Annotated in this window: 75 protein-coding genes and 2 pseudogenes; 38 read left to right on the top strand and 39 right to left on the bottom strand. The window is 63.5% G+C overall.

Annotated features, from left to right (window positions below; all coding sequences use genetic code 11):
- Positions 1-90: 90 nt before the first annotated feature.
- From ACN6NG_RS11650 to ACN6NG_RS11575, 16 genes and pseudogenes are all read right to left on the bottom strand, one after another.
- Positions 91-924, bottom strand: a complete 834-nt coding sequence (locus ACN6NG_RS11650; protein WP_169725141.1) for a helix-turn-helix transcriptional regulator — start codon at positions 922-924, stop codon at positions 91-93.
- A 53-nt stretch (positions 925-977) separates the two neighbouring features.
- On the bottom strand, positions 978-2,390 hold the full coding sequence (locus ACN6NG_RS11645; RefSeq protein ID WP_474314042.1) for an aminotransferase: 1,413 nt from the start codon (positions 2,388-2,390) through the stop codon (positions 978-980).
- 33 nt (positions 2,391-2,423) lie between these two features.
- On the bottom strand, positions 2,424-3,527 hold the full coding sequence (locus tag ACN6NG_RS11640; protein ID WP_049274208.1) for a polyamine ABC transporter substrate-binding protein: 1,104 nt from the start codon (positions 3,525-3,527) through the stop codon (positions 2,424-2,426).
- Positions 3,528-3,664: 137 nt separating this feature from the next.
- A pseudogene (locus ACN6NG_RS11635) lies at positions 3,665-4,342 on the bottom strand (NAD(P)H-dependent oxidoreductase); the annotation flags it as partial.
- 43 nt (positions 4,343-4,385) lie between these two features.
- Positions 4,386-5,798, bottom strand: coding sequence for an aldehyde dehydrogenase family protein (locus ACN6NG_RS11630; RefSeq protein ID WP_474314041.1), 1,413 nt, complete (start codon positions 5,796-5,798; stop codon positions 4,386-4,388).
- Positions 5,791-6,981, bottom strand: coding sequence for a pyridoxal phosphate-dependent aminotransferase (locus ACN6NG_RS11625; RefSeq protein ID WP_474314039.1), 1,191 nt, complete (start codon positions 6,979-6,981; stop codon positions 5,791-5,793). The genes ACN6NG_RS11630 and ACN6NG_RS11625 overlap by 8 nt, the downstream gene beginning before the upstream one ends.
- A gap of 24 nt (positions 6,982-7,005) precedes the next feature.
- Positions 7,006-8,235 carry an alanine racemase gene (gene alr, locus ACN6NG_RS11620; protein WP_474314037.1) on the bottom strand — a complete coding sequence of 410 codons (1,230 nt, stop codon included), beginning with the start codon at positions 8,233-8,235 and terminating at the stop codon, positions 7,006-7,008.
- 34 nt (positions 8,236-8,269) lie between these two features.
- A complete protein-coding gene (locus ACN6NG_RS11615; RefSeq protein WP_474314036.1) occupies positions 8,270-9,877 on the bottom strand; it encodes a 5-guanidino-2-oxopentanoate decarboxylase in 1,608 nt (535 codons plus the stop codon).
- Positions 9,870-11,987, bottom strand: a complete 2,118-nt coding sequence (locus ACN6NG_RS11610; protein ID WP_474314035.1) for an acetate--CoA ligase family protein — start codon at positions 11,985-11,987, stop codon at positions 9,870-9,872. The genes ACN6NG_RS11615 and ACN6NG_RS11610 overlap by 8 nt, the downstream gene beginning before the upstream one ends.
- Before the next feature lie 16 nt (positions 11,988-12,003).
- Entirely contained in the window at positions 12,004-13,164 is a 1,161-nt protein-coding gene (locus tag ACN6NG_RS11605) for an acyl-CoA dehydrogenase family protein (protein ID WP_028613171.1), read from the bottom strand.
- Between the two features lie 32 nt (positions 13,165-13,196).
- Entirely contained in the window at positions 13,197-13,991 is a 795-nt protein-coding gene (locus ACN6NG_RS11600; protein WP_474314034.1) for an enoyl-CoA hydratase/isomerase family protein, read from the bottom strand.
- A 342-nt stretch (positions 13,992-14,333) separates the two neighbouring features.
- A complete protein-coding gene (locus ACN6NG_RS11595; RefSeq protein WP_016499182.1) occupies positions 14,334-15,740 on the bottom strand; it encodes an amino acid permease in 1,407 nt (468 codons plus the stop codon).
- Positions 15,741-15,936: 196 nt separating this feature from the next.
- Positions 15,937-18,189 carry an ATP-binding protein gene (locus ACN6NG_RS11590; protein WP_474314033.1) on the bottom strand — a complete coding sequence of 751 codons (2,253 nt, stop codon included), beginning with the start codon at positions 18,187-18,189 and terminating at the stop codon, positions 15,937-15,939.
- Positions 18,186-18,971 (bottom strand): substrate-binding periplasmic protein, encoded by a 786-nt coding sequence (locus ACN6NG_RS11585; protein WP_197898455.1) that lies wholly within the window; start codon positions 18,969-18,971, stop codon positions 18,186-18,188. Before ACN6NG_RS11585 ends, ACN6NG_RS11590 begins: the two co-directional genes overlap by 4 nt.
- Entirely contained in the window at positions 18,968-19,684 is a 717-nt protein-coding gene (locus ACN6NG_RS11580; protein ID WP_474314032.1) for a response regulator, read from the bottom strand. The genes ACN6NG_RS11585 and ACN6NG_RS11580 overlap by 4 nt, the downstream gene beginning before the upstream one ends.
- Positions 19,685-19,757: 73 nt before the next feature.
- Positions 19,758-20,402 (bottom strand): TetR family transcriptional regulator C-terminal domain-containing protein, encoded by a 645-nt coding sequence (locus tag ACN6NG_RS11575; RefSeq protein WP_264362840.1) that lies wholly within the window; start codon positions 20,400-20,402, stop codon positions 19,758-19,760.
- 102 nt (positions 20,403-20,504) lie between these two features.
- Here ACN6NG_RS11575 and ACN6NG_RS11570 point away from each other — a divergent pair, with 102 nt between their 5' ends.
- Positions 20,505-21,251: an enoyl-CoA hydratase-related protein gene (locus tag ACN6NG_RS11570; protein ID WP_474314030.1), complete on the top strand. Its 747-nt coding sequence runs from the start codon at positions 20,505-20,507 to the stop codon at positions 21,249-21,251.
- A 162-nt stretch (positions 21,252-21,413) separates the two neighbouring features.
- Here ACN6NG_RS11570 and ACN6NG_RS11565 read toward each other — a convergent pair whose 3' ends face one another.
- The 4 genes from ACN6NG_RS11565 to ACN6NG_RS11550 form a co-directional block, all read right to left on the bottom strand.
- Positions 21,414-22,469, bottom strand: a complete 1,056-nt coding sequence (locus ACN6NG_RS11565) for a lipocalin-like domain-containing protein (protein ID WP_474314027.1) — start codon at positions 22,467-22,469, stop codon at positions 21,414-21,416.
- Positions 22,459-24,912 (bottom strand): ABC transporter permease, encoded by a 2,454-nt coding sequence (locus tag ACN6NG_RS11560; protein WP_474314025.1) that lies wholly within the window; start codon positions 24,910-24,912, stop codon positions 22,459-22,461. The genes ACN6NG_RS11565 and ACN6NG_RS11560 overlap by 11 nt, the downstream gene beginning before the upstream one ends.
- A complete protein-coding gene (locus ACN6NG_RS11555; RefSeq protein WP_063423607.1) occupies positions 24,912-25,577 on the bottom strand; it encodes an ABC transporter ATP-binding protein in 666 nt (221 codons plus the stop codon). The genes ACN6NG_RS11560 and ACN6NG_RS11555 overlap by 1 nt, the downstream gene beginning before the upstream one ends.
- A 91-nt stretch (positions 25,578-25,668) precedes the next feature.
- Entirely contained in the window at positions 25,669-26,529 is an 861-nt protein-coding gene (locus tag ACN6NG_RS11550; protein WP_063423606.1) for a DMT family transporter, read from the bottom strand.
- A 514-nt stretch (positions 26,530-27,043) separates the two neighbouring features.
- On the opposite strand from ACN6NG_RS11550, the gene ACN6NG_RS11545 reads away from it, so the two are divergent.
- Positions 27,044-28,111, top strand: coding sequence for a Rieske 2Fe-2S domain-containing protein (locus tag ACN6NG_RS11545; protein WP_474314023.1), 1,068 nt, complete (start codon positions 27,044-27,046; stop codon positions 28,109-28,111).
- A gap of 12 nt (positions 28,112-28,123) precedes the next feature.
- Positions 28,124-29,074 (top strand): PDR/VanB family oxidoreductase, encoded by a 951-nt coding sequence (locus ACN6NG_RS11540; protein ID WP_059396336.1) that lies wholly within the window; start codon positions 28,124-28,126, stop codon positions 29,072-29,074.
- Between the two features lie 6 nt (positions 29,075-29,080).
- Here the strand turns inward: ACN6NG_RS11540 and ACN6NG_RS11535 are convergent, their stop codons facing one another.
- From ACN6NG_RS11535 to ACN6NG_RS11525, 3 genes are all read right to left on the bottom strand, one after another.
- Complete coding sequence (locus tag ACN6NG_RS11535; RefSeq protein ID WP_474314044.1) at positions 29,081-29,794, bottom strand: GntR family transcriptional regulator; 714 nt, start codon at positions 29,792-29,794, stop codon at positions 29,081-29,083.
- 292 nt (positions 29,795-30,086) lie between these two features.
- Positions 30,087-31,340 (bottom strand): OprD family porin, encoded by a 1,254-nt coding sequence (locus ACN6NG_RS11530; RefSeq protein ID WP_474314021.1) that lies wholly within the window; start codon positions 31,338-31,340, stop codon positions 30,087-30,089.
- 102 nt (positions 31,341-31,442) lie between these two features.
- Positions 31,443-32,783, bottom strand: a complete 1,341-nt coding sequence (locus tag ACN6NG_RS11525) for an MFS transporter (protein WP_474314020.1) — start codon at positions 32,781-32,783, stop codon at positions 31,443-31,445.
- Positions 32,784-33,346: 563 nt separating this feature from the next.
- On the opposite strand from ACN6NG_RS11525, the gene mrdA reads away from it, so the two are divergent.
- From mrdA to sfnR, 4 genes are all read left to right on the top strand, one after another.
- A complete protein-coding gene (mrdA, locus tag ACN6NG_RS11520) occupies positions 33,347-35,242 on the top strand; it encodes a penicillin-binding protein 2 (RefSeq protein ID WP_028613185.1) in 1,896 nt (631 codons plus the stop codon).
- A gap of 337 nt (positions 35,243-35,579) precedes the next feature.
- Positions 35,580-36,140, top strand: coding sequence for an FMN reductase (gene msuE / locus ACN6NG_RS11515; protein ID WP_086975141.1), 561 nt, complete (start codon positions 35,580-35,582; stop codon positions 36,138-36,140).
- A gap of 9 nt (positions 36,141-36,149) precedes the next feature.
- On the top strand, positions 36,150-37,337 hold the full coding sequence (locus ACN6NG_RS11510) for an acyl-CoA dehydrogenase family protein (protein ID WP_353456738.1): 1,188 nt from the start codon (positions 36,150-36,152) through the stop codon (positions 37,335-37,337).
- Positions 37,338-37,346: 9 nt separating this feature from the next.
- On the top strand, positions 37,347-38,447 hold the full coding sequence (sfnR, locus tag ACN6NG_RS11505) for a sigma54-dependent transcriptional activator SfnR (RefSeq protein ID WP_197898477.1): 1,101 nt from the start codon (positions 37,347-37,349) through the stop codon (positions 38,445-38,447).
- A gap of 228 nt (positions 38,448-38,675) precedes the next feature.
- On the opposite strand, the gene ACN6NG_RS11500 is transcribed toward sfnR, so the two are convergent.
- Positions 38,676-39,302: a glutathione S-transferase family protein gene (locus ACN6NG_RS11500; RefSeq protein WP_474314019.1), complete on the bottom strand. Its 627-nt coding sequence runs from the start codon at positions 39,300-39,302 to the stop codon at positions 38,676-38,678.
- 165 nt (positions 39,303-39,467) lie between these two features.
- On the opposite strand from ACN6NG_RS11500, the gene ACN6NG_RS11495 reads away from it, so the two are divergent.
- Both ACN6NG_RS11495 and ACN6NG_RS11490 read left to right on the top strand, forming a co-directional pair.
- Positions 39,468-40,787: an NAD(P)/FAD-dependent oxidoreductase gene (locus tag ACN6NG_RS11495; RefSeq protein ID WP_197898478.1), complete on the top strand. Its 1,320-nt coding sequence runs from the start codon at positions 39,468-39,470 to the stop codon at positions 40,785-40,787.
- A gap of 12 nt (positions 40,788-40,799) precedes the next feature.
- On the top strand, positions 40,800-41,582 hold the full coding sequence (locus ACN6NG_RS11490) for an NAD(P)-binding domain-containing protein (RefSeq protein WP_063426637.1): 783 nt from the start codon (positions 40,800-40,802) through the stop codon (positions 41,580-41,582).
- 56 nt (positions 41,583-41,638) lie between these two features.
- Here the strand turns inward: ACN6NG_RS11490 and ACN6NG_RS11485 are convergent, their stop codons facing one another.
- Positions 41,639-42,349, bottom strand: coding sequence for an RHS repeat-associated core domain-containing protein (locus ACN6NG_RS11485; RefSeq protein WP_474314017.1), 711 nt, complete (start codon positions 42,347-42,349; stop codon positions 41,639-41,641).
- 396 nt (positions 42,350-42,745) lie between these two features.
- On the opposite strand from ACN6NG_RS11485, the gene ACN6NG_RS11480 reads away from it, so the two are divergent.
- On the top strand, positions 42,746-44,122 hold the full coding sequence (locus ACN6NG_RS11480) for an MFS transporter (protein WP_474314016.1): 1,377 nt from the start codon (positions 42,746-42,748) through the stop codon (positions 44,120-44,122).
- A 13-nt stretch (positions 44,123-44,135) separates the two neighbouring features.
- On the top strand, positions 44,136-44,486 hold the full coding sequence (locus ACN6NG_RS11475) for a cupin domain-containing protein (protein ID WP_063426641.1): 351 nt from the start codon (positions 44,136-44,138) through the stop codon (positions 44,484-44,486).
- Between the two features lie 224 nt (positions 44,487-44,710).
- Here ACN6NG_RS11475 and ACN6NG_RS11470 read toward each other — a convergent pair whose 3' ends face one another.
- Positions 44,711-45,769, bottom strand: a complete 1,059-nt coding sequence (locus tag ACN6NG_RS11470; protein ID WP_049272996.1) for a GlxA family transcriptional regulator — start codon at positions 45,767-45,769, stop codon at positions 44,711-44,713.
- A 200-nt stretch (positions 45,770-45,969) separates the two neighbouring features.
- On the opposite strand from ACN6NG_RS11470, the gene ACN6NG_RS11465 reads away from it, so the two are divergent.
- The 4 genes from ACN6NG_RS11465 (at position 45,970) to ACN6NG_RS11450 (ending at position 50,328) form a co-directional block, all read left to right on the top strand.
- The gene (locus ACN6NG_RS11465) at positions 45,970-47,361 is read left to right on the top strand and encodes an NAD(P)/FAD-dependent oxidoreductase (RefSeq protein WP_474314014.1); all 1,392 of its coding nucleotides are present in this window, start codon (positions 45,970-45,972) and stop codon (positions 47,359-47,361) included.
- A gap of 10 nt (positions 47,362-47,371) precedes the next feature.
- Positions 47,372-48,340, top strand: coding sequence for an NAD(P)-dependent oxidoreductase (locus ACN6NG_RS11460; protein WP_403010396.1), 969 nt, complete (start codon positions 47,372-47,374; stop codon positions 48,338-48,340).
- On the top strand, positions 48,337-49,788 hold the full coding sequence (locus ACN6NG_RS11455) for an aldehyde dehydrogenase family protein (RefSeq protein ID WP_353456743.1): 1,452 nt from the start codon (positions 48,337-48,339) through the stop codon (positions 49,786-49,788). The genes ACN6NG_RS11460 and ACN6NG_RS11455 overlap by 4 nt, the downstream gene beginning before the upstream one ends.
- A 222-nt stretch (positions 49,789-50,010) precedes the next feature.
- Positions 50,011-50,328 (top strand): DUF2388 domain-containing protein, encoded by a 318-nt coding sequence (locus tag ACN6NG_RS11450; protein WP_016487609.1) that lies wholly within the window; start codon positions 50,011-50,013, stop codon positions 50,326-50,328.
- A gap of 59 nt (positions 50,329-50,387) precedes the next feature.
- Here ACN6NG_RS11450 and glcC read toward each other — a convergent pair whose 3' ends face one another.
- Entirely contained in the window at positions 50,388-51,152 is a 765-nt protein-coding gene (glcC, locus tag ACN6NG_RS11445) for a transcriptional regulator GlcC (protein ID WP_197898485.1), read from the bottom strand.
- 195 nt (positions 51,153-51,347) lie between these two features.
- Between glcC and glcD the strand changes: the two genes are divergently transcribed.
- The 7 genes from glcD (at position 51,348) to pdxR (ending at position 60,015) form a co-directional block, all read left to right on the top strand.
- The gene (glcD, locus tag ACN6NG_RS11440; RefSeq protein ID WP_353456744.1) at positions 51,348-52,847 is read left to right on the top strand and encodes a glycolate oxidase subunit GlcD; all 1,500 of its coding nucleotides are present in this window, start codon (positions 51,348-51,350) and stop codon (positions 52,845-52,847) included.
- Positions 52,847-53,899: a glycolate oxidase subunit GlcE gene (gene glcE / locus ACN6NG_RS11435; protein ID WP_353456745.1), complete on the top strand. Its 1,053-nt coding sequence runs from the start codon at positions 52,847-52,849 to the stop codon at positions 53,897-53,899. Before glcD ends, glcE begins: the two co-directional genes overlap by 1 nt.
- Before the next feature lie 9 nt (positions 53,900-53,908).
- Positions 53,909-55,144 carry a glycolate oxidase subunit GlcF gene (gene glcF, locus ACN6NG_RS11430; protein ID WP_474314012.1) on the top strand — a complete coding sequence of 412 codons (1,236 nt, stop codon included), beginning with the start codon at positions 53,909-53,911 and terminating at the stop codon, positions 55,142-55,144.
- Positions 55,137-55,535, top strand: coding sequence for a heme-binding protein (locus ACN6NG_RS11425; RefSeq protein ID WP_353456746.1), 399 nt, complete (start codon positions 55,137-55,139; stop codon positions 55,533-55,535). The genes glcF and ACN6NG_RS11425 overlap by 8 nt, the downstream gene beginning before the upstream one ends.
- Positions 55,536-55,687: 152 nt before the next feature.
- Positions 55,688-57,856, top strand: coding sequence for a malate synthase G (locus ACN6NG_RS11420; protein ID WP_474314011.1), 2,169 nt, complete (start codon positions 55,688-55,690; stop codon positions 57,854-57,856).
- A gap of 206 nt (positions 57,857-58,062) precedes the next feature.
- Complete coding sequence (locus ACN6NG_RS11415) at positions 58,063-58,401, top strand: hypothetical protein (RefSeq protein WP_353456748.1); 339 nt, start codon at positions 58,063-58,065, stop codon at positions 58,399-58,401.
- A gap of 180 nt (positions 58,402-58,581) precedes the next feature.
- Positions 58,582-60,015, top strand: coding sequence for a MocR-like pyridoxine biosynthesis transcription factor PdxR (gene pdxR, locus ACN6NG_RS11410; protein WP_474314010.1), 1,434 nt, complete (start codon positions 58,582-58,584; stop codon positions 60,013-60,015).
- On the opposite strand, the gene ACN6NG_RS11405 is transcribed toward pdxR, so the two are convergent.
- Positions 60,008-61,204: a cyanate transporter gene (locus tag ACN6NG_RS11405; protein WP_063426661.1), complete on the bottom strand. Its 1,197-nt coding sequence runs from the start codon at positions 61,202-61,204 to the stop codon at positions 60,008-60,010. The two genes, pdxR and ACN6NG_RS11405, sit on opposite strands and share 8 nt — an antisense overlap.
- Before the next feature lie 201 nt (positions 61,205-61,405).
- Between ACN6NG_RS11405 and ACN6NG_RS11400 the strand changes: the two genes are divergently transcribed.
- Positions 61,406-61,843 (top strand): carboxymuconolactone decarboxylase family protein, encoded by a 438-nt coding sequence (locus ACN6NG_RS11400; protein ID WP_132841190.1) that lies wholly within the window; start codon positions 61,406-61,408, stop codon positions 61,841-61,843.
- Positions 61,844-62,025: 182 nt separating this feature from the next.
- Here ACN6NG_RS11400 and ACN6NG_RS11395 read toward each other — a convergent pair whose 3' ends face one another.
- The gene (locus tag ACN6NG_RS11395; RefSeq protein ID WP_474314008.1) at positions 62,026-63,036 is read right to left on the bottom strand and encodes an AraC family transcriptional regulator; all 1,011 of its coding nucleotides are present in this window, start codon (positions 63,034-63,036) and stop codon (positions 62,026-62,028) included.
- A 168-nt stretch (positions 63,037-63,204) separates the two neighbouring features.
- On the opposite strand from ACN6NG_RS11395, the gene ACN6NG_RS11390 reads away from it, so the two are divergent.
- Genes ACN6NG_RS11390 through ACN6NG_RS11380 form a run of 3 tightly spaced genes read left to right on the top strand, consistent with a single transcriptional unit; the run spans position 63,205 to position 65,845 of the window.
- Entirely contained in the window at positions 63,205-64,389 is a 1,185-nt protein-coding gene (locus ACN6NG_RS11390) for an acetyl-CoA C-acyltransferase family protein (protein WP_063426667.1), read from the top strand.
- Between the two features lie 13 nt (positions 64,390-64,402).
- Entirely contained in the window at positions 64,403-65,251 is an 849-nt protein-coding gene (locus ACN6NG_RS11385; protein ID WP_049275465.1) for a 3-hydroxybutyryl-CoA dehydrogenase, read from the top strand.
- Between the two features lie 12 nt (positions 65,252-65,263).
- A complete protein-coding gene (locus tag ACN6NG_RS11380; RefSeq protein WP_063426671.1) occupies positions 65,264-65,845 on the top strand; it encodes a TetR/AcrR family transcriptional regulator in 582 nt (193 codons plus the stop codon).
- Between the two features lie 109 nt (positions 65,846-65,954).
- Here the strand turns inward: ACN6NG_RS11380 and ACN6NG_RS11375 are convergent, their stop codons facing one another.
- From ACN6NG_RS11375 to ACN6NG_RS11355, 5 genes are read right to left on the bottom strand one after another with little or no spacing between them, the layout of a single operon-like run.
- On the bottom strand, positions 65,955-66,332 hold the full coding sequence (locus tag ACN6NG_RS11375; RefSeq protein ID WP_016487624.1) for a response regulator: 378 nt from the start codon (positions 66,330-66,332) through the stop codon (positions 65,955-65,957).
- Positions 66,333-66,376: 44 nt separating this feature from the next.
- Entirely contained in the window at positions 66,377-67,603 is a 1,227-nt protein-coding gene (locus tag ACN6NG_RS11370; protein WP_063426672.1) for a hybrid sensor histidine kinase/response regulator, read from the bottom strand.
- Entirely contained in the window at positions 67,597-68,172 is a 576-nt protein-coding gene (locus ACN6NG_RS11365; protein ID WP_019472989.1) for a chemotaxis protein CheB, read from the bottom strand. Before ACN6NG_RS11365 ends, ACN6NG_RS11370 begins: the two co-directional genes overlap by 7 nt.
- On the bottom strand, positions 68,169-68,990 hold the full coding sequence (locus tag ACN6NG_RS11360) for a CheR family methyltransferase (RefSeq protein ID WP_063426674.1): 822 nt from the start codon (positions 68,988-68,990) through the stop codon (positions 68,169-68,171). The genes ACN6NG_RS11365 and ACN6NG_RS11360 overlap by 4 nt, the downstream gene beginning before the upstream one ends.
- On the bottom strand, positions 68,987-72,454 hold the full coding sequence (locus tag ACN6NG_RS11355; protein WP_063426676.1) for a response regulator: 3,468 nt from the start codon (positions 72,452-72,454) through the stop codon (positions 68,987-68,989). Before ACN6NG_RS11355 ends, ACN6NG_RS11360 begins: the two co-directional genes overlap by 4 nt.
- Before the next feature lie 241 nt (positions 72,455-72,695).
- Between ACN6NG_RS11355 and ACN6NG_RS11350 the strand changes: the two genes are divergently transcribed.
- Positions 72,696-73,046, top strand: a complete 351-nt coding sequence (locus tag ACN6NG_RS11350) for a response regulator (RefSeq protein WP_063426678.1) — start codon at positions 72,696-72,698, stop codon at positions 73,044-73,046.
- A gap of 129 nt (positions 73,047-73,175) precedes the next feature.
- Here ACN6NG_RS11350 and cobF read toward each other — a convergent pair whose 3' ends face one another.
- A complete protein-coding gene (gene cobF, locus ACN6NG_RS11345; RefSeq protein WP_063426680.1) occupies positions 73,176-73,925 on the bottom strand; it encodes a precorrin-6A synthase (deacetylating) in 750 nt (249 codons plus the stop codon).
- 67 nt (positions 73,926-73,992) lie between these two features.
- The gene (locus tag ACN6NG_RS11340) at positions 73,993-75,282 is read right to left on the bottom strand and encodes an OprD family porin (protein WP_063426682.1); all 1,290 of its coding nucleotides are present in this window, start codon (positions 75,280-75,282) and stop codon (positions 73,993-73,995) included.
- A 360-nt stretch (positions 75,283-75,642) separates the two neighbouring features.
- Between ACN6NG_RS11340 and ACN6NG_RS11335 the strand changes: the two genes are divergently transcribed.
- The 3 genes from ACN6NG_RS11335 (at position 75,643) to ACN6NG_RS11325 (ending at position 77,092) form a co-directional block, all read left to right on the top strand.
- On the top strand, positions 75,643-76,005 hold the full coding sequence (locus ACN6NG_RS11335) for a histone-like nucleoid-structuring protein, MvaT/MvaU family (protein ID WP_049275457.1): 363 nt from the start codon (positions 75,643-75,645) through the stop codon (positions 76,003-76,005).
- Between the two features lie 219 nt (positions 76,006-76,224).
- A complete protein-coding gene (gene gloA, locus ACN6NG_RS11330) occupies positions 76,225-76,752 on the top strand; it encodes a lactoylglutathione lyase (RefSeq protein ID WP_043196134.1) in 528 nt (175 codons plus the stop codon).
- Positions 76,753-76,849: 97 nt separating this feature from the next.
- Positions 76,850-77,092: a hypothetical protein gene (locus ACN6NG_RS11325; protein ID WP_063426684.1), complete on the top strand. Its 243-nt coding sequence runs from the start codon at positions 76,850-76,852 to the stop codon at positions 77,090-77,092.
- Positions 77,093-77,216: 124 nt separating this feature from the next.
- On the opposite strand, the gene ACN6NG_RS11320 is transcribed toward ACN6NG_RS11325, so the two are convergent.
- On the bottom strand, positions 77,217-78,038 hold the full coding sequence (locus ACN6NG_RS11320; RefSeq protein WP_063426686.1) for a shikimate 5-dehydrogenase: 822 nt from the start codon (positions 78,036-78,038) through the stop codon (positions 77,217-77,219).
- 160 nt (positions 78,039-78,198) lie between these two features.
- Here ACN6NG_RS11320 and ACN6NG_RS11315 point away from each other — a divergent pair, with 160 nt between their 5' ends.
- The gene (locus tag ACN6NG_RS11315) at positions 78,199-78,543 is read left to right on the top strand and encodes a hypothetical protein (RefSeq protein ID WP_063426688.1); all 345 of its coding nucleotides are present in this window, start codon (positions 78,199-78,201) and stop codon (positions 78,541-78,543) included.
- 94 nt (positions 78,544-78,637) lie between these two features.
- Positions 78,638-78,820: a hypothetical protein gene (locus tag ACN6NG_RS11310; protein WP_063426690.1), complete on the top strand. Its 183-nt coding sequence runs from the start codon at positions 78,638-78,640 to the stop codon at positions 78,818-78,820.
- A 95-nt stretch (positions 78,821-78,915) separates the two neighbouring features.
- Here the strand turns inward: ACN6NG_RS11310 and ACN6NG_RS11305 are convergent, their stop codons facing one another.
- Positions 78,916-79,230 (bottom strand): hypothetical protein, encoded by a 315-nt coding sequence (locus ACN6NG_RS11305; protein WP_016499109.1) that lies wholly within the window; start codon positions 79,228-79,230, stop codon positions 78,916-78,918.
- 164 nt (positions 79,231-79,394) lie between these two features.
- Between ACN6NG_RS11305 and ACN6NG_RS11300 the strand changes: the two genes are divergently transcribed.
- Entirely contained in the window at positions 79,395-80,219 is an 825-nt protein-coding gene (locus tag ACN6NG_RS11300; protein WP_474314043.1) for a S24 family peptidase, read from the top strand.
- Between the two features lie 38 nt (positions 80,220-80,257).
- On the opposite strand, the gene ACN6NG_RS11295 is transcribed toward ACN6NG_RS11300, so the two are convergent.
- Entirely contained in the window at positions 80,258-80,581 is a 324-nt protein-coding gene (locus ACN6NG_RS11295) for a DUF1654 domain-containing protein (RefSeq protein WP_063426693.1), read from the bottom strand.
- 241 nt (positions 80,582-80,822) lie between these two features.
- Here ACN6NG_RS11295 and ACN6NG_RS11290 point away from each other — a divergent pair, with 241 nt between their 5' ends.
- The 5 genes and pseudogenes from ACN6NG_RS11290 to pbpG all read left to right on the top strand — a co-directional run bounded on the left by ACN6NG_RS11290 (position 80,823) and on the right by pbpG (position 84,774).
- A complete protein-coding gene (locus ACN6NG_RS11290; RefSeq protein WP_474314004.1) occupies positions 80,823-81,497 on the top strand; it encodes a polysaccharide lyase family 7 protein in 675 nt (224 codons plus the stop codon).
- A 186-nt stretch (positions 81,498-81,683) separates the two neighbouring features.
- A complete protein-coding gene (locus ACN6NG_RS11285; RefSeq protein ID WP_016499105.1) occupies positions 81,684-81,920 on the top strand; it encodes an Arm DNA-binding domain-containing protein in 237 nt (78 codons plus the stop codon).
- Between the two features lie 521 nt (positions 81,921-82,441).
- Positions 82,442-82,801: a YceK/YidQ family lipoprotein gene (locus tag ACN6NG_RS11280; protein ID WP_049276602.1), complete on the top strand. Its 360-nt coding sequence runs from the start codon at positions 82,442-82,444 to the stop codon at positions 82,799-82,801.
- A 741-nt stretch (positions 82,802-83,542) separates the two neighbouring features.
- Positions 83,543-83,719 (top strand): annotated as a pseudogene (locus tag ACN6NG_RS11275) (site-specific integrase); the annotation flags it as partial.
- A gap of 128 nt (positions 83,720-83,847) precedes the next feature.
- On the top strand, positions 83,848-84,774 hold the full coding sequence (gene pbpG / locus ACN6NG_RS11270) for a D-alanyl-D-alanine endopeptidase (protein WP_240979149.1): 927 nt from the start codon (positions 83,848-83,850) through the stop codon (positions 84,772-84,774).
- Positions 84,775-84,823: the final 49 nt, after the last annotated feature.

Genomic DNA, 84,823 nt, shown 5'->3' with positions numbered 1-84,823 from the left:
AGACAGGGATTGCGGGGCCGCTGCGCGCCCCATCGCGACACAAGGCCGCTCCTACAAGGACCTCCTTAAGCCAGGCACATCCGCGCAACGTCACGGCACCGATTGATCGCCGCGCAACCAGTCGATAAACCGTGCAAACAACTCGGACTGCGAGTTGATCTCCAGCTTCAGGTACAGGTTCTTGCGGTGCATGCGCACCGTCTCCGGTGAGATGCCCAGCTCCAGCGCGGTCGACTTCACCGAGTGCCCGCGCAGGATCATGTGGGCCACCTCCCGCTCACGGTCGGTCAGCACCTGGCAACCAAAGCTGTCGAACGCTGCCTGCAGGCTGCCGTGTTCGGCCGATGCTGCGCCGGGCTCCAGGTTATGCCGGGCATAACGCCCCAACAGTTCCCGCACCATGGGCTCCAGCGCCCGCAGCAGGTCGACCTGCCCGGCACTCAGAGGCGTGCCGCTGCAACCCTGGAACAGGCTCAGCGACAACTTGCGGCCAGCGCTGAGGTCGACGATGTAGTAGCTGTCTTCGCTGCAACCGGTGCCCAGGTAATAGGCCTTGTAGTAGTCGCTGTCGAAGAAGTTGTCGGGGGCGATTTCCTGCAGGTGGTAAAAGCCTTCGGCCAAGCCGCTTTGCACGGCCAGGCAGAATGGGTCGAGCAGGTAGCCGGCACTGAAATAACGCTCAAGCACCGCGGCACGGTGCAGCTCGGGGATGCCTTGCTGGTACAGCAGCTGCGGCGCCCGCCCCTGGCACTCAAGGCTGATCATCATCGATTCAACCTGCACCAGCTGGCCGATGGCAGCGGCCACATACTCCAGCGCCTCGGGCGCATCGCTATTGGCCAGCGCACGCTGCAGCGCCGCATGCCATTGCTGCAGCGCGCCCATTGTCAGGGTAAGCGGGGTGTCGGGAGTGGCCTGGGTCATGCCCGGCAGTCTAGCCTGCCAGGCACGCCCCCGCACAGCCCTTTGCGCCAGGTTCATCGGCCTTGGTACAGGCCAAGCGCAGTCAGTTCGCGCGCTGTTTCGAGGATGCACTGGCGCAAGGTCTCGGCGATCTCGTCCACCTGCGCATGGGTGACGATCAGCGGTGGCGACATCACGTTCAGGTGCATGATCGGGCGCACCAGCAACCCGCGGGCCTGGGCCTTGCTGTGGATGCGCTCACCGATGTTCACCTCATCCGGGAACAGCGCCTTGCTGGCCTTGTCGGCCACGAACTCAACGCAGGCCATCAGCTTCATGCAACGCACATCACCCACCAGCGGCAACTCGCGCAGGCTTTGCAGGCGCTGCTCCAGGTAGCCACCCACGTCCTTGACGTGATCGAGCAGTTGCTCGCGCTCGATGATCTCGATGTTCTTCAGCGCCGCTGTACAGCACACCGGGTGACCACTGTAGGTAAAGCCATGGGTGAAGCAGCGGCCCTTGCCCGGCTCGGCAATCACTTCCCAGATACGCTCGGAGAAGATACACGCGCCCAGCGGCAGATAGGCCGAGGTCAGGCCCTTGGCGGTGGTGATGATGTCGGGGGTAACGCCAAACAGTTCTTCGCTGGCGAAGAAGGTGCCCAGGCGCCCGAATGAGGTCACCACTTCGTCGGCGACGAACAGGATGTCGTAGGTCTGGCACAGCTGCCACATCCGCTGGAAGTAGCCCTCGGGCGGAATGATCACCCCGCCCGAGCCCATGATCGGCTCGGCGAAGAACGCCGCCACGTTGTCGGCACCCAGCGACAGGATCTTGTCCTCGAACTCGGCCACCAGGTAGTCGAGGAATTCGGCCTCGTCCATGTCGTGCGGGGCACGGTACGGGTTGGGGTTGGAGACGTGGTGGATCAGGTCGTGGTGATAGTCGAACTCCGGCACCCGGTCGGCGGCCTTGTTGCCGATCGACATGGTCAGGGTGGTGGAGCCGTGGTAGGCGTTGTAGCGGGCAATGATGTGCTTCTTGTGTGGCTTGCCGCGGCAGTTCTGGTAGTACTGGATCAGCCGGTAGGCGGTGTCGACAGCGGTCGAGCCGCCGGTGGTGAGGAACACATGGTTCAGGTCGCCCGGCGCCAGCTGCGCAAGCTTCTGGCACAGTTCGATGGCCACGTCGTTGGCCATGTCGGAGAACGGGTTGGAATACGCCAGCTGGCGCACCTGGTCTGCGATGGCCAGGGCCATTTCCTCGCGGCCCAGGCCGATGTTGGTGCACCACATGCCGCCGACGGCATCGAGGAAGCGGTTGCCGTGGGTGTCACGAATGTAGGCGCCCTCGCCGGCCACGATGTTCAGCGCGCCTTGCTCGCGGTGCTCGTCGAACACATGGTAGCCGTGCATGTAGTGGGCCTTGTCGGCCTCCACCAGCGGGTCGTGGGCGATAGCGAATGCTTTGCTTGGGGTGGCCATGGGCAGCTCCTTGGCGAGAATTTTGGGCAGTGTTCAGAAACCGGTCTTGACGGTGCTCCAGACCCGGGTGATGGCGCGCATGTCCTTGGGGCTCTGGGTTTTCTGCGCGAACAGGCGCTCACGGGTTTGTGCGTCGGGGTAGATGGCCGGGTCCTGGCGGATATCGTCACGCACCAGCGCGGTGGCGGCGGCGTTGCTGTTGGCGTAGTGGATGTAGTCAGTGACCTTGGCCATGGTCTGCGGCTGCAGCAGAAACTCGATGAAGCGGTGGGCGTTGGCCGCGTGCGGCGCATCCTTGGGGATGTACAGGTTGTCGAACCAGATCAGCGAACCTTCCTGGGGGATGAAGAACGACAGCTTGATGTCCTTCTTCGCTTCCACCGCACGGGCCTGGGCGGTGGCGTAGTCACCGGACCAGGTCAGCGCCAGGCAGACATCGCCGTTGGGCAGGCTGGTGAGGTAGTTGACCGAGTCGAACTTGCGAATGTAGGGGCGGATGCCCAGCAGCAGTTGTTCGGCTGCCTTGAGGTCGGCGGCCGACGCGCTGCGCGGGTCCTTGCCCAGGTACTGCAGGGCCAGCGGGATGACCTCGGTGGGCGCGTCCATCAGGGTGACGCCGCAGTCGGCGAAGCGCGAGACTATCTTGGGGTCGAACAGCATGGCCAGCGAACCGATCGGCGCGTCGGGCATGCGCGCGGTGATCTTGTCGACGTTGTAGGTGACCCCCGAGCTGCCCCAGGTATAGGGCGCCGAGTACTTCAGGCCAGGGTCGTAGCCCTGCAGGTTGTTGACCACCTGCTGATCGAGGTTTTGCCAGCTGGGCAGTTGCTGCTTGTCCAGTGCCTGGAACACGCCGGCGCTGATCAGCGGGGGGACAAGCGAGGCGTTGAGCATGACCAGGTCGTAGCCGGAACGGCCGGTGAGCAGTTTGGTCTGCACGGTTTCGTAGCCATCAAAGGTGTCGTAGATGACCTTGATACCGGTGGCCTTCTCGAAGTCGGCCAGGGTGGTTTCACCGATGTAGTCGGTCCAGTTGTACAACCGTAACGTGTTCCCGCTGTCCACCTCTGCCGCCTGGGCCAGGCTGGCACCAGACGCCAGCAGCAGACCACCAATCACCTTCAGTACCTTGCGCATGGCAACTCCATCGTGTGAGTGCTCCGAGATCGAGCCGATGGGTTCACTATCGAGGGATTTGCCGAGGGGCAACATACCCCGAATGTGTGGGTGGTCGTTTTTGAGCAGGTAAGTCTTGTAACAAGGCAACTGGCCTCATCGAACTGGGTCAGGCGGGGGAACACCAATGGCTGGTCGTCCGCAAGCTGCTCCAGGCGCTGCCGGTATTGCTGCAAAAAATCTTGCCGCGCCTCGGCGCTGATATAAGGCACGTGCCAGGCCACAAACGGCGGCAGCACCTCGAAACCGACATAGGCCAGCGTACCCCGCAGTATCGGCCGCAGCATGTCTTCCAGCGGGCCATGAATCGCCCCTTCGCCAAACATGTGCTCACGCCCGCCCAAGGTCACGGTCACCAGCGCCTTCTTGCCCGCCAACCCGCCCTGGTCGTAGAAACGCTTGCCGCCATAGCACACCCCCGACACCAGCACCCGGTCGATCCAGCCCTTGAGGATGGCCGGGGCCGAGAACCAGAAGATCGGGAAGTTCAACACCAGCAAGTCGGCCCACAACAGCTTGTCCAGCTCCTGCTGGATGTCCGCGGCAATGGCACCACGCTTGACCCCCTGGCGCTGCTCCAGGGCATACACCAGGTACTCGGGGTTCTCACGCTGGGTAAAATCATCGGCGCTGGCCACCGGGTTCCAGCCCATGGCGTACAGGTCGCTGACCTGCACCTGGTGGCCCTGGGCGCGGAAGGTTTCCACGGCCTGGTCCCGCAGGGCTGCGGTGAACGATTGCGGCTCGGGGTGAGCGTGGACGATCAGTACATTCACAAACATTCTCCTTACACAAAACAGATTGTCTTGCAGCGGTGGCTCAGCACTGTACGGCTTTCACCTCGACGAACTCCGCCAGGCCCTCTTCGCCCCACTCGCGGCCGTTGCCCGACTGCTTGTAGCCACCGAACGGCGCCTGGTAGTTGAACCCGCCACCGTTGATGAAGCACTGCCCCGCCCGTATCTGCCGCGCCAGCGCCAGGCCATGCTCGCGGCTGCCCGCCCACACTGCGCTGGACAGGCCGAACGGCGAGTCATTGGCCAGCGCCAGCGCCTGGGCCTCGTCGGCGTATGGAATGAGGCACAGCACCGGGCCGAAGATTTCTTCCTGGGCAATGCGCATGCGGTTGTCGACGTCGGCGAACAACGTGGGCGCCACGTAGAACCCGCGCTCGAAGCCGCCGTGATCACCACCGCACACCAAGCGCGCGCCCTCCTCCTGGCCCTGGCGAATGTAGTCGAGCACCGTGCGCCGCTGGCCTGCCGAACACATCGGCCCGAGGAAACTGGCCGGGTCACGCGGGTCGCCCATGACCAGCGCGCGGGTTTCGGCCTCGGCGATTTCCAGCGCCTCGGCGTAGCGGCTGGCCGGCAACAGCATGCGGGTCAGTGCCGTGCAGGTCTGCCCCGAGTTGATCATCACGTCCTGCACGCCGTGGCGCACCGCAGCGTGCAGGTCGGCATCGGCGGTAATCAGCAACGGTGATTTGCCACCCAGTTCCAGGCACACCCGCTTCACTGTCGGCGCGGCCGCTTGTGCCACCCGCACCCCGGCACCGGTTGAGCCGGTGAACGACACCATGTCCACCTGCGGGTGCCGGGCCAGGGCCTCACCCACCTTTGCCCCCGGGCCGCTGAACAGGTTGAACACCCCTGCCGGCAGGCCGATGGCGTCAATCATTTCGGCCAGCACAAATGCGTGCAGCGGCGTTTCCTGGCTGGGTTTGACCACCACCGTGCACCCGGCAGCAAGGGCCGGCGCCAACTTGCCGATCATCTGGTGCAGCGGGTAGTTCCACGGGTTGATGAATGCGCACACGCCAACGGCCTCGCGGTACACCAGCGAATTGCCGACTTCGCGCACCTCATCCATCAGCCCGGCCAGTTCGGCATACTGTTCCAGCCCGGCAATCGGGCCTTCGACCTGCACCGCCTGGCACCACTGCACCGGCATGCCCAGCTCGTCGGTAATAACCTCGGCCATTTGCGCCGCACGGTTTTTCAGCTGTGCGACCAATGCCCGGATGTACCCGGCGCGCACGCTGGACGGCGTGCGCGACCAGCCATCAAAGGCCCGCCGCGCCGCCATCACCGCCCGCTCGACATCGGCCTCGGCGCCCAAGGGTACCCGGCCAATGACCTGTTCGGTGGCCGGGTCGATCACCTCAGCCATGCCCTGGCCGCTCGGCACCTGCCAGGCGCCATCGATGTACAGCCGCGCATACTCACGCATGGCCGTACTCCCGTTTCAGCTCGTCGGCACAGCGGGCGATGCGCTGGCAGGCATCGACCAGCGCCGCATCGCCCAGCACCAGGCCCAGGCGGATATGCCCGGCAGCGCTGGGGCCGAACGCTTCGCCGGCGAGCACCGACACGCCCTGGCGGTCCAGCAGGTGGTCGGCAAAGGCCTGGGCACTTACGCCGGTCTCACGGATATCAACCATCACGAACATGCCACCATCGGGCTTCAGCGCCCTCAGGCCCGGGCAGCCGGCCAGCTGTTCGCACACCAGGTCACGGCGCTGGCGGTAGGCCTCGCGCATGGCGGCCAGCTCGGGCAACGGCTGCTCCAGCGCCACCACGGCGGCGTCCTGGATGAAGTCGGGCGAGCCATACAGCATGCACAGGGCAAGGTTTTCCAGGTGGGCGGCCAGCTCGGCCGAGCCCACCACCCAGCCCACCCGCCAGCCGGTCATGGCATGGGACTTCGACAGGCTGTTGAGGGTGGCGGTGCGTTCGGCCATGCCCGGCAGGCTGGCCGGGCTGACATGCTCGTCCTCGTACAACAGCTCGCTGTACACCTCGTCGGAGATCAGCCACAGGTCGTGGGCGATGCACAGTTCGGCCAGTGCTTCCCAGGTAGCACGGGGCAGGCTTGCCCCCGACGGGTTGTGCGGGCTGTTCAAGGCCAGCGCGCGGGTACGCGGGGTGATGCGCTCGGCCACGTCTTGCGGGCATACCCGAAAGCCGTTTTCCGGCTTGACCGGCACCGGCATCACCTTGGCACCACAGGCACCGAACACCGCCTCATAGGTCACATACATCGGTTCGGCGACAAGCACCTCGTCGCCCGGGTCCAGTACGCACTGGGCCACGCAGTACAGCGCGCACTGGGCCCCCGCCAGCACCGTCACATGGTCGGCGTCGACGGCCTGGCCGCTACGCTGCTGGTGGCGCCTGGCGATGGCCTGGCGCAGGGCCAGCTTGCCGCGTACATCGGCGTAATGGGTGTGACCCGCCTGCAGGCTGTCGATGGCCGCCTCGACAATCGGCGCTGGGGTGTCGAAGTCCGGGTCCCCCACCGACAGCAGCAGGATGTCCTTGCCCTCGGCCTGCAGCGCCAGGGCGCGGTAGTGGATGTCCCAGGCCGCAGCCCCGTCGCCGGCGATGCGTTGGGTAAGCTTGGCGTAGCGCATGGCAATCTCCCTTCTTTGGCGGTTTCAGTCGACGAGGATCTTCGGGTTGGAACTGCCCCACACGGTGTACAGGTCGGCCAGCAGCGCGCCGTTGATTTCTTCCATCTCGGCCTGGGTGATTTCGCCCCCGGCTTGCTTGCCGAACAGCACCACTTCGTTGCCACCCTTCACGTCCGGGAAATCGGTGACATCGACCATCAGCGTGTTCATCGACACCTTGCCTACCACCGGTATGCGGTGGCCGTTGATCAGCACATGGCCCTTGTTGGTGAACACCCGGCGATAGCCATCGGAATAGCCGACGGTGATGTTGGCCAGGCGCGAATCACGGGCCAGGGTGAAGGTGCGGTCGTAGCCGACGGTGTTGCCGGCCGGGTAACTGTGCACCGCCGCCACGTGCGACTTGAACTGCATGGCGCGTTGGTACTCGGTGCGCGCCGGTACGGTGTCACCGAACAGCGCGCCACCGGTGCGCACCATGTCCAGGCGCGCCTCCGGCACCTCCAGCGTAGCGAACGAGTTGGCGGCGTGCAGGGTGAGCTTGCTGCGGTCGAGCTTCGCGTGCTTGATCAACCAGTCGGTCTGCTCGTTGAAGGCCGCCAGGCCCTTGCGCACATCGTCCTTGTCTTCCACGGCGAAGTGGGTCATCAGCGCGACCAGCTTGAGGTGCTTCTGGTCGGTGATCTGCAGCGCTTCGCCACGGCCGGACCAGGTCGCCATCTCCACCCCGTTGCGGCTCATGCCGCTGGAGTTGAGCGCCATGTGAATACGCAAGGTCTTGCCGTGGCGCGCGGCGATGGCATCGACCTGGCGGGCAAATTCGGCGCTGCCCACCAGCTCTTCCATGTCGTACTGCAAGGCATCTTCCAGCTCGCTGAGGCTGGCCAGGCGTACCCGCACCAGTTGCCCGGTGAAGCCACTGGCGCGGACCACGCGGGCCTCCTCGTTGCTGGTCACCGCCACGCAGGGCACGCCCTGGGCGATGATCGATGGCATTACCAGGCCGATACCGTGGCCATAGGCATCGGCCTTGAGCACGGCGCATAACTTGGACTTGCCGGCCAGCTCGGCCTGCAAGGTGCGGATGTTGTGTTGCAGGGCGCTGGCGCTGACTTCGACCCAGGCGTTGCTGTTTTGCACGGTCAGGGCGTTGGTGCCGTTGTCCATCGACAGCGGTGGTGCGGCATACAGGGGGGCGTGGCCGGTAATCAGCAGGGCCAGGGATGCGGCCAGAAGTGTACGGCGAAATGGCATGTGGGTTTCTCTTGTTCTTTTGGTTGTGCGCGGCTTAACAGACGCAGGTGTGTTTGAGTTCGATGAAGGTCACGCCGGGTGTGGCGAAACCGTTGGCCAGGTCGGCCTGCAGCGCGTCCAGGTCACGCGGCTGGCGCACCGCGCAACCAAAGGCACGGGCCACGCCGATGAAGTCCGGGTTACGCGGCAGCACGCCGACGGGCTCGATGTTCAGGCCGAGCATGTCATCGCGGATCTGGCCGAGGGCGTCGTTGTTCCACAGCAGCACCACCAACGGCCGGTCCAGTTCCTCTACAGCCGTGGCCAGCTCCTGGGCGGTATAAAGAAAACCGCCGTCGCCTACCAGCACCAGGCCTGGGCGATGGTCGGTGGCAAGCATGCCGCCGATACCGGCCGGCAGGCCGTAGCCGAGTGTGCCGTAGCCGGTAGGATGCAGCCAGCTGCGCGGCGCCCGGCTGGCGAAGGCGTAGTTGCCGGTGTAGGCCAGTTGAGTCATGTCGCTGCTGATGAACGCATCGTCGGGCAGCACAGCGGCAATGCGGTCCAGAATCGCCTGATGCGTGGCCTGCAACGGTGCATGCCCGCTGCGGATGGCCTGGCGCAGGTTGCTCACGGCTTCGCTGGCCTGCGCCGGGTCTCGGTCGAGTGCTGGCAGGTGCTCGAGCAAGCCGGCCAGGGTTTGCCGGGCATCACCCTGCAAGGCCATGGCACAGGGGTAGAAGTCGTTGAACTTGCGCGGGTCGATGTCCACGCGCAGCAGCTCGCCAGTGATCGGCAGGCGCTCGCGCCAGAAGTCGGTGTCGGCCATTTCGGTGCCCACGGCCAGCACCACATCGGCCTGGCTGATCAACTGCCAGCCAGGCTCGACGCACAGGCTGGAACCCGCATTCAATGGCGCTTGCGGCGCCAGCAGGCCCTTGCCTGCCACACTGGTGAACACCGGTGCCGCCAGCCGGCTGCTCAACTGCGCCAGTTGCTCGGCCGCGTGCAGCGCACCACCACCGGCGATGATCATTGGCCGCTTGGCCGCTGCCAGCTTCAGGGCAGCCTGGTCGAGGGTTTCGCGGCACGGCTGGCCACGCTCGGGGCGGCGCACCACCTCATCGCTCCAGTCACGGCTGACGGGTGCGGCCAGCACGTCCAGCGGCACCGAAATGTGCACCGGGCGCGGCCGTTCGCTGTCGAACACAGCCCAGGCGCGGGCGATCAGCTCGGGCAGGTCATCGCCGCGCAACGCCACGGCCGAGAAGGCGGTGATCGGCGCAGTCATGGCGCGCTGGTCCTGGGTTTCGTGCAGGCAACCCCAGCCCTTGCCCAAGCTGGCGGTATGGTTGACGCTGGAAATCACCAGCATCGGGATGGAATCGGCATAGGCCTGGCCGATGGCGGTGGCGGCGTTGGTCACCCCCGGGCCGGTGATGACAAAGCACACCCCCGGCTTGCCGCTCACCCGCGCATAGCCGTCAGCCATGAAGCCTGCGCCCTGCTCGTGGCGGGTCAGCACATGGCGGATACCACTCCCCGGCAGGCCGCGGTACAGCTCCAGGGTGTGCACCCCGGGGATGCCGAACACGGTCTGCACACCGTAGTTGGCCAACAGGCGCACCAGCGCCTGGCCGGCAGTCAGGGTAAGGTCATTCATGTCGTTCTCCTTGCGCCTGGCCGAGGCGGATCAGCGCGTCGACCGCGGTGGTGCCGTGGGCACCGACCATCAATGGGTTCACATCCAGCTCCAGCAGCTGCCCGGCGTTTTCGCAGGCGTAGTCGGCCACCGCACGGATAGCTGCGACCAAGGCGTCCAGGTCGGCGGCCGGGCGACCACGGAAGCCTTGCAGCAGGCTGGCACTGCGCAGGCTCAGCAATGCGGCGCGGATAGCACTGTCGGTGGTGGGCAGTAACAGGCTGACACTGTCCTTGAGCAGTTCGACCAGCACCCCACCGGCACCGATCACCAAGGCCAGGGCAAAGTCGTGTTCACGTTTGATGCCCACTATCAGCTCGGCCAGCGGCGGCTCGGCCATGGGTTCGAGCAGTATCTGGTCGAACGCGACGTGCGGGGCGTAGGCAGCGATGCGCTGGCGCATCTGCACCAGTGCGGCTTCCAGGGCGGCGGCATCACGCAGGTTCAGCGCCACTGCACCGGCTTCGGTCTTGTGCGGCAGCTGTGTGCTGACCGCCTTCAGTACCAGCGGGTAACCCACGTGGGCGGCGTCTGCCACAGCGCCCTCGGGCGTACTCAGCACGCCCGCTGGCACCGGCAAACCGAAGGCGCGCAGGGCGTGCTTGGCTTGCCATTCGTCCAGCAACTGGCTTTCGCCCGTGAGGGCTTGCGGGCACAGCGGCACCCGTGCGGCCTCGCCTTGCGCCAGCAACCGCCGGCGGTTGCGCTGGTAGGCGACAATACGGCCCCAGGCCGCCAGGCCGTCTTCCACGCCCTGCAGTGCAGCGATGCCCCGGGCATGCAGGCGCTCACGCGCACTGGCGGGCAGCAGCTCCGGGAAGGCGGAGGTGACAAAACCGATCTTGCCGTGACGCTCCAGCGCGTCGCAGTAAAGCGCCAGCAGCAGGTCGCACTCCTTGCGCTCGCCAGTGAATGCCGCCGGGTAATCCAGCACCAGCATGGCGGCATCAGCTGCCCCGCTCAGGGTGCTGTCGAGCATGCGTTGCAGGGCCGCTTCATCGCCCCAGATGGCAGTGGTGAAATCCAGCGGGTTGACCAGGTTGGCATAGGCAGGCAGCACTTCGGCCAGTGCCGTCACCTGCCCCTGTTCAAGCTTTGGCAGGTGTAGATGGTTGCGTTCGGCATAATCAGCGATCAGGCCAGCATCGCCGCCCGAGCAGGCCAGCGCGATCAGTTCGCCATCTGCCGGCAAGCGCCCGCAAGCGGCGGCCTTGAGCGTTTCGACAAAGCTCACCGGGCCGCTGACGCGGATAACGCCCAGGCGCTGGAACAGGCTGTCGTACAAGGCATCGGAGCCAGACAACGAGCTGGTGTGGCTGAGCGCCAGTTCAGCGCCGATCTGCGACACACCAGTCTTCAGGGCAATGATCGGCGTGCCCTGCTGCAATGCCTTGTAGGCGGCGCGTGCAAAACCCGGCACGTTCTTCAAGCCTTCCAGGTGCAGGCCGATGGCCGTTACCCTTGGGTCGTCGAGCAGCACGTCCATCAGCTCGGCCACACCCAGTTGCGCCTGGTTGCCGACCGAGGCCATGTAGGCCACCGGCAGCGAGCGGTCGCTCATGGACAGGTTGTAGGCAAAGTTGCCGCTCTGGGTGAGGATCGCCACGCCCTTCTCCACCTGCTTGCCGCCATGGGCCACCGGCCACAGGGCTGCACCGTGCAGGTAGTCGAGCAGGCCATAGCAGTTGGGGCCGAGCAGGGCCATGTTGCCGGCCGCAGCCAGCAGGCGCTGCTGCAACTGGCGGCCCTCCTCGCCGCTTTCGGCAAAGCCGGAGGCATAGCAGATGGCACCCCCGGCGCCACGCGCGGCCAGCTCGGTAACGCACTGCAAGGTCAGCTCACGGTTGGTGGCAATGAACACCGCGTCCGGGGCATACGGCAAGTCGGCCACGCACGCCACACACGGGATGCCCTCCAGGCTTTCATGCTGCGGGTTGACCAGCCACAGCTCGCCGCCAAAGCCACCTTCGGCGCAGCGCTTGAGCGCCCGTGCCATGCTGCGCCCGCCAACGAAGGCCAGGTGCCGGGGCGCCAGCAGGCGCTTGAGGTTGTCACGAATCGATTGCGACATGGGGTTCTCCTGGCGTTCAGCGCAGCAGCGGGCGCAGCAGTTCGCGGGCGATGATGTGCCGCTGGATCTCCGAGGTGCCCTCCCAGATCCTTTCGATACGCGCGTTGCGCCAGATGCGCTCGACCGGCCCTTCGTCCATCAGGCCCATGCCACCGAAAATCTGTACGGCTTCGTCGGCCACCTTGCCCAGCACTTCGCTGGCAAACAGCTTGGCCATGCCGGCTTCACCGTCGGTCATGCTGCCCTGGTCCATCTTCCAGGCAGTGTGCAGGGTGAGCATTTCGGCGGCGCGAATCTGCGTGGCCATGTCGGCCAGCTTGAACGACACGCCCTGGTAGCTGCCGATGGCCTGGCCGAACTGCTTGCGGTCGGCGGCCCACTGCAGCGACAGGTCGAGGGCACGCTGGGCCTGGCCCACGCAGTTGGCGGCGACCATCACCCGGCCGGCGGTAAGCCAGGCGTTGGCCACTTCCCAGCCCTTGCCGACTTCACCCAGCACCTTGCTGGCCGGCACCCGGCAGTCGTCGAAGAACAGCTCGTAGGTGTGGTAGCCACGGTTGCTCACGCACTTGGGCCCGCGACGGATAGTCATACCCGGTGTGCCGCGGTCGACCAGCAGCGCCGTGACCGCGTTGCGCTTGCGCCCGTTGTGCTCGTAGGTGTCGGTGACCGCGAAGACAATGGCGAAATCGGCGTGGCCGGCGTGGCTGATGAAGTGCTTGCTACCGTTGATGACAAAGTCATCGCCCTGGCGCACGGCGCGGGTCTTGATGGCGTTGGCATCGGAACCGGCACCCGGTTCGGTGAGGGCGAAGCAGTCGGTTTTCTCGCCCTGCACGCAAGGCAGCAGGTAGTCGTTGATCTGCTCGTCCTTGCAGGCCATGAGTATTTTCGACGGGCGTGCGACAAACACATGCAGCGCCCAGGACACCTTGGACAGCTCACGTTCGATCAGCGCCTGGGACAGGTAGTCCAGGCCACCGCCGCCGACTTCCTCGGGCATGTTGAAGGCATAGAACCCGGCGGCGATGGCCTTGCCACGGATGTGCGCGGCCAGCTCTGGCGACACGGCATCGGCGCGGTCCACCGCTTCCTCATGGGGCAGCAGCTCTTTGGCAACAAAGCTGCGTACCGCTTCCACCAACATTTCTTGTTCTTGGGTCAGTTGGAAATTCATCTGCGAAGGTCCTGGTCAGGGTCGGTATCGGGTTACTGGCCGGTGAAACGGGGGGCGCGGCGTTCAACCGAGGCTTGCAGCGCCTCGGCGCCATCCTGGCTGCGGCCGCACAGCAGGCCGGCGTGGCGCTCGGCCTCCAGCTGCTCGGCCAAGGTGCGGCGGGCGCCGTCGCGGATCAGCTGCTTGGTCTGCGCATAGGCGAACGTCGGGCCGTTGGCCAGGCGCCCGGCCAACTCGGCCGCCACGGCAAGCAGTTGCTCGTCGGCGCAGACTTCGCTGACCAGCCCGGCCGCCAAGGCACGCTCGGCGCCCCACAGTTCATCGAGGAACAACAAGCGCTTGGCCTGCTCGCTGCCGATCAGCCGTGGCAAGTGCCAGCTGGCGCCGGCATCGGGGCTGTAGCCCATGCTGGTGTAGCCGGCCTTGAAACGCGCAGAGGCAGCGGCGATACGCAGGTCGCAGCACAGGCTGAGGTCCATGCCACCGCCCACAGCGGTGCCGTTGATAGCGGCGAGGGTGGGCTTGTCGAGGCTGTGCAGGCGCAACATCAGGGCGTGGGCGGTTTCGGTCCAGCCGTAGCTTTCCAGGGTGCCCGCAGCTTCGGCGGCAGCCCACTCGGCCAGGTCGGCGCCGGCGCAGAAGCTGCGACCGCTGCCGGTAAGCACCACCACGCGTACGGCCGGGTCGCTGTTGTGGCTTTCGAGCAAGGCGTGCAGTTGCTCGAGGGTGGGGATGTCCAGCGCGTTGCGTTGCTCGGGGCGGTTGAGGGTGATCCAGGCAACGCCGGCTTCGACTTTGCTCAACAGTGACGACGACGGGGTGGTCATGGGGGGCCTCGGTGTTGTTGTGATGGTTTTGGGAGGGCTTGATGAGGGAGATACTAAACGAGTGTTCAACAAGGCGGCAATTGGCGGACAAATGGCCTGTAACATCACTCCAAAACAATCTAACCTATTGTTTCAATAGTGATTTTTTTGACCTTGAGAGGGCTTAATCCGAGGTAGTTGTTACAACTTTGTACAACTGTGGGATTGCCGGGGGCGCTTTGCGCCCCTTTCGCGACACAAGGCCGCTCCCACAGGGTCTTTCACAGCGTTCAAGTCTGCGCAGTACCTGTGGGAGCGGCCTTGTGTCGCGATGGGCCGCAAAGCGGCCCCGGCAATCGTGAATCAAACGCCAGGCGCGCTCGGCTCAAAGGCGCCCTGCCGACGGCGATTGACGAAGAAGTACGCCGCGTAGCACAGGGCAATAAAGCCAAAGCCCCAGTACAGCGACGGCCGCTGGGTTTCATCCAGTGCCAGGAACACGAACAGCGAGCTGCACAGGGTGATGCACAGCAGCGGCACCAGTGGGTACAGCGGCGCCCTGTACTTCAGGTCCTGCAGTTGGCCACCTTCACGCAGGTAGGCCTTGCGGAAGCGGTACTGCGCCAGGGCGATGACGATCCAGGTCACGGTGCCAGACATCCCGCTCACCGCCATCAGCACCATGAACAGGGTGTCGGCGGCAATGAAGCTGGTCATCAGCGACACCAGGGCAAAGCACAGGGTGATGCTCAGCGCCCGCAGCGGCACGCCGCGCTTGCTCAGCGGGGCCAGGCTTTTCGGCGCCATGCCGCTCTTGGACATCGCCCAGAGAATGCGCGTAGAGGCGTACAGCCCGGAGTTGCCCACCGACAGGATGGCGGTGAGGATGACGAAGTTCATCACGTCGGCAGCAAAGGGGATGCCGACCATGTCGAACACCTGCACAAAAGGGCTTTCCATCAGGCCGGCCTGCTCGAACGGCACGATGGCCGACAGCACGGCGATCGCCAGCACATAGAAAATCAGCACGCGGAACACCACGTTGCGCACGGCGCGCGGGATGCTTTTTTCCGGGTGCTCGGTCTCGCCGGCCGCCACGCCCATGATTTCGCAGCCCTGAAACGCATAGACCACGGTCATCATCACCGCGAACACCGCCGACAGGCCGTGGGGGAACAGCGACTCGCCCACCAGGTTGTCCAGCATTGGCGCCGGCGCCCCGCTGCTAAGCGGGATGGCGCCGAAAATCACCAGCAGGCCAATGATGATAAAACCAAGGATGGTTGCCACCTTGATGCCCGAGAACCAGTACTCGGCCTCGCCAAAAGCGCGAGTGGCCAGGGCGTTGAGGCCGAACAGCACGACCACGAACAGTGCCGACCAGTACCAGATCGGCACCTCGGGGAACCAGCGGGTCATCAGCATGCCGGCAGCGGTGAACTCCAGGCCCACGGTAGTGGCCCAGCTCATCCAGTACACCCACCCGATCATGAAGCCGGTGGCCGGGCCGATGAACTTCGTGGCATGGGCCTGGAACGAGCCGGACACTGGCATCTGCACCGACAGTTCACCCAGGCAGACCATCACCAGGTACATCAGCAAGCCGGCCACCAGGTAGGCCAGGATCGCGCCCACCGGCCCGCCCTGGTTGATGGTCACGCCCGAACCCATGAACAGGCCGGTGCCGATCACCCCGCCCAGCGACAGCATGAAGATGTGCCGGCTTTTCAGGGCGCGGGTGAGCTGGATTTTTTCGTGGTTGTCAGTCATGGCGCACCTCGCCATTGCGGCAGGTGCGGGGGGCGTTACGAAGGAGGGGCTGAGCGCTACGGCATGTCATTATTCTTGTCTCCAATAAGCCTCATGGACCGCGTGCAACACGGTTGCAATGGATTATTGAAAACGGATGTAAGGTGCCGTTGTACGAACGGATCGAAGATGTAAAAAGTCGTAAGTTTTTTGTACGTCAGCTCTGGATCAACTGTTCCAGGGTCGCACGTGCTTGGCCGAGCTGGCTTGCCAGTAGCTCGGCAAGTGCGTTCAGCGCCTGCCCGTCATGCTGGCGGGCTGCGTCTTCCAGGCGTCGCAACAGCGCAGCCAGGCCAGAAAAACCCAGCGAGTCGCAACTGCCGGCCAGGCGATGGGCCAGGTGCAGCACTTCGGTAAAGTCCTGGGCCGGCAGCGCCTCGGCCAACGCTGTGGCGTGCTGCTCCAGTGACTGGCGCAACACGTTCAGCAGGCCCTGCAACTTCTGCTCGCCCAGCAGCGAGCGGTGGGTGGCCAGCAGCGACCAGTCCATGTTGGCGTCAATACCGGCCTGTTCAGTCGGCGTCGCGTCGGCCAGCGCCTGGCGCAGGTTGGCCAGCCGCAGGGGCTTGGCCAGCACACCTTGCATGCCGGCTTCCAGGTAACCCGACACTTGCCCCGGTTGCACGCCAGCGGTCAGCGCCACTATCCGGCTGTGGTGGTTAGGCCCGGGGGTAGCGCGAAGCTGCCGGCACAGTTCCACCCCGCTCATGCCGGGCAGGTGGACGTCCAGCAGGATCAGGTCGAAGCGCCGCTGTGCGCACAGCTGCAGGGCCTGCCCGGCATCCTCGGCAAAGCTCACCCGGTGGCCATCGCGCACCAGCAAGCCGCCTGCCACCTCACGGTTCAGCGCGACATCCTCGACCACCAGGATATCCAGGCTGGCACTGACCGACTGGGCTGGCTCAGGGGGTGAACCCGGCTGCCCAAGGGCCATGTCGAGCTCGAACCAGAAGCAACTGCCCTGCCCTTGCACACTGTCCAGGCCAATGCAGCCCCCCAGCTTTTCCACCAGGTGCTTGCAGATCGCCAGGCCCAGACCGGTGCCGCCGTAGCGGCGTGCCACAGCTTCGCTGGCCTGGACGAAGCGCTCGAAGATTTTCGCCTGGACGGCCGGCTCGATGCCGATGCCATTGTCACTGACCGACAGGCGCAGGCGCTGCGTGGTCGCATCGCTGGCCAGCACCTGTACCTTGAGCCGCACCTGGCCGTGCTCGGTGAATTTGATGGCATTGGCCAGCAGGTTGCTGAGCACCTGACGCAGGTACTGCTCGGCGCCGTGCTGGTAACCGGCCAACTGCTCATCAACCTCCAGATGCAGTGTGTCGCCGTTGTCCGCAGCCATGGGTTCGAGCAGCGCCAGCACTTCCTGGCACAATTGGCGCAGCGAAAAGCCGACCAGCTCGGCGCGGCTCTCCCCTTCTTCGAGCCGGGCGAAGTACAGCACTTCGTTGAGAATTGCCAACAGCCCCTCGCCGGCCTTGTACAAGGCTTCCAGGCGCTGACGGTCGGCCGCATCCAGACGGCCACCGCGTAGCAGCTCGGCCATGCCCAGGATACCGTTGAGCGGGGTGCGCAGCTCGTGGCTCATGGTCGCCAGAAAGCGCGACTTGGCCAGGTTGGCGGCCTCGGCGTCATCCTTGGCCCGGGCCAGGCTGGCGGTACGTCGCTCGACCATGGCCTGCAGTTCGTCGCGCTTGTCTTGCAACGCCAGGCGGTCGCGCTCGCGGCGTTCAATGTCGCTGAGGATGGCGCGGCGCATATCGTCCAGGGCATTGGCCACCGTGTCGATTTCGTCAGGGCGCGATGAACGGCGGCGCCCCAGGCGCAACGGTTCCTGCCATTGGCCGGCGCCAATACGCCGGGCGAACTCGGCCATCACTTGCAGATGGCGGGTGACCAGGCGATAGAACAGCCCCGACAGCGCCACTGCCAGGCCGCACAGGAACACCCCCATCCACAGCAGGCTGGCAAGGCCGGTGGCATACAACCGATGGTGCACCGCCCCCAGGTCGATACTCACTTCCAGCTCACCCAGGTGCCTGGCGGGGCCCGAGGGGGGCTGAAAATCCAGGGGGAAGCGCTCGATGCGCAGCGGCCCCTTGGGTTCGGCCTCCCCTCGCAGCAGTTGAAAATCGTCGCTAACCAAGCGCACCCGGGCCACGTCGGAAAAATCCACCAGGCCGCGCAATTGCGTATCGAGCTGCGCCTCGTCCAGGTCCCACAGGCTGCGCTCCAGGCTGGCGAGGTAGCCGGCGCGGATCAACGCCATGCGTGCCTCGATGTCGCGCATCTCGCGGCGGTATTCGAAATACAGCTGCACGCTACTGGCCAGTACGGTAAAGCACAGGCTGAACAACAGGATGAACCGAAGCAGGCGGCGCAGCAGGCCATCGGTGTGCAGGCGAATCATCGGGCATCTGCCGGCAGGTTGATCATGTCGCGGTAGGTGACCTCGCTCTGCTCCAGCCAGCGCGCGATCTCGCCAGCCTGGTTCATGCGCCGCAACTGAGCGTCGATTTCGTCCATGTGCTGGCTCAGGGGTGATTGCCGCGATACGGCAACGCGCAGGTAGTCCACGCTCAGCGCGCTGGGCAATACGCGGATGTCCTGCGCGCCTGGCAGGTGCTCGATGAACAGTTGACCGGTGCGCCGCTCCTGGATCACGTAGTCGATGCGCCCGCGGATCAGCTTGCCGAAGTTCTGCTGGCTGGAAGACACCCGCTCGATGTTCTGATGCCGGGCGACGAAGCGGTCGAATTCGGCGCCGTAGCTTTCGCCGTACAACAGGCCGCCGCGGTAACCGGCCAGGTCCTCCAGCTGCTGAAACTGCACTGGCCGTTTCCGGTTGTAGAACACTGCCACTTCCTCGCGCACTACCGGCTCCGTGGAAAAATGCATGCGCTGGTCCCGTTGGTCGCTGTTGTAGGCCAGCACCACGTCTACCCGCCCGGCGGCAGCGTCCATCAGGCAGCGTTTCCAGTTGCCCAGCACCACGGTCTGCACCTGGTAGCCCATGCGGGCGAACAGTTCGCGCACCACGGTTGGCGCCAGGCCACGCACCTGGTGGCCGTCGCTCCAGGACATCGGCGGGTACACCGGGTAATCGCAGTAGCGCACCGTCTGTGCCGCACCGGCCGGCACAGCGAGCAATGCCAGCACCATCGCCCAGGCACGGCGGGCGCGGTGGGTCATGCGGCCACGCTGGCAGTGAACAGGTAGCCGGTACCGTGAATGGTGATGATCAGTTGCGGCTCAGCCGGGTCATCGTGCAGCTTGCGCCGCAGGCGACCGACCAGCACGTCGATGGAGCGGTCGTTAGGCACCCACTCGCGGTTGCGAATCTGGGCCATCAGCTGGTCGCGGCTCAGGGTATGGCCGCTGTTGCGCAGGAACACGCTGAGCAACTGGAACTCACCGTGGGTCAGCAGGGTTTGCCCGCCGCGTGGGTCGATCAGGCGACGGCGGTCGGTGTCCAGCGCCCAGTCGGCAAACTGTTTCAGCGACTGCGCGCAGGCCGGTGCCGGGTGCACTTCGCGGGCATGGCGCACGCGGCGGATCAGGTTTTTGGCGCGCGATACCAGCTCGCGGGGGTTGAGCGGTTTGATTACGTAGTCGTCGGCGCCGCATTCCAGGCCGACAATGCGGTCGATGTCGTCGTTGCGGCCGGTGATGAGGATGATGCCCACCTCCGAGCGCACCCGCAGCTCGCGGGTCAGGGTGAGGCCGTCCTTGCCAGGCAAGCGGATGTCCAGCAGCACCAGGTCGACATCCTGGCTGCCAAGCAGGGCTTCGGCCTTTTCTGCCGTGTCGGCACAGTGCACGTCGTAGCCTTCCTGGGACAGATAGGCCTGCAGCAAGTCACGAATAAGCGGATCGTCATCGACGATCAATACCCGAGGCGTCATTGCGTGTTGTCTCTTTTTATTGGTGTTGTTCTACACACTCGCGCCAGCAGCGTACTCGTTACTGAACAGACGATCAACAGCCCTCGGGCAGGCTGAAGCGCCGCCGACCACCGGCCTGCAGGCCATCGACCCAGGCCTCGCAGATAATCACGCCCTGCTCGGGGGTGAAGGTGCCGGGGTTGAGCCCCGACTCCAGCCACAGGCCATCGAGCAGGGCACTGAGGCTGATGGCCGCGAGGTCGGCATCGAAGCCCTGCCAGCCCTCCTGCGCGGCCAACTCGGCCAGCAACCGGCTCAGCTCCTTGCGGTACTCGCCATAGGAATGATCATGCACCTGGTTGATCGCATCGGCCGTCTTGACCGCGCCCCAAAAGGCCAGCCAGGCGTCGAGCAGTTGCGGGTCCAGCAACTCTGCGCAAAACGAGGCGCGGAAAAACGCCGACAGCCGCTCCCGGGCATTGGGCGCGGCCTGCGCCATGGCTTCACGCAGCAGCCCCATCACCCGCCCGGTGACGGCCAGGTAGGCTTCGGCAACCAGCTCGTCCTTGCCGGCGTAGTGGTGGCTGATCAGCCCGACCGAGACCCCGGCCTCGGCCGAAATCTTGCGGATCGAAGCCCCTTGGAATCCGTGGCGTTTGAGGCATACCAGGGTCGCTTCGACCAGGTTGGCCTTGCGCAATTCCGGCAGCATGCGGTGGTAGCGGGCTTCCTGGCTCATCAAGGGTTCTCGGTTCAGGGGCTGGACTGAACGACTGTACAACAAGCCGGACTGCGTGATAAACCCTTGGCACACGTACCCACAACAACAAAAGCGGCTGCCATGAACGACCTGATCACACGCGAGCTGGACCAAGGCCTGCTGACCCTGGCCTTCAACCGCCCCGACAAGCTCAACGCCCTGAACACCGCCATGTACCAGCAACTGGGCGACCTGCTGCTGGCAGCGGGTGAAGACCCTGGCGTCGATGCCATTATCATCACCGGTGGCGCCCACTGCTTCACCGCTGGCAACGACCTGCGCGACTTCCTCGACAACCCGCCCACTGACCTGGACAGCCCGGTGTTCCGCCTGATGCGGGTGGTCATGGGGCTGGACAAGCCGCTGATCGCGGCAGTCAGTGGCGCAGCAATCGGCATCGGCGCCACCTTGCTGCTGCATTGTGACCAGGTGCTGGTCAGCCGCTCGACCAAGCTGCGCATGCCTTTCGCACCGTTGGGGGTGTGCCCGGAGTTTGGCTCCAGCCTGTTGCTGCCACGCTTGCTTGGCCAGGCCCGCGCCGCCGGCCTGCTGCTGGGTAACGCGTTGCTGGATGGCGAACAGGCGGTGGCCTGGGGGCTGGCCAATGAGCTGCATGAAGAAGGCGAACAGTGCCTGGCCGCAGCGCGCAAGCTGGCGCGGCAGCTGCAAACTTACCCGCAGGCGGCGCTGCGCATCAGCAAGCGGCTGATGAAGGACAGCCAGCGGGCGGAGCTGGAGGCCACGGTGGCGCGGGAAAGCCAGTTGTTTATCGAGTGCTTGCGCACCGAAGAAGCACGGGCCGTGTTACGGCGGCTGATCAAAGATTGAATGGTCTGGCGCGCCCCCTGTAGGAGCGGCCTTGCGTCGCGAAAGGGGTGCGAAGCGCCCCCAGGATCTGCGCCTCGCCGCAGAATCGCCGGGGCCGCTTTGCGGCCCGTTCGCGACGCAAGGCCGCTCCTACAAGGGATCGCGTGATGACGGCTATAGGCTCTAGTAGCCAGTCATCTCCAGATACCCGCGCCCACCCGCACTCCCGCTCAACCGCACCGGCCCTTCCCAGTACGGGAACCGCGTATCCATCCAGGCCCGTGGTTCCACCGCCTGGACCTGCACATCCACCCCATGCGCCGGCACCTGCACCCGCCAGCGCGTCGGTACCTGCTTGCCATTCTTCTGCTCGGCCCAGGCCAGGGCCTGCAACTGCACCTGCGCGCCTTGTAGCGCTAACACTTCACCTTGCGGGCCAACCCACGTGCCGGCGCGGTAGGCATCGCCCTCAGCCTGACGCACCTGGAACACCATCAGCTTGGCACCACTGTCCAGGTGCAGCGAAAACCAGTCCCACCCGGTTTGCCCGGCCGCCAGCGGCTGGCTGCTCCATTCCCGGTCCAGCCAGGCCTGGCCGGTGACCGCGATGCACATGCCTCCACGCTCCACCTCCCCGTGCACACGGTAAAACGGCTGGCTGTAATAGTAAGAGGCCTGCCCCTTGCCGGATTTCTCGCTGTAACCCTGGTCGCCGTGCAGCACCAAGGGGCGATCACTGCGCAAACGCAAGTCGTAGCGAAAACCTTCGCCACCGGCAGCCATTTGCAGGCTTTCGATGCCCGACCTGCCCTGCAACGACCAATCATTGACCCAGGCACGGAACGGCTGGGCCTGCACGCCGGCCTGGCCGATACCGCCGCGCGCCAGAGTTTCGCCAGACTGGTGACCACCCGGCCCGGTCAGGGCCGCGTGCCCCATCCACAGGTTGGGGCTGTTCCAGTCGGTGGTTTCAGGGCCGGGGCGCAGGGCCGAGCGGAACAGGGTCCACTGCGCGCCCCAGTCACGCCCTTGGGCGTCCTTGAGATTGGCGGTGATGTACCACCATTCGATGCGAAAGCCATCGTGCGCGCCGTGGTCACGCGGGAATGCCAGGCGATGCGCGCGGGCCACCTGGCTGAAACCGTCTGCCTGCTGCCCCAGCCCGGCATAGCCTTGCGGCGCCGGCGGATCACAAGCGCATAGCAGGGCGCATAGCAACAGCAAGGCGTTACGCTTCATCGGCAAACGGCCTCAACAGTTCGCGGGGCTGGCGGCGCGCCAGTTGCCACAGCGGCCAGGCGCAGGCCAACAGACTGGTGAACAACCCCAAGGCGGCCAGTTGCAGCAGCTGCACGGGGAATACGTAAAGCGGCAGGCGCCAGCCGAACGCCTGCACGTTGACCACCGCCACCAGGCACCAGGCCAACAACACCCCCAACGGAATGGCAAGCAGTACCGTGAAACTGCTCAGCATCAGTGTCTGCCCCAGGCTCAGCCACACCAGTTGTCTGCGCTGCACACCCAGCGCCCACAGGGGTGCCAGCTGGCTCAGCCGCGTTTGGCCCAACGTCAGCAAGTTGATGAACAGCGCCACGCCGGCGACGCCAAGCGTGAGGCTGTTGAGCGCAGCAGTGGCGGCAAAGGTACGGTTGAACACCTCGGTGGACCAGCGTTTCAGGCGTGCCTGCTCTACCACGCGGCTGTCGTCCAGGGCGAAGCGCTGTTGCAACGCGGCCTTGATGGCGAGCACTTGTTCAGCGGGCAAGTCAACGCTCAAGCCGGTTAGCGCTGCCTGTGGCCAATGCTTGCGTAACCAGCCGGCATTGACCAGAACATGGCCCTTGGGGTTACCGTAATCGGCATAGATCCCCACCACCGTCATCGCCTCTGAAGGCAGCGCCAGGCGGTCGCCCAGTTGCACCTTCAGGCGCCTGGCCAGCTGTTCACTGAGCATCACCGCATGCCCGTCGGCCAACGTTTCCCAAGCGTGAGGCTGCTGCTGCAGTAACGGCCAACGTTTGAGGTAGGCCGGGTGATCGACGATACCCTGGAGCTGCACCGGCCAGCCCCGCAGCTGCGTTTCTACACGCCAGCCGGGCAGCACCACACTCGCTGCAGATTGCTGCCCTAGCCACTGCGCAATCTCCAGACCTTGGGCGGTATCCCGAGGGGTGACGTACAGGTCGGCAGACAGGCGCAGGTCCAGCCAGCCGACAAAGGTCTTGCGAAAGCCTTCGGTCATGCTGCCCACGCCGACACTGGCAGCCAGCGCCAGCAACAATGCCATCAGCGCCAGGCTCAGGGCCGGCAGTTGCTGGCGGCTGTCGGCGACAAACCATTGCGCCAAAGGTCGCCGGCAATACGGCGTCAGCAAGGCCAGAGCCCGGTCGAGCAAGGCCGGCAACAACAGCGCCGCCGCCAGCAACAGCCCAGCCAGCATGGCAAACGCGCTGGCCAGACGGTTACCCAGCACGCCACAGCCCAAGGCCAGCAGCAACAGAACGCCCGCTATGCAAGCCTGGCGCCTCAACCATGGCCCCTGCGCCAGCCGCCAAGCCTGAGGCTGCGCCAACGCCAGCAATGGCAACCGGGCTGCACGCAACACGCTGCCCAGCCCTGCCAGCAATGCCCCCAGCACACTCACAAGCACCCCCACCAGCCACCACCACGCGGGCAGGCTCAGGGTACCGGCAACCTGGGCGCCGTACAGGCCGCGCAAACTGGCTGCCACATCGGGCAACAACCACGCGGCCAGCACATACCCGCTGGCCACACCGGCCAGCCCGCCCAGGACGGCGAACAGACCCAGCTCCAGCATCAAGGCGCACAGCAGGGTGTTCAAGCTGACGCCACAGGCGCGCAGATTGCGGATCAACCCACGCCGCTGTTCTAGCGCCAGACCGATTGCGGCATGGGCGATAAACAGGCCTACGACGAACGCCAGCAGGCCGAGAGCAGTCAGGTTGAGGTGAAAGCTTTCCGTCAGCCGCTGCAACCCGCCGTCGTCCTGTTGCGGTTGCAGTTCGAGGTAAACCGCAATATCAGCAGGCAGCGGCCCTGGCTTGCCGGCCACCAGCAATCGCGACAACTGCCCAGGCGCGTGCAGCAACCGCTGGGCATGGCCGATATCGACCACGATCACGCCGGGCGCCAATGCAGGCTGCAGGATCATGGGTGGGAGCAGTTGCCCTTCGCTGTCGCGCACCGCTGCCCCAAGCTCTGCGCCCAGTTGCCGCAAGGTGTCTGGCCCGGCCCACGCTTGCCCGGGCGTGCCGATGAACGCCTGCACATCGAATGCTTGCGGCTGCACACCGGCAATGCTGCTGGCCGGCGGCAGGCTCAAAGGGTCGATGCCCAGCAGGCGCACGTTGCGCGCGGGCTCCCCAGGCAAGCGCAAGCGCCCTTCCAGCACGGGCGTTACTGGCCAACCCTGCTTGCGCAATTGCACGTAAAGCCCTTGGTCGAAGCGCTCACCGTTGCGCGGCACTAGCTGTGCCTGCAGCGGCCCGGCCAGCACGGCACTGGCCCGGGCGTAGTCGCTGCGTGCCTGGCTGTTCAGCGCCTGCACGCCCGTCCACAGCGCCGTGGCCAGCCACAGCCCGGTGAAGATACTGAAAAACTGCACACGATGGCGCCGCCAATGGCTGAACAACGCCAACAGGGCCAGCGACAAAAGCCTCATCACCCCGACTCTGGCTGAACGCGACCGGCCTGCAGCTGGCAACGCCGCTGCAAGCGTGCCGCCAGCCGGGGGCTGTGGGTCACCATCAGCACACCGCTGCCGGCCTCGGCGACCAGTTGCAGCAACAGGCTCAGCACCTCATCACTGCTGGCTTCGTCAAGGCTGCCGGTGGGTTCGTCGGCCAGCAGCCAGGCCGGGCGCCCAGCCAGGGCGCGGCCGATGGCTACACGTTGCTGCTGGCCACCGGACAACTGCTCAGGGTAGCGCGCCAGCAAACCTGCCAAGCCCAACTGCTCTGCCAGGTAAGCCACCCATTGTGGGTCATGCCTGCCAGCCAGCCTGGCCTGAAAGGCCAGGTTCGCCGCCACGTCCAGGCTGCTGATCAGGTTGTATTGCTGGAACACCAGGCCAATGCCCTCCCGCCGCCACTGCGCCAGCGACGCCTCCGAACGGCCGTCGAGCGGGACGTCGTCGATCAGGATGCGGCCGCTGTCGGCACGGTCCAGGCCGGCAATCAGGTGCAGCAACGTGCTCTTGCCGCTGCCCGACTCCCCCATCAGCGCCAGGCTGCTACCGCGTGCCAGACGCAGGTCCACGCCCTGCAGGACAGGGAGCGGGCCTTGGGGGGTAGGGAATGATTTGTGGAGCTGTTCGATGGCGAGCATCGACGGGCCTTTATGGTGTGCGTCTGCTTAGTAATAGCAGGTCCGAACCGCAGGGGCGCACAGTCTGATTCATCCTGGGCTGACGTAGCGCCTACAGCAGATGCAGCACTACCGCGCCTAGCAGAACGAAACTCACGCCCAACAACTGCCCTGCCGTTAAACGCTCTTTGTAGAACACATAACCGAGCATGGCCGCCACCCCACCAGAAAGCGTACTAATAACCGTTACAACGGCAATCGAACCCTCAAGCACCCCGAATGAAAACGCTGCGAAACCACCCAGATTGAAAAGACTGGCACCGCTCAAAGCGCCATAATCTTTTAAGGTCAAATTGTTACCCCCTCGAAAATCACGATACATAAGCAACAGAAATAGAGCGCCCACGCAGTAGTTCAACCAGAGCATGTTGATTGGGCCTACAGCGGGCAGCGCATATTTACCTTGGACCCAGAAACTGACGCCGTAAAAACCAGCGGCCAGCAGCGCAAAAATAATTGCCTGCCCCTCGCGTCGGTTTAAGCGAGACGCGGGATTGCTGTGCCCCAGGCCCACAGCCATCACACCAAATGCGCAGATGGCGATCCCAATAAACTGATAGGCAGTCAAGCGTTCGCCCCCTGCCCAAGCCAAGATTGTTGTGACGATACCGTAGGACGTGACCACTGGCGCAACTATTGCGGTGCGTCCCTCGGTTAACGCCTTGGCCAGGGAGAGAGCGCCGAGTAGCGTCAACACCGCCGCGACAAGACAGAGGATCACGGATTCTACACTGACTGCGACAATCGAATTGAGGCTGCTTGATTGCAAAGCAAAAATACTCAGGACCACCAGTCCCAATACTTGGCTGTAGAGCACTGAACGCCTGATACCAAGCGACCTGCCATTTACGCTCACCAAATAATCTGTAGCCCCCCAACATAAGGCTGCCACCAAGCCCATTACCACATCCACTTCAACACCCCTTTGTTGTATTTAGCGAGCCTCACTTCGCGTACACCTATTATGTTTGCGACCACTTCATTCAATAAGCCGCTTGATGGCGCTGTCAATGACGTGTATTGCAACTAAGCGTGACGAGAGTCGTCACGTAGGAATTATCTGATCTTAAGTAGATCCTTTAACCTACAAGAAATCGAATAATTCATAGGTCACTTGTGTCATCTACATAACTCGCAACCAAATGGCACGGGGGCCGCCCGTGTTCGCGGGCAAGCCTGCTCCTACAGAGGATGCGTCAGCCCTTGGCTTTTTGGCTAAGGCACATGTCCACCTGCTTTCAAGACCTGCCACTGAGACCGCCCAAGCTCCTACCGAGCACGGCCTGAGGGATTGGCGCCAATGGATCCATGCATCGTTCGATAACCGCACAGGACTCGCCATTTTTATGCATCATGTGTTGACCTTGCTCTGATGTCGAAGCTCTAATGGATCCATTAAATAAAAACAAAACCCTGGAGAGCCTCCCATGTACCCCAAAAACACCTGGTACGTCGCCTGCACCCCCGACGAGATCGCCACCAAGCCGCTTGGCCGGCAGATCTGCGGCGAAAAGATCGTGTTTTACCGCGCCCAAGAGAACAAAGTGGCCGCCGTCGAGGACTTCTGCCCCCACCGTGGCGCGCCGTTGTCCTTGGGCTATGTCGAGGACGGCAACCTGGTGTGTGGCTACCACGGCCTGGTCATGGGCTGCGACGGCAAGACCGTGTCGATGCCGGGCCAGCGCGTGCGTGGCTTTCCTTGCAACAAGACCTTTGCGGCCGTCGAACGCTATGGCTTCATCTGGGTCTGGCCCGGCGACCAGGCACAGGCCGACCCGGCGCTGATCCCGCACCTTGAATGGGCGGTGAATGATGAGTGGGCATACGGCGGCGGGCTGTTCCACATTGGTTGTGACTACCGGCTGATGATCGACAACCTGATGGACCTCACCCACGAAACCTACGTGCATGCCTCCAGCATCGGCCAGAAGGAAATCGACGAGGCGCCGCCAGTCACCACCGTCACCGGCGACGAGGTGGTTACCTCCCGGCACATGGAGAACATCATGGCCCCGCCCTTCTGGCGCATGGCCCTGCGTGGCAACGGCCTGGCCGACGATGTGCCAGTGGATCGCTGGCAGATCTGCCGCTTCACTCCGCCCAGCCATGTGCTGATCGAAGTGGGCGTAGCCCATGCCGGAAAGGGCGGCTACCACGCCGAGGCCCAGCACAAGGCGTCGAGCATCGTGGTGGATTTCATCACCCCGGAAACCGACACCTCGATCTGGTACTTCTGGGGCATGGCGCGCAACTTCGCCGCCCACGACCAGGCCCTGACCGAAAACATTCGTGAGGGCCAGGGCAAGATTTTCAGCGAAGACCTGGAGATGCTCGAGCGCCAGCAACAGAACCTGCTGGCCTACCCCGAGCGCAACCTGCTGAAGCTGAACATCGATGCTGGCGGCGTGCAGTCGCGCAAGGTGCTGGAGCGGATCATCGCCAAAGAACGTGCGCCGCAGCCGCAACTGATCGCTACCAGCGCCACCCCTGCCTAAGGAACAGCCGACATGATCGATGCCGTTGTGGTATCCCGTAACGATGAAGCGCAAGGTATTTGCAGCTTCGAGCTGGCGGCGGCGGATGGCAGCCTGCTGCCGGCGTTCAGCGCTGGCGCGCATATCGACGTGCACTTGCCCGATGGGCTGGTGCGCCAGTATTCGCTGTGCAATCACCCCGAAGAGCGCCACCGCTACCTGATTGGCGTGCTCAACGACCCGGCTTCGCGGGGCGGCTCACGCAGCCTGCATGAGCAGGTGCAGGCCGGCGCACGGCTGCGCATCAGCGCGCCGCGCAACTTGTTCCCGCTGGCCGAGGGCGCGCAGCGCAGCCTGCTGTTTGCCGGTGGCATCGGCATTACCCCGATCCTGTGCATGGCCGAGCAGTTGTCCCACAGCGGCCATGATTTCGAGCTGCACTACTGTGCCCGCTCCAGCGAGCGTGCGGCCTTTGTCGAGCGCATTCGCAACGCGCCGTTCGCTGACCGCCTGTTCGTGCACTTTGACGAGCAACCGGAGACCGCACTGGATATCGCCCAGGTGCTGGGCAACCCGCAAGAGGATGTGCACCTGTATGTTTGCGGGCCCGGCGGGTTCATGCAGCATGTGCTGGACAGCGCCAAGGGGCTGGGCTGGCAGGAGGCCAACCTGCACCGCGAGTACTTTGCCGCGGCGCCAGTGGATGCCAGCAACGATGGCAGTTTCTCGGTGCAGGTGGGCAGCACGGGGCAAGTATTTGAGGTGCCAGCCGACCAGACCGTGGCCCAGGTGCTGGAACAGCACGGTATCGAGATTGCAATGTCGTGCGAGCAGGGTATTTGCGGCACCTGCCTGACCCGCGTGCTGCAGGGCACGCCGGACCACCGCGACATGTTCCTCACCGAAGAGGAGCAGGCGCTGAACGATCAGTTCACGCCCTGCTGCTCGCGCTCGAAAACGCCGTTGCTGGTGCTGGATATCTGAGCCGGTTTACGACGAGGGCAGGATAACCTTCATGCGCGCGTCTGCCGTTGCCCCGCCAAAGGTCTCGGCGTAGCGCAGGGTGGCATTGGCGTGCTCGCGCATGATCGCTTCGGCGCGGGCACCCTGGCGGTTGCTCAGGGCGTCGAACACCGCGTGGTGCTGCATGTGGGCGAAGTTGAAGCGCCGGTATTCGCGGGCCAGGTCATGGCGGTCCACCGCCAGTGCGGTGACCGACGCGAACGGCAGGTGGTCGTTGCGCGCCAGGGCACTGGCGATGGCCGGGTTGTTGCTGGCTTCGATGATCACCTGGTGAAAGCGCATGTTCAGGTCGTGGTAGGCCTGCAGGTCGTCTTCGGTCACGAAGCCCTTGTCGAATAGCTGATCGCCATCGACCAGACACTGTTGCAGCGCCGCACGTGCTGACGCTGACAAGCCACGCTCTGCGGCTTGGCGAGCGGCCAACCCCTCCAGCACGCCGCGTACCTCGACCGCGCCAGCGATATCATCGGCGCTGACCGAGCGCACCTGAAACCCCCGGCCGCCAAAACGCACCAGCAGGCCTTCCTGCTCGAGGGTACGAAATGCCATGCGCACCGGCATGCGTGAGACGCCGAACAGTTCGGCGGTAGGAACTTCCATCAGGCGCTCGCCGGCCGCCAGCTCGCCCGAGGCGATCATCTTGCGCAGCGCAACCAGCACCATTTGACCGGGTTTGCTCATCCAGGCTACTTCCAGGGGCATGAGCGGGCATCTTAGCGCAAGCCGAGGGGTTGCTGCAGGCCTGTTCGGAATGCACCCCACAAGGCTGAGAAAAGATGTGCTTGCGGGTTCACCCGCGAAGCAGGCAACGCTGTGCCTGGCACCGGCTTCGCCGGTGTTCGCGGCTAAAGCCGCTCCCACAGTGATCGCGCTAGCGCTTAGGTGCTATGCAAAGCAGTTGCCCCCATAGGTACTGCATAAGCCTGAAGCCTGCGCGAACCTGTAGGACCGTGCTCACCGGGCATATTGCTGCTTACAGCGTCAGCGGGTAGCTGACGATCAGGCGGGTCTGGTCGAAATCGCTGTTGAAGCTGCGCCGGTTGGTGGCGTTGTTCAGGCGGATGTTGAGGTTCTTCAACGCCCCGCTCTGGAACGTGTAGTTCACCTCGGTATCACGCTCCCACTCCTTGCCATTGCTGCCCGCCGCCGTGGTGGCATTTTCGCCATGACCGTAACGCACCATGGCCAGCAACCCCGGCACACCCAGCGCGGCAAAGTTGTAGTCGTAGCGCACTTGCCACGAGCGCTCGTCGGCGTTGCTGAAGTTGCCGTTGAACATGTCGTTGCCCAAGGTGCGCCCGCTGCTGCCGTACACCGACATCCACTGGCTGTCGCCACTCACTTTCTGCAACCCCACGTACAGCGTGTGACCACTGTGCGAAGCTGACAGCAAGGCGTAGCCCGTGCGGCTCTGGATATCGCCAATGCGCGCCTGGCCGTCATCACGGTCGATGAAGTAACCCAGGTTGGCCCCCAGCGTCCACTCGCCCACTCGCTGGCTGTGCAGCAGGTTGAAGTAGCTTTGCTGGTATATGTCTTCCAACTGCGAATGCCACGCGCCGATCAGGGTGCGCTGCTGGTTGAAGCGGTACTCGGCGCCGGCGTAGTTGAAGCCGTCCGAGGTGACCCCGGGCGCGGCCCAGGCAGAGAGGTCCTGCATATCGGACGAGTTGCGCAGGCTGACTTCGCGGTACTGGCCGGCTTGCAGGCTCAGGCCTTCGATTTCCCGCGAGTCGAGCATGGCGCCACGGAAGGTTTGCGGCAGCAGGCGGCCATCGTCGTAGCGCAGCAGCGGGATATCCGGCAGCAGCTCACCCACCTTCAGCTCGGTCGATGAAATACGCAGCTTGGCCGCCAGCCCGGCGCGGCCATAGTTGTCGGCCGCCTGCCCGTCGTCGTGCACCGGCAGCAGTTCGGAGCCGCTGGTACCACGGCCACTGTCCAGCTTCACGCCGAACATGGCGATGCCATCCAGGCCAACACCGATCAGCCCCGGGGTGTAGCCAGAGCTGAACTTGAAGATGAAGCCCTGGGCCCATTCTTCGACTTTGCTCTTGGCCGCACCCGGGTCACGGAAATCGCGATTGAAGTAGTAGTTGCGCAGTGTCAGCCCGACCTTGGCGTCTTCAAAGAAGCCCCCCTCCTCGGCCCAAGCCGGCATACCCAGGCCAAGCGCCAGCGAAACGGCCAAGGCCGAACGGGCCAGCGTGCAAGTTGTGTGCATCATTATTATTGTTCTCCGCTTTCAATAGGCGCAGCCGACCGCCCCAGGTCAACTTGGCCCAGGGCAGCACACTGCATTCAGATACCCGGCCGGACCGGGTTGCGCTCAGTGACTCAGTGCATCAGCGGGCTGGGCGCACGCCGGCTTGGTCATTGGGCGCAGCAACAGCAGGCAAGCCGCTGCAAGCACGAAGACGCTGGCAAACACCCCGTACAGGTGCAGCGGTTGCCAGCCGCCATCGAGCAACACGCCGGCCACGGTCGGCGACAGGATGGCGCCCAGGCGGCCGATGCCGATGCCCCAGCCCACGCCGGTAGCGCGCACCGAGGCGTCATAGACCACCGGCGACAGGGCATACAGGCCGGCCACGCAGCCGTTGGAGAACAGCCCGATCAGCAACCCCAGCGCCAAGGCGGCACTGACCGACGCGCCATTGACCACGAACAGCACCAGCAGCGCCGCGGTGATCAGCATGAACAGGGCCAGCACGCGGGTGAGTGGCCAGCGCGAAGCCAGGCCACCGATCAGCGCCGCGCCAAGGATGCCGCCAACACTCAACAGCACCCCGCCGGTGATGCCCTGCTGTGCCGACAGGCCGGCGGCGACCAGCAGTTTCGGCGTCCAGCTCATGACGAAGTAGAAGCCGAACATGACCAGGAAAAACAGCAACCAGATCACCAGTGTGGTGCGGCGCATGGCAGGTGCCAGTAGCTGCCGGAAGCCGCGGGCGGCGCCCGGGTCCCTTGCTGCGGGTGTTGGCAGGTGTGCCAGCGCCGGCTGGCCAAGGCGCACGGCCAGGCGGTTGACCCGTGCCAGGGCATTGGCCGGGCGACGCGCCAGCAGAAAGTCCAGCGACTCCGGCAGCCACAACAGCACCAGCGGGATCACCAGCACGGTGACAATGCCACCAAACAGGAACACCGAGCGCCAGCCCCAATGCCCCAGCAGCCATACCGCCAGCAAACCACCCAGCGTCGCCCCCAGGGCATAACCGGTTGACTGCAAACTCACCGCCAGGCCGCGCCAGCGTTTGCTGGCGTACTCACTGGCAATCACGTTGCTGCTGGCCAGGATGCCACCGATGCCCAGCCCGGTCAGGCCACGCAGCAGCGCCAGTTGCAACGGGCTCTGGCTCATTGCCGAGAGCAGCATGCCGATGCCGGAAAGCGTCAGGCACAGCAGGATCAGCGGGCGACGGCCAAAGCGGTCGGCCCACGGCGCGATGAACAACGAACCGGCCGCCATGCCGAACAGGCCGGCGCTGAGCAGTAGCCCCACCTGTGCGCCGTTCAGGTTCCACTCGGCGGACACCGACGAGGCAGTGAAGGCCATGACCAGTACGTCAAAGCCATCGATCATGTTGAGGACGATGCAAATACCAATGGCCAGGTACTGGAAGCGGCCCATCGGGTCGTTGTCCAGGCGTTGCTTGAGATCGGTATTCATGGAGTCACCTGCCAGTTGGCCACAGGCGGGAGGACAGATGCGCACGCGCAGGCAAGACGGGAGGAACCCTGACAGTTCCGGGCCGCTGGATAGCCATTCATGACTGAACCCTTTTTGTAATTGTTATTGCATACGGCAGGAGGGCTCCGGCCGTTGTCAGGCGCTAATCAACCAGATAATGGATCCACAAACAACAGGTCGCATTTGATCACTCCGAGAAAATCAATCATGGCGAAGGTTGAAAATTGATGATCAGTAGGTTTTTATCTTATTTATCAATAATTTGATGATTTAATATCAAATCCAATTTTCGTTCGTTTATCGAACACTACAGATTTATGGATCCATAAAACACCAAAAAACCACACCTGGCACTTAAGGACTTAGCTGCCATGAACAAATCTTCATGTTCCCCGCCAGCGCCCTGATTGCGGGGCGAACAGCCGTTATCCACCCAGCGCCAGCCGCCGCTCGCCTTGAGGGCGCGGTAGGTGTTGCGTAGCATCCCCGGCCCGATCGCGCGCCCGCACAGCCACCGCGATACCTGCAAAAAAGAGCTACTGATGCCACAACCCATCCCCCTCAAGGACCACGAAAAGGAAAAGCACCTGGTCAATCGCCGGCTCCTGGCCTGCGCCATCCTGGTCTTCAGCCTGGTCGCCGTGCTGGTGGGGCGGCTGTATGTCTTGCAGGTGCTGCAGCACGACCAGCAGACCGCCGTGTCGGAAAACAACCGTGTGCACGTGCTGCCCATCGCCCCCGAACGCGGGCTGATCTACGACCGCAACGGCGTGGTGCTGGCGGACAACAAACCCAGCTTCGACCTGACCATGACCCGCGAGCGGGCCGGCGGCGACTCGGCCAAGGTGCTCGACACCCTCACCCAGGTGTTAGGCCTGACCGAAGACGACCGCAAGCAGTTCGACAAAGACCTGCGCCGTGGCCGCAAGCCGTTCGAGCCGGTGACCCTGATGGTGGGCCTGAGCGAAGAGCAGATCGCCCTGGTGGCGGTGAACCAGTTCCGTCTGCCGGGCCTGGAGGTAGAGCCGCAGTTCATCCGCGAATACCCCCTGGCAGGGCATTTCGCCCACTCGGTGGGTTATGTGGGGCGCATCAACGAGAAAGAGGCCAAGGTCCTCGACAGCACCGAGTACCGTGGCACCCAGTCAATCGGCAAGACCGGTATCGAACACTTCTACGAAAGCCAGCTGCACGGCCATGTGGGCTATGAGGAGGTCGAGACCAACGCCCAGGGCCGGGTGATGCGCGTGCTCAACCACAAGGCCCCGACCCCGGGGCAAGACATCGTGCTGACCCTGGACGCCCACTTGCAGGTGGCCGCAGAAAAGGCGCTGGGCGACCGCCGTGGCTCGGTGGTGGTACTGGACCCGGCCAACGGCGACGTGCTGGCAATGGTCAGCAACCCCAGCTTCGACCCCAACCTGTTCGTCAAGGGCATCAGCTTCAAGCAGTACGCCGAACTGCGCGATTCCATCGACCGCCCGCTGTTCAACCGCGTGCTGCGCGGCCTGTATGCCCCTGGCTCGACGGTGAAACCGGAAGTGGCCATCGCCGGCCTCGACAGCGGCGTGATCACGCCGGGCAGCCGGGTGTTCGACCCGGGCTACTACCAGTTGCCCAACTACGACCACAAGTACCGTAACTGGAACCGCAGCGGCGACGGCTGGGTGGACATGTACACCGCCATCATGCGGTCCAACGACACCTACTTCTACGACCTGGCGCACAAGCTGGGCATAGATCGCCTGCATGACTACATGGCCGAATTCGGCCTGGGCCAGAAGGTGTCGCTGGACATGTTCGAGGAGGCCTCCGGGCTGATGCCGTCGGCCCAGTGGAAGCGCGCCACCCGGCGCCAGGCATGGTTCCCGGGCGAAACGCTGATCCTGGGCATTGGCCAAGGCTACATGCAGGTCACTCCACTGCAGCTGGCCCAGGCCACCAGCCTGCTGGCGAGCAAGGGCGTGTGGCATCGCCCGCACCTGGCGATGACCGTGGGTGGCGATGCGCCGGTGGACCCCAACCCGATGCCCGATATCGTGCTGCACGACAAGCATGCCTGGGACCAGGTCAGCCAGGGCATGCAGATGGTCATGCACGACCCGCGCGGTATTGCCCGCGCCGCTGCGGCAGGCGCGCAGTACCGGATCGCCGGCAAGAGTGGTACCGCGCAGGTGGTGGCGATCAAGCAGGGTGAACGTTACAACCGCAACAAGACCCTGGAGCGCCACCGCGACAACGCCCTGTTTGTGGGCTTTGCACCGGCCGACCACCCGAGTGTGGTGGTGGCGGTGATGATCGAGAACGGTGAGGCTGGGGGCCGGGTGGCGGGGCCGGTGGTGCGCGAGGTGATGGATGCTTACCTGCTGGATGAGCAAGGGCATCTGAAGCCGGAGTATGCGGGCGGGGTGCCTGCTCGGGGGGTGCCGCACACTTGAGATTGCCGGGGCCGCTTCGCGCCCTATTTCGACGCAAGGCCGCTCCTACCCGTCCTGCGTTAGCCCGACAGGCGCCAAAAAGAAAATAATCGTATAAGAATATGAATTCTTATTCTTTTTTTTGAAAAGAGTAATACTTTATAACCTTCCCAACTGTACAGCAGCCAACACCCGGCCAACTGTCTGCAGCGCAACACCCGATCAACAGAAAACGCCCGCACGGCAACACCCGCGCAGGCACGAACTTGCGCTAACCCGTTGATCCCAAACAACATTAGAACCAGGCACGACGATTGCTCAAGCAAAGTCCCGCTCAACCAGAACCGGAGACCTGCCCATGAGCACCCCACTGAACGTCGTAGCCCTGTCCGGCGGTACTTCCCGCCCTTCGCGCACCCTGGCCTTGACCGAGGCGATCCTCGCCGAACTGGCCGAACACCTGCACATCAAGCCGCACCTGATCGAACTGGGCGACATCGCCCGCCCACTGGGTAGCGCCCTGTGGCGCAGCGAGCTGCCCGAAACCGTCGAACAGCAACTTCGCCTGGTGGAAAAGGCCGACCTGCTGGTGGTAACCACCCCCGTATACCGTGGCAGCTTCACCGGCCACTTCAAGCACTTGTTCGACCTGATCGGCCAGGACACCCTGGTCGATACCCCGGTACTGCTTGCCGCCACCGGTGGCAGTGAACGCCATGCACTGGTACTCGACCACCAGCTGCGCCCGCTATTCAGCTTCCTGCAGGCTTTGACCCTGCCCATCGGTGTGTTCGCCAGCCAGGCAGAGCTGGCCGACTACCGGGTTTCCAGCGATGCCCTCGCCGCCCGTATCCGCCTGGCCGCCGAACGTGCCGTGCCGCTGTTCGGCGCCCACCACGCATTGCGTAAAAGCGCCTGAGGAGCGGCCATGAGTGCACCTGTAAATGCCCCCCTGCGCCCGGCCTTGGCCATCGCCCGAGAACTGGCCGGGCAGTTTGCCCAGACCGCCGTCGAGCGCGACGAGCGTGGCGGCACGCCGAAAGCCGAGCGCGATGCCCTGCGTGGCAGCGGCCTGCTGTCGCTGGCAATCCCACAGGCCTTCGGCGGCCAGGGCGCCAACTGGCACGACACCTTCGCGGTGGTGCGCGAGTTCGCCCGGGTCGACAGCTCCATCGCCCACGTGTTCGGCTTTCACCACCTGATGCTGGCGACCGTGCGCCTGTTCTCACGCCCGGACCAGTGGCAGCCGTGGTTTGAACAGACCGCCCGCAAACAGTGGTTCTGGGGTAATGCCCTGAACCCGCTGGACACGCGCACGGTGGTCAAGCACTTCGACGGCTGGTGCGAGTTTTCTGGCAAGAAAAGCTTCTGCTCCGGCGCCAGCGACTCGGAAATGCTCATCGCCTCGGCGGTGGACGAACGTGCCGGCGGCAAACTGCTGATCGCCGCCATTCCCAGCGGCCGCACCGGTATCAGCCTGCACCGCGACTGGAACAACATCGGCCAGCGCCAGACCGACAGTGGCAGCGCCACGTTCGAGCGGGTGCGGGTCGAGCACAATGAACTGCTGCTCGACCCGGGCCCCCTGAGCACGCCGTTTGCTGCCCTGCGGCCGCTGATTGCCCAGCTGCACTTCGCCAACCTGTTCCTCGGCATCGCCGAGGGCGCCTTCGACGAAGCCCGCCAGTACACGCTGAAGGAAAGCCGGCCGTGGTTCCGCTCCAGCGCCGCCAGCAGTGCCGAAGACCCTTACGTGCTGCGGCATTACGGCGAGTTCTGGGTCGGCCTGGAAAGCGTGCGCCTGCTGATCGAACGGGCCGCGCGCCAACTGGACGCCGCCTGGGCCAAGGAACATGCGCTCACCGCCGAGGAGCGCGGCGACCTGGCGCTGGCCATCGGCACCGCCAAGGTCGCCGCCAGCCGCCACGGTCTGGACATCTGCAACCGCCTGTTCGAAGTCACCGGTGCCCGTGCCACCCATGCCTCGCTGCGCTTCGACCGCCACTGGCGCAACCTGCGCACGCAAACCCTGCACGACCCGGTGGACTACCGCATCCACGAACTCGGCGAGTGGGCCCTCAACGACAAACGCCCTGCCCCATCCTTCTACTCCTGAGGACTGCCCATGCAACTGCTGACCCTCCCCCCGTCACCGACACTGGCTACCTCGATCAGGGCGACCGCACAGGTCTTCGAAGACCCCAGGTCGCAGGCGCTGCTCGCCCACTTGCAACAGGTCGCCCCCAGCGAGGCCAGCGTCCTGATCATCGGCGAAACCGGCACGGGCAAGGAGCTGGTCGCACGGCACATCCACAACCTCAGCGGCCGGCGCAACGGGCCGTTCGTTGCGGTCAACTGCGGCGCGTTCTCTGAGTCGCTGGTGGAAGCCGAACTGTTCGGCCATGAAAAAGGCGCCTTCACCGGCGCCCTGTCGGCCAAGGCCGGCTGGTTCGAGGAGGCCAACGGCGGCACGCTGTTCCTCGACGAAATCGGCGACCTGCCGCTGCCAATCCAGGTCAAGCTGCTGCGCGTGCTGCAGGAGCGCGAGGTGGTGCGGCTCGGGTCGCGCAAGAGCATCCCGATCAACGTTCGGGTATTGGCCGCGACCAACGTGCAGCTGGAAAAGGCCATCAACGCCGGGCATTTCCGTGAGGACCTGTACTACCGGCTGAACGTAGTGACCTTGCAGTTGCACCCGTTGCGCGACCGCCCGGGTGACATCCTGCCGCTGGCCAGGCACTTCATCCGCAGTTACAGCGACCGGCTGGGCTACGGGCCGGTGGAACTGAGCCCCAAGGCCCAGGCCAAGCTGGTGGAATACAGTTGGCCGGGCAATATCCGCGAGCTGGAAAACGTGATTCACCACAGCTTGCTGACCTGTGGCGACGGTACGATACAGGCACAAGACCTGCGTTTGTCCAACCTGCGCATCGAGCGGCAAGAAGAGGAGCCGGCAGGCAATGGTGTGGAGGACTTGCTGCAGCGGGCGTTTAGCCGGTTGTACGAGGAGCAGTCGGGCGACCTGTACGAGAAAGTGGAAAACGCCCTGCTGCGCTCGGCCTATCGGTTCTGCCATTACAACCAGGTGCATACCGCGCAGTTGCTGGGGTTGTCACGCAACATCACGCGCACGCGGCTGATTGCGATTGGCGAGCTGGTGGTGAACAAGCGGCGCGGGCAGGAGCAGCAGGTGCTGGACAACCGGGTGGTGCGGTTGTCGATCTGAGCCCTGTAATGCCTGAGCCGGCCTCTTCGCGGCTAAAGCCGCTCCCACAGGGACAGCGCAAGCTTGAGGCTTAAGCAGTACCTGTGGGAGCGGCTTCAGCCGCGAACACCGGCGAAGCCGGTGCCATGTACCGGGTTGGGGCTTTCGCGGGCGCGCCCGCTCCCACAGGTATTGCGCCGGCTGCAAGACCATGCTTTACCCGTGGGAGCGGGCGTGCCCGCGAATGGGTCAGGATGCCGTGCGCGGCATCAGCTCATACGGGTGCTTCCACCCTGGCAGCGCCTGGATCCGCGCCTTCCACGCCTCTATATGGGTGAAGTCTGCCAACGCAATGCCGGTGTCCTCCGGCATGAATACATACCCCGCCAGCGACAGGTCGGCGATGGTCAGCCGGCCGCCAACCATGAACGGCGTCTTCGCCAGATGCGAGTCGACAATACGATAAGCCGCCGTGGCACGCTCACGAAGAAACCGGGTGACGTCCGTTTCGCCGGTGTTCTTCAGGCAGAACAGGAAGCGCAACGCGGCGTAATAGCTGGTGAACTTGTGGTTGTCGAACAGCATCCAGCGCCAGATCTCGCGCTTTTCGTCATCGTCACACGGGCCGAACTGGCCGGTCTGTTCGGCAAGGTATTCCAGTATCAGCGCAGACTGGGTGAAGGTTTTGCCCGCGTGCTCCAGCACCGGCACCTCGCCCTGCTCGTTCACCTCGTCACGCCAGGTTTGCTCCCGGGTCTGGCCATTAAAGAAGTCGACGAACACCGGCTGCCAGTCCTGGCCCGTGAGTTCAAGCATCAGCGCAGCCTTGTAGGCGTTGCCGGATTCGGCGAAGCAATGCAGCTTGTAGTCGGGCATGGTGGGACCTTCAATTTCCTTTGAATGATCTGTAGCCCGAGCAAATCACGCCCGGCCAGGAACGGTCAATGCCCTCAGCCAAAACATCCCATTACCCGTCCCTCCCGTCATAGTCCCCGCCCAGCCGCCAATGCCATAGTGGAGAAAACAACACGGATAAAAACCATGTACAGAAGCACCTCTACCCCTGCGGACGACAACGGTTGCGGCTGGTTCCACCTCAGCCCGCCGCGCCAGCCACGCGTTGCGCACCGGGGGCGGAGCGAGGCGCGCTGGGTGGTGCTTGGCGCGGGTTTCACCGGGCTTGCCGCTGCGCGCCAACTGGCCCTGCATCACCCTGACGACGAGGTGATCCTGGTCGACGCCCAGGAAGTCGGCTTCGGCGCCTCGGGGCGCAACTCCGGCTTTGCCATCGACCTGCCCCACGACATTGGCGCCGCCGACTACATCGGCGACCTGCCCACGGCGCGGATGAACCTCAAGCTCAACTTGCGCGCACAGGCGATCTTGCGCGAGCTGATCAACCAGCACGGCATCGACTGCCAGATCCGCCCGGACGGCAAGTACCAGGCGGCCGTCGAAGACAAAGGCCTGGCGGTGCTCGAAGCCTACCGCAGCGGCCTGGAAAAACTCGGCCAGCCTTACCAGCTGATCGATGCCCGCGACCTGCCCGAGCACTTCGGCACCAGCTTCTACCGCAAGGCGCTGTACACCCCGGGCACCCAGTTGCTGCAACCCGCGGCCCTGGCCAAAGGCCTGGCCGACAGCCTGCCGGGCAACGTGACCCTGCATGAACGCACCACCATCACCCACATCGAGCAGGGCCGGCGCATCACCCTCAAGCACGCCAATGGTGAGATCGTCGCTGACCGGTTGTTGCTGACCAACAATGCCTTCGCCTCATACTTCGGCTTCCTGCCTGGCCGCCTGCTGCCGATCTTCACTTACGCCAGCATGACCCGCCCGCTGACCGAGGACGAACAAGCCCGCCTGGGCGGCAAGAACACCTGGGGCATCATCCCGGCAGACCCGTTCGGCAGCACCCTGCGGCGCACCCCGGACCAGCGCCTGCTGGTGCGCAACAGCTTCAGCTTCAATGCCGACGGCCGCGCCAACCCACGCCACATCGCCCGTGCCGGGCGCCAGCACCGCGATTCGTTCGAGCGGCGCTTTCCGATGCTGTCGGGCATGGCGTTCGAATACACCTGGGGTGGCTCGATGTGCCTGTCGCGCAACCACCTGTCGCACTTCGGTACCCTCGCACCCAACGTGCACGCGGCACTGTGCTGCAACGGCCTTGGCATCACCCGTGGCACCGCTACCGGCACCCTGCTGGCTGACTGGCTGAGCGGCGAACGCGACGAGCTGATCGACTTCCTGCTGGGCTCCGCAGGCCCCAACCGCAACCCGCCGGAGCCGCTGCTGAGCGCGGGCGTCAACCTCAACCTGCACTGGGGCCAGCGCCGTGCCGGCCTGGAAAGCTGACAAGGAGGCACCATGCATAGCCTTGGGATTCTCGGGGTGGGCGAACTCACCGAAAAAGTGGTCATCGGCCTGCGTCGCAGCGGTTTCGAGGGCCCTATCCTGCTGTCACCCCGCAATGCGCAAAGGGCAGCCCTGCTGGCCCAGGAGCATGGTTGCCAGGTGTTGCCGAGCAACCAGGCAGTGGTCGACCAGGCAGAACTACTGATCCTTGGCGTGCGCCCGCATTCGCTCGCCGAACTGGCAGATGAGCTACACCTGCGCCCCGGCCAGCGCCTGGTTTCGCTCGCCGCCGGGGTCAACCTTGCACAGCTGTCCACTGCGTTCCCTGGCGCCCTCTGTGTGCGTGCGATGCTGTCGTACGCGGCGCAGTACAACCAGTCCACGGTAGTGGTTTGCCCACCCGATGCGCTCACCACGCAGTACCTGGGGCCACTGGGCAAACTGGTGGTGCTGCACGGCGAGCCAGAATTCGAACTGGCCACCGTGGCGGCGTGCATGAATGGCTGGTTCTACTTCCTGCTGCACGACCTGCAGCAGTGGCTGATGGACAAAGGCCTGCCCGCAGCCGAAGCGCGTGCGCTGGTACTGGGCAACCTGCAAGACTGCGTGGCCAGTGCCGGGCAGCAGCCGGCGTACACGCTGAAGGCCTTGGGCCAGGCCATTGCCACGCCGGGCACTTTCACCGCTGATGGTTTGGCGGTGCTGATGCATCAGCCGGTAAGCGCCACCTGGGGTGCGGCATGCGAAGTGGTGCTGGACGGGTTGTTGACACGCTCAGGGCAGGCCGAGGGATAAACTGCCCACTACTGTCGTGAACGATAACTGCATGGCTCGCCTTGATAGATTTTTAATTATTGCGAGCCCGTTTTTCTTTTGAGTTGGTCCATACGCTCTCGATTTATGCTTTCAAGGGTTTGACTCGACAAGCTTCCCCCCCCCTGTATACCTGCAGTCGTACGAATATCAGTACTCCTTAGGAACAGCTCCTCATCCAATCCCAAACCGGCGTTAATCATACTATTTAAATGGGCGCTTTCAGGACGCTGCATACTTAAATTACCTCCATCACCGTCGAGCGACTCTCTGGAAAAAACGTCAGTAAAATCACTCAAGCTCCCAATATCCACAGGAACTCGCTGCAAAGCCTCCGGGTGGGTCATATCTATCACTGCAGACGAAGACGAGGGCCGATGAGGTGACGGGGACTGGCCCGCATTATTCACGGGACTGCCCCCTCTTTGTCTCACTATAGGATGTGTCGAGTAATCACCTAGATTAATGGGTGACCTGGATCTTGACGTGCTGTCCGACGAAGATGAGCCTGTAGAATTGAGACGCCTGTGATTGTTTCGAGCAACCGGCCGCCCCCGCTCCCTGCCAGACATATGTCCAGAGTCATCTTGAAAATTGACAGGATCGCACTTGCAGTAAACATAACTATTGATTTCACCTCGACCAAATGGGCTCCAACTGTCTGGTGATAGAAAGCGCCTGAGGGCCGGGTTGTATGCTCTGTATCCATTACCTAGCAAATACAGCCCAGCAATGGACTGCCTGGCCACCCGTTAAAACCGAGCGCCCCCTGTTCCAAGCCCAATGGAGAAAAACCATAAGGGTCATATGCCTGGGTTCGTAACGGTGTCACATCGCTCACGGCTCACCTCACTTCGCTAGTCCTCTGAGCTGGAGGATGATCTCGATCAATTACAAGATCTACTGGCAAAAATAACAGCCCATGACTCAGCTCCCCCACTACAGCTGCCGACAGACGCGTGCCGTATCCTCCTCGAAATGCCTCAATTCCGCCTGCTGCCGGTAGGCCAGTGGTATCCGCCAGTCCTCGGCACACCCGGTCATCCCATCCCATGACTCGTCCGAGCCGTTATAGGGCGCCCGCGCAGGCCGGTGCCATAGTGCCGCCACGTTAGTGCACCACATAACAACAAGAGGTAAGCCGTATGTCCGTTTTCAAACGCTCCGTAGAAGATGCGCCGCTCAACGGGTTCCACCGCAAACTGACGGTCTATTCCGCTGGCGGGCCTTTTCTCGATGGCTATGTACTGAGCATCATCGGCGTCGCCATGCTGCAAATCACCAACGCCTTGCAGCTGTCGGCCCTGTGGGAGGGGCTGATCGCCGCGTCAGCTTTGATCGGTGTCTTCCTGGGTGGCTTTCTCGGTGGCTGGTTCACTGACAAGTACGGGCGCAAGGTGCTGTACCTGATCGACCTGGTCGCCATCGTCGGTTTTTCAGTGGCGCAGTTCTGGGTCGAGTCGGCCTGGGCCCTGTTCGCCTGGCGGTTGCTGATCGGTATCGCGGTCGGTGCCGACTACCCGATCGCCACGTCGTTGCTGGCCGAGTTCCTGCCACGCAAGCAGCGTGGGCCGTTGCTGGCGGCCATGGTGCTGATGTGGTTTGCCGGTGCCGCCTTTGCCTACATGGTCGGCGAACTGCTGCTGCGGGTGGGCGGTGAAGACGGTTGGCGCTATGTATTGGCCAGCGCCCTGATACCCGGTGCGCTGTTCCTGGTTGCCCGCAGTGGCACACCAGAATCGCCTCGCTGGCTGCTGAGCAAAGGCCGAACCGCCGAAGCCGACGCCGTGATCAAGAAAGTCTACGGCCCGGACTACTCCATTGCTGACCTGCCAGAGCAGACCAGCGACAAACCGGTGTCGGTGTGGTCGCTGTTCCACTCCGGTTACGGCAAGCGCATGGCCTTCGTCACCCTGTTCTGGACCTGCGCGATCGTGCCGCTGTTCGCCATCTACTCGTTTGCCCCCAAAGTGCTGCAGGCACTGCAACTGACCGGTGACTGGGCGGCCTTTGGCTCCATCGCCATCACCTTGCTGTTCACCCTGGGCTGCCTGGTGGCCACCAAACTGATCAACCGCCTGGGCCGGCGCAACATGCTGATCCACAGCTTCCTCTGGTCGGGTATGTCGCTGGTGCTGCTGGGGGTGTTCCCGGATGCCTCGCCAACCACCGTACTGGTGCTGTTCGGCGCCTATGCCGTGCTGATCGGCGGCGCCCAGGTGCTTGAATACGTCTACCCCAACGAGCTGTTCCCCACCGAAATCCGTGCGTCAGCGGTGGGCCTGGCCACTTCGTTGTCACGCATCGGCGCGGCCGTCGGCACGTATCTGGTGCCGATCTCACTGGCCTCCTACGGTATTGCCAACACCATGTTCGCGGCGGCCCTGATCTCGCTGTTCGGCGCGCTGATTTCCTGGTGGCTGGCCCCCGAGACCAGCAAGCTCGACCTGCAGCAAGCCGCGGCGCTGGGTAACTCCACCCGAACCACTTCCGCTGCCAAACCCGTTGTTCGTAAAGCCTGAAGGAGCGTTTTTCGTGAGCCAAGTACTGACTGTCGTGCGCAATGCCCCCCTCGCGTCGCTGGGGGCTCCTGCCCCGGCCCGCCTGCCGATCGGTGAACCCGTCGCCCAGGCAGCCACCGCCCAGGACCAGACCGACGAAGCCGTCGGCGCCAGCATCGGCGTATGGGAAAGCAGCCCGGGTGTGTTCCGCCGGCACCTGAAAAACCGTGAGTTCAGCCACATTGTCAGCGGCTGGTGCACCTTCACCCCCGACGGTGGCGAGCCGGTAGAGCTGCGCGCCGGCGACGCAGTGCTGTTCCCGGAGAACTGCGAGGGTGTCTGGGACATTCGCGAAACCCTGCGCAAGACTTACGTGCTGCTCTAAGGAACAAATGGATGATCGAACGTATCAGCCCCGGCAAACGGACCAGCCGGATGGGGATGCAGGCCATCGGCCAGCCCTGATACCCACACGGTCCCTGGAGCGGCCTTGTGTCGCGATGGGCCGCAAAGCGGCCCCGGCAATCTGTGCTGAATGTGCGATGCTGGGCCTGCTCTGCAGCCCTTTCGCGACGCAAGGCCGCTCCTACACCTGACCGCGATAGCTTGTTAGAGCTCCGGGTCCAACCCCACCTTGTCGCCATGCCAGTCAAACCGCTCCACTTCATGCCTGCGCTTGCGGAAGCTGTACGGCGTCTCACCGTACTGCTTGCGAAACCACAAGATAAAGTGCGACGCATCGGAAAACCCGCACGCCAACGCAATGGTGGTGATGTTCTGGCTGGTGTTCACCAGCAACCGCCGGGCATGGTCCAGGCGCAACTTGCGCCAGTAGTTGGCCGGCGGCTCCTGGGTATTAGCCACAAATTCACGGTGCAACTGCCGGGGGTGGGTGCCCACCGCTTCAGCCACGGCCTTGAGCGTCATCGAGGCATCCAGGTTGGCGCGCATGAAGCTGATCGCCCGCTGCACGCGGTCGTTCTGGTACACGCATTCGCTGGCCGTCTTGTCCTGCTCTTCGGCGCGCTCATCCACCAGCAGGTATTCCAGCCCCTTCTGCGCCCGCACTGCGCCGCAATGCCGGCGGATCAGGTTGGCCGCCAGGTCAATGGCCGTGCCGCCCGGGCAAGTGATGATGCCGCGGTCGTCCACGTAGCTCTTGTCGATCACCGCCGTGGCCAGGGGAAAACGCTCCTTGAACTCGTCACGCAAGGTGAAATGCAGCGCACAGCGCCGGCCATCGAGCAGCCCGGCTTTGCCAAGCACGAACGACCCCGAGCACAAGGCAATTATCGGGATATTCGCCGCATGCACCTCACGCAGCGCATCCAGCAGCCAGGCCGGCGGGTTGCGGGTTTCGTCCAGCAGGCCACCGGCCAGCACCACATAGTCGTACTGGGCAAACAGGTTAAGCGGCTTGGTCGGCGAAATGGGCATGCCGCAACTGGCGGTGATCGGCTGGTCGTCCAGCGTCATCCAGTCCCACTGGCAGAACACCTGCTGGCTGCGGAATGACTTGTCCGCAGCAAAGCGCAGCGAGTCCACCAAGCCCGCCACCGGCACCAGGGTGAAGTGGTTCATCAGCACGAAGCCTACCCGCAGTTCGGGCTTGACCTGCGCAGTGATGACGGGGGCTTTTACCGGTTCTTCTTGTTGTTCGGCAAACATGAACGCTGGCCTCGTGACATCCATAATGGCGCCATTCTAAAGCGCGCCCTGCGTCCGTCATATCATATGCATCCCCACAAATAGGAAATGCGTGACAAAAGGCGGCGCCGTTCTATCAATTGTCATGGCTGTAATATCAGCGCACTCGCCCGGCTGAGCATCATGTAGGCTCAAGACAAACATGCTCAGAGGCACCTCTCATGTACCGTGGATTCTGGTATGCCCAGGCGCTTGACCTGGACAACGACCTGGCCCCTGCCCTGCAGGACTCGATTCAAGCCGACGTGTGCATCGTCGGCGGTGGCTTCCTTGGCCTGTGGTCAGCTATCCGCCTGAAACAGGCGCACCCGGAAAAAACCATCGTCATCGTTGAGCGCGACCGCTGCGGCTCGGGTGCCAGCGGGCGCAACGGTGGCGTGGCCACCAACTGGTGGGGCAAGTACCTGTCGGTGCGCACCATCTGCGGTGATGTCGAAGCGCGGCGCATCTGCGAGGCGGCCGAGTCGGCCATCGACGAGATCGGCAGCTTCTGCCGGGAGCACGGCATCGACGCCCATTACCGCAAGGACGGCTGGCTGTGGACGGCCACCAACCAGCGGCAGATGAACTCCTGGCGCGTGCTCACCGACGGCCTGCAGAAACTCGACGTCAACCCGTTCCAGGAACTGGACCGCCAGACCATTCGCGGCCGCGTCGGCTCGCCACTGGTGCTGGGCGGCATCTTCGACCCCAACGCGGCCACTGTGCAGCCCGCCATGCTGGCCCGCGGCCTGCGCCGCGTGGCACTGAAGCTGGGCGTGCAGATTTTCGAGAAATCGCCGTTCAATCACCTTCAGCGCGGCAAGCACCCTGTGGTACACACCGCCAAAGGCCATGTAAAAGCCAACCACGTGGTGCTGGCGCTCAACGCCTGGGGCGCGCAATTCCCCGAGCTGCGCCGGATGATCGCGATCATGTCCAGCGACATGGTCGCCACCGCGCCGGTCAAGGCCAAGCTCGACGCCATCGGTTTCAGCGGCGGCGAATGCATGACCGATTCGCGCACCGTGCTCAACTACTGGCGCAACACCCCGGACGGTCGCGTGGTGTTCGGCAAGCCGCTGGGCCAGTTCGCCTATGCCGGGCGCATCGGCAACCTGTATGAAAAACCCTCGCCGGCCGCCGACAAGGTCGCTGCCGAACTGCGCCGCCTGTACCCGCAGTTGCAGGATGTACCGGTGGTCAGCAGTTGGACCGGGCCGATTGACCGGGCCATGAAGGGCCTGCCCAACTTCGGCTACCTCGACCATCACCAGACCGTCAGCTACGGCATCGGTTTTTCCGGCAACGGCGTGGCCACCACGGTGTTTGCCAGCCGTATCATCAAGTCGCTGGCCACCCATGCCAACGACGAGTGGGCCAACTGTGGCCTGGTCAACCAGAAGATGAAGCTGCTGCCGCCAGAGCCGTTGCGCTTCTTTGGCGCGCATCTGGTTCGCGATGCACTGGTGCGCAAGGAATCGCTGGAAGACCACGACCAGGATGCCGGCTTCATCACCCGCCAGCTTGTGGGCATGGCGCCCGCCGGTTACGTGCCCGCGCAGAAAAAATAAGGACAAGACCGTGAGCGAACATATAGTCTTCCTTGACGACGAAGGCCTGGCGCCTTCCACCCGCCTCAAGCGCCCCGACTGCGATCACAGCTGGCAGCAGTACGCCTACACCCACCCCGACCAGGTGCCGGAGCACCTCAAAGACGCGACCGTGGCGCTGACCTGCAGCGTGCCGCTGCGCGAAGAGCACCTGCGCCAGTTGCCCAGGCTGAAGATGATCTCGCTGGCCCTGACCGGCCGTGACATCGTGGATGTCGATTATTGCGAAGCCAACGGCATCGAAGTATCGAGCGTACCGGGCTATGCCGCCAACACCGTGGCCGAGCACAGCCTGGCGATGATCCTTGAACTGTTCCGCCGCCCGGCCGCGTTCACCCGCCTGATGCGCCAGGTGCATGCCGGCGACAAGCCGTACCAGAACATCTACTTCAACCACCGCATCCGCGATGTGCGCGACAAGCAGTTGGCGATCATCGGCAGCGGCCCGATTGCCCTGCGCCTGGCGCACCTGGCGCGGGCATTCGGCATGCAGGTGCTGTTCGAGGACCGCGGCGGCAAGCGCAAGGGCACCGATTGCCGGCCACTGGCCGAGCTGCTGAAAAGCTGCGATGTACTGTCGATCAACTGCCCGCTCACACCAGAAACCTACAACCTGATCGATGTCGACCAACTGGCGTTGATGAAGCCCGATGCCATTGTGGTCAACACCGGCCGCGGCGGCGTGGTCAACGAAACGGCGCTGATCCGGGCGCTGCAGCAAGGCCGCCTGGGCGGCGTGGCGCTGGATGTTGTGGAAGTGGAGCCGCTGCACCCCAGCAACCCGTTGTTCGAACTGATCGACCGCGACGACTTCCTGCTTAACCCGCACATCGCCTGGAGCAGCGAAGACGCCATGCAGCAGCTGATGGACAGCGCCGTGGACAACATCAGCGACTTCGTCGCCCGCCAGGTTTCTGAAAAAAGGATTCGCACCGCATGACCCTTGCCACCAAAAGCAGCTACGTCGATGGCGCCTTCGTCCCGCTCGGCAGCAGCGCCGACGTCCTGGAAAACCGCAACCCGTCCAACCCGGGTGAAGTGATAGAGCGCTTCGAACGCGCGGATCAGTTGTTGTCCGAGCGGGCCATCACCGCTGCCCGCCGCGCGCAACCGGCGTGGGCGCGCAGCAACCCGCAGCAGCGTGCCGACGCGCTGGATTTCATCGGTACGGAAATCCTCGCCCGCCGCGAACAACTGGCAACCCTGCTTGCCCGCGAAGAAGGCAAGGTGCTGCGCGAAGCCCTGGGCGAAGTGGACCGTGCCGGGCGCTCGTTCAAGTTCTACGCCCAGGAAGCGCTGCGTGCCGAAGGCGAGAAGTACCAGTCAGTGCGCCAGGACGTGGGGATCGATGTGTTCACCCAACCACTGGGCGTGGTCGGCATCATCGCTCCGTGGAACTTCCCCATCGCCATCCCGGCGTGGAAGATCGCCCCGGCGCTGTGTTTTGGCAACTGTGTGGTGTTCAAACCGGCCGAACTGGTGCCATCCTCGGCCTGGGCGCTGGCCGACATCATCTCCCGCGCCGGTTTGCCGGCAGGTGTGTTCAACATGCTGATCGGCCCGGGCCGCAGCGTCGGCGATACCATTATCCGTTCGCCGTTGGTCGATGGCATCAGCTTTACCGGCTCTGAGCATACCGGCCGGCAAATTGCCCGGCTGGCCGCCGAAGGCATGAAGAAAGTGCAGCTGGAGATGGGCGGCAAGAACCCGCTGATCGTGCTGGACGATGCGGACCTGGAACAGGCAGTGGAGGTGGCGCTGAACGGTTCGTTCTACAGCACCGGCCAACGTTGCACCGCCAGCTCGCGGGTGATCGTGACCGAAGGCATTCATGATGCCTTCGTCGCACGCCTGGCCGAACGCACCCGCGCACTGGAGGTAGGCGATGCGCTACAGGCCAGCACCGACATCGGCCCGGTGGTCGACAGCCGGCAGCTGGAGCAGAACCTGGCGTACGTGGCCGCCGGCCTTGAACAGGGCGCGAAACTGGTGTGTGGCGGCGAGCGGATCGACAACCTGGCAGGGGCGTACTTTTTCACCCCGGCGCTGTTTACCGAAGTGACGCCGGACATGCGCATCTACCGCGAAGAAATTTTCGGGCCGGTGCTGAGCGTACTCAAGGTGCGTGACCATGACGAAGCGTTCGCTGCCGCCGAGGACACGGCGTTTGGCCTGTCGGCCGGTATCGTCACCACCTCGCTGCGTCATGCCGAGTATTTCAAGCGCAACAGCTCGGCGGGGATGGTGATGGTCAACTTGCCGACTGCCGGGGTGGATTATCACGTGCCGTTCGGGGGGAACGGGGCATCGAGCCTGGGTTCGCGTGAGCAGGGGACGCATGCACGGCAGTTCTTCACCCGGGTGAAGACCACCTACCAGTTGGCCTGAACGGGCCTCGGGGGCTGCTGCGCAGCCCAATCGCGACACAAGGCCGCTCCCACACAAGGTCCTGCGTATGCCGATCCATGTGGGAGCGGCCTTGCGTCGCGATTGGGCCGCATGGCGGCCCCGACAATCTCCAGCCAGCAAAGGGAACTACCTGCACTGCTCGGCTCTCTTAAGCACTGAGTGGTTTATTTCCCTGTGCTTCACGCTACTGGAGAACACGTCATGCGCCACCTACTCCTCGCCCCTGCGCTGCTGCTCCTGCTGCCTGCCGGTGCTGCCCTGGCCCGCGTCGATGCGGGCGACGTCGCCACCTCGGCCGGTGTTTCCGCTTCGCTGTATTCGACCTTCAAGGACGACAAACGGATCATCCCGGCCCGTGACGAGCTTTCGGCTTTCGTCGCCAGCGGCGGTGCGATCCGTGGCGCCTATGTAGAGTCGGCGCTGGAACAGGCCCGCAAGGACCATCCTGGGCTGCAGGCCAATGATGAAGAGCTGGCCAGGGCTATTCTTTCCCAGGATGACCGCATAGCCGATCATTGAGGCAATCCTGTGCCAGCCCTTTCGCGGGCAAGCCCGCGAAAGGGCTGGCACAGGCAGCATCATCCCCAACCATCCATGCGCATGGTTGCCCGCACCAAACGCTGCTCTTCCTGTTCGATCTCCCGCAAACTGTCGCGTATCCCGTTGATATGCTCACGCGCCGCCCGCTGCGCCTGCTCCGGCAGTTGCTCCATCACCGCGTGATACAGCCGCGCATGCTGCCGATCAATCTGGCGTTTTTGCGCCGGGCGGCAATACAGGTTGTTGACCGACGCAAACACGGTGCTCAAGGTCAGGTCACTGAGCGATTGCAGGGTATGCACCAGCACCGGGTTGTGCGACGCCTCGCTGATCGCCCGGTGAAAGGCATGGTCACGGCGGGCGTGCTCACGGGCGTCCAGCGCCTCTGCCGCCTCGTGGGCAGCCAGCATTTCTTCATACCGCCGGCGAATCAGCAAGCGGTCGACCTCGGTGGCGCGTAACGCCGCCAGCCGCGCCGACTCGGCCTCCAGCAACGCCCGCACCTCCAGCAGGTCGAACAGCGTGCGTGGCTGGGAGCTGAACAGGTGCATCAACGGTGTGGCGCCCGCCTGCCCTGTCAGGTCGGCGACGAACGAGCCTCGCCCCTGCTCGGTGTCGATGATGCCGCGCCCACGCAAAATGCGTAGCCCTTCGCGCAGGGCCGAGCGTGAACAACCCAGCTTCTCTACCAGCCGCCGCTCCGAAGGCAGGGCCTGGCCCACCTTCAGCACGCCATCGACGATCAGCCGCTCCACCCGCTCGGCCACCTGGTCGGCGACCTTGGCCTTGCCATCAGTAACCACTGCGCATCCTCCTGCTGGTAGGACCAGTTAGACCAGCTGCCCCAATCTAGCCGGGTAAACCCATCAATCACCAGTACCCCGAAGAAAAACTGGTAGGACCAGTGCCTGCCATGCTCGACCACTGCTGCTGGCACGCGCAGGCTGCACCGGTGACCGCTTTGCCAACAACAACAAAAACCGTTGCCGAGTGAGCCGATGAATATCCTGTACGACGAACGCGTCGATGGCGCGCTGCCCGCCGTGGACCAGGCAGAGCTGCTGCAGGCACTGCGCAGTGCCCTGCCGGACCTCGAAGTCCTGCACCGCGAAGAAGACCTTAAACCCTACGAATGCGATGGCCTTTCGGCCTATCGCACTGTGCCGCTGCTGGTGGTGCTGCCCGAGCGCCTGGAGCAGGTGCAAACGCTGCTCAAGCTCTGCCACCAGCGCGGGGTGCCAGTGGTAGCGCGTGGCGCCGGTACCGGCCTGTCCGGCGGCGCCCTGCCGCTGGCCAAGGGCATCCTGCTGGTGATGGCGCGCTTCAACCGCATCCTTGAAGTCAACCCACAGGGCCGCTACGCCCGTGTGCAACCCGGCGTACGCAACCTGGCCATCTCCCAGGCCGCCGCACCTCATGGTATGTACTACGCGCCAGACCCGTCCTCGCAAATTGCCTGCTCCATTGGTGGCAACGTCGCCGAGAACGCAGGTGGCGTGCACTGCCTCAAGTACGGCCTGACCGTGCACAACCTGCTGAAGGTGGACATTCTCACGGTCGAAGGGGAACACCTGACCCTGGGCAGCGACGCCCTGGACAGCCCCGGCTTCGACCTGCTGGCGCTGTTCACTGGCTCTGAAGGCATGCTCGGCATCGTCACCGAAGTCACCGTTAAACTACTGCCCAAGCCTCAGGTGGCAAGGGTGCTGCTGGCCAGTTTCGACAGCGTCGAGGACGCTGGCCGGGCGGTGGCCGAAATCATCGCCGCCGGCATCATTCCAGGCGGGCTGGAGATGATGGACAACCTGGCCATCCGCGCTGCCGAAGACTTCATCCACGCCGGCTACCCAGTGGACGCGGCGGCCATCCTGTTGTGCGAACTGGATGGCGTGGAGGCCGATGTGCACGACGACTGCGAACGGGTGGCCGCCGTGCTGACCCAAGCCGGCGCCCGGGAAGTGCGGCTGGCCTGCGACGAGGCCGAGCGCGTGCGCTTCTGGGCCGGGCGCAAGAACGCCTTCCCGGCGGTGGGGCGCATTTCCCCGGACTACTACTGCATGGACGGCACCATCCCACGTCGCGAACTGCCGCGGGTGCTCAAGGGCATCAGTGACCTGTCCAGCGAATACGGCCTGCGCGTCGCCAACGTGTTCCACGCCGGCGATGGCAACATGCACCCGTTGATCCTGTTCGATGCCAACCTGCCCGGCGAGCTGGAGCGGGCCGAAGCCATCGGCGGCAAGATCCTCGAACTGTGCGTGGCGGTGGGCGGCAGCATTACCGGCGAGCACGGCGTAGGGCGCGAAAAAATCAACCAGATGTGCGCACAGTTCAACAGCGACGAAATCACCCTGTTCCACGCGGTCAAGGCCGCGTTCGACCCGCAGGGCCTGCTCAACCCCGGCAAGAACATCCCCACCCTGCACCGTTGCGCCGAGTTCGGCGCCATGCACGTGCACCACGGGCAACTGCCGTTCCCCAACCTGGAGCGCTTCTGATGAGCATGGACCGCGACATCGGCCAGGCCCTGCTGGAGCAGGTTAACCAGGCCTTGAACCAGGGCACGCCACTGCGTATCCAGGGCAGCAACAGCAAGGCCATGCTCGGCAACCCGGTGGCCGGCGAAGTACTCGACACCCGCAGCCACCGTGGCATCGTCAGCTACGACCCGACCGAACTGGTGCTTACCGCCCGTGCAGGCACTCCGCTGCGCGAGATCGAAGCGGCGCTGCACGAGGCCGGCCAGATGCTGCCCTGCGAGCCCCCGCATCTGGGCCCCGAGGCCACCCTGGGCGGCATGGTCGCGGCGGGCCTGTCCGGCCCCAGGCGGCCGTGGGCCGGTTCGGTACGTGACTACGTGCTCGGCACGCGGGTGATCACCGGCCACGGCAAGCTGCTGCGCTTTGGTGGCGAGGTAATGAAGAATGTGGCCGGTTACGATGTATCACGGCTGATGGCCGGCAGCTTCGGTTGCCTGGGGCTGTTAACTGAAGTTTCCTTGAAAGTGCTGCCTCGGCCGCGCGAATGCCTGAGCCTGCGCCTGCCTATGGGCAGCCACCAGGCATTGGCCGAGCTGGCCGAATGGGGCCAGCAGCCATTGCCGATCAGCGCGGCCTGCCATGACGGAGACGCCCTGTACCTGCGCCTGGAAGGCGGTGAGGGCTCGGTGCAGTCGGCCCGCCAGCGCCTGGGCGGCGAAACCCTCGACAGCGTCTTCTGGAGCAACCTGCGTGAACAACGCCTGGCGTTCTTCAGTGACCCTGCACCGCTATGGCGGCTGTCGCTGCCCAACGCCACCGGCGAACTGCACCTGCCCGGCCAGCAGTTGATCGACTGGGGAGGTGCCCAGCGCTGGCTGAAGTCCAGTGCACCGGCGCAGGCGATTCGCGACCACCTCGCCAAGGTGGGCGGCCACGCCACCTGCTACGCCCCCGGAGCAGCCAGCACCCCACCCCTGCCCGCGGCGCTGATGCGTTACCACCGCGCCCTCAAGCAGCAGCTCGACCCCCAGGGGGTGTTCAACCCTGGCCGCCTGTACCCGGACCTGTGAGGCCAGACCATGCAAACCAACCTGAGCGAAACAAGCCGCCGGCTGGCCCGCGCCGACGAGGCCGAAAGCATCCTGCGCTCCTGCGTGCACTGTGGTTTCTGCACTGCCACCTGCCCCACCTACCAGCTGCTGGGCGATGAACTGGACGGCCCGCGCGGGCGCATCTACCTGATAAAGCAGGTGCTCGAAGGCGAGCCGGTCACCGCCAGCACCCAGCTGCACCTGGACCGCTGCCTGAGCTGCCGCAACTGCGAAAGCACCTGCCCATCCGGGGTCAGGTACCACGACCTGCTGGACATCGGCCGCGCCGTGGTCGACCAGCGGGTGCAGCGCCCGCTCGGTCAGCGCCTGCTGCGCCAGGGCCTGCGTGCGGTGGTGCCACGCCCTGCGTTGTTCAAGGCGCTGACCCGCAGCGGCCAGGCCCTGCGCCCGCTGTTGCCGGCCACGCTCAAGCGCAAGCTACCGGCGCGCATCACGGCGCCCGGCGAGCGCCCCGCGCCACGCCACGCACGCCAGGTGCTGATGCTGGAAGGCTGCGTGCAGCCGGCCTTGTCACCCAATACCAATGCCGCTGCGACACGCCTGCTCGACCGCCTGGGGATTAGCGTGCAACCGATCCATCAGGCCGGCTGCTGTGGCGCGGTGGATTATCACCTCAATGCCCAGGAGCAAGGCCTGCAGCGTGCGCGGCGCAATATCGACGCCTGGTGGCCGGCTATCGAAGCAGGTGCCGAGGCCATCGTGCAAACCGCCAGCGGCTGTGGCGCGTTCGTGCGCGACTATGGCCACCTGCTGGAACACGACCCGCGCTACGCAGCCAAAGCAGCAAGGGTCAGCGCCCTGTCCCGCGATCTGGTAGAAGTACTGCGCGATGAGCCGGTCGAGCAACTGGGCCTGTGCGCCGAACAACGCCTGGCCTTCCATTGCCCCTGTACGCTGCAACACGCCCTGAAACTGGGGGGCGCGGTAGAGGCGCTGCTGACGCGCCTGGGCTTTACCTTGACCCCGGTGCCGGACGGCCACCTGTGCTGCGGCTCGGCTGGCACCTATTCGCTGACCCAGCCAGCGCTGTCGCTGCAACTGCGTGACAACCGCCTCAACGCACTGGAAAGCGGCAAACCGCAAATCATCGCTACCGCCAACATCGGCTGCCAGGCCCACCTCGACGGGGCCGGGCGCACGCCGGTACGGCACTGGATCGAAATCGTCGAAGCAGCCTTGAACCCGGAGAACCCTCATGCATAGCAAGTTCGTGATCGGCCAGGCCGAAGTCGCCCGTGTGCTGGCCGCCGCCCGCCAGGAAGCACTGGCCCGACAATGGAACGTGACCATCGCCGTGGTCGACGACGGCGGCCACCCCCTGGCCCTGGAGCGCATGGATGGTTGTGCGCCGGCCAGTGCCTACATTGCCGTGGAAAAAGCCCGTACCTCCGCGCTGGGGCGCAAGGAAACACGGGATTACGAGCAAATGGTCAATGGCGGCCGTACCGCATTCGTCACCGCACCGCTGCTCACCAGCCTGGAAGGTGGCGTGCCATTGCGGGTGGATGGCCAGGTGGTGGGTGCCATCGGCGTATCCGGGGTCAAGTCCGAACAGGATGCCCAGGTGGCCAAGGCTGGGGCGGCTGCCTTGTAAATCCTGTAACGGCCTCTTCGCGGGTAAACCCGCTCCCACAAGTACTGCACTGGATTTGAGGTGCCTGCGGTCCCTGTGGGAGCGGGTTTACCCGCGAAGAGGCCCGCACAGGCGACTGAATTCCCGAAGACCGAACATCGAGCGAACAGACAATGCCAAACGAACTCCAGATCGCCCCCACCCTCCAGCGCTTTATCGAAGACGAAGTCCTCCCCGGCACCGGCATCGAAGCCAACGCCTTCTGGCAAGGTTTCAGCAACCTGGTCCACGACCTCGCCCCGCAAAACCGCGCCCTGCTCGCCGAACGCCAGCGCCTGCAAACCGAGCTGGACAACTGGCACCGCCAGCACCCCGGCCCGATCCACGACATGGCCGCCTACCAGCACTTCCTGCAAGGCATCGGCTATCTGGTCGACGCCCCCGAACACGTGCAGATCAGCACCGCCAAGGTCGACCGTGAAATCGCCGTGCAAGCCGGCCCGCAGCTGGTCGTGCCGCTGAGCAATGCCCGCTACGCCCTCAACGCCGCCAACGCCCGCTGGGGTTCCCTCTACGATGCACTGTACGGCACCGATGCCATTGCCGAAACCGCTGGCGCCGAACGCGGCCAAGGCTACAACCCGGTGCGCGGCGCCAAGGTGATTGCCTATGGCCGGCAGTTCCTCGACGCTAGCGCCCCACTCGACGGTGCGTCACACAGCGACGCCAAGGCCTATGCGATCAACCAGGGTACGCTGCACGTGACGTTGGCCGACGGCCGCCAGGTCGGGTTGCAGAATCCAGCACAACTTCATGGCCACCAGGGTGAGCCGAGCACACCCACGGCGATCCTGTTGCAGCACCACCGGCTGCATTTCGAAATCCGAATCGACCCGACCAGTGCAATCGGCCAACAGGACCTGGCCGGGGTCAAGGACATCGCCCTGGAAGCCGCACTGACCACCATCATCGACTGCGAAGACTCGGTAGCTGCCGTGGATGCCGACGACAAGGTCAAGGTCTACCGCAACTGGCTGGGCCTGATGAAGGGCGACCTCAGCGAGCAGGTCAGCAAAGGCGGCAAGACCTTCAGCCGCACCCTGGCCGCCGACCGCCAGTACCACGGTGCAAACGGCCAACCCCTGATGCTGCCGGGCCGCTCGCTGCTGTTCATCCGCAACGTCGGCCACCTGATGACCAACCCGGCCATCCATGACCGCGATGGCCGGGAAATCCCCGAAGGCATCCTCGATGCCGTGGTCACCAGCCTGATCGGCCTGCACGATCTCAAGCGCCGCGGCAACTCCCGCGAAGGCAGCCTGTACATCGTCAAGCCGAAGATGCACGGGCCGGCCGAAGTGGCCTTCGCCGACCAGCTGTTCGGCCGTGTCGAGGCCCTGCTGGGCTTGCCTGCGCATACCCTGAAGATGGGCATCATGGACGAGGAGCGGCGCACCAGCGTCAACCTCAAGGCCTGCATCGCCAGTGCCGCATCACGGGTGGTGTTCATCAACACCGGCTTCCTCGACCGCACCGGGGACGAGATGCACAGCGCCATGGAAGCCGGCGCCATGCTGCGCAAGGGCGACATGAAAGGCAGCGCCTGGATCCAGGCCTACGAACGCAGCAACGTGCTGGTCGGGCTGGCCTGTGGCCTGCGTGGCAAGGCACAGATTGGCAAGGGCATGTGGGCCATGCCTGACCTGATGGCGGCCATGCTGGAACAGAAAGTTGCCCAGCCAAAGGCCGGTGCCAACACCGCCTGGGTGCCCTCGCCCACTGCCGCCACCCTGCATGCACTGCACTATCACCAGGTGGACGTGGGCGCCGTACAACAGGCACTGGAACAGGTCGACCTGGAAGCCCAGCGCGGCGCATTGCTGCATGACCTGCTGAGCATTCCGGTCAGCGCCGAACGGCCGTGGAGTGCCGCTGATATCCAGGCCGAACTGGACAACAACTGCCAAGGCATCCTCGGTTACGTGGTGCGCTGGGTCGAGCAAGGAATCGGCTGTTCCAAGGTGCCCGACATTCACGATGTGGGCCTTATGGAGGACCGCGCCACCCTGCGCATTTCAGCGCAGCACATTGCCAACTGGCTGCACCATGGGGTGGTGGATGACGAACAGGTCGAAGCGAGCCTGCAGCGCATGGCCAGGGTGGTCGACCAGCAGAATGCAGGGGACCCGGCGTATCGGCCGATGGCGGCCGGTTTCGAGGCATCGCATGCCTTCCGCGCTGCGCGGGAGCTGGTGTTCAAGGGGCGTGAGCAGCCGAGTGGCTATACCGAACCGTTGTTGCATGGCTGGCGGTTGCGCTTCAAGCAGGAGGTTCAACGCTAGATGAGGCTACGCGGCCCCAACACGGGATCGGTGCAGGCCGGCGAATTTTGCCGCCGGCCTCTACCACCTGCCAGTCAAGGGCGGTAGTTCGGCGCATTCAGAAATTTCCCACAGCCCTCTCAGAAGCGTCCTACTTGCTGCCTCTGCACACAGAAAACAAGATCGGTGGTGGACAACGCAAGGTCGCGATCCAGAGGAGGTTCCGTATGCACCTGTACGCCCGCTCCATTGCCGAACTGCGCAGCAGCCTGCGCGAAATGCTGACCCATGACATGAGCAACCCCGATGAAGACCCGCACCTGTCGGGGGTGATGTTCTTCTGCGCCACCGATGAACAGTCCCGGCAATTGATCGAACGCATCGAGTTGCTGGCCAGCGAGGTGTTCTTCGACGCCAACGGGCGGGCCATCACCGAACACCTGAAAGCTGCCGCAGTGGATGGCGTGCGTATCAAGCGCAACCGCAAGGCGCCAGCGGACGAGACAGTGATCCGCATCGCGGTGGCGGAGAAGGGCTATATCACCGTGAGCACCGCCCGGTTCTGAGCTTTTTGGGGCTGCTTTGCAGCCCATCGCCGGCAAGCCAGCTCCCACAGGACCGCGTCAAAACTGATGCATACGCGATAGCTGTGGGAGCTGGCTTGCCGGCGTTGGGCCGCAAGGCGGCCCCATGCCCTTCCCTGTCCAATCCGCTATCCTGAGCACTCCCCCGCTCCGGACCACCCCATGGAACTGCACATTCGCCTGGAAGGCCGCAAAGGCCTGGCCGATCAGCTTTACCAGCAACTGCGCGCCGGTATCGACAGCGGCCACCTGGCCGCTGGCACCCAACTGCCGCCCACCCGCCTGCTGGCCGAGCAACTGGGCGTATCGCGCAAGACCGTGGCCGAGGCCTACTCACGGCTGACCTACGACAACCTGCTCAGCGGCGTGGTCGGCCGCGGCACATTCATCACCCCGCGCCAACCATTGCGCAGCCATGAAACAGCCAGCGTTCCCCTAGCCGGTGCCGCATCCCTCGAACGCTGGCAGCAGCGCGCCACCGTGCTCGCCCAACGCCAACTGCAAACGCCCTCGCGCTATGACTTTGTCGGCGGCGCATCGAGCAAGTCGCAGTTCCCGTTCGACCAATGGCGCAGCTGCCTGAATTACGCCCTGCGCCGCAGCCAGCGTCACCCCGAACGGCAGTTCCAGGCGCAGGGCCTGCCGGAGCTGCGCGAAGCTATTGCCCACCACATCGCCTACGCCCGCGGCGTGCACTGCAGCGCGGCCGACCTGCTGGTGTGCAACGGCGCCCAGCAAGCGCTGGACCTCATCGCCCGGGTACTGGTCGAGCCAGGCTGCCAGGTGGCTATGGAAGACCCCGGCTACCCGCCGGCACGGCAACTGTTCCTGGCCCTCGGGGCACGCGTGCAATCGGTGCCGGTGGATGATGAAGGCCTGTGCGTGGAGCAGGTCGCCGACGGCACCCGGCTGATCTACGTAACCCCCTCGCACCAGTTCCCGCTGGGCATGCCCATGAGCGGGCCGCGCCGGCATGCCCTGCTGGCGCGAGCTGCCGAGTTGGGCGCACTGATCATCGAAGATGACTACGACTGCGAGTTCCGCTACCACGGGCCAGCCTCGGATGCCCTACAGCGCCTCGACCGGCATGGCCTGGTGGCCTACGTGGGGACCTTTTCCAAAACCCTCCTACCCGAGTTGCGGCTGGGTTATGCCGTGCTGCCACCAGCCGTGCTGCAGGCCGCCTGCGTGGCAAAGCACCTCAGTGACTGGCACAGCCCGACTTTGCTGCAGTGGGCGTTGGCGCGCTTTTTGGGCGAAGGCCACCTGAACAAGCACATCCGCCGCTGCCACGAGGTCTACAGCGCCCGCCGCGAGCGCATCCTGGCGCGCCTGGGGGGCGACCTGGCACCGTGGTTCAGCGCAATACCCGCCAGCGCCGGGTTCCACCTCAGCGCCTTGGCGGCGCCCGGGGTGGATGTGGAGTTACTGGCCAACCTCGCACGCAAGGTAGAGGTCGGCCTGTATTCACTGGCGCCATTCTTCAGCGAAGCGCCGGTCCGCCCGGGGCTGTTGATGGGCTTCGGCGCCATCGAACTGCTGGACATCGACCCGGCACTGGACCGGGTGCGCGATACCCTGCAACGCCTCAGTTGACTGGCACGGGCTTGCATGTTGCAGCTGGGCGCGCGATGGCTGCGGCATAGCCACGCGGGTTGAAGCAGGTGGTCACCAGCAGCATGGCCAGCACGGTCACGGTGAGCAGCGTCCACGATGCCTGGAAGTCACCGCTCACGTCACGCAGCCAGCCGGTGATATACGGCACGATACCGGTGATGATAAAGCCGATGCCCTGCACGAACGCCGCCAGGCTGCCGGCCTCGGCGGGCGTCTTCAGGTGCTCCAGGGTCAGCGTCAGGCTCTGGCTGAAGCAGGCACCCAGACCAAAACCAATCATCGCCACCCACAGCCCCGAAGCCTGCGTGGGTGCCAGCAGCAGGCCGAGAAAACCGGCCAGCTGGATCGCCAGTGCCAGCCACAGGCCTGGGCGGCGGTCAGCCCAACGCCGCAGCAACAGCGGCAAGCCCAGTGCGCCGGCCACCTGGAAGACCGTCATCAGGCCAACCAGGTCTGCGCCGCCCTGCGCACTGCCGCCGTGCTCTATATGGTACGCCGGCAGCCACGCCACCATGCTGGTGTAGCCGCCATTGATCAGGCCGAAGTACAAGGCCAGCAACCAGGCCCGGCGCGTGCTGAACCAGTGCCCGCCAGCAGCACCGGCCAGCTTTGGCGGCCCCTGCCGAGGCCGCAGCACGGCCCAGGCCAGCAGCGCCAGCAGTGCCGGGATCGCCCACAGGCCAAGACCGACCTGCCAGTGGCCGAAGTGGCCGCTGATATGCGGGCCAAGCACGGCAGCCATGCCGCCACCACTCATCAACGCTGCCGAGTACAGCCCCATTGCCCCCGCCAGGCGGCTTGGAAACCAGCGGTTGACCAGGCCCGGCATCATGCCCTGCACCACCGCCACGCCCAGGCCGGCGACCACCGCACTGGCAATCAACGCCCAGGCGCTGTCCAGTTGCAGGCGCCACAGGCAGGCCAGGGCAATTGCAGCCAGGCCACCGAGCATGCCGCCATGCTCGCTGATCCAGCGTCGCAGCCAAGGTTGCAGCAACGGCACCAGGCCCATGCACAGCACCGGCAACGCCGTCAGCAAGGCTGCCTGCTGGTAGCCCAGCCCGGTGCTGGCGCGCATGGGTTCGAGTAACGGGCCGATACTGGTCAGGATCGGCCGCAGGTTCACCGCCAGCAGGATCACCAGCAACAGGTTCAAAGCAGCTCTCATTGTGAATCGGTTCTCGGGTAGCAGGACCCGGCCATTATCCCGGCTTGGCAGGCCTGGCAGAAATGAAGAGATTGGATGCTTGTCAGTGGCCACCTGAATGGACGATTGGCCTCCAGCTTATGTGTGCAATTGGCTATCGGGGAGGCCAAAGGGCAGCGTTACAGTAGTGCCATTCCCACCCCATACCCTTTGGAGACAGCCATGCACAACCGTATCGAATGGGCCAAGCACGCCCCGGAAGCCTACAAAGCCATGGTCGGCCTGGAACAGGCCCTGGCCAAGAGCGGCCTGGAGAGCTCGCTGCTGGAGCTGGTGCGCCTGCGGGCCTCGCAGATCAACGGCTGCGCCTACTGCGTCAACCTGCACGCCAACGATGCGCGCAAGGCCGGTGAGACCGAAGCACGCTTGCAGACCTTGAGCGTGTGGCGCGAAACCGCCTACTTCACCCCGCGTGAACGTGCGGCACTGGCCTGGGTAGAAAGCCTGACTCGACTGCCTGAGGACGGCGCGCCGCAGGGGCAATATGAAGCCCTGCAGGAACACTTCGAGCCGGCCGAGGTGGTCAACCTGACCCTGGCGATTGCCACCATCAATGCCTGGAACCGCTTCGGGGTCGGGTTTGCCATGGTGCCGGCCTGATCATTCAATGATCGCCGTACCGGCCCTATCGCCGGCAAGCCAGCTCCCACAGACACCCCACAGGCCTCGAATACTGCGGGGAGCCTATGGGAGCTGGCTCCCACAGGTACTCCGCAAGCCTCGAATACTGTGAGAACATGTGGGAGCTGGCTTGCCGGCGATAGGGCCGGTACAGGGAACAACTACCGCCCGGCCAACCGCGCTCGATAGCTTCCGGGGCTCTGCCCGGTCCACTTCTTGAACGCTCGGTGAAACGCACTGGGCTCCTGGAAACCTGCCTGCTCGGCAATTTCGGCAATGCTCAATGCCCCTTCACGCAGCCGCTCGAAAGCCATTGCCCGGCGCACCTCATCCTTGATCTGCTGATAGGAACGCCCCTCCCGCTCCAGTTGCCGGCGGAACGTACTGGCACTGATTCCTTGCTGCTGCGCCAGCGCCGCCAGTGTCGGCCACTGCCCATAGTGCCGCGCGCGCAGGTGCCGGTATACCTCGGCCACCAGCCCGTTCTGGTTGCGAAAACGGATTACCAACCCCTGCGGCGCACTGCGCAGAAAGGTTTTCAGGGTGGTCAGGTCCTGCACCACTGGCAGGCGCAGGTAGGCGCTGTCGAACTCCACTTCGGTACGCCCGCTGCCCAGGCGCAGGTCCGGGCCCCACAACAGCAGGTCGTCTTCCTGGGCCGGGCGCGACACTGCCAGCTCGGTACGGTCGATGGCGATGCGCCGCCCGGCCAGCCAGCACAACATGCCGATCATCAGCACCAGGTAGGTTTCCTCGGCATACACCCGGGTCAGCGGGTCGGCAATGCCCGACTGCACGCTGATCAGCGCACGCCCAGCGCGCACCGTCAGGCTGCCGCGCAGGTCGCGCAGGAACAGGCCGAAGCCACCCAGGCACTGGCGCAAGGCCTTTTCCAGGTTTGGTTCAAGGATCAGCCCCCGGCAGATCAGGGCGAAACTGCCCAGCGGCATGCCATGGCTGTCGAGGCGGAAGAACTCGTCGTCCAGGCGCTGAATCTGTGCCAACCACAGCTCGGAGAACGCCTTGGCCGGTACGCGTGCCTGGGGCTGTTCGAGCAGTTGCGGTTCGATGCCCACGGCACGCAGCTGCGCATCACGCTCGGCTGGGCAGTCCCGCAGGGCGTGGAGCATGGCATTGAGAAAGTACACGGCGACCGAATCGCTATCGCGCATGGTGGTTTTCGCTGTCTATGCTGAGTGGCAAAAAGTGCCAGGTTGTTTGAACAGATCCGGCATAGGCTGCAACAGAGCCTTTGCCTAGACTCGATCCCACTCCGGGACCGCCGGCCATTCTCGCAGAGCCTGGCCCGGTCCCGCCATGCCTAAGCTTACGGAGCCTCTATGAGCAGCCCAGAAATCTACGTCGTCAGTGCCGTGCGTTCCGCCATCGGTGGTTTTGGAGGCTCGCTCAAGGACCTGCCCCTGGCCGACCTGGCCACTACCATCACCCGCGCCGCCATCGAGCGCTCGGGCGTGGCCGCCGAGCAGATCGGCCATATGGTCATGGGCACCGTGATCCCGACCGAACCGCGCGATGCCTACCTCTCGCGGGTTGCCGCGATGAACGCCGGCATTCCCAAGGAAACACCTGCCTTCAACGTCAACCGCCTGTGCGGCTCGGGCCTGCAGGCCATCGTTTCTGCCACCCAGTGCCTGCTGCTCGGTGATGCCGACGTGGCCGTGGCCGCCGGTGCCGAGTCCATGAGCCGTGGCCCGTACCTGCTGCCGCAGGCGCGCTGGGGCGCGCGCATGGGCGACCTGCAAGGCATCGACTACACCGTCGGCGTGCTGCAGGACCCGTTCGAACACTTCCACATGGGCATCACCGCAGAAAACGTCGCCGCCAAACACGGCATTACCCGCGAGATGCAGGATGAACTGGCCCTGACCAGCCAGCGCCGCGCCGCCCGCGCCATTGCCGAAGGCCGTTTCGACAGCCAGATCGTCTCGGTGGAGCTGAAAACCCGCAAAGGCACCGTACAGTTCGCCGTGGACGAACACGTGCGTGGCGACGTTACCGCCGAGCAACTGGCCGGCATGAAGACCGTGTTCAAGAAGGACGGCACCGTGACTGCAGGCAACGCCAGCGGCATCAACGATGGCGCGGCCGGCCTGGTGCTGGCCAGCGGTGACGCGGTGCGTCGCCTGGGCCTGAAGCCGCTGGCGCGCCTGGTGGGCTATGCCCACGCCGGTGTCGAGCCCGAACTGATGGGCCTGGGCCCGATCCCGGCCACCCGCAAGGTGCTGGAAAAGACCGGCCTGAAACTGCAGGACCTGGACGTGATCGAGTCCAACGAAGCGTTCGCCGCCCAGGCCTGCGCCGTGGCCCGCGAGCTGGGCTTCGACCCGGAGAAGGTCAACCCCAATGGTTCGGGTATTTCCCTGGGCCACCCGGTGGGCGCCACTGGCGCGATCATCGCGACCAAGGCCATCCATGAACTGCAGCGCATCCAGGGCCGCTACGCCCTGGCCACCATGTGCATCGGTGGCGGCCAAGGCATTGCCGTGGTCTTCGAGCGCGTCTGAGGGAGCCTGGCACATGAGCATTGAACAGATCGCCGTGATCGGCGCCGGCACCATGGGCAACGGCATTGCCCAGGTGTGCGCTGTCGCCGGCTACCAGGTGCTGCTGGTGGATGTTTCCGACGCGGCGCTGGAGCGCGGCGTGGCCACCTTGAGCAAGAACCTCGAGCGCCAGGTCAGCAAAGGCACCCTGGATGCGGACAAGGCGGCGGCGGCAAAGACGCGCATCCGCACCAGCACCGACTACGCCCAGCTCAGCAGCGCGCAGCTGGTGATCGAGGCCGCCACCGAAAGCCTGCAGCTCAAGCAGCGCATCCTGCAGCAAGTGGCCGCCAACGTCGCCAACGACTGCCTGATCGCCACCAACACTTCGTCGCTGTCGGTCACCCAGCTGGCCGCCAGCATCGAGCACCCCGAGCGCTTCATCGGTGTGCACTTCTTCAATCCGGTGCCGATGATGGCGCTGGTGGAGATCATTCGCGGCCTGCAGACCAGCGACAGCACCTACGCCCAGGCGCTGGTGGTGACTGAAAAGGTCGGCAAGACCCCGATCACCGCAGGCAACCGCCCGGGCTTCGTGGTCAACCGCATCCTGGTGCCGATGATCAACGAGGCGATCTTCGTGCGCCAGGAAGGCCTGGCCAGTGCCGAGGACATCGACACCGGCATGCGCCTGGGCTGCAACCAGCCCATCGGCCCGCTGGCCCTGGCCGACCTGATCGGCCTGGACACCCTGCTGGCGATCATGGAGGCCTTCCATGAAGGCTTCAGCGACAGCAAGTACCGCCCTGCCCCGCTGCTCAAGGAAATGGTCGCGGCCGGTTGGCTGGGGCGCAAGACCGGCCGCGGTTTCTTCACCTACTGAGGACAAGGCGCCATGCCCCCGGTCAATGCCGCAATGCGCTGTGCCAGCTTTGAGGAGCGACGTGACCGGGCCATGGCGCTGTTTGCCGAAAAGGGCTTTGGCCAGGTCAGCATGCGCGAGCTGGCGGCCCATGTGGGGCTGACGGCAGGCTCGCTGTACCACCACTTTCCCAGCAAGCAGGACCTGTTGTACGACTTGATCGAGGAGTTGTACGAAGAACTGCAGGCCACTTTGGACCAGGGCCGCCGGGCCATGGCACGCGGGGCCTCGGCACTGGGCTGCCTGATTGCAGCGCACTGGCAATTGCATGCCGAGCGGCCGATGCAGTTTCGGTTGGCGGAGCGTGACTTGTGCTGCCTGAGCGATGACCAGCAGGCGCGCCTGGCCTTGTTGCGCAACCGTTACGAGGCGGGGTTGCTGAGGTTGATCGCGCCACAGGCGAAGTTGCAGGGGCAAGCCTTGGTGGCGACGGCGCATGTGGTGGCGACGCTGCTGAACCAGTTGCCGGGGATGTTGAAGGCATTGCCCGAGGAACAGGGGCTGGGCCTGATGGAGAGCATGTTGGCAGGTGGTATAGAGCGGACCCTGCGATAGCCTGTACTGGCCCTGTCGCCGGCAAGCCACCTACCCCAGTTAAGGTGCATATATAAATGACGGTGGACTAAATTGTGGAGCGGGCGTGCCGGCGATGGGGCCACCCGCTTTAACGCAAAAGTCTCTGGATCTGCTCGTGCAAGGTGTCCAGGTCAAACGGTTTGGCCAGGATCGGTGCCTTGCGGGTGATCGGGCTGCCAGACTCGAGGATCTCGGCCGGGTAGCCACTGATGAAGATCACCTTCAGGTCCGGGCGCAGCTTCACCGCGGGCTCGGCAATTTCCACCCCGGAAATGCCACCCGGCAAGCGGAAGTCCGTCACCATCAGGTCCAGGTGCGGTTTGCTGGCCAGGATGGCAAACGCCTGTTCGCCATCTTCGGCCACCAGCACGTGGTACCCCTCACCTGCCAGGTAATCACGCAAAATCATGCGAATCGCCGGTTCATCCTCGACGACCAACACCACATCTTGTGCATCTTCACTCATGTTAACGCCTTGAAATTCTTACAGTTGGCCATCAGACCCCAGGCTTACGCAGAGGTTGCCCGAGCCTGGTCGTTTTGTTCTTTGAATGTTGCCAGCGGCAATTGCAGGGTGAATGTGGCGCCCTTGCCTTCCTCGCTTTCAACCCGTATCCGGCCACCGTGCGCCTGCACGATCTGCTCTGAGATGTACAACCCCAAGCCCAAGCCCCCGCTGGCTTGCTGGGCAGCGACCCGCTCGAATTGCTGGAAGATCCGCTGCTGGTTGGCGGCGCTGATACCGATGCCGTGATCCTGCACCTGCACCCAGGCCATGCCCTCCTGCTCGAACACCCGCACCTGCACCGGTTTGCGCTCGCCGTAACGCATGGCATTGGACAACAGGTTGGCCACTACTTGTTCAATCCGGAATTCGTCCCACTCACCCTTCAATGCTTCACAGCGCTGCAGTTCGATGTGTGTGTCCAGGGCCATGGCCTGGGCGGTGAAGTTTTCCACCAACCCGCGCACCAGCTGGCCGAGGTCGAACAGCCTCGGACGCAGCGACAATTTACCAGTACGGATGCGCGAAACATCCAGCATGTCTTCGACCAACCGGATCAGGCTGTTGATCTGCCGCTCGTCGCGCTCGACCATGGCCTGCAGCTTGTCGGCGCTGAAGGCGTCCAGGTTGCCCCGTGCCAGGTGCATCTTGCGCAACTGGGTTTCCAGGATCAGGCCATTGAGCGGCGTACGCACCTCGTGGGAGACGATCGACATGAAGTCGTCACGCATGCGCACTGCATGCTCCAGCTCACATCGCGCCACCTGCAGCTGGCTGAGCAACAGCTCCTGTTCCTGGCGGCTATGCTCCAGGGCCTCCAGCTGCCGGCCCAGCACCTTGCGCTGGCGGAACAGGTCGACGAACACCGAGACCTTGCTTTTTACCGCCAGGGTATCGAGCGGCTTGTGCAGAAAGTCCACGGCGCCGCTCTCGTAGCCCTTGAAGGCATAGTTCATCTCGCGGCCTGCGGCGCTGACGAAAACGATCGGGATGTTCTTGGTCTTGTCGGTGCCGCGCATCAGCTCGGCAAGTTCGAAACCGTTCATGCCCGGCATCTGCACATCGAGGATGGCCAGCGCGAACTCGTGCTCGAGCAGCAACGACAACGCCGCTTCGGCAGACTGGGCCTGGTGCACCTCGCGGTCGTCGCCCTGGATCAGGGCATCGAGCGCCAGCAGGTTTTCCGGCAGGTCGTCGACAATCAGCAGTTTGGCGGTGGTGTGGCTTAGCATGCGCTGTATTCCAGGGTCGCGAGCAGCTGCCCGATACCACTCAGAGTAAGGATATGGTCGGGCTGGTGCAGGGCCAGGGCGGCCTCCGGCATCAGGGCGACCTGTGCGTCGCGAGGGTCTTGGACTATCGTGCGGCCCCCATTGTTCTTGATATAGGCAAGGCCCCTGGCGCCGTCTTCGTTGGCACCGGTGAGCAGCACACCTAGCAGGCCGTCGCCATAGGCATCGGCCGCCGAGATGAACAGAAAATCGATGGCTGGACGCGAGAAATGAACGGGTTCTTCCTGGCTCAGCGACAGCGTCAGGTCGTGCTCCACCGACAGGTGGTAACTCGGACCCGCCACATAGATCTGCCCGCTGCTGATGCGTTCCTTGTCACGTGCCTCGTGCACCGGCCGATGCAGCCGACGCTGCAGCACTTCGGCCAGTTGGCTATGGCGGTCGTCCGGCAGGTGCAGCACGCAGAGCACAGGTAGGGCGAACGCCGGTGGCAGCGCGCCGAGCACTTCAAACAATGCCGCCACGCCGCCAGCCGAGGCGCCGATCACCACTGCGCGTACGCCGTTCATGATTTACGGAAGATCCGTTCGGGCTTGACCAGCGGCTCGAACCGGTCGCTGTAGGCCGAAAAGTCCACCGACTCCTTGCTGCCCAGCAGCAGGAAACCCCGGTGGCAGAGCGACTCATGGAATAGCCCGAGGGCGCGGTCCTGCAGCTCCTTGTTGAAGTAGATCAGCACGTTGCGGCATGACACCAGCTGGGTCTCGGAGAACACGCTGTCGGTGGCCAGGCTGTGGTCGGCGAAGGTCACGTTGTCGCGCAGGCTGCTGTCCATGATGGCGTTGCCATAGGCCGCTGTGTAGTACTCGGTAAAGTCACGACGGCCGCCGGCCAGACGGTAGTTTTCCTCATACTCGCGCATGCTCTGCATCGAGTAGATACCCTGCTTGGCCCGGTCCAGCGAATGCGGGTTGATGTCGGTGGCGTAGATGATGGTGCGCTCGAGCAGGCCCTCCTCACGCAACAGGATGGCCATCGAATACACCTCCTCGCCTGTGCTGCAGCCCGCGATCCAGACCTTGATCGAGGGCCAGGTACGCAGCAGCGGCACCACTTCGTTGCGCACGGCAAGGAAGTGGTCAGGGTCGCGGAACATCTCGCTGACCGGGATGGTCAGGTACTGCAGCAACTGCATGAACATGCCGGGGTCATGCAGCACGCGCTCCTGCAGCGCCGATACCGTCAGGCAGTCGAACTGGCGCAGCGCATGCAGGATCCGGCGCTTGATCGAGGCGCCGGAATAATTGCGAAAATCGTAGCTGTACTTGAGGTAGATGGCCTCGATCAGCAAGCGGATTTCAATGTCGGTGTTACGTTCGCTAGTCAAATTCGCTCCAGTTGCGGCAGCCATACACGAATCAACGAGAACAAACGGTCCAGGTCGATCGGTTTGGCCAGGTAATCATTGGCACCGGCCTGCAGGCAACGCTGCTGGTCATCCTTCATGGCCTTGGCGGTCACGGCGATGATCGGCAGTTTGCGCCAGCGCGGTTGCTGGCGGATCAGCCGGGTGGCCTCGAAGCCGTCCATTTCCGGCATCATCACGTCCATCAGCACCAGGTCGATGTCGTCATGCTGCTCCAGGCGCTCGATGGCCTCGCGGCCGTTACGGCCAATCTCGACGATGGCACCCTTGTGCTCCAGGGCACTGGTCAGGGCGAAGATATTACGCACGTCGTCGTCCACCAGCAGCACCTTGCGCCCCTCGAACACCTTGTCGCGGCTACGCGCAGTCTTGAGCATGCGCTGGCGTTCGTTGGACAGCTGCGATTCTACCTTGTGCAGGAACAGCGTCACTTCGTCGAGCAGGCGCTCCGGCGAACGCGCGCCCTTGATGATGATCGACCGCGAGTACTTGAGCAGGTCGGCTTCTTCTTCGCGGGTGAGGTTGCGCCCGGTGTACACGATTACTGGCGGGAAGGAGCGGATATCCTCGGCGGTCATGCGCTTGAGCAGCTCGTTACCGAGCATGTCGGGCAGCTTGAGGTCGATGATCATGCAGTCGTAGATGTTCTCGCGCAACAGCGCCAAGGCATCCTGGGCCATGGCCACGGCAGTGATCTCGATATCGTCGTCGCCGATCAGCCGGGCGATGCTCTCGCGCTGCAGGTCGTCGTCTTCCACCAGGAGGATATGCTTGAGCTTTTGCGTAAGCTTGGCTTCCAGGCGAGCGAAGACTTCTTTGAGTTCTTCGCGACTGGTCGGTTTCACCGCATACCCTACCGCGCCCATGTGCATGGCCGCCTCGACGCGGTCTTCCACCGAAATGATGTGCACCGGGATATGGCGGGTGCCGGCCTGCTCCTTGAGGCGCTGCAGCACGGTCAGGCCCGAGTGGTCGGGCAGGCGCATGTCCAGCAGGATGGCATCCGGTATGTACTGGGCCGCCAGCTCGAAGCCTTCGTCGGCACCATGGGCCACCAGGCAGCTGTAGCCCAGTTCGTGCGCAAGGTCGAAGAGGATGCGGGCAAAGTTGGGCTCGTCTTCGATCACCAGAATGCACCGGGTATCGAAAGGTGCCCGCTCGCGATCGTCGGCAAAAGTCGGCGCCGGGCGCAGGGTGGTAGCGGCCACAGGCACTTGCGGCGCAGGTGGCAACGCGTCGACGGCAGGGCGCAGGCTTTGCGGCTCTATGTCCTCCGCCTCGGCGGCATAGCGTTCCGGCAGAATCAGGCTGAACACACTGCCCTGGCCCGGGGTGCTCTCGACATTGATCTGGCCACCGAGCAAATGCGCCAGGTCACGGGAAATCGACAGCCCCAGGCCGGTGCCACCGTAGCGGCGGTTGCTGGTGCCATCGACCTGATGGAAGGCGCCAAAGATCGCCTGCTGCTGATCGGCAGCAATGCCGATGCCGCTGTCACGCACCGCGAACACGATACCATTGCCAGCCTGGAAGCTGACGTTCATGCTGACCTGGCCACGCTCGGTGAACTTGATAGCATTGGACAACAGGTTCTTGAGGATCTGCTCAAGGCGCTGACGGTCCGTGAACAGGGTGGTCGGCACCTGCGGATCGACCTTGACCTCGAAGGCCAGGCCCTTGTGGCCGGCAAGCGGCTGGAACATGCCGCGCAAGCCTTCTGCCAGGCGCTCGACCTGGGTGGTCTCGGGGCGTACTTCGAGTTTACCGGCCTCGACCTTGGCGATATCGAGAATGTCGTTGATCAAGTTGAGCAGGTCGTTGCCGGCCGAGTAGATGGATTCGGCGAACTTGACCTGCTCCTCGCTGAGGTTGCCTTCGCCGTTTTCTGCCAACAGCTTGGCCAGGATCAACGAGCTGTTCAGCGGGGTGCGTAGCTCGTGGGACATGTTGGCGAGGAATTCGGACTTGTACTTGCTCGAGCGCTGCAAGTCGTCGGCGCGGGCCTGCAACTCCACCTGCGCCCGGCCCAGCTCATCGTTCTTGCGGTCGAGCGCATCGGTGCGTTCCGACAACTGCTCGTTGGTCTGCTCCAGCTCGGCTTGTTGGGTCTCCAGGTGGGCCTGGGACTCCTTGAGCACTCGTGACTGCTCTTCAAGCTCTTCGTTGGCAGTCTTGAGTTCTTCCTGCTGCACCTGCAGCTCTTCATTCAGTTGCTGGGTTTCGGCCAGCACTTCCTGCAGGCGCTGACGATAACGGGCGCTTTCGATGGACATGCCGAGGTTGCCGCCGACGCGTTCCAGCAGCTCTTCATCGCGTTCTTGCAGAGGGCGCAGGAAACCCAGCTCGATCACCCCGTTGATCTGACCGTCTTCGGTGGCCGGCATCAGCAGCGCACTGCGCGGCAAGCCGCTGCCCAGGCCGGAACTGAGGCGATAGAAGTCTTCTGGCAGGTCGTCCAGGCGCAAAAGGCGGCCTTCGCGCACCGCCTGGGCCAACAGGCCGTCGTGGTCCAGCCTGATCTGCTCGCGGGCCTGCTCTTCGGCGCCCAGGCCATAACAGGCCACCCGCACCAGGCGGCCATGCTCGTCGCGCACATACACGGCGCCCACCACGCTGCCCAGATAAGAAGCGAAGAAGCGCAGGATGTTGTCGCCCAGCATGGGCAAGGTCAGTTGACCGAGCACCTGTTGAGCCAGCTGGGTCTGGCCGTTGCGCAACCAGGCCTGGTGCTCCAGACGCTGCGCCGAGCGCTGCTGGGCCTGAAGGTTTTCATCGTAGCTGGTCGACAGGGCCAGCAGGTCTCGACGGCCGAGGTACGCCAGCAAACCACTGAGGCTGACGATGAACAGCACGAAGGCCGAAATCGCCGTCACAGTAACCGAGCTGACCGTTTCGTTCCGGGCCATGCGCAGCTGTTGTTCGGTGCTGATCAGGCCATCGAATTCCTTGCGGATTTCATCGGTGATGCGCTTGCCCCGGCCATTGCCGATTGAGGCCTGGTAATCGCCCTGGCTGCGGCGCAGGGTGATCATCTCGTTGCCGAAGTCGTTCCAGGCGTGCTGCAAGGCAATCAGCCGGTCGATGCGATCAACCTGCTGCGGGTTGTCCTCGACCATCGCGCGCAGGCTTTGCAGGCTGCCGAGAATACGTGGCTTGGCCACCTCGTAGGGGTCAAGGAAACGCTCGTCACCCGTGATCAGGAAGCCGCGCATACCGGTTTCCATGTCGATCGACAGTTTGACCGTCTCGTTGGCATTGCCGATCACCCGGTCGGTGTGCTCGACCCACTGCATGGCCGAAAGCAGGTAATTGATCACCGCGACGAAGGCCACCGCGCCCAGCAGGCCAACCCCCAAGGGTAGGCCGATGTTACGGCTCAACAGTTTGCGGAAGCTTCGCTGGTCCATCGAGGCTGCTTGAATCATGTGAAAACGCCCGAGCAAGAAAAGTCCATTGGAAAAGAGTGGCGGATTGTTGTTATCTGCCACTGCGCCGTCCTGATAAGCGAGTCTAACCAGCTTTACCGGGTCTGGCAGGGCATTTAGCCAGTATTTGAAGGCGCAGTGCGCCAATCGTTCCATCTGATTGCAGGGATCGGTATCCTCGGGAACTTCTGCTGCCAACCGGAGCACAGATTAAAGACATTCATTGCACAGGACCCAAACCATGCACCTTCTGGTAGTCGAAGATGACGACATCGTCCGTATGTTGATGGTCGAAGTGCTCGACGAGTTGGGCTACTCGGTCATCGAAGCCGAAGACGCCGCAGCCGCGCTGCGGGTGCTCGAAGACCCGAACCAGACACTGGCACTGATGATGACCGATGTGGGTTTGCCGGACATGCGCGGTGAGGTACTGGCGGGTAAAGCACGCGAGTTGCGCCCGTTGCTGCCCGTGCTGTTCGCCAGTGGCTATGCCGACAGTATCAATGTGCCCGAGGGCATGCACCTGATCGGCAAGCCCTTCAGCATCGACCAGTTGCGCGACAAGGTGGTGGCCATGCTCGGTCCGGTTTGAGATTGGGACTGCCTGTACCGGCCCCTTCGCGGGTAAACCCGCTCCCACAGGGACCGCACCGTTTCGAACGCTGTGGAGTCCCTGTGGGGGCGGGTTTACCCGCGAAGAGGCCAGTACAGCCAACACAGCTCAGAGCTCCCTGCGCAACAGATAGGTATCCATGATCCACCCCTTGCGCCGCCTCTCCTGCTCCCGCACTTCCAGTATGCGTGCCTTCACCGCCTGCAAGGGCCCGGCAATCAGCACTTCATCCTCGGTCCCCAGGTACGCGCCCCAGTAGATCACCAGCGCCGGGTCATCAAGCTGGGCAAACGCGCACTGCCCGTCGAGCATCACCACCACATTGTCGATAGGCCCCTGCCCGGCCAGGCGCCGCCCTGGCAGCACGGTCAGAGGCTCGCCGATGCGGTTGAGCGGCACCTGGTGCCGCGCCGCCAGCGCCTGCACACTGCTGATGCCAGGGATTATCCGCAGGCGCAGCGCCAGGCCACGTTCGCGGACCAGGTCGAGAATACGCAGGGTGCTGTCGTAAAGGGTTGGCTCGCCCCACAGCAGAAAGGCGCCGGTTTCCCCATCGCCAATCTCCTGCTCGATCAGTTGGGCATACAGCGCAGCTCGCTGTCGGTGCCAGTCCTGCACCGCGCCCAGGTAGTCATCCGCCTGGCAATCGCGCAAGGGGTCGGCCACCTGCACCAGGCGATAGCCACCCTCGGGACGGTAGCGTTGCAGAATGGCCTTGCGCAGGCGGACCAGCGCATCCTTTTCGCCGCCCTTGTCGAGCACGAAGAACACGCAGGCGCTACGCAGCGCATCCACTGCTTCGTAAGTGATCTGGCGCGGGTCACCCGCACCGATGCCGATCAACAACAGGTCTTTCATTGCCCTGCCCTTTGCGGGAACCAGCAGCCATTGTCAGGCGGCCGCCGGTATTTGGCAAAACGCTCGCCTAGAAGATCGAGAAGTTGTAGCTGACAATGACACGTGTCTCATCCATGTCACGCGCCCACTTCTCATAGTTGCTGCGGTAGGTGGAATTACGCAGGCGCACGCTGACATCCTTGAAAGTGCCACTTTGCACCTGGTACTTGAACTCGGTGTCGCGCTCCCATTCCTTGCCTTCGGCGCTGCTGCCCGGCACCTTGATATTGTCGCCGTTGATGTACCGGGTGAAGAAGGTCAGGCCGGGCACGCCCAGCGCCTTGAAGTCATAGTCGTAACGCACCTGCCAGGAACGCTCCTGAGCGGCGGCGAAGTCGTTGACCTGGGCATAGTTGACCAGGTACGGGTTGCTGCCATCCAGGTAGGGCATGGCGCTGTCGCCATACATCCGCTGCCAGCCGGCACTGATCTTGTGGCCGCCCAGGCTGTAGCCGAGCATGCCGCTGAAGGCGCGATGGTCGATTGCACCCGCGCGGGCATTGCCAATGTCATCACTCTTGATCAGGCGCAGGTCGGCCGACAGGCTGCCCACCGCCAACGGCTGGCTGGCGACCAGGCCGAGGAAGTGCTGGCGGTAGATGTTTTCCAGCTTGGCCACCTGGTACTGGGCACTGATTCGCTCGTTGAAGCGATAATCGACACCAGCCAGGTCGAAGTGGTCGGCTTCGATATCGCAGGCATAGCGCTTGTTCTTGCAGTGCACGCGAATGTCCTGGCGGTCGGTCGAATCCCGTGCGGTGTATTTGTCCAGGCGGGCCAGGGTGAACTTCAAGTCGCGCACTTCCTCAGACGTGAGCATGGCGCCATGGAACATGGTAGGCAGCAGGCGGCCATCGTTGTATTTGAGCAAGGGCACATCGGGCATCATCGAGCCGTACTTGAACACCGTATTGGACACCTTGACCTTGGCCGCCAGCCCCATCTTCGCGTACTGGTCAGCCGAGTGCCGAGGATCATGCCCGGAAGAAGGCAGCAAGCCGCTGTTACTGTCGGCCGGGCTGGAGTCGAGTTTGAAACCGAACATGCCCAGCGCATCCACGCCAAAACCTACCGGGCCCTGGGTATAACCCGACTGCACATTAAGGATGAAACCTTGTGCCCATTCTTCCCGCTTGGACGCACCTTGGCTGGAACTGCTATGGCCGTCACGAAAATCCCGGTTGAAATAGACATTGCGTGCTTCAATCTTGGCGCTGCTGTCTTCAAGAAAACCGGCGGCCTGGGCGTTGACGCCGGCACACAACAGGAACAAGCCGGCAACACGGCGCCCAGGGGCGAGGGGGAAAGGGGCAAACATGCGAGGAAACATCCAGAATCAAAGGCGAGTTAACACACTGTGGCACGAACTGGCCACGGCACTGCGACAAGGCCGAACAATCGACGGCCATCATCTGAAATGATCGCGCAGAGGCTCTGGCACAGGCCATTGGACCATGGTCTAAACGTGCAGACGGGCAGGCGCAAAAACCCGGAAAATACCGCACGCAAAACTAGGAAAGTTCCCGCCTTACTTACAAAAGTTAGCAGTTTACCAAGTACCTATGAATGACTACACTCGATATCAGCGAACAGCGGAACCCACCCGCGTGGCTGGCGTTTTTATGCGTATTCAATGTTCGTCACGCCCTGCCACGACCGACGTACAGGAGTGATTACAGTGTCCAGACTTGCAGAGTTTCGTGCTGCCGAAAAAGCGCTCCAGGAGCAGATGGCGCAACTGGAAGCCTTGAAAAAGGATGCCGGCCTCAAACGCGAAATCGAATTCGAGCAGAAACTAGTCGGCCTGATGAAAAGCTATGACAAGAGCCTGCGCGATATCATCGCCATCCTCGACCCCAAGGCGGTAAGCAGGGGTACCAGCACAGCGCCCAAGCAACAGCGCCGTCCGCGCGTGGTAAAGGTTTATCAGAACCCGCACACCGGCGAGCGGATCGAGACCAAAGGTGGCAACCACCGGGGCCTCAAGGCCTGGAAAGAACAGTACGGGGGCGCCACGGTAGAAAGCTGGGTACGCCGATGAAACGTCCACACTTGCTTCACACTTTTTTCACAAGGGCTGGCTCAGTATCGAGACAGCTAAAGGACTAGCGACCCCACGCGCCCGCACATGCGGGCCTCTAATTCTAGCGCCCTGCCTTGTGCAGGGCGCTTTCATTTGCGCAATCAGCGCACTGCCGTATCATGGCCAGCCTGTCTGTTTTGCCGGTGCCCTGCGCCCGGCCCCGTCTCAGGAGTTCCCATGAGCCTGCACGATCTGCAAACCCTGCCTGGCGTCACCGCCCAACCGGATGCCGCTACCGCCCAATTCGTCTTCAACCACACCATGCTGCGGGTCAAGGACATCGAGAAGTCGCTGGACTTCTACACCCGCGTGCTGGGCTTCCGCCTGGTGGACAAGCGCGATTTCCCGGAAGCCGCCTTCAGCCTGTACTTCCTGGCCCTGGTCGACCCGGCGCAGATTCCCGCCGATGACGCCGCACGCCACCAGTGGATGAAGTCGATCCCTGGCGTACTGGAGCTGACCCACAACCACGGCACCGAAAACGATGCCGAGTTTGCTTACCACAACGGCAACACCGACCCGCGCGGGTTTGGCCACATCTGCATCTCCGTGCCGGATGTGCGCGCCGCCTGTGCGCGCTTCGAAGCACTGGAAGTACCCTTCCAGAAACGCCTGCAGGACGGGCGCATGAACCACCTGGCCTTCGTCAAGGACCCGGACGGTTACTGGGTCGAAGTGATCCAGCCGACCGAGCTCAAGGGCTAAGCGTTCGTCGCCGTTCGCTCGTCGGGCCGGGAACTCCCGGCCCCTTGCTGTGGTATATGAAGGTAACTGCTTCACATGCCACAGCGAGGTAAGGACGATGCAATCTCTTCACTGTGAATACCGCGAGCACACCATCACCGCCAGCGTGATGCCCCACCCCGACTCCCCCCTGCCCTATGCCGCCGGCTGCCTGATCACCGCGCCCGACGGGCACACCAGCAAGCGCCTGTCGATGCCAATGAAGTTTTTCTCCGACCTTGAGAATGCGCAGCATGTGTCGCTGGCCCATGGTCGGGCCCTGGTCGACCAGCAGCTGGATAACGGGCACAAGGTGTTCTGACATTGCAGCTCCCTGTACCGGCCTCTTCGCGGGCTTGCCCGCTCCCACAGGGAACTCACGCACTGACATGTGTGCAATACCTGTGGGAGCGGGCAGGCCCGCGAAGGGGCCAGCACAGGAGTAACTAGATATCCCGGGCGTAAGCCACTGCCGCATCTACCTGCGCCCGCGTCGGCCGTACCCCGGTGTACAGCACAAACTGCTCCAGCGCCTGCAGCGCAATCACCTCCAACCCGGTAATCACCGGCTTGCCCAACGCCTGGGCCCGGCGGATCAACGGCGTCTGTGCCGGCATCGCCACCACATCAAACACCCGCTCCGCCGCCGCTATGGCCTGCTCGGAAAACGCCAGCGCCTCTGCCTCCGGCCCGCCTGCCATACCGATCGGCGTCACGTTCACCAGCATCGGCGGGCAGATGTCGCCCAGCTCCGCCACCCATCGATAGCCGCACACATCCGCCAGTTGCCGACCTGCCTGCTCGTTGCGCGCAACGATGATGCCTTCTGCAAAGCCGGCATCACGCAGGGCACTAGCCACGGCCTTGGCCATCCCACCACTGCCACGCAAGGCAAAGGCGGTGCCCGGATCGACCTGATGCTGCGCCAGCAACTGGCGCACCGCCAGGTAATCGGTGTTGTAGGCTTTCAGGTGGCCATCGGTATTGACCAAGGTATTGACCGACTCGATGGCCGCTGCCGACGGGTCGATTTCGTCGACCAGTGCCATGCAGGCCTCCTTGTACGGCATCGACACGCCGCAACCGCGGATACCCAGCGCGCGGATCCCCGCCACCGCCGCAGGCAGGTCATCGGTGCGCATGGCCTTGTAGTAGAAGTCCAGGCCCAACTGCTGGTACAGGTGGTTGTGAAAACGAACGCCGAAGGTGCCGGGGCGGCCGGCCAGGGAGATGCACAGCACGGTACCCCTGCTGGGAGTTGTCGACATAACCTGCTCCTTTGTCATAACTGAAACGTTTGTTCAGCGTAACAGAGCCAACCACTGGTCGTCCCTTACACAACCTTTACCGTTCCCCTGTGCTCAGCTGACAGAGACTGGAGTCATATTAATAAGGCCCCGAACGTAGGGTTTCTCTGCGAGGTGCTCCATGAACTGTCACATTCCCGGAATCGCCCTGCTGGTCGGCGCCATGGCCATCAGCGGGCCCGCTGCTGCCCACGGCGGCCATGGCGGCGGTGGCTGGTATGGGCCGGGCCCGCTCCTGGGTGCGGCGGTGGTCGGCGCTGTGGTCGGCGCGACGGTTTATGGCGGGCGTGACCGTACTGTGTACGTCGAACGCCAGCCGGTCTATTACGGGCCGCCGCCGGTGTATGTGCAACCACCGCCCCAGCCGGTGTATTACCAGCCGTACTACGCGCCGGCGCCACCGCCCCCGGGCTACCGCACCTACTACGGCCCGCCCCCGGTGTATTACGGCCCACCGCGCTGGTAACGGTTGATAGAACTAATGACCACTATCGAGGAAGTTGATTTCAAACCGCCCAGGCTGCTGCGTATGGTAGAGCCATGTTTCACAGGAGGTCCTCATGGCCACTATCCAGATCATGTCCGTTGTCGGCAGCGCCGTCCCCACTCCACTGCGTGAGCAGGGCCTGCTGGCGTGCTGGTACCTGGTACGCAACGGCGAAGCCGTGAGCGGGCCGATGCCATCCCTTGCCTCGGCCCAAGCCCTGGCTGAACAGTTGCAACCAGGCGTCCTGGTGGCCTGACCCGAATTTGTTGTGCGTTGCTCCCTACGCCCTTATGGCCCGCCAATTTGGCGGGCTTTTTTTTGTTTTTGCCGGCCCTGTCACTCAGTGTTGGCTCAGCGTTGTGAGCTACGCCGCAGCTGGCTGGTCAGCGCCAGCACTTTGCCTTGCAGCCGCCCTACGGTCAGCACCAGATCGTTGCGCTCCCTGGCGAGCTGATCAGCTTTGGCTTCTGCCTCTCGCCGGGCGTCCCGCTCAATGTCCAGCAACTCGGTCAGGCGGCGGATAACTGCAATATCTGCGTTGTCCATCGCACGCTCGGCTGCATCCCGGGACAGCCACTTGCGCAGCCATAGAAATGCACCTAGCAACACAGTGCCCGTGCCGCTCAGCCAAGTGACTGTGCCCGGGCCGAGGTCGGTCGGATCCATGTAAACCTCATTACCGATGATGATGCGACGAGCCCTGGACAAAAATGTCTCAGTGGCTTTTCTTGTTGATGGATTTAATTTAGCCTATAGCTAACATTGCAACAAGAGCTAATTTAGCCATGCGCACATTTAGCAACAAGCTAAACACTGGCATGCTTCGTCCTATGGACATCTACGACATTCGCAAGCACAACCTGGTCAAGCTTATCGGCAGCCAGAAGAAGGGATCCTGCGCAGAACGCTGGGGGATGGCGCCTGCACACCTGAGCCAGATTCTTTCCGACAAGACCGCGAAAAACCTGGGCGATGATGTGGCCCGCAGAATCGAGGGCGTCGAAGGCCTGCCCCGGGGTTGGTTCGACGCACTGTCGGCAGGCGACCCCGTGCAGCCGTCGGTCGAAGCGGGCGAAGGCAAGCTTTCGGCGGCCGACCTGGTCAAGCAGATGCTTGCCCGAAGCGGCAAGGGCATCCCTGAAGAAACCCGGCAAAGGTTGCTGGCCGCTGCAGAAGAACCTCAGGATGCCACGCTGATAAAGGCTGACTTTGTTCGCCCGGGCCTGGTCGGTGACGAAGTGTGGATTGCCCACTACGATGTGCGGGCCGCCATGGGCGGTGGCCAGATCCCCCACGACTACCCCGAGATGTTCAAGGACGTTCGCGTCAGCCCCAGCCATCTTCGCGAGCTGGGTGTGGCGTTCGCTGAACACCACCACCTGAAGATGATCACCGGCTGGGGCCAGTCGATGGAGCCGACCATCAAGCACCGCGACCCGCTGATCGTCGATGTCAGCATCCGCGGGTTTGTCGGCGATGGCATCTACTTCTTCTCCTGGGGTGATCACATCTATATCAAGCGATTGCAGATCGCTGACGATGACCACTTCGAGATGATTTCCGACAACTCGCGGCACAAGGACCGCATGATTCGCCGGGAAGAAACCTACATTCAGGCCAGGGTGCTCTTGGTGTGGAATGCGCACCTGGTATGAAGCCGAAGCCCGCCACCCAGGCGGGCTTTGCATAACGCTCAGAAAGGCGCTGCCGCTTCAACCTCCTCCTTGCTGAACTGCTCGACGATAAAGTCGTCACGCTCCTCCACACTGCTACGCTCCCAGCGCACGGTGACGCTTTCGTCGTCGTTGAACGTCAGGTCCAACTCAGGCGTGTCGGACAGCAGGCCCATCACTTCCTCCCACTCCGCATCACCATCGGTATCCAGGCGATGCACAACGACCCAGCGCTGCGTCTGTGCGAGCGGGTGGTTGATCATCGACGACACCCGCAGGCCAAGCCGCTCTACTCCGGTCATTTCCTGATGTTGCTGGGGTGCAGCCTTCATGTGCTTAGACATATTCTCATCCTGATAGCTGTATATTCGTACAGTGCTCGACGAGAGCTTATCTCACCGCCAAATCCAGCGTAAAGCCCTGTCACAGAAAAATTTCGCCAGCAGGTAATTTGTCTCAGAGCGATTTTTTTAGCTGATAGCTATTGACCATATTTTAGCCTGTGGCTAATGTTCGATTCGGCAGCCAGATGCAAGGCTGCTCGATCGGTTCATCCTTCAAGCCACTTTTTTGTCAGGAGCCCCCATGACCGTACACATCAGCAACCTCACCATCGCCACCCCGGTGGCCGTCTCCTCAACCAATCCTGTAGCACTCGAACTCAACGGTGCCGAAGCGATCGCGCGGTTGCCGAGTGTGGTAACGGTACTCAGCGATGGCTCGATCCAGCTTTCAGCCCCTACCAAAGGTGCTTCGAGCAAAAGCACCCACAGGACCCGCTGCGAGTGGACAGAAACCGAAGACTGGACATTGTCCAGCGCCCAGGATCACTGGAATCGCCAAACCATGACCCTGACCAAGGTCAACTCGGCGCTGAAGGTGGTGATCGCCCAGATGCACGTGCGTGGGGATGACAGCCCGCCGGTGAAGGTGTTCTGGAACAAAGGCAACATTACCCTGGGGTTTCGGCGGACCTACAACCAGACCGACCCGGTGAACTCGACCGTGCTCAAAGGGGTGCCTCTGGGGGCGCAGTTCAACGTGAGCATCCACACCACGTCTGCAGGCGTGGTGAATGTAACGGCCAAATGCAACGGGGTGTCCGGCGCCTCTGGTGATTTACAGCTCGACAGCACTTGGGCGTCGCGCCTGTTCGAATTCCACGGCGGCATCTACAACCAGGTTGACTACACCGATGCAACGCCGGCCACTGACGGCTCGGTCTGCATCATCAGCGAGCTCTCGCTGATCCATCGCTGAGCGTCGAAAGCCGGCAACGCATCCCGATGTCCCGCCCGTCACAAATGGCATCGGGACGCCGGCTAACCAAAAGCGCGTGGTTGACACGCGTGACACGCCACGCCATTGATTAGTCTCGATGAGTCATATTGTTGCCTACCCGCTCTCAGACTAATAATTAGCTATCTGCCTGGGGAGGTGCGAAACATGCAACCAAGATTCGTTATCGTTCCTGCTGTGCCAGTGGAAGGCGAGTCCTTCTGCATTGGCAACCGGTTCTATGCCGCTACAACTTCGGGCGGCTTCGATATCTACGACAACCAGGAGAAACAGCGGCTCAAGCGCGGCTTTATCAACAAGTCCGAGGCCGCGACTGCGTGCGCATTGATGAACGCCGAATCACGCAATCCAGCGGCGCAGTTCCCGATCTTGCGCACAGATTGATGTGCGGTATCACGCTGCCTTAACGCTAGCGGCAGCAGCGGACCAGTCCACCCGGTGAAGCGGCAGGAAACAGGCGCTCGAAAGGGCTTGCAGTGTCAAGTCGCCGTGCCGTAAATTTGCCCGATCCTGTCATTCCTGCTGGTGTTGAGGAGTGACGCTGAAGCCCAACACTCAGTTGGGCTTTTTCGTTTTTGCGACAGGGCGATTTTTCAATGGTGTGCCGATTGTTGCGATTCATTAAAAGAAAGTTCTCAAGAATGCTGCGAAAGTGGTTTGTATACCTCGTGGTTGCAGGGCTGGCGGGTAACTACAGCCGATTGTTCGATCATCTTTCAATCTGGAAACCTTGGCGCTTGGCCAAGGGCGTAGCGGCCTACCTCATCGCATCCTGACGCGTCATTCACGCGGCGCAGGATTAAATTTCGGTCACCTTGCGCCCTTCAGTCATAACGCATAGGATCCAATGGCAGGCTTTGACTTCGGCGGGATATCATCAGGTCTTCGGAGGATAGGGGGCTGATATGAAACCATGGATTGGGATAGTACTCGTAACCGCGCTGAGTGGATGCGGAACCGTTCGCACGGTGTCGGAAGAGTCGAAAGCCGTGGGCGATCTGGCTGAATGGAACTCGTACTGCCCAGCCATCCCTCGGGTGTACAGCGGCGTTGCCTACCAGTTTTGCAACTTAACTGGGCCGGAAAGAACGGGAATACATTCGGACCCGTATGAAATCTTGGTCGACATGGCCGCATCTTGTATTGCTGATACCGTTGTGCTGCCATACACCAGCTATAAGCAATACAAATACGGCAATATGGTGATTCCGAGCTTCAGCCTGCAGATGCATCAAGAACCGGCTCAGTCAGGCGGCTCGAAATGACAGTAGCCTCGCGGCTGTAACCCTTCAGAACCTGAGCTACGCGGACCTAGCCATCGAGAACTGCCTCAACTGTAACCAGCGTGGTTGGTCTCCAGGTGAAAAAACGCCCACGCTTGGCGTGGCAATGGCGTGTCGTTGTCAAAGGCGAACTCGTCTCAAATCAACCATACAATGGATGAGATATCTATGGGCAAAGGAGTTTTGGTGGGGCTAGTGATTGTTCTATCCGGGTGTAATCACTACTTCAATAGCCCTTATGGAAGTCGTTGGGATCAGCGAAACCTACCGTGCAATGCCACCCCTCCAAACCAACCAGGGTGCTATGACAGTGAGCACCAAGAGGGGCTTCTGAACAGGCTACTTGATGCTCACTAAGCAACCGGCACACCTCATTCTGCGGGCCTGGTTGGCGACTCTGTAGTCAATACTCAGGTTGACGACGACAACATGGGCTTTCTCCACGCGATAGAGGCAGGCTACTCCGGACAACAGTGCCTTAGCTGGTGGAATGATCGCCAGTACTAGGCCCTTGCAAAGGTCATCATTCAACCTCCTTTTCGGCTGGGTCCTGAACAGTTACGGTCACGGTTGCCCGGTACTCGCTCAGCACCTGAGCCACCAGCACCTGGGCGGCCGGGAACTACTGCCGGATTTCCCGGCCTTTAGGCAACGTCGACTTCACCTGACCAGTCCACCGCGTTCATCATGACAGCGTGTTGCCCTGCTGAGAGACGGTAGAGGTATGCCACGATGTGCCTCATGTCGGGGATGAATCCAGCGTTTATTGCTGGGCAGCTTGGCCACTCGGTGCAGGTGCTTCTCTCGACCTACACAAAGTGGTTGAATTCTGCCAACGATTGGGCGGAACTGGCAGAACTGGAAAAGAACGTGATTGGTACAGAATTGGTAAAGGATTAAATTTCGTTCACCTTGCGCCCTTTAGTCATAAGGCATTCGACAGCAAATCAGCCATACTCCAGAATGCATCGGTTTTTGGGAAAACCCTTGCACAGCCAACGACATACCAACTTTTAGTGAGCCTCAACGTGAAAACATCCCTGTCCATCCTCAGCCTGCTGCTGTTGCTCACAGGTACCGCGACCCTTCCGTCGACTGCTGCTGCACAACCCCCGGCCCAAGTCCAACGTGACCCGTCCAAGCTGCATCTGGCTTCAGGCAGCGCCCTGCTGATCGACCTGAATACCAACCAGGAGCTGTATTCGAGCCACGCCGACCGCGTGGTGCCGATCGCTTCGGTAACCAAGCTGATGACAGCGATGGTAGTGCTGGATGCCAAGCTGCCCATGGATGACATGCTCACCATGACCATTGCCAACAACCCGGAAATGAAAGGCGTGTATTCGCGCGTGCGCCTGGGCAGCCAACTCGACCGCCGCGAAACCCTGCTGATTACCCTGATGTCGTCGGAAAACCGTGCCGCCAACAGCTTGGCCAACGCCTACCCTGGCGGCTATCCGGCGTTCATCAAGGCGATGAATGCCAAGGCCCGCAGCCTGGGTATGGCACATACCCGCTACGTCGAGCCGACCGGCCTGTCGACGCAGAACGTGTCCACCGCCCGCGACCTGGCCAAATTGCTGATGGCTTCGCGCAAGTACCCGATGCTGAGCGAGTTGTCGACCACCCGCGAGAAGACCGTGGCCTTCCGCAAGCCCAACTACACCCTGGGCTTCCGTAACACCGACCACCTGGTGAACAAGAGCAACTGGGACATCAAGCTGACCAAGACGGGCTTCACCAACGAAGCCGGGCACTGCCTGGTGCTGTTGACCCGCATGGACAACCGCCCGGTGGCCATGGTCATCCTCGACGCCTTCGGCAAGTACACCCACTTCGCCGATGCCAGCCGCATGCGTCAGTGGCTGGAGACCGGTGCCGCCAAGCCGGCACCGGCAGTGGCCATGCAGTACAAGAGCGAGCGGCAGAACAAGGGGCGCATAGCGTCCGAATAACCGCCTGCCACTGGCGCTGCACAGAACCTGTGTAGGAGCGGCCTTGTGT

The organism is Pseudomonas sp. TSO6, assembly GCF_056098905.1.
This window is presented reverse-complemented; position numbering and strand designations above follow the sequence as displayed.

What these genes read in the sequence shown, in the direction of transcription:
- ACN6NG_RS11500 (WP_474314019.1), bottom strand. Translation starts at nt 39,302, where the DNA reads ATGCCCGACTACAAGCTGCATTGCTTCGCCGAATCCGGCAACGCCTAC.
- ACN6NG_RS11530 (WP_474314021.1), bottom strand. Translation starts at nt 31,340, where the DNA reads ATGATGCACACAACTTGCACGCTGGCCCGTTCGGCCTTGGCCGTTTCG.
- ACN6NG_RS11455 (WP_353456743.1), top strand. Translation starts at nt 48,337, where the DNA reads ATGACCCTTGCCACCAAAAGCAGCTACGTCGATGGCGCCTTCGTCCCG.
- ACN6NG_RS11365 (WP_019472989.1), bottom strand. Translation starts at nt 68,172, where the DNA reads ATGAACGGCGTACGCGCAGTGGTGATCGGCGCCTCGGCTGGCGGCGTG.
- ACN6NG_RS11645 (WP_474314042.1), bottom strand. Translation starts at nt 2,390, where the DNA reads ATGGCCACCCCAAGCAAAGCATTCGCTATCGCCCACGACCCGCTGGTG.
- ACN6NG_RS11565 (WP_474314027.1), bottom strand. Translation starts at nt 22,469, where the DNA reads ATGAAGCGTAACGCCTTGCTGTTGCTATGCGCCCTGCTATGCGCTTGT.
- ACN6NG_RS11610 (WP_474314035.1), bottom strand. Translation starts at nt 11,987, where the DNA reads ATGTCGCAATCGATTCGTGACAACCTCAAGCGCCTGCTGGCGCCCCGG.
- ACN6NG_RS11560 (WP_474314025.1), bottom strand. Translation starts at nt 24,912, where the DNA reads ATGAGGCTTTTGTCGCTGGCCCTGTTGGCGTTGTTCAGCCATTGGCGG.
- glcE (WP_353456745.1), top strand. Translation starts at nt 52,847, where the DNA reads ATGAGCATGGACCGCGACATCGGCCAGGCCCTGCTGGAGCAGGTTAAC.
- ACN6NG_RS11300 (WP_474314043.1), top strand. Translation starts at nt 79,395, where the DNA reads ATGGACATCTACGACATTCGCAAGCACAACCTGGTCAAGCTTATCGGC.
- ACN6NG_RS11590 (WP_474314033.1), bottom strand. Translation starts at nt 18,189, where the DNA reads ATGATTCGCCTGCACACCGATGGCCTGCTGCGCCGCCTGCTTCGGTTC.
- ACN6NG_RS11535 (WP_474314044.1), bottom strand. Translation starts at nt 29,794, where the DNA reads ATGAGCAAACCCGGTCAAATGGTGCTGGTTGCGCTGCGCAAGATGATC.
- ACN6NG_RS11415 (WP_353456748.1), top strand. Translation starts at nt 58,063, where the DNA reads ATGCACCTGTACGCCCGCTCCATTGCCGAACTGCGCAGCAGCCTGCGC.
- ACN6NG_RS11390 (WP_063426667.1), top strand. Translation starts at nt 63,205, where the DNA reads ATGAGCAGCCCAGAAATCTACGTCGTCAGTGCCGTGCGTTCCGCCATC.
- ACN6NG_RS11650 (WP_169725141.1), bottom strand. Translation starts at nt 924, where the DNA reads ATGACCCAGGCCACTCCCGACACCCCGCTTACCCTGACAATGGGCGCG.
- sfnR (WP_197898477.1), top strand. Translation starts at nt 37,347, where the DNA reads ATGCAACTGCTGACCCTCCCCCCGTCACCGACACTGGCTACCTCGATC.
- ACN6NG_RS11470 (WP_049272996.1), bottom strand. Translation starts at nt 45,769, where the DNA reads ATGTTTGCCGAACAACAAGAAGAACCGGTAAAAGCCCCCGTCATCACT.
- glcD (WP_353456744.1), top strand. Translation starts at nt 51,348, where the DNA reads ATGAATATCCTGTACGACGAACGCGTCGATGGCGCGCTGCCCGCCGTG.
- ACN6NG_RS11290 (WP_474314004.1), top strand. Translation starts at nt 80,823, where the DNA reads ATGACCGTACACATCAGCAACCTCACCATCGCCACCCCGGTGGCCGTC.
- ACN6NG_RS11570 (WP_474314030.1), top strand. Translation starts at nt 20,505, where the DNA reads ATGAACGACCTGATCACACGCGAGCTGGACCAAGGCCTGCTGACCCTG.
- glcF (WP_474314012.1), top strand. Translation starts at nt 53,909, where the DNA reads ATGCAAACCAACCTGAGCGAAACAAGCCGCCGGCTGGCCCGCGCCGAC.
- ACN6NG_RS11490 (WP_063426637.1), top strand. Translation starts at nt 40,800, where the DNA reads ATGCATAGCCTTGGGATTCTCGGGGTGGGCGAACTCACCGAAAAAGTG.
- ACN6NG_RS11280 (WP_049276602.1), top strand. Translation starts at nt 82,442, where the DNA reads ATGAAACCATGGATTGGGATAGTACTCGTAACCGCGCTGAGTGGATGC.
- ACN6NG_RS11545 (WP_474314023.1), top strand. Translation starts at nt 27,044, where the DNA reads ATGTACCCCAAAAACACCTGGTACGTCGCCTGCACCCCCGACGAGATC.
- ACN6NG_RS11525 (WP_474314020.1), bottom strand. Translation starts at nt 32,783, where the DNA reads ATGAATACCGATCTCAAGCAACGCCTGGACAACGACCCGATGGGCCGC.
- ACN6NG_RS11480 (WP_474314016.1), top strand. Translation starts at nt 42,746, where the DNA reads ATGTCCGTTTTCAAACGCTCCGTAGAAGATGCGCCGCTCAACGGGTTC.
- ACN6NG_RS11450 (WP_016487609.1), top strand. Translation starts at nt 50,011, where the DNA reads ATGCGCCACCTACTCCTCGCCCCTGCGCTGCTGCTCCTGCTGCCTGCC.
- ACN6NG_RS11425 (WP_353456746.1), top strand. Translation starts at nt 55,137, where the DNA reads ATGCATAGCAAGTTCGTGATCGGCCAGGCCGAAGTCGCCCGTGTGCTG.
- ACN6NG_RS11540 (WP_059396336.1), top strand. Translation starts at nt 28,124, where the DNA reads ATGATCGATGCCGTTGTGGTATCCCGTAACGATGAAGCGCAAGGTATT.
- ACN6NG_RS11595 (WP_016499182.1), bottom strand. Translation starts at nt 15,740, where the DNA reads ATGACTGACAACCACGAAAAAATCCAGCTCACCCGCGCCCTGAAAAGC.
- ACN6NG_RS11375 (WP_016487624.1), bottom strand. Translation starts at nt 66,332, where the DNA reads ATGAGTGAAGATGCACAAGATGTGGTGTTGGTCGTCGAGGATGAACCG.
- ACN6NG_RS11285 (WP_016499105.1), top strand. Translation starts at nt 81,684, where the DNA reads ATGCAACCAAGATTCGTTATCGTTCCTGCTGTGCCAGTGGAAGGCGAG.
- pdxR (WP_474314010.1), top strand. Translation starts at nt 58,582, where the DNA reads ATGGAACTGCACATTCGCCTGGAAGGCCGCAAAGGCCTGGCCGATCAG.
- cobF (WP_063426680.1), bottom strand. Translation starts at nt 73,925, where the DNA reads ATGAAAGACCTGTTGTTGATCGGCATCGGTGCGGGTGACCCGCGCCAG.
- ACN6NG_RS11495 (WP_197898478.1), top strand. Translation starts at nt 39,468, where the DNA reads ATGTACAGAAGCACCTCTACCCCTGCGGACGACAACGGTTGCGGCTGG.
- ACN6NG_RS11350 (WP_063426678.1), top strand. Translation starts at nt 72,696, where the DNA reads ATGCACCTTCTGGTAGTCGAAGATGACGACATCGTCCGTATGTTGATG.
- ACN6NG_RS11580 (WP_474314032.1), bottom strand. Translation starts at nt 19,684, where the DNA reads ATGACGCCTCGGGTATTGATCGTCGATGACGATCCGCTTATTCGTGAC.
- mrdA (WP_028613185.1), top strand. Translation starts at nt 33,347, where the DNA reads ATGCCACAACCCATCCCCCTCAAGGACCACGAAAAGGAAAAGCACCTG.
- ACN6NG_RS11315 (WP_063426688.1), top strand. Translation starts at nt 78,199, where the DNA reads ATGAACTGTCACATTCCCGGAATCGCCCTGCTGGTCGGCGCCATGGCC.
- ACN6NG_RS11555 (WP_063423607.1), bottom strand. Translation starts at nt 25,577, where the DNA reads ATGCTCGCCATCGAACAGCTCCACAAATCATTCCCTACCCCCCAAGGC.
- ACN6NG_RS11395 (WP_474314008.1), bottom strand. Translation starts at nt 63,036, where the DNA reads ATGCGCGATAGCGATTCGGTCGCCGTGTACTTTCTCAATGCCATGCTC.
- ACN6NG_RS11355 (WP_063426676.1), bottom strand. Translation starts at nt 72,454, where the DNA reads ATGATTCAAGCAGCCTCGATGGACCAGCGAAGCTTCCGCAAACTGTTG.
- ACN6NG_RS11605 (WP_028613171.1), bottom strand. Translation starts at nt 13,164, where the DNA reads ATGAATTTCCAACTGACCCAAGAACAAGAAATGTTGGTGGAAGCGGTA.
- ACN6NG_RS11320 (WP_063426686.1), bottom strand. Translation starts at nt 78,038, where the DNA reads ATGTCGACAACTCCCAGCAGGGGTACCGTGCTGTGCATCTCCCTGGCC.
- ACN6NG_RS11575 (WP_264362840.1), bottom strand. Translation starts at nt 20,402, where the DNA reads ATGAGCCAGGAAGCCCGCTACCACCGCATGCTGCCGGAATTGCGCAAG.
- ACN6NG_RS11305 (WP_016499109.1), bottom strand. Translation starts at nt 79,230, where the DNA reads ATGGATCCGACCGACCTCGGCCCGGGCACAGTCACTTGGCTGAGCGGC.
- ACN6NG_RS11510 (WP_353456738.1), top strand. Translation starts at nt 36,150, where the DNA reads ATGAGTGCACCTGTAAATGCCCCCCTGCGCCCGGCCTTGGCCATCGCC.
- ACN6NG_RS11340 (WP_063426682.1), bottom strand. Translation starts at nt 75,282, where the DNA reads ATGTTTGCCCCTTTCCCCCTCGCCCCTGGGCGCCGTGTTGCCGGCTTG.
- ACN6NG_RS11625 (WP_474314039.1), bottom strand. Translation starts at nt 6,981, where the DNA reads ATGCGCTACGCCAAGCTTACCCAACGCATCGCCGGCGACGGGGCTGCG.
- ACN6NG_RS11420 (WP_474314011.1), top strand. Translation starts at nt 55,688, where the DNA reads ATGCCAAACGAACTCCAGATCGCCCCCACCCTCCAGCGCTTTATCGAA.
- ACN6NG_RS11400 (WP_132841190.1), top strand. Translation starts at nt 61,406, where the DNA reads ATGCACAACCGTATCGAATGGGCCAAGCACGCCCCGGAAGCCTACAAA.
- ACN6NG_RS11405 (WP_063426661.1), bottom strand. Translation starts at nt 61,204, where the DNA reads ATGAGAGCTGCTTTGAACCTGTTGCTGGTGATCCTGCTGGCGGTGAAC.
- ACN6NG_RS11370 (WP_063426672.1), bottom strand. Translation starts at nt 67,603, where the DNA reads ATGCTAAGCCACACCACCGCCAAACTGCTGATTGTCGACGACCTGCCG.
- ACN6NG_RS11295 (WP_063426693.1), bottom strand. Translation starts at nt 80,581, where the DNA reads ATGTCTAAGCACATGAAGGCTGCACCCCAGCAACATCAGGAAATGACC.
- ACN6NG_RS11465 (WP_474314014.1), top strand. Translation starts at nt 45,970, where the DNA reads ATGTACCGTGGATTCTGGTATGCCCAGGCGCTTGACCTGGACAACGAC.
- ACN6NG_RS11615 (WP_474314036.1), bottom strand. Translation starts at nt 9,877, where the DNA reads ATGAATGACCTTACCCTGACTGCCGGCCAGGCGCTGGTGCGCCTGTTG.
- ACN6NG_RS11310 (WP_063426690.1), top strand. Translation starts at nt 78,638, where the DNA reads ATGGCCACTATCCAGATCATGTCCGTTGTCGGCAGCGCCGTCCCCACT.
- ACN6NG_RS11585 (WP_197898455.1), bottom strand. Translation starts at nt 18,971, where the DNA reads ATGACCCACCGCGCCCGCCGTGCCTGGGCGATGGTGCTGGCATTGCTC.
- ACN6NG_RS11380 (WP_063426671.1), top strand. Translation starts at nt 65,264, where the DNA reads ATGCCCCCGGTCAATGCCGCAATGCGCTGTGCCAGCTTTGAGGAGCGA.
- gloA (WP_043196134.1), top strand. Translation starts at nt 76,225, where the DNA reads ATGAGCCTGCACGATCTGCAAACCCTGCCTGGCGTCACCGCCCAACCG.
- ACN6NG_RS11630 (WP_474314041.1), bottom strand. Translation starts at nt 5,798, where the DNA reads ATGCGTGAGTATGCGCGGCTGTACATCGATGGCGCCTGGCAGGTGCCG.
- ACN6NG_RS11385 (WP_049275465.1), top strand. Translation starts at nt 64,403, where the DNA reads ATGAGCATTGAACAGATCGCCGTGATCGGCGCCGGCACCATGGGCAAC.
- alr (WP_474314037.1), bottom strand. Translation starts at nt 8,235, where the DNA reads ATGCCATTTCGCCGTACACTTCTGGCCGCATCCCTGGCCCTGCTGATT.
- ACN6NG_RS11325 (WP_063426684.1), top strand. Translation starts at nt 76,850, where the DNA reads ATGCAATCTCTTCACTGTGAATACCGCGAGCACACCATCACCGCCAGC.
- ACN6NG_RS11640 (WP_049274208.1), bottom strand. Translation starts at nt 3,527, where the DNA reads ATGCGCAAGGTACTGAAGGTGATTGGTGGTCTGCTGCTGGCGTCTGGT.
- msuE (WP_086975141.1), top strand. Translation starts at nt 35,580, where the DNA reads ATGAGCACCCCACTGAACGTCGTAGCCCTGTCCGGCGGTACTTCCCGC.
- ACN6NG_RS11600 (WP_474314034.1), bottom strand. Translation starts at nt 13,991, where the DNA reads ATGACCACCCCGTCGTCGTCACTGTTGAGCAAAGTCGAAGCCGGCGTT.